The 108956-nt window shown below is 46.7% G+C and carries 130 protein-coding genes and 3 tRNA genes (2 of these 133 running past the window's edge); 48 read left to right on the top strand and 85 right to left on the bottom strand.

Annotated elements, in window-relative coordinates:
• Positions 1-593: the 5' portion of a tellurium resistance protein gene (locus BEN74_RS05050; RefSeq protein ID WP_068911257.1), read on the bottom strand. 196 nt of this gene lie to the left of the window's left edge; the window shows 593 of its 789 coding nt (coding positions 1-593); it begins with the start codon at positions 591-593; the stop codon falls past the left edge of the window.
• 76 nt (positions 594-669) lie between these two features.
• Between BEN74_RS05050 and BEN74_RS19795 the strand changes: the two genes are divergently transcribed.
• The gene (locus BEN74_RS19795; protein ID WP_265936580.1) at positions 670-798 is read left to right on the top strand and encodes a hypothetical protein; all 129 of its coding nucleotides are present in this window, start codon (positions 670-672) and stop codon (positions 796-798) included.
• 86 nt (positions 799-884) lie between these two features.
• Here the strand turns inward: BEN74_RS19795 and rnk are convergent, their stop codons facing one another.
• From rnk to BEN74_RS05070, 3 genes are all read right to left on the bottom strand, one after another.
• Entirely contained in the window at positions 885-1289 is a 405-nt protein-coding gene (gene rnk, locus BEN74_RS05055; protein ID WP_068911256.1) for a nucleoside diphosphate kinase regulator, read from the bottom strand.
• Between the two features lie 161 nt (positions 1290-1450).
• Positions 1451-2704 carry a serine hydroxymethyltransferase gene (gene glyA, locus BEN74_RS05060; protein WP_068911255.1) on the bottom strand — a complete coding sequence of 418 codons (1254 nt, stop codon included), beginning with the start codon at positions 2702-2704 and terminating at the stop codon, positions 1451-1453.
• Positions 2705-2860: 156 nt separating this feature from the next.
• Positions 2861-4156, bottom strand: coding sequence for an alpha/beta hydrolase family protein (locus BEN74_RS05070; protein WP_068911254.1), 1296 nt, complete (start codon positions 4154-4156; stop codon positions 2861-2863).
• A gap of 351 nt (positions 4157-4507) precedes the next feature.
• Between BEN74_RS05070 and BEN74_RS05075 the strand changes: the two genes are divergently transcribed.
• The 3 genes from BEN74_RS05075 to BEN74_RS05085 all read left to right on the top strand — a co-directional run bounded on the left by BEN74_RS05075 (position 4508) and on the right by BEN74_RS05085 (position 6515).
• On the top strand, positions 4508-5206 hold the full coding sequence (locus tag BEN74_RS05075) for a DNA polymerase III subunit epsilon (protein ID WP_068911344.1): 699 nt from the start codon (positions 4508-4510) through the stop codon (positions 5204-5206).
• 85 nt (positions 5207-5291) lie between these two features.
• The gene (locus BEN74_RS05080; RefSeq protein WP_068911253.1) at positions 5292-5921 is read left to right on the top strand and encodes a hypothetical protein; all 630 of its coding nucleotides are present in this window, start codon (positions 5292-5294) and stop codon (positions 5919-5921) included.
• Positions 5922-6149: 228 nt separating this feature from the next.
• Positions 6150-6515 (top strand): hypothetical protein, encoded by a 366-nt coding sequence (locus BEN74_RS05085; RefSeq protein WP_068911252.1) that lies wholly within the window; start codon positions 6150-6152, stop codon positions 6513-6515.
• 172 nt (positions 6516-6687) lie between these two features.
• Here BEN74_RS05085 and BEN74_RS05090 read toward each other — a convergent pair whose 3' ends face one another.
• The 15 genes from BEN74_RS05090 to BEN74_RS05155 all read right to left on the bottom strand — a co-directional run bounded on the left by BEN74_RS05090 (position 6688) and on the right by BEN74_RS05155 (position 17426).
• The gene (locus BEN74_RS05090) at positions 6688-6894 is read right to left on the bottom strand and encodes a hypothetical protein (RefSeq protein WP_068911342.1); all 207 of its coding nucleotides are present in this window, start codon (positions 6892-6894) and stop codon (positions 6688-6690) included.
• Between the two features lie 662 nt (positions 6895-7556).
• Positions 7557-8225, bottom strand: coding sequence for a hypothetical protein (locus BEN74_RS05095; RefSeq protein WP_068911251.1), 669 nt, complete (start codon positions 8223-8225; stop codon positions 7557-7559).
• Between the two features lie 704 nt (positions 8226-8929).
• On the bottom strand, positions 8930-10090 hold the full coding sequence (locus tag BEN74_RS05100) for a tyrosine-type recombinase/integrase (RefSeq protein WP_068911250.1): 1161 nt from the start codon (positions 10088-10090) through the stop codon (positions 8930-8932).
• Positions 10091-10178: 88 nt separating this feature from the next.
• A complete protein-coding gene (locus tag BEN74_RS05105) occupies positions 10179-10919 on the bottom strand; it encodes a 3'-5' exonuclease (RefSeq protein ID WP_068911249.1) in 741 nt (246 codons plus the stop codon).
• A complete protein-coding gene (locus tag BEN74_RS05110) occupies positions 10916-11278 on the bottom strand; it encodes a DUF551 domain-containing protein (RefSeq protein WP_068911248.1) in 363 nt (120 codons plus the stop codon). The genes BEN74_RS05105 and BEN74_RS05110 overlap by 4 nt, the downstream gene beginning before the upstream one ends.
• A complete protein-coding gene (locus tag BEN74_RS05115; protein WP_068911247.1) occupies positions 11278-11973 on the bottom strand; it encodes a hypothetical protein in 696 nt (231 codons plus the stop codon). Before BEN74_RS05115 ends, BEN74_RS05110 begins: the two co-directional genes overlap by 1 nt.
• A gap of 3 nt (positions 11974-11976) precedes the next feature.
• Positions 11977-12291, bottom strand: a complete 315-nt coding sequence (locus BEN74_RS05120) for a hypothetical protein (RefSeq protein ID WP_068911246.1) — start codon at positions 12289-12291, stop codon at positions 11977-11979.
• 3 nt (positions 12292-12294) lie between these two features.
• The gene (locus BEN74_RS05125; protein ID WP_068911245.1) at positions 12295-12813 is read right to left on the bottom strand and encodes a hypothetical protein; all 519 of its coding nucleotides are present in this window, start codon (positions 12811-12813) and stop codon (positions 12295-12297) included.
• Positions 12810-13304 carry a hypothetical protein gene (locus BEN74_RS05130; RefSeq protein ID WP_068911244.1) on the bottom strand — a complete coding sequence of 165 codons (495 nt, stop codon included), beginning with the start codon at positions 13302-13304 and terminating at the stop codon, positions 12810-12812. Before BEN74_RS05130 ends, BEN74_RS05125 begins: the two co-directional genes overlap by 4 nt.
• Positions 13305-13306: 2 nt before the next feature.
• Positions 13307-13561: a hypothetical protein gene (locus tag BEN74_RS19310; RefSeq protein WP_162898140.1), complete on the bottom strand. Its 255-nt coding sequence runs from the start codon at positions 13559-13561 to the stop codon at positions 13307-13309.
• 67 nt (positions 13562-13628) lie between these two features.
• Entirely contained in the window at positions 13629-14042 is a 414-nt protein-coding gene (locus tag BEN74_RS05135) for a hypothetical protein (protein ID WP_228200396.1), read from the bottom strand.
• Between the two features lie 26 nt (positions 14043-14068).
• Positions 14069-16786 carry a toprim domain-containing protein gene (locus BEN74_RS05140; protein ID WP_068911243.1) on the bottom strand — a complete coding sequence of 906 codons (2718 nt, stop codon included), beginning with the start codon at positions 16784-16786 and terminating at the stop codon, positions 14069-14071.
• Between the two features lie 13 nt (positions 16787-16799).
• The gene (locus BEN74_RS05145) at positions 16800-16979 is read right to left on the bottom strand and encodes a hypothetical protein (RefSeq protein ID WP_068911242.1); all 180 of its coding nucleotides are present in this window, start codon (positions 16977-16979) and stop codon (positions 16800-16802) included.
• Positions 16980-16984: 5 nt separating this feature from the next.
• Entirely contained in the window at positions 16985-17218 is a 234-nt protein-coding gene (locus BEN74_RS05150; protein WP_068911241.1) for a hypothetical protein, read from the bottom strand.
• Positions 17219-17231: 13 nt separating this feature from the next.
• Entirely contained in the window at positions 17232-17426 is a 195-nt protein-coding gene (locus BEN74_RS05155) for a CopG family transcriptional regulator (RefSeq protein WP_086374277.1), read from the bottom strand.
• A gap of 83 nt (positions 17427-17509) precedes the next feature.
• Between BEN74_RS05155 and BEN74_RS05160 the strand changes: the two genes are divergently transcribed.
• Positions 17510-17860: a hypothetical protein gene (locus BEN74_RS05160; protein WP_068911340.1), complete on the top strand. Its 351-nt coding sequence runs from the start codon at positions 17510-17512 to the stop codon at positions 17858-17860.
• Between the two features lie 44 nt (positions 17861-17904).
• Here BEN74_RS05160 and BEN74_RS05165 read toward each other — a convergent pair whose 3' ends face one another.
• Together BEN74_RS05165 and BEN74_RS05170 are read right to left on the bottom strand one after the other, a co-directional pair.
• Complete coding sequence (locus BEN74_RS05165) at positions 17905-18483, bottom strand: hypothetical protein (RefSeq protein ID WP_228200397.1); 579 nt, start codon at positions 18481-18483, stop codon at positions 17905-17907.
• 3 nt (positions 18484-18486) lie between these two features.
• On the bottom strand, positions 18487-18690 hold the full coding sequence (locus BEN74_RS05170) for a hypothetical protein (RefSeq protein WP_086374276.1): 204 nt from the start codon (positions 18688-18690) through the stop codon (positions 18487-18489).
• A 324-nt stretch (positions 18691-19014) separates the two neighbouring features.
• On the opposite strand from BEN74_RS05170, the gene BEN74_RS05175 reads away from it, so the two are divergent.
• The 4 genes from BEN74_RS05175 to BEN74_RS05190 are packed head-to-tail and all read left to right on the top strand — an operon-like array spanning position 19015 to position 21641.
• The gene (locus tag BEN74_RS05175; RefSeq protein ID WP_068911240.1) at positions 19015-19761 is read left to right on the top strand and encodes a hypothetical protein; all 747 of its coding nucleotides are present in this window, start codon (positions 19015-19017) and stop codon (positions 19759-19761) included.
• A 2-nt stretch (positions 19762-19763) separates the two neighbouring features.
• Positions 19764-19979, top strand: coding sequence for an excalibur calcium-binding domain-containing protein (locus tag BEN74_RS05180; protein WP_068911239.1), 216 nt, complete (start codon positions 19764-19766; stop codon positions 19977-19979).
• Positions 19980-20001: 22 nt separating this feature from the next.
• Complete coding sequence (locus BEN74_RS05185) at positions 20002-21021, top strand: hypothetical protein (protein ID WP_228200398.1); 1020 nt, start codon at positions 20002-20004, stop codon at positions 21019-21021.
• A 29-nt stretch (positions 21022-21050) separates the two neighbouring features.
• Positions 21051-21641 (top strand): hypothetical protein, encoded by a 591-nt coding sequence (locus BEN74_RS05190; protein WP_068911238.1) that lies wholly within the window; start codon positions 21051-21053, stop codon positions 21639-21641.
• A gap of 22 nt (positions 21642-21663) precedes the next feature.
• Here the strand turns inward: BEN74_RS05190 and BEN74_RS19315 are convergent, their stop codons facing one another.
• The 30 genes from BEN74_RS19315 to BEN74_RS05335 form a co-directional block, all read right to left on the bottom strand.
• Entirely contained in the window at positions 21664-21816 is a 153-nt protein-coding gene (locus BEN74_RS19315; RefSeq protein WP_162898141.1) for a hypothetical protein, read from the bottom strand.
• A gap of 3 nt (positions 21817-21819) precedes the next feature.
• The gene (locus BEN74_RS05195; RefSeq protein WP_100249729.1) at positions 21820-22179 is read right to left on the bottom strand and encodes a hypothetical protein; all 360 of its coding nucleotides are present in this window, start codon (positions 22177-22179) and stop codon (positions 21820-21822) included.
• A complete protein-coding gene (locus tag BEN74_RS05200) occupies positions 22172-22441 on the bottom strand; it encodes an ogr/Delta-like zinc finger family protein (protein WP_086374275.1) in 270 nt (89 codons plus the stop codon). Before BEN74_RS05200 ends, BEN74_RS05195 begins: the two co-directional genes overlap by 8 nt.
• A gap of 185 nt (positions 22442-22626) precedes the next feature.
• The gene (locus BEN74_RS05205) at positions 22627-24114 is read right to left on the bottom strand and encodes a contractile injection system protein, VgrG/Pvc8 family (RefSeq protein ID WP_068911237.1); all 1488 of its coding nucleotides are present in this window, start codon (positions 24112-24114) and stop codon (positions 22627-22629) included.
• Positions 24114-24539, bottom strand: coding sequence for a phage tail protein (locus BEN74_RS05210; protein WP_068911236.1), 426 nt, complete (start codon positions 24537-24539; stop codon positions 24114-24116). Before BEN74_RS05210 ends, BEN74_RS05205 begins: the two co-directional genes overlap by 1 nt.
• Before the next feature lie 12 nt (positions 24540-24551).
• Positions 24552-27485, bottom strand: a complete 2934-nt coding sequence (locus tag BEN74_RS05215) for a phage tail tape measure protein (protein ID WP_068911235.1) — start codon at positions 27483-27485, stop codon at positions 24552-24554.
• Entirely contained in the window at positions 27482-27550 is a 69-nt protein-coding gene (locus tag BEN74_RS05220; protein WP_253170007.1) for a GpE family phage tail protein, read from the bottom strand. Before BEN74_RS05220 ends, BEN74_RS05215 begins: the two co-directional genes overlap by 4 nt.
• A 59-nt stretch (positions 27551-27609) precedes the next feature.
• Complete coding sequence (locus BEN74_RS05225) at positions 27610-27993, bottom strand: phage tail assembly protein (RefSeq protein WP_068911234.1); 384 nt, start codon at positions 27991-27993, stop codon at positions 27610-27612.
• Between the two features lie 70 nt (positions 27994-28063).
• Entirely contained in the window at positions 28064-28579 is a 516-nt protein-coding gene (locus BEN74_RS05230) for a phage major tail tube protein (protein WP_068911233.1), read from the bottom strand.
• Between the two features lie 21 nt (positions 28580-28600).
• Entirely contained in the window at positions 28601-29773 is a 1173-nt protein-coding gene (locus BEN74_RS05235; RefSeq protein ID WP_068911232.1) for a phage tail sheath protein, read from the bottom strand.
• 104 nt (positions 29774-29877) lie between these two features.
• Positions 29878-30162, bottom strand: coding sequence for a phage tail protein (locus tag BEN74_RS05240; RefSeq protein ID WP_068911231.1), 285 nt, complete (start codon positions 30160-30162; stop codon positions 29878-29880).
• A 10-nt stretch (positions 30163-30172) separates the two neighbouring features.
• Entirely contained in the window at positions 30173-31513 is a 1341-nt protein-coding gene (locus BEN74_RS05245) for a phage tail protein (protein WP_068911230.1), read from the bottom strand.
• 1 nt (position 31514) lies between these two features.
• Complete coding sequence (locus BEN74_RS05250) at positions 31515-33947, bottom strand: SGNH/GDSL hydrolase family protein (protein ID WP_068911229.1); 2433 nt, start codon at positions 33945-33947, stop codon at positions 31515-31517.
• The gene (locus BEN74_RS05255) at positions 33947-34546 is read right to left on the bottom strand and encodes a phage tail protein I (protein WP_068911228.1); all 600 of its coding nucleotides are present in this window, start codon (positions 34544-34546) and stop codon (positions 33947-33949) included. Before BEN74_RS05255 ends, BEN74_RS05250 begins: the two co-directional genes overlap by 1 nt.
• Positions 34543-35457: a baseplate assembly protein gene (locus BEN74_RS05260; protein WP_068911227.1), complete on the bottom strand. Its 915-nt coding sequence runs from the start codon at positions 35455-35457 to the stop codon at positions 34543-34545. The genes BEN74_RS05255 and BEN74_RS05260 overlap by 4 nt, the downstream gene beginning before the upstream one ends.
• The gene (locus tag BEN74_RS05265; protein WP_068911226.1) at positions 35454-35798 is read right to left on the bottom strand and encodes a GPW/gp25 family protein; all 345 of its coding nucleotides are present in this window, start codon (positions 35796-35798) and stop codon (positions 35454-35456) included. The genes BEN74_RS05260 and BEN74_RS05265 overlap by 4 nt, the downstream gene beginning before the upstream one ends.
• Positions 35798-36424, bottom strand: coding sequence for a phage baseplate assembly protein V (locus tag BEN74_RS05270; RefSeq protein ID WP_068911225.1), 627 nt, complete (start codon positions 36422-36424; stop codon positions 35798-35800). Before BEN74_RS05270 ends, BEN74_RS05265 begins: the two co-directional genes overlap by 1 nt.
• Before the next feature lie 72 nt (positions 36425-36496).
• Positions 36497-36949: a phage virion morphogenesis protein gene (locus tag BEN74_RS05275; protein WP_068911224.1), complete on the bottom strand. Its 453-nt coding sequence runs from the start codon at positions 36947-36949 to the stop codon at positions 36497-36499.
• 13 nt (positions 36950-36962) lie between these two features.
• On the bottom strand, positions 36963-37457 hold the full coding sequence (locus tag BEN74_RS05280; protein WP_068911223.1) for a phage tail protein: 495 nt from the start codon (positions 37455-37457) through the stop codon (positions 36963-36965).
• Positions 37441-37692 (bottom strand): Rz1-like lysis system protein LysC, encoded by a 252-nt coding sequence (gene lysC, locus BEN74_RS19895; RefSeq protein ID WP_416240771.1) that lies wholly within the window; start codon positions 37690-37692, stop codon positions 37441-37443. The genes BEN74_RS05280 and lysC overlap by 17 nt, the downstream gene beginning before the upstream one ends.
• Positions 37577-37996 (bottom strand): DUF2570 family protein, encoded by a 420-nt coding sequence (locus BEN74_RS05290; protein WP_068911222.1) that lies wholly within the window; start codon positions 37994-37996, stop codon positions 37577-37579. Before BEN74_RS05290 ends, lysC begins: the two co-directional genes overlap by 116 nt.
• On the bottom strand, positions 37993-38847 hold the full coding sequence (locus BEN74_RS05295) for an N-acetylmuramidase domain-containing protein (protein WP_068911221.1): 855 nt from the start codon (positions 38845-38847) through the stop codon (positions 37993-37995). Before BEN74_RS05295 ends, BEN74_RS05290 begins: the two co-directional genes overlap by 4 nt.
• Positions 38844-39116, bottom strand: a complete 273-nt coding sequence (locus BEN74_RS05300; protein ID WP_068911220.1) for a phage holin family protein — start codon at positions 39114-39116, stop codon at positions 38844-38846. The genes BEN74_RS05295 and BEN74_RS05300 overlap by 4 nt, the downstream gene beginning before the upstream one ends.
• Positions 39113-39463 (bottom strand): putative holin, encoded by a 351-nt coding sequence (locus BEN74_RS05305; protein ID WP_068911336.1) that lies wholly within the window; start codon positions 39461-39463, stop codon positions 39113-39115. The genes BEN74_RS05300 and BEN74_RS05305 overlap by 4 nt, the downstream gene beginning before the upstream one ends.
• A gap of 7 nt (positions 39464-39470) precedes the next feature.
• A complete protein-coding gene (locus BEN74_RS05310; RefSeq protein WP_086374273.1) occupies positions 39471-39683 on the bottom strand; it encodes a tail protein X in 213 nt (70 codons plus the stop codon).
• Positions 39684-39690: 7 nt separating this feature from the next.
• On the bottom strand, positions 39691-39924 hold the full coding sequence (locus BEN74_RS05315) for a hypothetical protein (protein ID WP_086374272.1): 234 nt from the start codon (positions 39922-39924) through the stop codon (positions 39691-39693).
• The gene (locus BEN74_RS05320; RefSeq protein WP_068911219.1) at positions 39921-40370 is read right to left on the bottom strand and encodes a head completion/stabilization protein; all 450 of its coding nucleotides are present in this window, start codon (positions 40368-40370) and stop codon (positions 39921-39923) included. The genes BEN74_RS05315 and BEN74_RS05320 overlap by 4 nt, the downstream gene beginning before the upstream one ends.
• Positions 40371-40490: 120 nt before the next feature.
• Positions 40491-41294 (bottom strand): phage terminase small subunit, encoded by an 804-nt coding sequence (gene gpM, locus BEN74_RS05325; RefSeq protein WP_068911218.1) that lies wholly within the window; start codon positions 41292-41294, stop codon positions 40491-40493.
• Positions 41295-41298: 4 nt separating this feature from the next.
• Positions 41299-42303 (bottom strand): phage major capsid protein, P2 family, encoded by a 1005-nt coding sequence (locus BEN74_RS05330; protein ID WP_068911217.1) that lies wholly within the window; start codon positions 42301-42303, stop codon positions 41299-41301.
• Positions 42304-42345: 42 nt separating this feature from the next.
• Positions 42346-43194 (bottom strand): GPO family capsid scaffolding protein, encoded by an 849-nt coding sequence (locus tag BEN74_RS05335; protein ID WP_068911216.1) that lies wholly within the window; start codon positions 43192-43194, stop codon positions 42346-42348.
• Between the two features lie 185 nt (positions 43195-43379).
• On the opposite strand from BEN74_RS05335, the gene BEN74_RS05340 reads away from it, so the two are divergent.
• Together BEN74_RS05340 and BEN74_RS05345 are read left to right on the top strand one after the other, a co-directional pair.
• A complete protein-coding gene (locus BEN74_RS05340) occupies positions 43380-45149 on the top strand; it encodes a terminase large subunit domain-containing protein (protein ID WP_068911334.1) in 1770 nt (589 codons plus the stop codon).
• Entirely contained in the window at positions 45146-46207 is a 1062-nt protein-coding gene (locus BEN74_RS05345; protein ID WP_068911215.1) for a phage portal protein, read from the top strand. The genes BEN74_RS05340 and BEN74_RS05345 overlap by 4 nt, the downstream gene beginning before the upstream one ends.
• An 843-nt stretch (positions 46208-47050) precedes the next feature.
• Here the strand turns inward: BEN74_RS05345 and BEN74_RS05350 are convergent.
• Positions 47051-47126, bottom strand: a tRNA-Arg gene (locus tag BEN74_RS05350).
• 178 nt (positions 47127-47304) lie between these two features.
• On the opposite strand from BEN74_RS05350, the gene BEN74_RS05355 reads away from it, so the two are divergent.
• The 7 genes from BEN74_RS05355 to BEN74_RS05385 all read left to right on the top strand — a co-directional run bounded on the left by BEN74_RS05355 (position 47305) and on the right by BEN74_RS05385 (position 52937).
• Positions 47305-48240 carry an ABC transporter ATP-binding protein gene (locus BEN74_RS05355; protein WP_068911332.1) on the top strand — a complete coding sequence of 312 codons (936 nt, stop codon included), beginning with the start codon at positions 47305-47307 and terminating at the stop codon, positions 48238-48240.
• Positions 48237-49010, top strand: a complete 774-nt coding sequence (locus tag BEN74_RS05360; protein ID WP_068911214.1) for an ABC transporter permease — start codon at positions 48237-48239, stop codon at positions 49008-49010. Before BEN74_RS05355 ends, BEN74_RS05360 begins: the two co-directional genes overlap by 4 nt.
• Positions 49010-49825: an NADPH-dependent 7-cyano-7-deazaguanine reductase QueF gene (queF, locus tag BEN74_RS05365; RefSeq protein WP_068911213.1), complete on the top strand. Its 816-nt coding sequence runs from the start codon at positions 49010-49012 to the stop codon at positions 49823-49825. Before BEN74_RS05360 ends, queF begins: the two co-directional genes overlap by 1 nt.
• Before the next feature lie 26 nt (positions 49826-49851).
• Positions 49852-50502 (top strand): hypothetical protein, encoded by a 651-nt coding sequence (locus tag BEN74_RS05370; protein WP_068911212.1) that lies wholly within the window; start codon positions 49852-49854, stop codon positions 50500-50502.
• A 125-nt stretch (positions 50503-50627) separates the two neighbouring features.
• On the top strand, positions 50628-50807 hold the full coding sequence (locus BEN74_RS05375) for a hypothetical protein (protein WP_162898142.1): 180 nt from the start codon (positions 50628-50630) through the stop codon (positions 50805-50807).
• A 231-nt stretch (positions 50808-51038) separates the two neighbouring features.
• Entirely contained in the window at positions 51039-52040 is a 1002-nt protein-coding gene (mltB, locus tag BEN74_RS05380; RefSeq protein ID WP_068911210.1) for a lytic murein transglycosylase B, read from the top strand.
• Between the two features lie 285 nt (positions 52041-52325).
• Entirely contained in the window at positions 52326-52937 is a 612-nt protein-coding gene (locus BEN74_RS05385) for a septal ring lytic transglycosylase RlpA family protein (RefSeq protein WP_068911209.1), read from the top strand.
• A 488-nt stretch (positions 52938-53425) separates the two neighbouring features.
• On the opposite strand, the gene BEN74_RS05400 is transcribed toward BEN74_RS05385, so the two are convergent.
• From BEN74_RS05400 to rpsB, 6 genes are all read right to left on the bottom strand, one after another.
• Positions 53426-53743 (bottom strand): AzlD domain-containing protein, encoded by a 318-nt coding sequence (locus BEN74_RS05400; protein WP_068911206.1) that lies wholly within the window; start codon positions 53741-53743, stop codon positions 53426-53428.
• Positions 53744-54436, bottom strand: coding sequence for an AzlC family ABC transporter permease (locus BEN74_RS05405; RefSeq protein WP_068911205.1), 693 nt, complete (start codon positions 54434-54436; stop codon positions 53744-53746).
• A 114-nt stretch (positions 54437-54550) separates the two neighbouring features.
• Positions 54551-55384 (bottom strand): helix-turn-helix transcriptional regulator, encoded by an 834-nt coding sequence (locus BEN74_RS05410; RefSeq protein WP_068911204.1) that lies wholly within the window; start codon positions 55382-55384, stop codon positions 54551-54553.
• Positions 55385-55458: 74 nt separating this feature from the next.
• Positions 55459-55977: a DUF3465 domain-containing protein gene (locus BEN74_RS05415; RefSeq protein WP_068911203.1), complete on the bottom strand. Its 519-nt coding sequence runs from the start codon at positions 55975-55977 to the stop codon at positions 55459-55461.
• Positions 55978-56055: 78 nt separating this feature from the next.
• A complete protein-coding gene (tsf, locus tag BEN74_RS05420; protein WP_068911202.1) occupies positions 56056-56931 on the bottom strand; it encodes a translation elongation factor Ts in 876 nt (291 codons plus the stop codon).
• A 142-nt stretch (positions 56932-57073) separates the two neighbouring features.
• Positions 57074-57820, bottom strand: a complete 747-nt coding sequence (gene rpsB / locus BEN74_RS05425) for a 30S ribosomal protein S2 (protein WP_068911330.1) — start codon at positions 57818-57820, stop codon at positions 57074-57076.
• A 209-nt stretch (positions 57821-58029) separates the two neighbouring features.
• Between rpsB and map the strand changes: the two genes are divergently transcribed.
• Positions 58030-58857 carry a type I methionyl aminopeptidase gene (gene map / locus BEN74_RS05430; RefSeq protein WP_068911201.1) on the top strand — a complete coding sequence of 276 codons (828 nt, stop codon included), beginning with the start codon at positions 58030-58032 and terminating at the stop codon, positions 58855-58857.
• A 400-nt stretch (positions 58858-59257) separates the two neighbouring features.
• Positions 59258-60484, top strand: coding sequence for a pyridoxal phosphate-dependent aminotransferase (locus BEN74_RS05435; protein ID WP_068911200.1), 1227 nt, complete (start codon positions 59258-59260; stop codon positions 60482-60484).
• Between the two features lie 71 nt (positions 60485-60555).
• Here BEN74_RS05435 and BEN74_RS05440 read toward each other — a convergent pair whose 3' ends face one another.
• Together BEN74_RS05440 and BEN74_RS05445 are read right to left on the bottom strand one after the other, a co-directional pair.
• Entirely contained in the window at positions 60556-61170 is a 615-nt protein-coding gene (locus BEN74_RS05440; RefSeq protein ID WP_068911199.1) for a LysE family translocator, read from the bottom strand.
• Positions 61171-61252: 82 nt separating this feature from the next.
• On the bottom strand, positions 61253-62104 hold the full coding sequence (locus tag BEN74_RS05445; protein WP_068911198.1) for a DMT family transporter: 852 nt from the start codon (positions 62102-62104) through the stop codon (positions 61253-61255).
• 314 nt (positions 62105-62418) lie between these two features.
• On the opposite strand from BEN74_RS05445, the gene BEN74_RS05450 reads away from it, so the two are divergent.
• Positions 62419-62667 carry a hypothetical protein gene (locus tag BEN74_RS05450; protein ID WP_068911328.1) on the top strand — a complete coding sequence of 83 codons (249 nt, stop codon included), beginning with the start codon at positions 62419-62421 and terminating at the stop codon, positions 62665-62667.
• 92 nt (positions 62668-62759) lie between these two features.
• Entirely contained in the window at positions 62760-63194 is a 435-nt protein-coding gene (locus BEN74_RS05455; RefSeq protein ID WP_068911197.1) for a PaaI family thioesterase, read from the top strand.
• A 69-nt stretch (positions 63195-63263) separates the two neighbouring features.
• On the opposite strand, the gene BEN74_RS05460 is transcribed toward BEN74_RS05455, so the two are convergent.
• Entirely contained in the window at positions 63264-63707 is a 444-nt protein-coding gene (locus tag BEN74_RS05460) for a hypothetical protein (RefSeq protein ID WP_068911196.1), read from the bottom strand.
• A gap of 249 nt (positions 63708-63956) precedes the next feature.
• Between BEN74_RS05460 and BEN74_RS05465 the strand changes: the two genes are divergently transcribed.
• The 4 genes from BEN74_RS05465 to BEN74_RS05475 all read left to right on the top strand — a co-directional run bounded on the left by BEN74_RS05465 (position 63957) and on the right by BEN74_RS05475 (position 65185).
• A tRNA-Asn gene (locus BEN74_RS05465) sits at positions 63957-64032 on the top strand.
• A gap of 164 nt (positions 64033-64196) precedes the next feature.
• Complete coding sequence (locus BEN74_RS19800) at positions 64197-64331, top strand: hypothetical protein (protein ID WP_265936581.1); 135 nt, start codon at positions 64197-64199, stop codon at positions 64329-64331.
• A gap of 274 nt (positions 64332-64605) precedes the next feature.
• Positions 64606-64681, top strand: a tRNA-Asn gene (locus BEN74_RS05470).
• 60 nt (positions 64682-64741) lie between these two features.
• A complete protein-coding gene (locus BEN74_RS05475) occupies positions 64742-65185 on the top strand; it encodes a DUF2726 domain-containing protein (RefSeq protein ID WP_068911195.1) in 444 nt (147 codons plus the stop codon).
• Between the two features lie 77 nt (positions 65186-65262).
• Here BEN74_RS05475 and BEN74_RS05480 read toward each other — a convergent pair whose 3' ends face one another.
• The 8 genes from BEN74_RS05480 to BEN74_RS19670 all read right to left on the bottom strand — a co-directional run bounded on the left by BEN74_RS05480 (position 65263) and on the right by BEN74_RS19670 (position 70918).
• Positions 65263-65538, bottom strand: a complete 276-nt coding sequence (locus BEN74_RS05480; RefSeq protein ID WP_068911194.1) for a hypothetical protein — start codon at positions 65536-65538, stop codon at positions 65263-65265.
• Between the two features lie 174 nt (positions 65539-65712).
• Positions 65713-66591, bottom strand: coding sequence for a 4-hydroxybenzoate octaprenyltransferase (ubiA, locus tag BEN74_RS05485; RefSeq protein WP_068911193.1), 879 nt, complete (start codon positions 66589-66591; stop codon positions 65713-65715).
• Positions 66592-66599: 8 nt separating this feature from the next.
• A complete protein-coding gene (locus tag BEN74_RS05490; protein ID WP_228200418.1) occupies positions 66600-67100 on the bottom strand; it encodes a chorismate--pyruvate lyase family protein in 501 nt (166 codons plus the stop codon).
• Between the two features lie 59 nt (positions 67101-67159).
• Positions 67160-67435: a hypothetical protein gene (locus BEN74_RS05495; RefSeq protein ID WP_068911192.1), complete on the bottom strand. Its 276-nt coding sequence runs from the start codon at positions 67433-67435 to the stop codon at positions 67160-67162.
• A gap of 91 nt (positions 67436-67526) precedes the next feature.
• Positions 67527-68942 (bottom strand): type I glutamate--ammonia ligase, encoded by a 1416-nt coding sequence (glnA, locus tag BEN74_RS05500; protein WP_171404881.1) that lies wholly within the window; start codon positions 68940-68942, stop codon positions 67527-67529.
• 337 nt (positions 68943-69279) lie between these two features.
• A complete protein-coding gene (locus BEN74_RS19320) occupies positions 69280-69645 on the bottom strand; it encodes a hypothetical protein (RefSeq protein ID WP_162898143.1) in 366 nt (121 codons plus the stop codon).
• 253 nt (positions 69646-69898) lie between these two features.
• Positions 69899-70027 carry a hypothetical protein gene (locus BEN74_RS19805; RefSeq protein ID WP_265936582.1) on the bottom strand — a complete coding sequence of 43 codons (129 nt, stop codon included), beginning with the start codon at positions 70025-70027 and terminating at the stop codon, positions 69899-69901.
• A gap of 519 nt (positions 70028-70546) precedes the next feature.
• Positions 70547-70918: a hypothetical protein gene (locus BEN74_RS19670; protein WP_228200400.1), complete on the bottom strand. Its 372-nt coding sequence runs from the start codon at positions 70916-70918 to the stop codon at positions 70547-70549.
• A 453-nt stretch (positions 70919-71371) separates the two neighbouring features.
• On the opposite strand from BEN74_RS19670, the gene BEN74_RS05515 reads away from it, so the two are divergent.
• From BEN74_RS05515 to BEN74_RS05545, 6 genes are all read left to right on the top strand, one after another.
• Positions 71372-71956 carry an anthranilate synthase component II gene (locus tag BEN74_RS05515; RefSeq protein ID WP_068911190.1) on the top strand — a complete coding sequence of 195 codons (585 nt, stop codon included), beginning with the start codon at positions 71372-71374 and terminating at the stop codon, positions 71954-71956.
• Positions 71957-71973: 17 nt separating this feature from the next.
• Positions 71974-73020 carry an anthranilate phosphoribosyltransferase gene (trpD, locus tag BEN74_RS05520; protein ID WP_068911319.1) on the top strand — a complete coding sequence of 349 codons (1047 nt, stop codon included), beginning with the start codon at positions 71974-71976 and terminating at the stop codon, positions 73018-73020.
• Positions 73021-73038: 18 nt separating this feature from the next.
• On the top strand, positions 73039-73845 hold the full coding sequence (gene trpC / locus BEN74_RS05525) for an indole-3-glycerol phosphate synthase TrpC (protein ID WP_068911189.1): 807 nt from the start codon (positions 73039-73041) through the stop codon (positions 73843-73845).
• A 768-nt stretch (positions 73846-74613) separates the two neighbouring features.
• Complete coding sequence (locus tag BEN74_RS05535; protein ID WP_068911187.1) at positions 74614-75297, top strand: Smr/MutS family protein; 684 nt, start codon at positions 74614-74616, stop codon at positions 75295-75297.
• Between the two features lie 94 nt (positions 75298-75391).
• Positions 75392-75940: a GTP cyclohydrolase I FolE gene (gene folE / locus BEN74_RS05540; RefSeq protein WP_171404912.1), complete on the top strand. Its 549-nt coding sequence runs from the start codon at positions 75392-75394 to the stop codon at positions 75938-75940.
• Positions 75941-76103: 163 nt separating this feature from the next.
• Positions 76104-76463, top strand: a complete 360-nt coding sequence (locus BEN74_RS05545; RefSeq protein ID WP_068911317.1) for a cupin domain-containing protein — start codon at positions 76104-76106, stop codon at positions 76461-76463.
• Positions 76464-76478: 15 nt separating this feature from the next.
• Here the strand turns inward: BEN74_RS05545 and BEN74_RS05550 are convergent, their stop codons facing one another.
• From BEN74_RS05550 to hemE, 3 genes are all read right to left on the bottom strand, one after another.
• Positions 76479-77846 (bottom strand): diguanylate cyclase, encoded by a 1368-nt coding sequence (locus BEN74_RS05550; RefSeq protein WP_068911185.1) that lies wholly within the window; start codon positions 77844-77846, stop codon positions 76479-76481.
• A gap of 290 nt (positions 77847-78136) precedes the next feature.
• Positions 78137-78949, bottom strand: a complete 813-nt coding sequence (locus tag BEN74_RS05555) for a DUF817 family protein (protein ID WP_162898144.1) — start codon at positions 78947-78949, stop codon at positions 78137-78139.
• 29 nt (positions 78950-78978) lie between these two features.
• On the bottom strand, positions 78979-80049 hold the full coding sequence (gene hemE, locus BEN74_RS05560; protein WP_068911184.1) for a uroporphyrinogen decarboxylase: 1071 nt from the start codon (positions 80047-80049) through the stop codon (positions 78979-78981).
• 207 nt (positions 80050-80256) lie between these two features.
• Here hemE and BEN74_RS05565 point away from each other — a divergent pair, with 207 nt between their 5' ends.
• The 3 genes from BEN74_RS05565 to BEN74_RS05575 all read left to right on the top strand — a co-directional run bounded on the left by BEN74_RS05565 (position 80257) and on the right by BEN74_RS05575 (position 83558).
• Positions 80257-81480 (top strand): L,D-transpeptidase family protein, encoded by a 1224-nt coding sequence (locus tag BEN74_RS05565; RefSeq protein WP_068911183.1) that lies wholly within the window; start codon positions 80257-80259, stop codon positions 81478-81480.
• 212 nt (positions 81481-81692) lie between these two features.
• A complete protein-coding gene (locus tag BEN74_RS05570) occupies positions 81693-82739 on the top strand; it encodes a hypothetical protein (protein ID WP_162898145.1) in 1047 nt (348 codons plus the stop codon).
• 120 nt (positions 82740-82859) lie between these two features.
• Positions 82860-83558, top strand: a complete 699-nt coding sequence (locus BEN74_RS05575) for a pirin family protein (RefSeq protein WP_068911181.1) — start codon at positions 82860-82862, stop codon at positions 83556-83558.
• Positions 83559-83808: 250 nt separating this feature from the next.
• Here BEN74_RS05575 and alr read toward each other — a convergent pair whose 3' ends face one another.
• From alr to BEN74_RS05615, 8 genes are all read right to left on the bottom strand, one after another.
• Positions 83809-85008 (bottom strand): alanine racemase, encoded by a 1200-nt coding sequence (gene alr, locus BEN74_RS05580; RefSeq protein WP_416240772.1) that lies wholly within the window; start codon positions 85006-85008, stop codon positions 83809-83811.
• Positions 85009-85092: 84 nt separating this feature from the next.
• Positions 85093-86592 carry an amino acid permease gene (locus tag BEN74_RS05585; RefSeq protein WP_068911179.1) on the bottom strand — a complete coding sequence of 500 codons (1500 nt, stop codon included), beginning with the start codon at positions 86590-86592 and terminating at the stop codon, positions 85093-85095.
• 423 nt (positions 86593-87015) lie between these two features.
• A complete protein-coding gene (gene astE / locus BEN74_RS05590) occupies positions 87016-87990 on the bottom strand; it encodes a succinylglutamate desuccinylase (RefSeq protein ID WP_068911178.1) in 975 nt (324 codons plus the stop codon).
• 52 nt (positions 87991-88042) lie between these two features.
• Positions 88043-89383: an N-succinylarginine dihydrolase gene (gene astB / locus BEN74_RS05595; protein ID WP_068911177.1), complete on the bottom strand. Its 1341-nt coding sequence runs from the start codon at positions 89381-89383 to the stop codon at positions 88043-88045.
• Positions 89384-89405: 22 nt separating this feature from the next.
• Positions 89406-90875 (bottom strand): succinylglutamate-semialdehyde dehydrogenase, encoded by a 1470-nt coding sequence (gene astD / locus BEN74_RS05600; RefSeq protein ID WP_068911176.1) that lies wholly within the window; start codon positions 90873-90875, stop codon positions 89406-89408.
• A complete protein-coding gene (gene astA, locus BEN74_RS05605) occupies positions 90875-91906 on the bottom strand; it encodes an arginine N-succinyltransferase (RefSeq protein WP_068911175.1) in 1032 nt (343 codons plus the stop codon). Before astA ends, astD begins: the two co-directional genes overlap by 1 nt.
• 10 nt (positions 91907-91916) lie before the next feature.
• Positions 91917-93137 (bottom strand): bifunctional succinylornithine transaminase/acetylornithine transaminase, encoded by a 1221-nt coding sequence (locus BEN74_RS05610; protein WP_068911174.1) that lies wholly within the window; start codon positions 93135-93137, stop codon positions 91917-91919.
• A 70-nt stretch (positions 93138-93207) separates the two neighbouring features.
• The gene (locus BEN74_RS05615) at positions 93208-94479 is read right to left on the bottom strand and encodes a Glu/Leu/Phe/Val family dehydrogenase (protein WP_068911173.1); all 1272 of its coding nucleotides are present in this window, start codon (positions 94477-94479) and stop codon (positions 93208-93210) included.
• A 205-nt stretch (positions 94480-94684) separates the two neighbouring features.
• On the opposite strand from BEN74_RS05615, the gene BEN74_RS05620 reads away from it, so the two are divergent.
• Positions 94685-95107 carry an Lrp/AsnC family transcriptional regulator gene (locus BEN74_RS05620; RefSeq protein WP_068911172.1) on the top strand — a complete coding sequence of 141 codons (423 nt, stop codon included), beginning with the start codon at positions 94685-94687 and terminating at the stop codon, positions 95105-95107.
• Between the two features lie 182 nt (positions 95108-95289).
• Complete coding sequence (locus BEN74_RS05625) at positions 95290-95664, top strand: hypothetical protein (RefSeq protein ID WP_068911171.1); 375 nt, start codon at positions 95290-95292, stop codon at positions 95662-95664.
• Between the two features lie 80 nt (positions 95665-95744).
• Here BEN74_RS05625 and BEN74_RS05630 read toward each other — a convergent pair whose 3' ends face one another.
• The 3 genes from BEN74_RS05630 to BEN74_RS05640 form a co-directional block, all read right to left on the bottom strand.
• A complete protein-coding gene (locus tag BEN74_RS05630; protein ID WP_068911170.1) occupies positions 95745-96098 on the bottom strand; it encodes a DUF1304 domain-containing protein in 354 nt (117 codons plus the stop codon).
• Between the two features lie 61 nt (positions 96099-96159).
• Positions 96160-97137: a zinc-binding dehydrogenase gene (locus BEN74_RS05635; protein ID WP_068911169.1), complete on the bottom strand. Its 978-nt coding sequence runs from the start codon at positions 97135-97137 to the stop codon at positions 96160-96162.
• A gap of 3 nt (positions 97138-97140) precedes the next feature.
• Positions 97141-97743 carry a TetR/AcrR family transcriptional regulator gene (locus tag BEN74_RS05640; protein ID WP_068911313.1) on the bottom strand — a complete coding sequence of 201 codons (603 nt, stop codon included), beginning with the start codon at positions 97741-97743 and terminating at the stop codon, positions 97141-97143.
• Positions 97744-98135: 392 nt separating this feature from the next.
• Between BEN74_RS05640 and mqo the strand changes: the two genes are divergently transcribed.
• From mqo to BEN74_RS05670, 6 genes are all read left to right on the top strand, one after another.
• On the top strand, positions 98136-99770 hold the full coding sequence (gene mqo, locus BEN74_RS05645; protein WP_068911168.1) for a malate dehydrogenase (quinone): 1635 nt from the start codon (positions 98136-98138) through the stop codon (positions 99768-99770).
• A gap of 76 nt (positions 99771-99846) precedes the next feature.
• Positions 99847-101130, top strand: coding sequence for an MFS transporter (locus BEN74_RS05650; RefSeq protein WP_068911312.1), 1284 nt, complete (start codon positions 99847-99849; stop codon positions 101128-101130).
• 55 nt (positions 101131-101185) lie between these two features.
• A complete protein-coding gene (locus BEN74_RS05655) occupies positions 101186-101662 on the top strand; it encodes a hypothetical protein (protein ID WP_162898146.1) in 477 nt (158 codons plus the stop codon).
• Positions 101663-101979: 317 nt separating this feature from the next.
• Positions 101980-102411: a DUF2946 family protein gene (locus BEN74_RS05660; RefSeq protein ID WP_068911166.1), complete on the top strand. Its 432-nt coding sequence runs from the start codon at positions 101980-101982 to the stop codon at positions 102409-102411.
• Between the two features lie 203 nt (positions 102412-102614).
• Positions 102615-102872, top strand: a complete 258-nt coding sequence (locus BEN74_RS05665) for a helix-turn-helix domain-containing protein (protein ID WP_068911165.1) — start codon at positions 102615-102617, stop codon at positions 102870-102872.
• 115 nt (positions 102873-102987) lie between these two features.
• The gene (locus BEN74_RS05670) at positions 102988-103287 is read left to right on the top strand and encodes a NifB/NifX family molybdenum-iron cluster-binding protein (protein ID WP_068911164.1); all 300 of its coding nucleotides are present in this window, start codon (positions 102988-102990) and stop codon (positions 103285-103287) included.
• A 218-nt stretch (positions 103288-103505) separates the two neighbouring features.
• Here BEN74_RS05670 and BEN74_RS05675 read toward each other — a convergent pair whose 3' ends face one another.
• On the bottom strand, positions 103506-103754 hold the full coding sequence (locus BEN74_RS05675; RefSeq protein ID WP_068911163.1) for a hypothetical protein: 249 nt from the start codon (positions 103752-103754) through the stop codon (positions 103506-103508).
• A 396-nt stretch (positions 103755-104150) separates the two neighbouring features.
• Here BEN74_RS05675 and BEN74_RS05680 point away from each other — a divergent pair, with 396 nt between their 5' ends.
• Together BEN74_RS05680 and BEN74_RS05685 are read left to right on the top strand one after the other, a co-directional pair.
• Positions 104151-104579, top strand: coding sequence for a hypothetical protein (locus BEN74_RS05680; protein WP_068911310.1), 429 nt, complete (start codon positions 104151-104153; stop codon positions 104577-104579).
• 360 nt (positions 104580-104939) lie between these two features.
• Positions 104940-105491, top strand: coding sequence for an RNA 2'-phosphotransferase (locus BEN74_RS05685; RefSeq protein WP_068911162.1), 552 nt, complete (start codon positions 104940-104942; stop codon positions 105489-105491).
• Positions 105492-105577: 86 nt separating this feature from the next.
• Here the strand turns inward: BEN74_RS05685 and BEN74_RS05690 are convergent, their stop codons facing one another.
• Positions 105578-106357 (bottom strand): IclR family transcriptional regulator, encoded by a 780-nt coding sequence (locus BEN74_RS05690; protein ID WP_068911161.1) that lies wholly within the window; start codon positions 106355-106357, stop codon positions 105578-105580.
• Positions 106358-106603: 246 nt separating this feature from the next.
• Between BEN74_RS05690 and fahA the strand changes: the two genes are divergently transcribed.
• The 3 genes in view from fahA to BEN74_RS05705 are tightly spaced (at most 21 nt apart) and all read left to right on the top strand, a layout consistent with a single transcriptional unit that may run on beyond the window.
• The gene (fahA, locus tag BEN74_RS05695) at positions 106604-107920 is read left to right on the top strand and encodes a fumarylacetoacetase (protein WP_068911160.1); all 1317 of its coding nucleotides are present in this window, start codon (positions 106604-106606) and stop codon (positions 107918-107920) included.
• Positions 107907-108557 (top strand): maleylacetoacetate isomerase, encoded by a 651-nt coding sequence (gene maiA, locus BEN74_RS05700; RefSeq protein ID WP_068911159.1) that lies wholly within the window; start codon positions 107907-107909, stop codon positions 108555-108557. Before fahA ends, maiA begins: the two co-directional genes overlap by 14 nt.
• 21 nt (positions 108558-108578) lie before the next feature.
• Positions 108579-108956, top strand: partial view of a VOC family protein gene (locus BEN74_RS05705; protein ID WP_068911158.1) — the 5' portion only. Its footprint extends 198 nt past the window's final position; 378 of the gene's 576 nt are visible here — the first part of the coding sequence; its start codon is at positions 108579-108581; its stop codon lies beyond the right edge, outside the window.

Consider the following 108956-nt stretch of genomic DNA (forward strand, 5'->3'; position numbering starts at 1 on the left):
TGCATTTGCGTAATGGCAATGTCATTGCTGGCCTGCAGGGTTCTTAAACTGTGGATTTTTTTCGACAGGCGTTCTGCAAAATTATCCAGCGGATGCTGCTGCGCAAAGCCGGGATATTCATGCAGGAATTCTTCCGCAGCCACGATATAGCGCGCCATCTGCCCGCGCAGGCCCTGCAGCTGCGCAAAGCGCGCCTGAGATTTCTGAATTTCTATCTGCAGGCGCTGGCTGAGCTGATTGGCGCGGTCTAAATGCCTGTCCAGATTTTTATAATATTCAACCTGGCTGGAGCCGAACTCCAGATCAATGCCCAGCCATTTCTGCAGGGCGTTGAATTTGCGCTGCTTCAGGTACTTTTTAGATTCGGATAATGTCTGAATCAGCTGCTCAATGCTTTGGCTCAGCTGCTGCGTCAGCTTCGGGTCTATGCCATGCAGCAGCGCGGACTGCGCCTGAATCAGCGCATCGGCATAATGATTCAGCCTGTATTGATCATTCAGCAAGGGCACCAGCTCATTGCGCTTAATCGGCAGCAGATCTGCCGGATCAACCGCAATCTCGTTTAGCGGAACCAGAACGTCAACTTGGGGCATACAGAATTAAACTCAATAAAATCATTTTTATACTACGTCTTTTATAGCAAAGTTCATGTAGATTTTTGCAAAAATCATGAGAAATAATTTACGTGGATGCCGCGGCCCGAATGGCGAAATTATACGGCGCATCATCATCCGTCTGACCTTTGCATTTTCCACCTTTATGCTGGGCTATTTAGATAAAATTTTTAAGCGTGTCTAGTCCTAAAATAGCCGAGCGGCAAAAACAGCAAAGCCCCTTTCATCACCGGGGCTTTGCAAAACTATGCGCATGCGTCATTGCAGGAATTACAGATAATTCCCTTCACGCTCCGGCTGATACAGGACTTTTTCAATCCGCACTTTCATGGTGTGGCCATCCGGCTGCGGCCATTCAATTTCCTGCCCTTCAGACAGCCCAAGGATCGCAGCGCCCACCGGCGCAAGCACATTGACCTGGCCTTTACCGCCGCGGAACTCATGCGGATAAACCAAAGTAATTTCCATCGGCTCAACCGCTGGGGCAATGGTGATTAAAACCGTGGCATTCATGCTGACGACATTGGCAGGCACATCCTTTGGCGCAACCACTTCGGCGCGGGCCAGCTCTTCTTCTAAATGCTCCATGGTCGGCGTCAATTTAGACTGGTGTTCCAGCATTGTTTCCAAGCGGTGCAGGTCCTGCTCAGAAAGAATGATATTCGGTTTAGTCATCTATTTAATTCCTTTGCATCTTTATCAAGTCAAATCAACAGGAAGATTTATTCTTGTTATTACGGTAATTCTGTTATATCAGAATTTAGCCGTATTGAATAATATGTATTTTTTAAGGCTATAAAAAAAGCCCCCTTGAGGGGGCCTTTCTCAAGCAAAGCTTATTTTGCGTAAACCGGGAATTTAGCGCATACAGCCTCAACTTTCGCTTTTACCGCGTTGATTACCGCTTCGTCGCCTTTCGCATCCAGAATGTCTGCAATCCAGCCAGCCAAGTCACGCACTTCAGCTTCGCCAAAACCGCGGGTTGTCACTGCAGGCGTACCGATGCGGATGCCTGAAGTTACAAACGGAGAACGCGGGTCATTCGGCACGGCATTTTTGTTCACAGTAATGTGCGCAGCGCCCAGCCATGCATCGGCTTCTTTACCAGTCACTTCCTGCTTGATTAAAGACAGCAGGAACAGGTGGTTTTCAGTGCCGCCGGATACAACATCATAGCCGCGCGCGATTAATACTTCAGCCATCGCTTTCGCATTAACCACAACTTGTTTTTGATATTCTTTGTATTCAGGCGCCATCGCTTCTTTAAAGCAGATGGCTTTAGCCGCAATAGCGTGAACTAATGGGCCGCCTTGGTTGCCCGGGAATACTGCAGACTGCAGTTTTTTCTCGATTTCTTCGTTGGCTTTCGCAAGGATTAAGCCTGAACGCGGGCCGCGCAGCGTTTTATGAGTCGTTGTAGTTGTAACGTCAGCAATTTGCACTGGGCTTGGGTAAACGCCAGCAGCCACTAGGCCAGCAACGTGAGCCATATCTACAAACAGGTAAGCGCCAACTTTGTCCGCGATGTCGCGGAAACGCTGCCAGTCAACCACTTGGCTGTATGCAGAGAAACCGGCAACGATCATGCGCGGCTTGTGCTCTACAGCTAAACGCTCAACTTCTTCATAGTCAATTTCGCCAGTTTCAGGGTTTAAGCCGTACTGAATCGCGTTGTATGTTTTGCCTGAGAAGCTGACTTTAGCGCCGTGAGTCAAATGGCCGCCATGCGCCAAGCTCATGCCTAATACTGTGTCGCCCGGGTTAAGCAGCGCCAGGTAAACCGCTGAGTTTGCCTGTGAGCCGGCATGCGGCTGAACGTTTGCATAGTCAGCGCCGAAAAGCGCTTTAGCACGGTCAATTGCCAATTGTTCAATTACGTCTACGTATTCGCAGCCGCCGTAATAGCGTTTGCCTGGGTAGCCTTCTGCATATTTGTTAGTGAGTTTTGATCCTTGCGCTTCCATAACCGCTGGAGAGCAATAGTTTTCAGATGCAATCAACTCAATGTGCGCTTCTTGGCGGGCATCTTCGTTAGAGATTGCTTGAGCTAATTCCGGATCAAATTCAGCAATAGAGATATTGGCAAACATTAGCGAGGTCCTATGAATTTAGGGCTTTTAAGCCGTGCTAAGATTGGCGCGTATTGTAGCATGAAGTTTCTAAATGCAGAGAATGAAGTTTTTCAGTTTTAAATAAAAAAAGCTCATGCTTTGCATCAGCATGAGCTTTTTATTCACATCAAATTATTACAGAGGCATCAGAGCTTTGACATCATCTACAATGTTTTCCCAGTTTTCAGTATATGCAGTGCTGTGATCCCACTTTTCATCATCTGGAAGATCCTTATCTGTTTCATAACTGATCTTTGTCCCCCTGCCTTCAGCAGACATTACCAAGAAATCAGTCGCCTGTTTTGGCACTGTCGGATCGGCTGAACCCTGATAAATAAAAATTGGCGTGGTGATTTTGACTTGCAGCGGCTGCGAGTCTTTCGTCAGGAATGCATTGATTTCCGGTACCGCCGTCATAAAGTTAGGTTGAGTGCGCGGATAGCTGTCTAAATTGCCGTTGTCTTGCGCATATTTCCTCATTGCGCCGCCCAGTGTTTTTCCAAGCACGTCATAGCAGTCTGTTTCCGCTTTGACTGCAATTTGGTCTGTAGGTGATTTAAACACTTGGCTATATTGCAAAACAGGGTAAGGATTTTTTAACCCGGCAGTAATTAAAGATGAAAATGTATCCAATGACGCTAAAATTCTGATTTTTTCGCCTAGATCAGTTTCTGCTGCTGCTTTTTGCTCACCGCCAGCCAAAATCAAGCCCAAGTTGGAAGCTGGAGCAACGGCTATCGCGCCTTTATAATTTAGATTTGCCCGTGAAGCGTATTGCGCTGCGCCTAAGGCCGCTTGCCCCCCTTGAGAGTGCCCAACCACCGCCCAGCGCGCTTTAATAATTTTTCCATTTAAATGCTGATTGGCAGCGACAACAGCATCGGTAATTGAATAAGCTTCACTCTTCACATTCAGGAAGGGATGCGGCTCTCTGCCGCTAGGCTCACCTAAGCCCTCATAGTCTGGCGCAACCACGGCGTAGCCAGCTGCCAGCAATTTGGCAATGAAAAATTCGTTGCCGCTGATCTGCTGCCGGCTTGGCGCACACTGATCCGCCACGCCTGTAGTGCCATGTGCCCACGCCACAATTGGCCATCCTCCTTCAGGCGCCGCTCCAGCCGGCCTATAAACCACCGCCGTAGCCAAAGTTTCCTTGCCATTCATGCCCAGCATCTTATACGTCATCAGCGTTTTTTCAGAACTGACTTGCGCAAATATGCCATTCAGCTGAGCCAGCATTTGAGCCTGACCTTCATCAGCAGGATCATCAATTTTAAAAGCATATGCGCCGGTGCTGACGACTGGCTCCTGAAAATCATTCGGCGGATTATCCGGATTAGACACAAAATTGCTGGAATTTTCATCTCCATCGCCACATGCTGTCAATATCAGAGATGCACCCACTAAAACGGCCAATACATGTTTTTTCATAAAGAAGTTCCTTCTCTTTTTATGTTCTAATGATGTTTCCCAATTCATTTAATTACTTTAATTTTCAGTCAAGCACAAGCAGGTTTAGACCAATGGCATAAATGCCGGATTTGCCCAATTGTTAAAATTCATTCAGCTGATTTTCATCACTTTACGTAATTCAGTTCCCGCCCATGCATAGCCGCAAAGCAATCTAGGCAAATAATCTTTTTTCCCTGATCAAAACCAGCATTTGACTTATTTTTTACACAGATAAAGTAAATATTGCCAAAATGGCAGAGTGAGCATTTGTCAGTCAAGTATGGATCATGTAAATTTGAGCGCATTCATCTTTTATTTTTGGAATGGGTCATGCACGCCATTATTCTCGATACAGAAACCCATACTTTAAATGGCCAGCCGATTGAGATTGCATACGCGCCGATTCAAATTGCTGACCATAAAATCACTTTAGACAAATCAAAGCTGTTTGACCAGCTGTACAGCGTAGATGAGCCGATCTCCTATGCCGCCATGGCCGTGCACCATATTCTAGAATCAGATTTAATTGACCAGCCGCACTGTACCGCATTTAAGCTGCCGGAAGACACCGTGTATATTATTGGCCACAATATTGACTATGATATCCGCGCCTTGGAAAAATGCGGCGTAGATTCAGCCAACATTAAAGCCATCTGCACCCTTGCCCTGGCGCGCCTGGTTTGGCCAAATGCCGAAGCGCACAACATTTCCGCGCTCATTTACATGATCAGCAAAGGCAGCGAAAAAGCCCGTGAAATGATCCGCAAAGCGCACCGCGCAGACATGGATATTATTTTGACGGCAAATATTCTGATGCATATTGTTCACCAGCTGAAAATCAACAGCATTGAAGAACTGTATGCAGCCTCTGAAGACGCCCGCATTCCGCGCAGCATTAATTTCGGCAAGCACCGCGGCTCGGCTATTACTGACCTACCGCCTGACTATGTGCAATGGCTGCTGCGTCAGGACGATTTAGATCCCTATCTGCGCAAAGCGCTGGAAAATTCAGCAATTGCTGCCGACTAAACACCGCTTTGTCATAAAACTTTCATTTGAGTGTAATTTTCACACAATATCATGAGCCTTAATTTATTGGGGGAGTAAATTAAGGATGCATACTTTTTATAAAACCGAACTTGGCTTCCGCACGCTCAAACACCGCGAGCTGGATTTGAATGCAAGGCAGCGCCGCCTCCTGCTCCTGATTGGCACTGAAGATTTCAATACGCTGAACAGCATGCTGAAGCAGCGCATTGCGGACCCTGAACTGATTCAGCAGCTGATGGCGCTGGGCCTCATCCAGCAGCAAGAAACTGCCGAAACGCATGCCCCTGCACTGCAGCCAGATGACGAACCGCAGCACGAAATTTTAGGCCAGCCTTCCGAAATTCAAACCACCCTGCAGGCAGCGCCGGCTCAGGTAAGCAGATCCCCAGAACAGGCGGCTGATCAGCATGCTGCCCATGCAGCTTCCCGCTCCCCGGAAAGCCCGGCGCAGCCAGCCGAAGCCTTAGGTTTTGAAGATTTAAAGCATTTTATGATTCAGCACCTGCAGCAGTATTGCGGCCTGATGGCTAAGCTGCTGATTGAAAAAATCAGGCAGTCCGAACAGCTTCCGCAGCTGAAATCCTGCCAAATGCAGTGGATTACCCAGCTGCAGGAATCGCGCATTTTGCCCAAAAACCTCAACACTGCCCTGCAGCAGGTCAATCTCAGCATGCGCATGCTGCAGGGGTCATAATCCCGGCCATTAAGCGTTTTTTCATTGCACCTGATTCAAAAAACAGCTAAGCAATGATGCCTCACTCATGCAGTGAAATTCATAAGACAATAAATTATAAAACTTTTTTAAAAACCTCTTGGCGCAGCGCCATCTTTGACTGCGCCTGCCTGCGGCTTTTCTGCAATAGCCTGCGCTTTGAATTCAGTGCATATATAAAGGCAATATTTTTGAGGCACCGCTCAAGCCATGCAGTATTTTCTGGAATTCGACCCTTTGGATAATCCGATGCATTTAAGCAAAGTCGGCAACTGGATCATCACTTTTTTAAGTCCCAAAGAGGAATTGCCGCACATTCAGCTGGCTATTGCGCATGTTCTGCCGCGCCGAATCTGCGATGGTCTGCAGCCACGGCGCCTGATGATGCGCAGCTGCCCGGTTGCGCATTATTGGGAAATTGAACGCATTGAATGCTTTGACAGCAGCCTGAATCGGGAAATCCTGCTTCAGCCTGAAAGTGCGCAAGCGCAGCAGGCTATTCACGCCATTCTGCAAGATTTTGACCGCTACGGCGTCAGTGTCAATTTCAAAAACAGCCAAGCCGCATCAGCTTAGCGCAGACCGGCGCTGGATAAATATGGCTAGCTTGCCTTATAGACATACCGCTGATTGCCCTCGCGCGCTGCACCAGGAGCAACGGAATTATTTCGCGCCATGCATAATTCCAAAGAAAAAACCCGCCAGATTCGGCAGGTCTTTTCTGCGGACTGCAGCATAGTGAGGCTATTTATGCTTCAACAATTTTATAAATGCTGGCTGAATTTCTGCTTTCAAACAGCAGCTCAATGCTTGGCAGAATCACTTCCCCATCCACCACAATATGTTCAATGCGCCTGAACAGCTCCTGCGTTTCCGGCGCGGCGCGCAGTAAAGCTTTGGCATCCAAAATCTGGCTAAACTGATCCTTAACCTTAATATCAATCATTTTTGTCATAATCATCATCCTGTTTATTTGAATATCATTTTTTATAGCACACGCCTGGCATTACGCCTTCCTAAAAAATGTTAGATTTCATGGCATTGTAATTTTATTTAACCTAAACAGCTGCAGATCAACAAATTAGGGCGTTTTATGTAACCACATGGGAATATAAAATTTTTGCGCATTAAAAAAGCCCGCATCTCTGCGGGCTCTATGTTGGAAGGCTAGTGCTGATTTTTTGTTTGAACTTGGGTTCAGACTCAATTAGCTGTCATTGATCCGTCCAACTGCATCGTAGCGTCTTTATTGTTCGACCTACTGTAGTATCAATATAGGCTTGAAGATTTTTTTTGGCAAGGCTGCTTAACACTTCAGCACATTTGACTAAAATAAATGCAATTGAAATATGCTCAAAAAAGCGGATAATAATTAAGCTTCAGTTTTTCTTTCACTATGCAAAAATAAATGATTGAAAGATAAATATTTTTAATATTGTGTCTGCGTAATTTTGCAGCATATCAAGCAAATCAGCGGGTAAGCGGCTATTTAAAACCCTGCGCTATTCAGCCGCCGCTTTCCGCAATCCAAATGATTCACTGCCATGAAAGCCGGCTGCATCCAAATAAAATGCCCCTTTATTGCTAAAGGGGCATATCAATCAAAATCTGTAAAATCTAAAAATTATAGCGCAGGCCGGCTTTGTAAGTTACGCCATCTATATTCAGATCAGAGCTGTGGCCTGACACGCAAGTGCCCCCAATACAGGCTTTCGCATCCCTATTGAAAAACCATTTATAGCCAACATTTCCGAATAGATCCACATTTGGATTGATTTTGTAGCCAAATTCAAAATTGACCGGCAGCGTTACGTATTCCAGCTCAACCGAAGCGTTGACGCCGTTATTAATGTCGTAGGCGCTTTCATCCAGCCATGCATACCCAACCCCAAGGCCTAAGGCCGCATAGGCGCTGTTGTTTTCAAATGCCCTATACAGCATGCCGATAGAAAACTCATTAAAATCAATATCTGATGCTTCTTGATATTCATATTCGGTGTACAGCCTCACTTTAGCATCCAGCGCAGTCGATGCATTGAGAAACGCCCCGTTAAACCTTTCATCACCGCCAAACTCATCTGAGCCAATCTTTGACCCGGCATAGCCGGCAGCCAAGGAAAACTGATCTGACATATTGCTGTTTTGGGAATAAGACTGGTTTTGATATGGGTTTGCAATAACAGCCCCAGCCGGCAGCATCTCGCCGGGCTGCAGCACCACGGGCTTGCCTGCCATAGTGAATGATGAAATTAAAGGGCAAAGCCCGATTAAAAATATTTTTTTCATTAAATTATCCTCTTGTTATCCAGACAAGATACTAATTTTTGTACAAAAAAACTACTCCAAAGAATAAATAGCGGCCAGTAAAAAGTGATTTCAATCACGGTTCAGAGATTAGAAATATGATGCAGGGATTTGCATTCAGCTGTATTTGTCAGCGTTGAATATGCTTGGCTATTGATATATGCGGTAAATGCCAAAATGAAAAGCGGCCGCCAATTAAAGTTTTGATTGCTTTTGCTTCATTAAAGCAGTGAATAACCCGCTAAAAAATGCAGCTTGGCAAAATCATCAAAGTGACTGAAAAGCTAAAAAACAGCAGGATGCCCCGAAAAATTCGGCGGCTTTTCTAGAAAAGTTTTTGAACTGTACGGAAAGCAGGTAGCTTACTGATCTTATTATATGAAATGGTGCGCTCAGCGGGACTCGAACCCAAGACAATTTTCAATTTTTGCTCATATAATTTAATGATTTAGCGAATTGCATGTTCTGAAATGTGCTTGATATGGGAATGGAATGCATAAAATTTCGCTTTTATGCATATTTTGGCCATCTGCTTTAACGGTGGTGTTTTAAGGTAACTTCTATTGTTCTGGGCTATGTAATTGAATGGAGTAATAAAGTAAGGCACAAAAAAAAGTGCTTAAACAATTAAGCACTTAGACAAGAATGACGATGTAATAAATGGAGTAATAATAAAGTAATTAAAATTACTGGTTAATGTAATTATTGATCTTGGTTAAGTAGTCTGGAATATCTTCAGCAATCAGCTTTCCATAATGCTTATAGATCATTGATGTATCACTATGGCCAAGCTGGTCCGCGATCCATTCCGGTGGTACCTGGCCAGATGATAATAACTGGCTGGCAAAGGTATGTCTGCCCTGGTTAATTCCACGGTACCGGACATTGGCTTTTTTTAAATGCCTGCGCCAGATATAGCGAAGTTCATAGTAATTGAATGGCTCATCGTATTCCTGGTTGATCCAGACAAAATGTAATTTTTCCTGTTTGTGAGTACGGTTATCACGTTGCAATACGCTGACCACCTGGCTATAACGGTTGCCTGTTACAGCATATTGTCTCCGGAGAGCCTGGATTGCTGGCTGCAATAGTTTAATTTCACGTTTTCTGCGTCGGTTTTTGGTGACTTTATACACCCCTTTGACAAAGTTCCTGTTGATCTGAATTGTACCTTTTTCGAGATCTACATCTTCCCAGGCAATGGCGATCTGTTCTGAAATAGAAAGCCCTGTCCAGAACACGCATGGTAGTAAATTTTGAATATCTGAGCTGGATACAGTCCCCAAAATTAAGGAAATCTCTGTTTTAGTGAATGGATCTGGTTCAAGGTTGTCCAGCTGCTTCACCACGATGGTTTCAAACGGGTTATATGGGACTTTATTTTCCTGTCGCCATAAATCATGAATAGAAGCCAAACGTGTGACCACTTCACGTATCGTTTTTGGTGCCAGGTATTCATGCAGTTCATTCACCCATTTTTTAACTGCAGCTGTGTCGATGTCTTTGGGATGGGTTTTGGCCCAGCGTGGGAAAACGTGCTTTTTAATATGGCTGTTATAGCCGTCAAAAGTACTTGGAGCGACTTCCCAGCGGATCATCTCTTTGTATTGGGTGATGTAGTAAGACATTTGGTTCTTTTTCAAATGCTTTGAGTGCGGGAAATGTTTAGCCAGGTTAAATTGGTCCAGTTCAATTTCAAGTTTGATCAGTCCTGCCAGTTTTTTGGCTTTTTCCACATTTTCTGGCGTAAATGGCCAGTCGAGCGTTTCTTTGATTGGTGGTTCATTAGAGATGGGTTTCATCCAGATCCGCATGCTTTTGCCACGGATTTCAAGTCCTGCAGACATAGTTCAACCTACATTTAAGTATTTTAAGATATTGAGAGATATTTTAGAGGAATGCACCTCCGGACGGAGGTGCATTAGAGGTGCGCAATTAGATAAAAGGAAGTTCTTCCTGTTCGTCTATACTGTTTCGTGAAAGTATTTCATTTTCTAATGAAATACGCAGATATTCATCGTCGGTTTTGCCCATTAACCAGTGAATATCCCTGTCATCCATGTCCTTGATTGCCCAACCTTTATATTTTCCATAAAAAATATGGGTTGGGTATCTGGCCATTTCAGAAAATTCATAAAGTTCTTCAAAAGTTTTAAATCCCTTCTCCCGAACAATTTTCAGCAATAGCGAGTAAGTCGTTTTGCAGTCATTGAGTGCTGAATGTGCATTTCGAAGGCCTCGTCGTGTTGCTTTACGATCTGAACCAACAAAATAAGCCAATGCCGTTAAATTGTGGGCTTCTAGTGTTGGCCATAAATATCTGGCCATAGCCAGAGTACAAATTGCCTTGATGCCACTGGTGGCTGTACCCGCACGATTGACTGCTGCAATGTCATAATCAATGTTATGGCCAATCAAATACTGGACATCATCCATTGGCATTTTGAACCTGGTAAATGGCGGGCATTTAATCAAGTCTTCATCGACAATATGATGAACTGCCATTGCTGCCAGGCTGATTTTTTCACTTGGCTTATAGCGTTTGTTGAACTCAAACATGGTCGGCATGATGGGATGAGCCGTACTGTAATCAAAAAATTTAACTTCCATCGCTGCAGCTTCAATGATATCGCCATGTAGCTTATGAGTTTCGGTATCGAAAATTAGAGCTGTCATTGGTTTTGCTCCTTGGACGGATTAAGTAACGGCATCCAATGTGTGATTTCATGCTTAAAATGAGAGTTTATCCAAATACCTTCTCCGCAATATGTAGCGATTTTAAAGTTTGGATCTCCATAAGGTTTTTCATGAGAAAAAGGTCGATAAATTAAGACCTTTTGGCCATGCTCTGGCATACGTTCATTTATATCGATCCATTGCATTATTGATTCAGCCTTAGCTTTCCATGCGCACCATGCATAAGCCATTGTTGAATCATTAAAATCACCATCATCGTTTAATTCAAACATCCATAATGGGCAGCCTAAATTTTTCATGACCTGCTTAAAAGCATTTTTTTCTAATTCAATATCCATCACGCCACCTGCTGATCTTTATGCTGAGCGATTATGTCGTTTACCTTTTTGATGCCTTCGAGTCCGCCTTTACGCATGACCTTTTTCACAAAGTTGAATTCTTTTAGGCAGTTGTAGTCTGTGAAGCCTGTCCAGCAAGTCAGTTTTGCATCGCTCCGAACGCGGTTATAACCTACTGGTACATCTGCCAGTAAAATTTCATTGAGTTCGTCATTTATGCCACGCCAGCGGGTTTTTAAACCATGTCCACGGTCGACCGCTAATTTGCTGCCGAACTTGAACTCGTTAAAATGCATTTTTGGCATTTGGAATTGCACCGGTACAGTCATAACTTCATCCGTTTCCGGATTGTAATAATGACTGTCTACACCCAGGTGCCACTCCTGATCCAAAGGGATCAGAAGGTTTTTAAGGCAGATAATCAGGTCACCATGGTAAACAGAATAAGCCACATGCTCCGGAGTCATTTCTGCATCTTCCAGTTGCTGTTCTTCACGGTATTGATCGACGACTGTATTCACTTCATCGATACAAAAGCTCATGCTGAGCTCATAAGGACCTTGAGCAGCTTGCTGCTGTTTCTGCTGTTTGATTCTTAAACTTTTTGCTACGGTTTTGGATGGCTTTGTTCTAAAACCATTTAGTCCTGCAAATCTTGAAGCTGAAATATTGTCTAAGCTTTCATCGAATAACATGGCTTAACCCTCCACCTGGGCTTGCTGATCCAGTTCACAACGGCATTTACCTATACGAAAATATTCAATCGGTCCTGGCGCATCTTTTGGTGTAAATTCATAACGACGAAGTTCATAAGTTGATTTTCCTGATTTAACTTTAAAATCATCCCCATCTATTTCCATGATTTCACCAGCAAAAGCCTTTTGATTTACGCTTACTCGACCACCGGATAAAGGCTTGTGAGTTTCGATCATGAAATTAATTTCATCACCCACTTTGAAAGAATCAAAATCGGGAAGGATTAAACCGCCACATTTACAGTGATATTTAGACATTGCTTAACCCTCCAATCCTTCTTCGTGTTCTTCTTTAATGCATTCTTCTAAGTGTTTTATGCAGGCTGATTTCGAGTCAAAAGGCCCTTGCCAGCATTCATTGAAGTGAATATCCCATTCAACCAGACCATGTTCTTCAATTCGATCTATTTGAACGGTTCCATAGAATGGAACGTCATGAGCGAACCAATGTTCGTTGTCATCAGTGCCAAATTCTATTTTTGAATTCTGTGCCACCGCTTCCGCTTTATAGACTTCCTCTGCATGCTTGATTAATGCTGCAACTGGTGAGCCTTTCATAAACCATGTTTGACCAATCATGCAGTCATTTTGAAGAGGTAAGTTTTCAAGAGTTTCATGATACTTTTTAATCTCCTCTTGCTTTAACTCCCAGATAGCGTGAGAAATAAATGCATTTCGATCTTCAAGTAACCCATGCTTGTCGATCGTAAAATCAGCATTTTCCTCTCCTACTAATTCTATGTAATGTTCTTTGAATATTGGATCTACTGTATATTTCATGACTGAGCCTCCAAACCTTGCTCTTTACGTGCTTTTTGTTCCTCTCGATCATGAATTTCTTCTGATATTTTTATCGCCTGTTCTGCTGCATGTTTCATATCCGTAGCAAAGATCCAGTCTTGTTGATACCAACCGCCAATCGAACATGACCTAAACTTTCCTTCTTCATTAAATTCAATGTTTCTTGGAATAGCAGACTCAACCAAAAATAAAAACTCAAGGTCACCGCAATAGCGTGCAAGTTGTTGTGCATGTTCTCCATCCCAGTCTCTGTCTGTGTAATCCAAAAAACTCACTATAAGTTCATGAAGTTGTGGATGTGTTTCTAATAAATCATCGGCATTACAATCCAAAGAACTTAAAAAATCTTCAAATTGCTCTGGTACTGAATCGCTTACTGACAGTGTAGGAACATGCAAAATTGCTTCAAATTTGACATTTTTATCGAACATTTGTTCTGCCAGTTCACGCGGAAATTTTTGATTATTCATGATTAAGCTCCTAAAACTGCAGTACTTGGAATATTGGCCAATACAGCCAGCTGACGAATAGACCAGCGTTTACGATGCTCAACGTCATAAGTCGAAAGCGGTACCGAATGTTTAAAATTCGATTGGCGTTTAAACTGGACATGCGGATGGGTCTTTTTCATTTTGAAAAAGTTCGGATGGATCTGATCTGGTGTAAGTACAGCATTTGAAACAGAAGTTTCAGGCTGAACGTTTTGTGGGTTAGAATCGTTTTGCATAATTGCTCTCCGGTGATTGTGTGACACATACAGGAGTGGCCGCTTCTGTATGTGTGCTTGTTAAAAATTAGTGTTTAGAATTTGATTTGAAAATATCTGATTTTTCTCCAAATACTTCATCAAACATATCTTTCAAACTGTTGCCCTTTGAATCTGCTTTGCGCACATGAACCTCAACCGCAGCATCGGATAATGCATCTAGTAAACCTTTTAAGTTTTTAAAAATTTCTGATGAATCAGGGCGTTTAGAACGTTCTGGAAATTCAGGAAGGTTCAACTGATTGTAAAAATCCTCCGCATACGCCCATTGGTGAATCAAATGCTTTTTAACATCACCTTTTCGGGTATGAAATTCATCATGCTTTTCGCAATATTTGACACCAGACATTATTTCCTTATCTGTGAATACAACAACGAGTTCACGGTCTTCTTCCGGCAGTGTTTTAAGACTGTTGAAAATTGGATTTGTTGGATTTTCCATGGTTTTTCCTTGGTTAAGTTTTGGGATTAGTCCCGTTGTGAATTTGGTTTTTCAAAAATCCAGCAGCGTTTGGTGGTACTGGTAATTTTGCTTTGAATGGCTTTATTGGCTTCGACAAAGCGGTAATGCAGGCTGTGGCGCAATGCGTTTTGCAGCTCATTTACTTCTGGCAATGAATAGCGATAATCCGCTGCGACCTTGTATAAATGGGCAAAATTGATGGCAAACAAGTCTGATTTGGCCGAGTGATTGACTACACTGTCATGGTGTTCAGGATTGCGAATTGAATCCTCCATTTCTTCCACCGTGTTCCAGAAATTCTGAACAATGACTGAATCTGATTTCAGGATCTTGTCGCGGGTTTGAGCCATGGCCAGCAATTCTGCATGAACCTGTTTTTGCACCTGTACCGGTACTGCAACAATGTGCTGACACATGGCATCGAATAAAGCCATGAGCTGTGCATGGTTATGCACCACACGTGAACTCTGGATGTTGAATTGTTCCTGGTGTAAAAATGCATCATGTTTTTGCAGACAGAGGTTATAGCTCTCCAGGACTGCTTTTTCTTTGTTTAAACACTGCAAAATAAACTGGCTCACATGCTCATGTTCATACTTTGAAAGTCTGCGCGATGCATACAGGCTATCTTTAGTGAGCTGATCCTTTACAAATCCAACATGAACAATACGTCCCATGATGGCTTCAGATGCCAGAACAGGTGCATTCTGGCTGATGATTAATGTCCCCATAAAAGGCGGTTCATAGGTTTCATTACCGCCATTTTTTACCCCTTGCGCCCCCAGTGAACCACCGTCATACAAGGTTTTGCACATATCCCAGTTGAACTGTTTCGATGCGCTTTCGCCCTGGCGATCTGATTCAATTAAAATCACCGGCAAGTTGGAAACCTGTCTGAATGTACGAGTCAAACCCGCTTTGGACGTTTTGGTCGGGTCTACCCCTTCATAATTGATACGGCCAAACAATTTCCATAAAAATTGCAGCAAGGTTGATTTACCGGTACCCGGTTCCCCGACAATTTCAATAAATGGAAATGACTTGTGTACCTGGCGGATCTGCTGGGCATACAGGCTGCCGAAAAATGCGGTGAGCGCGATTAAACCTTTGACACCATAAGCATCAATTAAATCTGTGCTCCATGCATTCTGGTATTCCGCCTGATTTGCATTGATATCCAGCGTGAATGGTGCACGGCTTTTTAAATTGATGTTTTTAGGCAGTTCAAAATAGTCTTCATTGTTAATTTTGAACTGTTTGCCAGACTGATAAGCCAGTTCACCCAATACATAGGTTTTTAGGTCACTGTGATAGCCAACATAGTTGATGAGTTGAACCCGTTTAATGTCTTCAATCCATTTTTCGAGTAAACGGTCAAGCTGGGTACCATTTCCGGTATAAACCACACCTGGTGCAACGGCCAACAAGCGTTTTTTGAACTCTGATGCTGCAGCAAGCTGTGAACCGGTAAATGTGTTTTTGACTGACTTTTGATTGCGCGGAAAGTCGATGTTGAAGTAATACCAGGCTTCGTCAGTTTCATCGCTGTACTGGTAATACAATGCAGTCGGCTTGCAGTTAATGATTTTGGTGACATTGGCTGCAGCATGTAGAGCTTTATCACGACGATCTGCCTGTGCTTTTTCCTTTTCTTCTTCTAACCAGTCTTCGTTCTTGTCTTTATCTTCGAAGTTGATATCTTTCATGTACTCGTCGTACTTGTCGTTATCTAACTTGAACCAGAACACCTGATTATTAAAATCGAACGGAAAAGTCTTGGTACCATTGCGCTTGTAGATAAGTATGCCTTTATCCACAGCTTTTTCGGCAACCAGCAAGGCACCATAGTATTTATAGGTTTCGAGGTCACTGAACTTGAGACGATCTTGTTTATACAGGTCATTCCAGTCGTTCTTTTTACGGCCAGCTGGCGGTAAAGCTACTTCACACTCAAAACCATCGGCAATTGCCTTTTCGATATTATGAAAAATACCGTCATGCCCTGCCTTGTCATTGTCAAAAGCCCAGACCAGCTTAGGTAAAGGCAAATTACCTTCTGCACATTTCTGTTTGATGTGGTTTAAAAATATGAAAGGGTAATAACCATGCCCTGCAGATAAGCAGCTGAAACTGGTAATCCCCGATAGCCATAGTGCGATGGTGTCGAATATGCCTTCAGTGATCCAGATTTCTTTGGATTCAATATAGTTGGTATTGGGTGTTAACCAGGAATGCCCTTGTGACTTCCAGCCTTTTTTGTATGTGGTTTTTGGCAATACACCCTGTTCATCCAGGATACGTTGCCACCAGCCATGATTGCCGTCTTCATCGGTAATGGGGAAACGTAAAGTCGTTGAGCCGACCTGAAGTTCAAAGTCTTTGAAGTATTCTTGAGAATACAGACCTTTTAACTGGTCAATGGGTAAACCACGACCTTCGACCAGATAAGCATCTACCGTTTTAGTTGGATTTTCCTGAGTCGGTTTAAAACGTTTTTCCCACTTTTCAAACAGATCTGGATAAATGTCGCGGATATAAGTCGTTTCGCCACATTTATTGTTGCGTGGGCAATGAATCACCCACGGTGATTCAAGGCTGGTCCATGCTTCTTTTTGTGAACAGCTTGGGCATTTGCCTAGACGTAGTTTGTCACCACGTTCTTTAAATTCAAACTCTTGTTTTAAGCGTTCGACCACTAAAGTCTGAGTTTCTGGGAACATCATTTATAAAAACTTCCTAAAACAAATGCCGTTTACTTTTCAGTTCTTGTCCCGCCAGTTTTGCAAGCATTTCCTGAATACGCTCTCTGGCAAGGAACTCAATAGTTTCTTCCATGCTGGATAAGCCCAGCATTTCCTGTGTTTCTTCTACAATTTTCTTCTCTTGATCGCTTAGCGTTATTTCCTGAATTGGCATTCGGTTCAGCTCCTAGAAAGGTGATCTTCCGCGCCTTTCTTCAAGTACTGATCCAGATTAAATTCTTCCTTAACGTCTTCAGCGATAAGCGTTGCAAGAGCCTGTTTCATAACCAGTTGACGAAGAATGACTCCGATATTTACACCCGTGAGTTTTGACACTGCGATAAATAAATCGGCTTCTGAATCGGTAAGATTGATGTTGTAACGGTTGTCACGTTTTTGCTTTCTTAAGGACATAAAGCATTACTCCTTATTTTTTTTCTGAAGTCTGTTTGCCCAGGAAATAAGTTTGGGCAATGATGCTGGAACGGCTCACATCGGCTTTTTTCGCCATTTTATCGATGGCGTCTACTTCATCTTTAGGTAGATAAACGATGCACTGGACACGACCGCCGGTGATCTTTTTAGCTCTCGGTCGATTTCGAGGTGAATTTGATGTACTCATACAGTATTCTTACGGTTATAGTGATGTGCTACAAATCACTATAGCATAAATTTATGTTCTTTCAATGCCTAAAGGTTAAATATATGTCCGAAAATACAGAAAAATTAGCTATCGAAATATCGGGAAGATTCAAGGAAGAACTGGAACGGAATGGTTTAAAGGCAAAGTCGTTAAGCCGGGAAATAGATGCCCATGAAAATACGCTAGGAAATTACGTTAGAAACAAGGTGCCGGATCAGTGGGTATATCTGTCCAAACTGCACCAGGAAGGTATTGATATTCGCTATGTATTATTGGGTATTGATCCGGACTTTAGCGGACTGACCAGTGAAGAAAGCCTTTTATTAAAGGCATATAGACAGTTAAAACCGGAAGCGCAGGAAGCTTTGTTAAATTTAAGCCGTGTGATGGCGATAGATACAGAGAATAAGTAATGGGAAGTCAATAAAAAGCCCACTTATGAAAGTGGGCTTTTTGGTTATTTCTCTAACCTTGACTGCACCTGCTGCAGCTTATGTTCCAAGTCCATCAATTTATAGATGAGATCTGTAGTTTGATACGTGACATCTCTATTATTGGGTGCTGCCTCTAAAGACTGTCTCCAGATACGAAGTGTGCTAAGTGAACAATCAAGTGACAATTCAGCTTCATTTTGTGAAATTTCCATTATTTCCCCCTGGGCAATTTGATTTAATTGAAATTGCCAAACCGTTACTTCGGTATTGTTCCAGATGGGGCTGGTAATAATATGTTCTCCATTGAATTTAGGATAGATGAGGTCCGATAGCGACTGTTTTAACATTTTTATATCGATAGCTTGATCTGATTGATCATTTTTTGCCAGCTCATTGAGCAGGTCATTAATCTGGTCCGGACTGATGGACAGATGGCCCCTGGCTGTGTCGTGATTAAATGAAAACTGCGCCTGGACACAACGGTCAACAATTTCAAATAACTGTTTGCACAGCATCAGACTTTTTTCAGTTTTGGCTTTTACCCGGTCAGCAATAGGAACATAGGGAATAATGTTCTGGTTGATTTGTTCTGAATTCTGCATCGCTTAGCCTCCCATAAACAGCATTGGGGAAACAAATAACACAGCACAGCAAAAAGTCAGCGTTTGAATGAGATTTTTACGGAATCTGGCGAATTTATTTTGTTTTTGGCGTTCTAGATAAGCACCCATGTCATAGATTGGGGTGTGCTCCGGTGCCGGAGTAATTGGTGCAGGTGTACGAGTACGGACTTGAATCTGTCTTTTCATGACGGAAACTCTCTTTTGAAGGTTTTAAACCCACCGCCATTACTTCCTACGGTAATGGTGGCAGACCGAACAGGGGTAGGAATACCGTCCAAAAGAGTAAACGGCCAGTCAAAGACTGCCCTGCCCGATCTACCATAACGAGTATAGCCGATCAGACATTTTAGGCAAAAAAAAGCCGCATTGAGCGGTGTTTATTTGCTCTCTTTTGAATTTAAACAGGTTCCTACGCCTGTACGCAGATTTTGCTGCGCTTTTACATATTGCTCGATAGCACATCACTATGTCAATATAGTGATGTGCTATTTTTAATAAGTTTCTGACTTTATGAATAATTTAGAAGATAAAAAAGTATCAATCCCATTAGCTATAGGGATTTTTTTAATTCCTTTAATTTTTGCTTGGTTTACTTTAAAAAAAGGATATTCAACCAAAGCACGTGTACTTAGTTTTGGATGGTTAATCCTTGGATTTATTGCATTTGCATTAATGCCTACACCTCCAGGTCAAACGAATAGCACCCCAAAAGCTGAAGTTGTAGAAAAAACCGAAGCTGAAAAAACGGCTCTTGCAGATGCTGAAGCCGCAGAAATTCGACAAAAATTTGAAGCTAGAAAAGCTGAATTAGCAGAAGAAGACAAACCACATTTTGAATGGCCACGAGTTGACTATACCAAAGCTGTGGCAAAGATTGCTTCAATGGATGATCAATCAATCCTAAAGGCTGTAGCTAAACCGATTATCGAAAAAGAAGATATCACAAATGAAAATGGTGAACCCGCAACAATTTATTATTTCAGTAAAAATTTAGTCAATGGTTTAGATATAGCTCTAAGCCGCGAATTCATTGATGTAACTTGGAGATTTGATGAAAAAGATCCAGTTAAAGCTACCGATGCATTTAATGATGGACAGCAAATTACGCGGGCATTATTGGGTGGAAAAGAAGGTTCAAATCTTTATGAAGCAATCGCTAAAGGGCAAAAATTCGATACTTTGCATTTAGAAGATGGTACTGAAATTAAGAATGCGCGTTGTGGGTCAAGTGTATGCAGATATCAAATTGTGAGATAAAAATGAAAAATTTAGTTTTATGTATATCTCTCGCCTTTTGTTTCCCATCTATGGCCTTCGCAAAATATTGCAAAGACTTTAAAACCCATCAAGAAGCGCAAGCCTATTTCAATGCCAAAAAGCCGGGATATAAGCGTCTAGATCGGGATAAGGATGGCAGTGCCTGCGACTGTTTACCGGGTGGAAACGGTAAAAAATGCCCTAAGAGTAAAAAATAAGTAATATTAAGGAACCAGATATATGTCAATTTGTGCCACCTATCATCAACTCACTGCATCAGTAGAATCACTCATTCAAGGTAAACCTAAAGCTATTGCTACCATAAATTTATATGAGTATTTTCAAAAATTAGTTGAGTGGGGTTATGTCGATTTTAAACGTAATTTTTTGAATGATAGATTTTGCGGATTAATTTCGGATGTGCATTTTGATGATGCTCTGAATGCAGTCAAATTTGTATTTATCATTGCTGATGCGGAAGCTGAAAATCAGGTTGCACGTAACTTAGAAACCAATAAAACACGACCTTTAAAGAGAAATAAAAATGAGGGAGCAGATAAAAGAGTAAATGTCGCGATACAAGTTGATTCATCCAATCCTGCCATAGCTAAGGTTGCTCTAGAATATGAACGAGGCATCACGATAAAAAAACTTATTGATACTTTAAATTATTTCTTTAGCCATGCAAGAAAACATGGTGGTTTTGAAAGTTACTTTATTGGTGATGATCCAGTGGAACGCTATCAAAAAGCACCTAGAACTGGGCAACCAAAACCTTTAGCTTATAAGCCAAAATTAGAAATTAAGGCAGAAGTTGACCCAAGTATTATTAAGGCTTTCGAAGATGGAAAAATTCAGCACGTAGATTTTTATAAACAAGCCCAAAATAGTACAAACTTTGATGCTACTGGACATTTTAGCCAGGATAAAATTAAAGTTTCAATGAAAGTAGATACTCAAATCATCAGTGATACTTCCACATCATTTTTGGATAAAGCCGCTGATGTTATTGGTACTTTTGCCCTGTTTAGAAAAGGCCAGCCAGATATGCAAGGCTCAGTTTTTACAATTAATTTTAAAGATGAAAATGGAAGCCCTCGTACTGCGGAATATGATGCTGATGATGAAGTTTTCCGTTTAGTCAAGAAAGAATATTTCCCAGAAGAACTACGACAACCTATGTCGGAAGAGGATGAAAATGGTGAGAGTCCTGCTCGTACCAATATTAACCTATGTGATAGAATGTTAGCTAAAATATAGTCGTCCTACCTATAATTAAGGAGGTAGTTATGCTTGAATTAATATTTAAGCCATTAAACTATCTTAGTATAAGATGGGATAATGGAATAATTAATAAAACTCGTTTTGATTTTATTATTCCTTTATTAATTGCATTTATAATAAGTGCCATTATGACCTTTTTATGGTTTAAAATTGGCACTGATAAATCTAATATTTTTACCAATGATCTGACATATTATTTAATTTGTTTTTTACAGACAATGCCAGGGTTTTATATCGCTGCTTTAGCTGCGATATCGACTATCAATAGTACGACTATGGATCAACCAATGGCTGGTGATCCTCCTAAAGAAAAATATGTTGAATATAATCCATATAAAGTTTTTTGGATTGAAATGAATAGAAGAAGATTCTTAGCACGATTATTTTCTTATCTAACATTCATCAGCATCGTATTATTTTGTTTTTTATTAATTATCCGATTTTCATATAGTTTAGAGATTAAAGTTTCTTCATTATATGCAGTTTATATGACTTACTTTTTTTCTTGTTTAGTTGTTATTTTTTCACTTGTACAGTTAATAATGATGACTTTTTTAAGTCTTTATTACTTAGGTGAAAGAGTACATAAAAATTAAATCCCTCACTAAGAGGGATTTTTTATAATTTAGATATATAAGTACCAGCTAATAATTTACGGTGATGATGCTGTTTTGCTTTCAATGTTCCTTCTTTGTCTAAATCCCAGCCAATATACCAGCCATTTTCTAATATTCGCCTAGAATCTCCCCATAAAATAAAATTGATATCCATCTCTTAATCCCAACTTGAACTGGATGAGGATCCGCTATCATAACTCGATGAACTTTCTAAACTGCTTGATGAGCTGTTGTCATGAGATGAATTGCAGTGTGATGGGCTGGAATCAAAAATTCGATATTCAGAAGAACGTTCAATTCGACACGGTTCAGAAACATCTGAATGCTGCATTTGATTGATGTTTTGCTGATGCACAGCCAATAAGGCTATATCAGTGTTGTTGTTATAATTTGTATGTTGAATGGAACGTGTTGCGGGTAAAATTGCTGCCCGTACCTTTAATTGTTCAGCTTTACAGTTGCATTTAACTTTTGATGAGAAAAACCAGCGTCGATTGCATATAGAACATTTAGCCATTTTCATTATTCTCCATATTTTCATCATTTGCTGCTTTTCGTTCTGTTAATTCTTTAATGGTTTGTAGTTTTACTTCTGGATTTGGCTTGGCACTGGGTGATATTTCATGGGTAATTTCCAATATTGCTGCTGCTGAAAAACTGCAGTGATAATTATTGCATTGCAAATAGATATTTCTTAGTAAGGCATGGACCGATCTGCTGCTTCTTATTGACATACCAGAACTGCAATGGGGGCATTGATAACTTGCGCTTCTTGCCATAAAAACGTCCAAAGAACATATATTTATCCATTATATTTATTTAGGTTAAATATTTGTTATTTATTTTTAATTTTTATTACCAGCTCTTGATGGGTAAATTTTACAAAGGCTAAGGAAATAGTAGGTAGAACCTTTTTACTTGAAATTCTCCCTTATTTCCTTTTAGCCTTTATTGCACTATTTCCTTATTCAGTATCGCTTTTGACCTGTTGAATCATATCCTTTTTGGCATTCAGTCGTGGCATTTCACGACTGAGTGCTTTTTCAGCTGCCAGTTTTGATTTATAGACATGGTTCAGGATTTTCGGATTGGACTGATCACCTTTGGTCAACCAGTGACGGGTTTTTTCTTTGCCGACGGTATATTGCGTTTTTAGCCCGGTATAGGGTTTGATTTCCAGCTCATTATGGGCAGAAAATTTACCGGTTTCCGGATCCAGCAAGGCAAACTCACGGTCAAGTCTGGCTTGCGCTGCTTCTTTACTGACGTACAAATAAGTGAAATGCTTCGGATTGGACTGGTCGCCTTTGGTCAGTGCAACGGCTTTATCACCCACCTGGTAATAGACCACGACTCCGGTCCATTTTTTGTCTTTTTCCGTTTCAAACTGGTCTTCAAACAGTTCTGCCACGTCATCTGCATCCGGAAAGAAAACTTCCAGCTCAATGGCTGTCGTAAAGCCGTTATCTGCATCTAGCGTATGCACAAGTCTGGTACCCAGCCAGTAAATATCATCAATCTGTTCTTTTAAGCCATCAAACAAAAATGTCATTTCCGGGATGAGCTCAGGCTTTCCCAGGGCAAGGGTATAATTGAATGTGACTGCAGTACGTTTGAGTTCTGCCAGTTTGGCCTTGGCAGCCAAGGTCGCGGACTGTTTGTCCTGGTGAATATGGCGGAGTTCCTTAATATTCTGGTTACTGGCATCGCCATAAACCACTTCAAGTTTTTTTGCCTTTTCAGCATCATAATACCAGGCCCGAACTGCGGTAATTTCTTCCCCACCGTCGGTATCACGATAGCTATGGTTATCGCCCTGCTTTCTGGTAATGAGGAAAGTCGGCAAGCTTTGTCCGGATACCGTTTGTGCAGCACCTTTAGGCATAAACAGCAAGGTGCCATTTTTAACCGATGCCAGGGCATCATGCTCGTCCGCCAGCCGGGTGAGCAGATTGGCATTCGATTCGTTTTGCACCAGGTTAATAATTTTGTGCTGACCAAGTGATTCATGCACGTTTAAATCCAGTTCATGTTCAAAAGCAATAACCTGCAGCACAGACAGAAGCGTAACGTTATTAAAGCTGCGTTCTTTTTTCTGTTTGAGACCAGACTTCAGGTCGGCACTGGTGGCGCGAATGGTCAGTACATCCGGTGCACCGCTATGCTCCACCTCTTTAACGGTATATTGGCCCTTATAAACCAGGCCTTCATTGCTCCATCCGAGCCAAGCCTGAATGACTGCCCCTTTAGGTGGAAGTTCCAGTTTGCCATCATGGTCGGACAGTTGAATTTCAATAGAATCGGATTCAAAACCACGGTTATCTGTGATGATCAGGCTGTTCAGCCGTTCAATTGCACGCTGGGTAATATCCTTTCCATCGACCAGCACTCTAAAAATGGCATGCGGATAGCTGTCATCCAGTTTGTCCGTAATTGCAGAGACAATACTCATTAGAACAGGCTCTCCGCTACTGCACCCATTACTCCGGTAATGAGTGAACCTGCAGACTTCGTTTTACTCAGTTTCAGGCTGAATTCGACTTTGCGTGGTTTACCATTTTTAAAAAAGTAGGTCTGGGTTTCATCGACTGAATCGAGTTTCCATAGCCCGTAAATTTTTCCGTTACCGGCAATGAGCGGAAAGGACTTTCCGGTATTGCCCATTAAACGCAATGCGGTCAGGGACAGTTGAGACCCGAACTCCGGAACAATGGATCCATCCAGGGTAATGGTGTCTTCACCCGGACCAAGGTACTGGTATGCCGGAGCTTCTCCAACGCGAGAATTGCTGGCATGCCGCCAGCTGGTACTACGTTGCAGGCTTTGATAGGTGGCTGTTGGTATTGAAAATACGAACATGCCGAAGATCATCATCATTATGTATTTTCCTTATTCTGAGTCGTGATAACTGTCGCGTACACGTTGCATTTTTTGACGCTGACGCTGATCCAGCATATTGGCGACTACCTGTGCGATCTGCTGTACAGACTGTCCAGGCTGGGCATGAATGTGCATGGTGATGGTATCGCCCTGGATAATGACTTCACCACGGCCAGCTGCTGCCGGTTGAGCATGTGAAGTTTTGATTTTAGCCAGTGCCGGTGCAACGTTAATTTTTTGCATCAAGCCTGAAATGTTCGGGTTGAAGATACCCAGCACGTCTGCAAACTTGGTTTTAAGATCCGGGAAGCCATTTTGCAGACCTACACCCAATCCACTCATGATATGACCGCCTAACCCTGCCATGACACGGGATGGACTATGGATGTCCATTCTTTTTCTCATGAAGTCTGGCATATAGGAGTTAACGGTTGCCCAGATGCTTTTAAGTTTTTCAAAGCCCGTTTTAATGCCTTCAATTAACCCCTGAATAATATTGCTGCCAATACTCATCATGCGGTCTTTTAAACTACCCAGATAAGTAAATATCTTATTCCAGCCATCTATAATCTTTAGCAAGATCGGATTTGTTTGAATAGCTGTTATCAATCCATTCCATGCACTTATTACAGTTGCCTTAATGCCATTCCATGCATTACTAGTAGCTTCTTTAGCTGATTCCCACTTTTGGGCAAACCATGCACCAATCGGGGCAAAAAAAGTAACTATCGAGGCCCATGCACTGGCTGCTCCTTCTTTCATGCCTGACCATAGAGAGCTGAAAAACGAGCTGATACTCGACCAGTTTGCAATGATTGTTCTTGGGATACCAATCATTGGCAAAAGCAAGTTCAAAATTGGATTTGATGCAAATGTTGCGTCTATACCTTTAATAATATTTTTAATAAAGGTTACACCAGTATTAAAAGCATTTTTAACCGATGCCCAAAGCCCAATAAAAAATGTTTTTATTGGAGTCCAGTTGCGATAAATCAGATATGCAGCAGCTGCTATGGCAGTGATGGCCAGTAGAATCGGATTGGCCAACATGAGTCTTGCTACCCACATGAATATATTACCCAGACCCATCACTGCTGCTTTTGCAATATTAAAAACCATTGGCAATAAAGAGAAAGTCTTCGAAAATACTGCTGTGGTACCGGTAAACGACGCCATGACCAGCCTTAGGCTGAGCATGCCCAGGATAAGCGGTGAAAAGACCGCAAGTGCACCACCAATCACCACCAGACTAGCTGCTACACCGAGTAAACCTACACCCAGCATTTTGGCTAGGGTTGGATTGCGTTCCATCCAGCCATTAAAACCTTGAAGTGCGCTAGTGGCTGTTTCAATGGCTTTGGTATAAACCGGCAGAATGGTGGTACCAAACTTGAGATAAGCATCATGCAGGTTGGCTTTGGCTTCAATTTCTTTACCCGTGGTGGTCCCCATGGCTTTGGAATTAAGCTGATCAATATTGTCCGCACCGGCATTTAACTTGGCATTCTTATGGATCTGGTCACGCTGCATGTACATTTGAGCAAATAGATTGGATGCAGTCCGGTTGGTGAAGATACTGCCCATGGCATCGATAATGTCGCCTTCTTTGGTGATACCTTTAGACTTTAATTGCGGTACCAGTACCTGTTCCATCCATGCAAACTGGTCCTTTTTAAACAGTTCTGCCCCTTTAATGGCCCCTACATCTAGGAATGATATCTGCCCGGATTTGTCATGCTTAACTTTGCTAGGATCTGAAATTAGACCAAGTCGCTCCAAGTTATTTGCTGCACGTTTGGTGGTACGTCCCTGGTAAACGTTTTGATAAGCCGACATCATGGCTGTACCAACACGGAAACCACCCATTTCCTGCACCAATGGTTCCAGTTTGTAGTAAAAGGCTTTGTTATCGATACCCTTGGCAGCAATACCACCAGTCTTGATGACGTTGAGCCATTCTTCTGCCTGGACACGCCCACCGGTTGCGGTAATGACCTGTTGAATGATATTGGCTTGTTCATGGAATGCTTTTTCACTTTTTAAGCCATTCCGCATTTCGATGACTTTGAGCATGTCCATGAATTTTTTTTCATTTTCTGCACCGCTATCGCCATACATGGCTTCATTGGCAAATTTCATTTTTGCCAGGGTTGGGGCCACCATTTGGGCATGGTGTACGTCAGCAAATGCCGTTACACCATCACGCACCAATTGCAAGTTGTCCAGGGTTGAAGTACCAAAAGTTTGCATGGCTTTGGCATATTGCACGGCTTCTTTAGTCGCTTCTTTGCCTAACCCTAGTGATGCGATGCGGTTTTCCTCCACATCCATGCGTTTGGTTTCATCAATTGGCTTACGCATGGCGTACATGACACCGACACCGGTGGCAGCTGCACCGGCACCATAAGCAGCAGCCGTTCTGGCATTAGATGCAATTTTTTGATGACTTTGCTGCATGCGGTTTAAGTTCTGCAGGTTCTTTTTCTGCTTGTCGATTTCAGTATTGGTCCCCTGAATTTTATTTTTCAGATTCTCCTGGTGCTGTGCCAAATCTGTCGACTTTAAACCGGCCTGGTTCAGCTCCTGACGTAATGCCATCAGCTTGGGCTTTCCTTCAGTGATAACCTTGTTTAAACGACGTGCTTCGGTCTCGGCTTTTTTAAGTTCAGCCGATAACTGGGAATTTGGATTGCGGGATAGCTGGTCTTTGAGCGATGAAATCTTTTTATTGGTTTTATCCAGTTCCTGAGTGGCCTGTTTCACATCCTCCTTGAGCTTTCTGAAGGTTGCGATTTTATTTTGCTGGCGTTCCAGGTCTTTTAACTGGTCATTGGTTTTTTTTAAAGCCTTGCTGGCAGCATTACTGCTGCCGACAATGACCTTTAAAGCGGGGCTAAGTTTGTTTTTTGCCCCAAAAATGACTTCAAGTTTTAACGCTTTCATTCGGCATCTGATCCATTTCGTTCAATGGCTTTTTGATGCCATTGCATCAGTTCTGTAAGTGACATGCTTTCATAGGTTTGTGGTGGCCAGTTAAAAACCACCGCAATATTGGCAATGGCGTCTTCTACTGTTGGAGTGACAGTTCCGCACGCACTGATTTCGGTTGCAAAAAATAGATCACCGCTGCACCCAGCTGAACGATATCTGCAGGTTCAACCGCACCACTATTAAGCAGGCCCTGTGACAATGTTGGTGTGGTACATAGTGGCAAGATGGTACAAATGGAGTTCACATCACCATTTAGGATTTCAGAAATACGGATTTTTCGCAGTGCAGGTACGCTTGGTTTACGCACTTCGATTTGAGTAAATTCTGTATTGCCAATTTTGATGGGTTCATCCAGGTCTACAATCTGGATGTCCGGATTTTCGGTAATCAGTTTCTGGTTCTCAATTTGATCCGGAGTCTGTACCTGAGCTTGTTCTTGATTGCTTTCTTGATTTTGCATTGCATATTCCTTAAAGAAAATTTAAATAAAAAAACCTTCTGCAGTACGAAACCACAGAAGGGAAGGAAAACTAGTGACCAATATTGGCGCGGTGTTTCTCTAACAGATCCACACCGTTGACGATTTCAATCATGTTCGGAATATCAATTTCGACTTTAACGACGCCATCGATACTGAGCTTGTAAGCTGACCAGATGGTTTTCATGGATGTTTCAGTGTCGTCCCCGGCTTTCTGGTTGCCGAAATCAATTTCTTCATGACGACCACGAACAATAATTTCGACTGCAGAGGTTTCGCCTGTGTCATCACGCTGGTATGAACCGGCAAAACGCAGCATGTGTTCGCCTACCGTTGCAGCACCAAACTGTTCAATTACCAAGGCATCGATACCGCCAAGCTTCCAGTTGAACTCGGTAATGTCATCGCCTAGACCTAGATCGATTTTGACATTGCCGTTCATGCCACCACCACGCCAGTCCTCAAACTTGCGGACCAGTTTTGGAATGGTGACTTCGCCTGTCTGACCAAGGTAAGAATTACCTTCGTTAAACAGGTCCATCAGTTTTAATTTTTTAGGTAAAGCCATGTGCTGTTTTCCTTATGTTTTCTATGCTGTCATACGTGCAGCAAAGTCACCTAGGTAACGATCTGTAATGCGTGAACGTAGGGTTAAATCTTCAAGTGGTGGTACTGGGGTAAAGTCATAATCCAGCAGCAAGCGACCTGATTTGAGTGACTCTTTTGAGTTTGCAGAAGGATCGAACCAGCATTGGGCATCGATGATGTAGCCCTGGCCTTTCAGGTCACGGAATTTGGCATTGATGCCTTCAACGATGTCACGTGCCAGGCTTGGATGAAGTGGCTTGTCGACTGCCCACATGTGCCCTTCTGCCATGGTGTCTGCCAGGATCTGAGCAGTACGGGTATAGTTTTCAAAGGCAAATAAAGGATCGGCCGAACAGGTACGGGAACCCCAGAAGCGGAAGCCATCACGCTGAATTAAGGTGGTGATTTCGTTTGAGTTGAGGTAACCGGCATCGGTTTCCATGCTTTGCAGCTGCCAGAACACATCTTTTGAAATGCCGGTAACGCCATTGACTGCAACGTTGGACAGGGTTTTATGCCAGCCGGTGTCATTGTCGATTTTGGCACGTAGGCCCAATGCTCGAGCAGTTGCTTCAAAGGTCGTGGTTGATGAGGTTACAGTGTTCCAGCCCAGGAAGTCTGGCCAGATGATCATGGTTTCGCGGGAACCAATGGCATCACGATAAGCAGCTGCTTCTTCTTTGGTTTCACAGCCATTTGCCGAAACGTAAACAAAGGCACGCAGTTTTTCTGCAATACCGCCAAAAGCTGCGGCAACTGCTGCAGTATCCAGCCCTGGTGCACCTAAAATACGTGGTTTCACTTTGAGGTTTTGTTCAGCCGTCAGCAAAGCTTTCATGCCAGTGTATTTACCGTTGACCTGTCCACCAATGACTGCGGTGGTTTGCTCTGCCTCGGTTTCTTTGCTTGCCACACGCACGACAACGACTACTGCATTGGTCTGGTCTGCAATGGCCTGTAATGAACGTGCCAAGGTACCTTGAGTCCCTGCTTTTTCAACTGAGCCTTGTACGTCAGTTAAAAGTACTGCTGTGTCTAATGGAAATACCAAGGGATCTGCATCTTCTGCAGTTGCGACCATGCCAATGACTGCAGTAGAGACAGTACGGATGGGACGGGTGCCTTCATTGAGTTCTAGAACCCGGACACCGTGGAAATATGAATCTGTAGCCATAAAATTAGCCTGTGATCTGTTGTTTTATATACAGATGACAGGCTTACAAAATGGCTTTTTAATTGCGATGGGATACTGTTGTATTTCGGCTTTTTACAACAATATCAGTTTTGATTGATGAGCTTTAACACGTCCGGATTTTGTGCTAAAAATTCCGCCAGCTTTTCTTCTGGTGACGTTTCCTGATGAACCTGTGGCTTTTGGATGAGTTCCCATTTGAAGCCATTCCAGCGTGGCCACTGATCTTCTGGCCATTCAGTTGGCGGTGCAGTTTCGACACAGCCTGCCGGCAATGGAAATACACCAGGTTCAAGTGGTGATTCATCTGCCACTGTTTTACCGACAAATAGTCCAGAATAGTTAGTTTGATACACTGTAATCTGATTCATGGTTTACTCCTTAGTAGCGGATGCAGGCAAGAACAGCAATGTTGCGTGGTCGTGTTTCTGATCCAAAACTATTTTTAGTGTATACATCCTGAATAATTCCGTTATATGCACCATCACCCCCGGCTACTCGATACATCAAGCCATTGTAATGTGTAGCATCAAATGCTGTTTCAATTGGATGACTATGTGATTGAATGTCTTGTCCTTGTTTTGAACCAACCTGTCTCCAAGCATCAACACCTCGGCCATCGTCTGCATAGCGAGGAAACTCACCACGTGCTTCTGGAACGTTGAACGTGCTTACTCCATCCCCAGCACCATAAGTTGTGCCAATGGCTGCAAAAAGATCTGCATAAACAGCACGTGAATATGCAGCCCCATTACATTTTAAAAGACGATATCCAGCTGGAATATGCGGTGATGCTAATGTAACAACCGTTCCAGGGGGACAGCTATTGTATTTAGCTTCATCAAAACTCATGACACCCAGATTTTGACGTGCTAAGGGTTTATTGGGTACGTCAGATAAATTCAGATTTTGCGCCAATGGGTAAGGTGCAGCACCAAGCGGTTCATTCTGAACGATCAGGATTTTTGCATCCGGATAGGCTTTGCCTAATGTGATGCGTGTGTCTGACGTTGCCAGCCATCCATCTGCACCGGTTTTATTGGTAATGCGTTCGCCATTGATATACACCGCTGCACCGTGGGTGGTGGTGGTGCTGAGGTCTACAATAAGCTGATCAGCTACCAGTGACTGTTCTTCTTCAATGGTGTTGACGAAAACATCTGCCGTTCCCGCATCATCCCAGAATGTATCGCCATCGGTATTGGATTTTTTCTTCAGCACCTGGCCAATGGTACCACCCGGGAACATGGTTGCTGGTGTGAGTGTATTCAGGATCCATTGATGTGTGGCAATAACTACGTTCGGGTCAAAGTTCAATTCAAGCACTTCAGGGTTTGAAATCATGAATGGGATTCGATAAACCGAATCTTGCGTAACGCCTTCATCAAGTGTCGGTTTGTAAACTTCAGGTGTATTGCCGACCAGTACCATATTGCCATTACGGTCAAACAAGGCAATTTCACGTACTACAAAGCCTTCCACGGAAACAGGGATCAGCATTTCAGCCGTGTATTTATTCTCATTTTCAGGATCCTGAAAAATACGGTTGACTGTACCGCGATATTTTTCACGAATTAACTGAACCATAGATTCGCTTGGTGTCATCTTATTACCACCGCCATCACCCACGGCAAAATGGGTGATTTCGATAGTGCGCTGTTGGCTGACTGCCTGGGAGACTAGAGTTAAGCCGATTGACGTGTAGATTGTTTTATAAGTCATATTATTCCCCGAAGCCATCAGCTAAACGCACCAGTTCATTTTGTCGAATTGATTGGGCCTGTGCGGTTGATGCGGTATGTGCAGGCATCATAATTACAGGTTTAACTCCATTCGCTAAGCATCTTTCAGCAATCCATTTGAGATTTAATTCCCATTCATTAAAGCTGGCAGTTCTTCCATTTATACCACCCAATGATTCAGCTTTATTTGCGAACATTTTTTCAGGATCAAAGTCATAGAAGGTATTAGATGGATTACCAATACTGTTATTGTCGTTAATGCCAAAGTTAATTACGCAATGGGTTGGTTTAGGTGACATTGTTAGTACTGCATCTAGCCAATATTTTCCCCATCTTGTTGTTTGTCCTCCAAATGCGTAACTGTATGTCTCGACATTTATACCTTGGTTCGCTAATTTTTCTTGAATACGTCGAGAAATCCAGTGTGTGCCATTAGAAATATAACCAGTTGGATACATAGCCTGGTATTTTGTGGCTAAATTTGAAATAGGATATACGTAGGGTGTTTCACCAATTGTTGATGCAACCGGGTAGATACCCCATGAATCCATTAAAAATACAATCACGTCACCATCTTTGAATAGCGTATCTTTCGACGTTTTAGCAGACTTTTTATATGCAAAAATACCGCTCAATGCTGCGTAAGTCGGGACTGATGATTCGCAAGTAATGCGAATTTTAATTATTCCACCACGTGCAAAATCAACAAATACTGAATGCACTTGACCAGCTGCATATGCAACATCATGGACTAAAGCAGAATCATTAAAAATCTGTAATCGAGCCTTACCACTGGTTTTATAAGTTTGACTATCGACGCTTGAAATATATGATGCATCGCGTACAGCTAGAGGAATTTCGATAAATCCATCTGAGCCTTGACCATTAAAACTTATTTCAAAACCATTACCAGCCACACCATCGATAAGATTATAAGCTCTCGATAAATATTGAGTATGCGGATTATCTCCAATATTTATATATGAATCCTTCGGATTACTCATTGCACAAATTTTTGCTAGATTCGTTGTTCCTGGCGTATATCCACCATTTCCAGCTGTACCAACCTTAGTTACAGGAATCAAAAGCTGTGATGCATCAGAATTATAAATATCGCTATTATTCCAAGCCAAATAGCAACAAAGTGCTGAATTAAACTTGAAAATTAAATTTTCTGATTTCTTGTAACTATATTTCTGAATAGATTTTAAAACATAATCTGCCAAGCCTTTTGTTCCGAATAGTGTTAAATGCTGACCATTTGGAGAATCATGCATTGTTTGAACTTTAGATGGATTATTGGGCAAACTTGGTGAAACTGTAATATTCATTCCGTTAATTTGAAGTACCGCATGACTTGTGTAGCTATCTGACACTGAGTCGTATACAACACATGCACTACCATATACAAATGCCGTGGGATCGGAAACAGTCATCACATTTGCTGATACACGAGCAGTCACATCTACAATATTGAAATTATTAGGTGTAGTACCTGATCTTGTATATTGGAATGTATTTACGAAAAATGGGCTATCTTGATCTGTTATTAGATCTAATTGACTAATGATTGAATTTTGATTAGCCACAATAATATCTTGCTTATTAATGACATTAATTATTGTCTGATCTAAACCATTTCCATCATAAATCACTTTATTTGCATCAACATTTGGCGTGTGCTGAGTAATAATTTTTTTGACTTTTTCAATTGCATAACCTGATGATTTTAAATATGCAGCCTGTCTTGCTTGTGTGTTATAAGCTGAGATTCTCAAGTAACGTGCAGATTCTGGTGCAATGAAAGTTCTGAGACTTAGACTAGTCTGATCTTCACCAAAAGCTGAAATGAAGTTCTTATTTACATCATACCAAGCATGACTGGCATTAACTGTCACGTAGCTATAAACATCGTACGACTCACCCCCGATTACAGGAATAAAATCTGACGAATCAAAGCTTGCTCCACTGGCTTCTTGACCAGTCGTTTTTTGAATAAACTTATTTTTCACTGTAAGTAATGCTGCTGCAGCGTAGTTTGTGAAAAATTTATTTGTATATTCTTTTGACTGTTCGAGTGGATCATTTTCACTTTTAGAGAGTGTTGAGCCATTCCAACGGTTTGAGCCCTGATTCCAAGAACCGGTTCCAGTTGAATTAATTTCGTTAATTATGACTGTACAATTTAAAGGTAGTCCTGATTTAGCAAGGTTAAATTCGGCATAAGTTCCAAACTCATAATGTCCTTGCACAATTTCAGATTTATTGGCTTTTTGCTGTTGCAAATATTCTGTACGTGCCAGAAATACTTTGGCATGTTCATTCAAATTACCATCTGGGCCACCACTTGCAAACTCATTTCTATCAAGTTGTCGAGCAGCTGGCCAGCCTGGTTGTACTTCTAAATTTGGCATTACATATCTACTCCATTCATTTTCTTTGTACCATCTAGTTTCCAAGTGCCATCTAAATAAAGACCGCCAGCTGCCCGTGTAAATTCAGTGTCATGACCTGCCTGTGTCATGGCATTGACTTGTAAATTTGATGGACTTTCAAGCACCATAGTTGTATCAATTAGATGAGAACGTAAGTTTTTATAAGCACGAACGACCTTAAATAATTCTCTGTAATCGGTGATCGATACACTGTCTTGATTGGTTTTGATGAGCAGCTTGAATGTGTATGGCTTGCCCATTGGCACCATGTTGAACCATTCCTGAACAATCACCGGAAAGCCCAGGGAATTCAGTGCCACTTCTAGTGCACCCGCTGTTCCTTTGATGCTGTGGTTGTAGAGTGAAGTCTTTATCACTTGACGTTTTTTTGATTCAGTCCAGTTTTTATTCCAGATATCGACAGAGCGTTCCCAGGCTAACCATGGCAGTACTTCTGCTGGTGCATTGAGTGGATCGTTAAAGCTACGGATATTCAGTTCTACATTTGAGACACGCGCAAAAGCATTCTCAAACTTCATTTCAAATTTTGTGGCATTCGGTGGCAGCAATTGACTCATGCGCTAACCCTCGAAATGTTGATTCCGGTGCAATAAGCAACCTGACCAATTGAAGTATCGATATTTCCTGCAGGTGAAATTAAATTGACCCGGCTGACACCAGGCTGATGCAGTGCCTGGTAAATACCAGATAAAGAAACACCACCAGTGAATGCATGAGATTTTTTGCTGTATTCATCGGCTGCTTTATAACAGCTGTTTAGAACGATATTTTCATCTGGACCTTCATCAATAAATATTTCAGCTTCAATGCTGTAATTCAAAATAGATGCAGAATAGATGATTGGCCGGTCAGTCAAAGGTCGAATGGATTTGGCATTTAATGCTGCAGTCACGATATTTAAAAGATCTTCGGATGCAGTACCATCGCCTTCTGTTGAAAGCACATAAATATTGCAAATGGCAGTTGGATGATTGTTTTCATCCAGCGGTGCATAGGGATAAATGTCTTTGACCCGTGCATCTGCATTCAGACCATGAAAAATATATGAACCTTCACTGCCTGCAGTGGTTTGGCCTTCCGGTGCCAGCTGGACACGTTTACGCAAGGACTCATTTGATTCTTTAACTTCTGGAGTTGTATCCGTTGCCGGACTGATAATCCGTCGTGAAAGATTGCGTTCAGCTGCTTTGTGGTCGAGATCTGCACCTTCAGCATAAGCAAGCAAAACTGCACGAGCCTGGTTATTGGCATCCTGACGGACCAACATTTCACGATAGGCAAAGGCTTGTGCCAGTTTCATGGCGGGATCCGATTCAAGCAGGTCAGGAAACTCTGGATCGACTTCACGCATTTTCTGATAAAAGTCGTCCAGACCTTCTTTTAAAATAATTTCGAAGTCGATCTGTTTCACCACATCGGGTGGTGCAAGTAAGGATAGGTCGATGGCTGTAGATGAGTTAATGCTCATGTTAAAGCTCCAACGAGTAAAGGTATGTTCATATTTAAGCTTTGACCGGATTGGACGATTGTTCCTTCAAGATTGAGGACCGTTTGCCCTTGATTTACTTCGCTGATATAAAGCTGGCTGATCTGGATACGTGGTTCCCAGCGCAAAATTGCTGAATAAATGGTGCTGTAGCATTTGAGATACAGTGCTTCACTGGTGGGTTGATCCAGTAAATTTGCGACTTGTGTTCCATACTCACGACGCATGAGTCGTGAGCCAATAGGCGTACTAATAAGGTCTTCAAGAGATTGGCGAATATGGTCTAATTCGCTCAGCTCAGTCCCACTATGACGTGACATCATTACTGCGGTCCTCCAGTCGAACTTGGACCTGGTTCAACACCTGAATGTGTATGTTCTTTTAGGCTGATAGATCCAGCGGTGACATTGGCTTCTGTACTGAAATGACCAGATGAATGACTGCTGCCCTGGACAAGTTGACTGCCACCAACAGTATTGTTTCCGGTCATTGCAATACTGCCATTGACCTGGACATTGCCATTGATAGTGGTATCGCCATTTACCGTTACACCACCTGGTGCAGTAAGAATGGCTTTACCGCCTGCAGGTAAGATTGCGGTCAACTCATGACTGGAAACGTCATAAGTAAAAATGCAGCCATCTTCAAAAATACGGATGGTTTTATTCGGGTCATCTGAAGGAGACGGATTATCTGCATTGTTAAATCCGGCAATGGCCACCCCCATTTCCAGTACACCGGATGGACTTAGCACCATGACTTCCTCACCAATACTTGGTGGATCCCATGTTTTGGTTTTTCCTGCCCTTAAAGAAAGAAAACGAAGTTTTGCAGTCGTAATCTCGCCAATGGTGACGGTGACTGTCGTAAATGGTTTAGCCGGATAAATGGCCTTGATTGTTCCGAAGCGAATCAGGTTTTCAAGGCGTCGATGTAGTTCTGCGCTCATGCTGCAATCGTGTTGCAGTCATTTCCTTATTGCATGTGGTTGCTGTTGTATTTAGGCTTTTTACAACTCATTTTATGGCTTGACTGACAGGTAATCTAAGACATCGTTTTCGATCATTTTTATTTCTTCATCAGTAAAGCCCAGCAGTTCCCGGCTGTCATATTTTACGGTTGGACCATCACGGTCGACCTTGTCCCTTAAACCGAACTGGTGAACCCGGGCAATAAAGGCCACCCGACCAGCAAAGCCAATGGCTATGCCCTGGGCTGTTCTTTCCATGCGCATGTATTTGGCACTTTTGATGACATTGAACATTTTATTTTTTATTTTGTTTTTTTTGTCGCGCAGGCGGTTTTTCCGTGGCACATATGTACTGCCATCCGGATTTTTCTGTTTGGTAATACGCGACTTTTGTGATGCTCGAAGTTTACGGGCAATATGCATTTCCAGCTTACGTCGTTCAGCATCACTGAGCTGATGTAACATTGCGCCCAGGTGTTCTGTCAGTAATTCTAAATCTGCCATAGCTTCACCAATTTTATGGTCCAGGTGAAGCTGAAGTCCAGGATGCTAGTACTTCACCAGTCGCGTTGTCGATAAGCTGCATCGGCTGTGAATCCAAAGGTGTTTCATACTGAGGTTCAGCCGGGAAACTGACATTTAATGTTCCATCAGGCTGGCGTTTTACAATGACACGTTCAGTCACAGGAAAAGTCAGCGATAGATCTACGGTATCATTGTTTAAAATTACCGTTTCAAATTTGAAAGCTTCTTTGTTTTTGTCCAGGTTAATGAGCAGTTCAGACTGGTTGACACGTACCCAGTCCAGTAGCGGAATCATGACAGCATCTAAATCCCCGGCATATTCAGTCAGAATGAAATTAAGGTCATAGACGTATTCAAAAGAAAGACCGCTCACACCGGTGCAACGGACATTGCCTTTGTCGGTAAAAATCAGCATGCGTTCTGGATCCCGCTGCAGTTCTTTGACTGCAGCAAGGATATGACTACGAAGGCTATCGGGCTTTTTCATTTTGTTGTTCCTGTATCTTGATGACTGAATCAACTTTTGCAGCGCAAAGTGCCCTGGCCAGTTCTGTGGTTTCTAATGCAAAAATTAAATCTTCATTGGTTTGAATATTTAATAAAGGCTTATTGCACCTGGTCAGAACCGGATAAAGCGGAGTGGACCACGTTTGTTGCACCGGTGTTGTTGAACAAGCTACGAATAGCATCGGGCACAGGCTGACTAGCCCAAGTTTTAGCATCCTGGTCATGGTTTAAAATCTCTTTAATCGTGATTTTTCGTTGTTCTGAATTCAGCTGCAGTTCATCCTGAAATTCTTGCAGGTCGGAAATAGCTTGAGCCTGGCTAGTGATCTGCTCCTTGATATTGGCAATGTTCCTATTTTGAGCATCAATAAGATCCTGCTTTTCAGTTAGCGTGGTTTCTAACTGGCCAACTTTTTGCTGCAGATGGATATAATGCTGAAATGCGAAATACAGACATAAAAAACAGAGCAAAGCTAAGATCGGCTTTACAAATGGTTTGAGGATAACTAAGGCATTCATGCTGCTTTTCGCTCCCCATAGATCGGTTCTAGATGATCCCATTCTTTCTGGAACTTCGCCTGATAGCCTAGTTTTTTATAGCTTTGGCCATTGTACAGGGTGAATACAGCTTCCCAGTTTTCTGCACGCAGCGCATCAAGAAGTGTAACTTTTTTGCCATTTACGGTACCGGTTTTCCATTCAATAAAACGGATAAAGGCTTCCAGCTGCAGGGATTCATTGGCCTGCATCTGTTCTACAAATTCAAATACCGAGCTATAACCGAGTTCTTTCCAGTTTTCGCCCATGATCTGGAATTGACCCCAGCTGCATGACATTAAAGCTGCTTCCGGACAGATATTCTTTGCAAGACTTAAACGTGTGTATTCAGCTTCATTACCTTTATAGCCACCGGTGGCAGTATTGACCAGGTTTGGATACTGCTTCATCTGGGCATTGGCAAATGTTTTACCTTTGAGCTGCACCAGGTAGTGATACATGCGGTGACGTTCAAACAGGATTTTGGCCTTGCCATTTTTCAGGAAACCGACACCACGACCTTCAGTTGCACCAAATACCCGGATGGCCAGTTCAGAAACGTTTAGGCGTTTTGCAGCTGCTGTGTAGTCACTATCTTTTAAAAACTTGGAAACGTTTTGGCCAGCCAGTGCTGCCCGGGTTTTATCCCCGACTTTACCGTCGGCCAGAATGCCGACACTTTTCTGAAACTGCAGTACTGCATATTCAGTATTGACACCAAAGTCGCCATCCGGCTTTAAGGCTTTGCCATCTTTGGCTTTAAAACCCAGGCTGATGAGTTGCTTTTGTATGCTGACGACAGCATCGCCACGGGCACCAAATTTAATAATCATGCCGGACTCCAGATCAGTTTGGCAACATTGCCTTTGGTTTTATAGATGAGTACAGCCAGCAGAGCAGCAAAGAATGCGTCCCAGATGGTGACCGGATCTTTAAAAAACAGGATATGTACGGTTTGCCCCATACATGCAGCAATGAGCATGGCTGCAAGCCATGCATAGCCACGATGAAAGTCTGATCCGTTGCGGTTATAGCAAATGATGCGAAATGCACAGAACAGATATGCAATCAGGGCAATAAACTGGAATAGATGTTCAATCATGAGGATCCCCCATTTCTAAATGCTTTCCACATTTCAGATAGCTTGGTTTTCTTCACCCAATCCACGGCTTTAACCAAGATAAAAAGTGAAAATGTTGATGTAATTAAGGCAGCCGTTGCATCACTGGTAATCATGGTTCGGCTGGTAATTTCTGGTGCAAGCAGATATCCAATTCCGGTTGATAAGAGCATGGTACGAAGACGCTGCCAGCCATTTAAGTCTTTTTCATAAGTGGCAATGAAAGCTGCTCCGAGTACTGCCCCCAGCATCGCGTCCCCATTAATAAAAGGAAGAAATGCCATTGCGCTTAATCCGGCAACTGTTGCTGTTGTGGTTGGTTCTGCCATATTTTTATTAATCCCATAGCTGGATGGTTTGTTTAATTTGTTGTGATGTTTCGATATCTGGCAGAAAGACTTCAGTGCCCATTGGAAGAAAAGGTCCAAGCGCAGCAAGTTCTGGATTGGCTTCAAGTACTTTTTCCACCACTCCGGAACTTCTGCCATATTCTCTCCAGCAGATCGCATCGACGGTGTCGTATTGCAGGGCATTGATAGTTTTGGCCATAAGTCATCTATTCCTTACAATCCAAGCTTTCTTCAATTCTGATTTCGCACTCATATAATGTCGGATTAATACCTTGTGAATTTGGTACGATTCTGGATTCAGCTTTTAAGCAACTGTGGGTCAGATCAAGACCTAGTTCTGTTGCTACTTTTTCAAGTGCAAGTCGTTCTAATTCACGTTGTTCAAATCTGTAGGTATGTGTACGCTTATGGGTCTCGACCGATGAGATTTTCATTTTCATATCAATTCCACCACGGTATGGTTTTCACCCAGTAATTGCTGAATGGCCCATTGCTTATTTCGTCTGTAATCGTCGACTGTGCATTCCGCCTGTTCGGCCTTTTTTGCTCCTGAATTTGAACTGTCATAATTACGGTAGTTCTCATTCACTTTGGCTGCGACACCATTGGCCACTGCAGACAGATACAGATAATCGGTTTCTGGTTGATTGTTAATTTGAGTCGTTGATAAATCGGATAGCTGAGCTGCCTGGTCTTTTAAACTTTTGAGCAGTCGATTGACGTCGATGACTTCTTCAATGATGACTTGCTGGAGCCTGGCATTTGTGACTGCCCCATCGATTCTGACGACTTCACGGATGTGATCCAGAACAACATCCGGATAAAACGGGTCACTCTTGATGATGACCTGGCTTGGTGTGTTATTGCCATTTGCGACAAACCCCATGATGTCCCCTGCCGTTGTTTTTATTGAATATTTAGTGCACGGGTGGGAACAATGGTTTTAATGAGTATTACAATGTAATGACATCACCATTGTTCGCCCATGCGGTGCGTGGGCACTCGGTTAATCCGCTTTTTGATCCGTTTCTTTTTGATCATTTGCGGGTTGTGAACTATCAGCATTCGCTGATGATTCGGTTTGTTCGACTTGCTGCGGTACAAACTTTTTCAACAATGTTTCCACTGTTTTTAAATCCTGTTTACCACCACATTTTTCATCTAGTTCAATTGCCCGTTCAAGATAAGCCTGGGCATCTTGAGCGAATGCAAGATCGGACTGACTAGGTTCATCTTTACTTTCGATCAATTTGATTTTGGCTTTACCCAGTGCGACAAAAAGTTTTGCTTTGACCTGGTCTGGCATATCCAAAACTTTGGCATCGATATCCGTTCGAATAACAATTTTTTCGAGCTGCTGAAGTACTGCGATATCAACTTCTGCATTGGTCTTGAGCTGTTTCAAAAATGCATTGGCGATTTCTTCCGTCACCAAAGTTGCAGTTTTACGTTCAAAGCGGTCCGGCATGATCATGTTATGCACAAGTGCAAACTCAGCCATTTCTAAAGCTTTGGCATAATTTTCAACATCAATACACCAGACCAGAACGGTCATGAATACAACGTCTTGAACAGATTTATTGGCTTCAATAATTCCGTCTATATACGGTAAATATGTTGGTACCAATGCTTTTTTAAGCTGGATTTTCGCTTCAGTAGACTGGATCTGCTTTAAGCGGTGGCGGTCATTATTGAGCTGGGCAAGCTGCAATTCATAAAAGGACTGCTCTTGCATGGTGCCGAATTCAGCAGCCGTTTCGGCTGCTGCTTTAGCACTGTGTTTCATGAAATGTTGACGTGCTAATGACATAGGCTTACACCGATTCGATGTTTTCTGCTAATGCAGCAAGACCTAGATCTTCGATGTAGTAATCTTCATTTGAAGATTCATAGTTTTCGATCTGGTCACGTTTCGGGTTGTCGATGACAGTACGACGACGAGCACCTTCCTGGACGTAAATTGACAGGTTGTCGAAAGTCGTTACTAGGATGGTACCTTCAGGGAAGAATGGCACTGCATAAACAGGCAAATTCCCCATACGTTTTTGACTAATGATGAGGTCAGCTGCTAGTTTTTCAGAGTTATCCTGCTCTTTGTTAACCAGAGGGAAATACTTGTCTGAAACTGTTTTACGGTTACACAGTACAACCAGATCCGGATTGTCCTGGTGAACTTCATCAATCAGTTCACTGACCATATCCATGACTAAGGCATCGACATTGTGATAGTCACCAGTTGCGCCAATGGTAATTTTTCCTACTGTTGCACCAGATGACATGACACGCGCAGCGTTTTCTTCACGCATTTTTTGCAGCCAGCCTTTGTTGACGTCCTGCAACTTAGGATTGGCAACAATATCCGTGGTAGCTGCATGAGAAGTACCATTAAAGCCGATCATGATACGGTCAAGGCCTTGACGTTTCTGGATTTGACCAGAAAAACGTGCATAAAAGTCTTTGAACTTCGCCCACTGGTCCAATTTTGCGTATTTGATGGCTGTATCAAAGTTGGTTTGACGGCAGAAATAGAAACGCTCATCCATTGATGACGGATCTACTGCCTGGCGGTCAGTGGTACCTGTATTGGTTCGCGATGCAATCGGACGGCTAATCCCTAGACCTACAGCTGAAGCAGACTGTTCTGGTACCACGAAAATATTAATTTTCTGCAAGAATGCAGAAGACAACTGGATTTTATCTTCTAGTGTTTGTTGGACTGAGGGTTCAACATTGAACTTTTGAGAGACTTTTTCAACGTTGTTCAGTTTAGCCAGTTGTTTCATGGCTGCGTTATATTTAAAACGTGTTTCGTTACGCATGATATGTACTCTTTTAATGCTGGTAAGGGCTAGCGAACTGAATTAGCAATCAACAACTTCATTGAAATTAGAATTGCCAGATTTAGGACGTGGGTCAGTATCCGGTTCACTGTCCAGCTTGCTTTTCAATTCGTTGAAGTCTTGTTTGAGCTGCTCATGCTCGGTATTTAAGGTATTGAAATCATTCTCAAGTTTTGAAACAGCTTGGCCTTGGTTTGCTGTTTCCTGAGCGATTTCAACAATGGCTTGTTCTTGTTCAGAAAAATATTCCGCAGACTTCTTCTCTGTTTGTTCTTGTTTTGAGAATAGTTTTTTGACTTTATCTAGTAAGCCTGCGGAATAGGATTGCGGCTCTTTCACTTCTTCAAATTCAAGAGTGACTTCTTGAGCTGCAGTAAACAGGTTTTCTGGACGTTGCTTTTTGTCAGCAAATGGATTTACTTTTGCACCGGCTGCGAACTGAAGCATTTCGGTACCCAATGATGCTGGACTGTCAGTTACAGCAAGACCAATAAGATATGCTGAACCTTTATTGGCAAAATTTTCATCAACTTCGATTGATGTATAGACTTTTTGTTTTTTCTTATTCAGTTCGATCAGACTTTGCGTCGGTTCGATCTGTGCAAACAGTGCATCTTTTTCTTCACCATCAATAGTGACTTTTTCAGTTTTTAATGCCAGGACATCACCATAAGCACCAAAAATACCGTCAGGAAAAACGCTACGGAAATGCTCAATATTGATACGAGCACCATAGGTGTCTGGATTATAGTTTTGCGCCATTTGGATAATCCAATCGGCTTGAATTTCACGACCGTCGGTCGTGTCACCCGCTACAGCAATACGAAACCATTTCGATTTGTATTTCTTGTCTTTGTTGTCTTTGCTCATTTGCAAACCTATTCGTTAATTATGAACGGATAAAAATCACGATTTTGAATAGGTGCAGAATGGGCAATGATGAGTAATACAGGCAATTGGAAGCTGTTGTATTAAGGCTTTTTACAACTTGGTCAGACTGATAATTAAGCCTTGTACTGCCAATGTTTGCACATTAAAGCAAACAGCAAATGGCAATGAATGACCTATCCCCTATAGCAAATTTGCATCTGATTATGGACAACAAACTTAAAGCCAAGTTCTTGTATTGGCTTGGGTGGAAGATTGTCGATATTGCAGAAGTACTCAATGAAAATGAACGTACAGTTCAGGCATGGAAAACACGTGAAGACTGGGAAAAAGAGAAACCCGAAAATCGTGTCGAGAATGCCCTGTCTCTACGTTTAATGATGCTCATTCTTAAAAATAAAAAGACATCTGGCGACATTAAAGAAATTGATGTGTTGATGCGGGCTTATAAAGAGTTTGCCCGAATTGAAAAATATCGCAACGATGGTACCGAAGCTGATCTGAACCCAGAGCTCCGCAAGCGTAATACAGCACCACGTAAAAAAGTTCCCAATTCGTTTACTGAAGAAGACATTGAAAATCTAGTCATTGCCTTTGAAGAAGGTCTATTTGAGTACCAATGGAATTGGTACCGAGCCATTGACCAACGCTCTCGTGTAATTTTAAAAAGCCGGCAGATTGGTGCCACTTATTACTTTGCCCGGGAGGCTCTGATTGATGCCTTAAAAACTGGACGAAATCAGATTTTTCTGTCTGCTTCAAAAGCCCAGGCACATATTTTCAAACATTACATTAAAGCCTTTGCAGCAGATGTTTGCGGTGTTGAACTGACTGGGGATCCTATTGTCCTTCCGAATGGTGCTGAACTTTTATTCCTGGGAACAAACTACCGTACCGCCCAGGGGCATCACGGTAATTTCTATTTCGATGAATTTTTCTGGACTCATGGATTCAATGAACTGGAAAAAGTTGCTTCGGCAATGGCCCTGCATAAAAAGTGGCATAAAACCTATTTCTCTACACCGTCCACGATTACCCATGAAGCCTACGGATTTTGGACTGGTGCCCGGTTCAATAAAGGTCGTCCCAAAGATAAGCAAGTTACTATAGATGTCTCACATGAATCATTGAAAAAAGGCAGGCTTTGCGAAGATAAAATCTGGCGTCAGATTGTCACCATCCTGGATGCTGAAGAAGGCGGATGTGATTTATTTAATATTGATGACCTTCGTTTTGAATACTCTGCAGAAGACTTCCAGAACTTATTGATGTGCGAGTTTGTGGATGATGGCCAATCCATGTTCCCACTCAATATGCTGATGCATTGCATGGTCGACAGTTTGGAACTTTGGTCAGATTTCAAGATATGGCATACACGTCCATTTGCAAACAAGCCTGTCTGGGTTGGATATGATCCGGCTTTAAGTGGTGACAATGCCGGGCTAGTCGTACTTGCTCCGCCAGCTGTTGCCGGTGGTAAGTTCCGAGTCCTAGAACGTCATCAATTTAAAGGCGATGACTTTGCTCAACAAGCTGAACATATTCGCAGTATCACTAAACGTTACAACGTCACATATATCGGGATTGATACGACAGGTATGGGGGTTGGTGTCGCAGAGCTGGTTCGACAATTCTTCCCTGCAGTTCATGCCTTTAAGTATTCACCAGAAGTTAAGGCCCAGCTCGTCTATAAAACCTTAGATGTCATCCGCAATGGACGACTTGAATATGATGCAGGCGATAAAGACCTGACCCAGTCATTAATGAGCATAAAAAAAACAATGACAGCCAGTCAAACACAAATCACTTTCACTGCCGGACGTTCAGAAGAAATTGGTCATGCAGATCTCGCATGGGCACTGATGCATGCAATTTATAACGAACCACTGGCCGGTATAACAGAAACAAATACTTCCGTATTGGAGATTTATTCATGAACCCTTTTTCAACAGCTAAAAGTTTAATGAACACAGCCTTAAACTTTTTACCGCAACCTTTGCAGCAAGCTATTCCACAAAAGACCGAAGCATTTTCATTTGGTGATGCAGTACCAGTATTGGATGGCCATGATTTATCAAATTATATGGAATGCTGGTTCAATGGCCGTTGGTATGAACCGCAAGTGAGCCTGGAAGGATTATCCAAAAGCTGGAAGTCCACGCCATATTTGAGTAGTGGAATCATTTTTAAGCGTAACTTCCTGGCCAATTTGTTTAAGCCCCATCCCCGCATGAGCCGGCAGTCATTTGAACAAGTCGCATTGGATTTTATCTGGTGTGGAAATACTTACGTTGAAGATGTACGTTCACGACTTGGGAATACAATTGAATTTAAACCGGCATTGGCAAAGTACACTCGTGCTGGAGAACATAAAGGACAATACTTTTATTTAGATCAAGGTCATCGTGGGTATACAGAATATGAGTTCCCTCAAGACCGTATTTGTCAGATCCGAGAGACAGATATTGATCAGGAAATTTATGGTACACCAGAATATATTTCGGCTTTACAAAGTGCCTGGCTAAATGAATCAGCGACATTGTTCCGTCGCAAGTACTACAACAACGGATCTCATGCCGGGTTCATTCTTTATGTGAATGACCCTGCCAGTGATCCAAACGACATCACTGCCCTGCGTACTGCTTTAAAAGAAAGTAAAGGTCCTGGAAACTTCCGTAATCTTTTTTATTACAGTCCTAATGGTAAAAAGGATGGTATCCAAGTTATTCCGACTTCAGAAATTGCTGCAAAGGATGACTTCACGAATATTAAATCCATTACCCGAGATGACACACTTGCTGCACTACGGATCCCACCGCAGCTGATGGGAATTGTACCGAGCAATGCCGGTGGCTTTGGTGATATTAAATCTGCAACTGAAGTTTTTTATCATAATGAAATTGTTCCGCTTCAATCACGCTTGCTGCAGTTCAATGAATGGGCCGGTGATGAAGTAATTAAGTTCAAAGAGTATGGATTAATTCAATCTAAATAAATTTCAGATTTAAAATCTAAAATTAAGCCTGCGATTGCAGGCTTTTTTATTGTCTTAAGCACAAATGAGAAGTATTCCCAACTGTACTGACCATACCATAGCCCCGCGCAGTTGCCCCACCCCACCTGCCCGCTCTAAATGTGTCTGATTTACTGCGGAGCCAAGCAAAGTTGAAATCAAAGCCAAGGCAGGCCGTTACTACTATCTTTCAAGGCTTAGGCTAATTTTTTAATACTGCATTTCACTACGAAATATGATTTTTCAGAAAAGACAAAAACAAATATTTCACCGACCTTATTACGAGCACATCAATGGATACTTTCAAAACCTATAAGGACATAAAAATGTATTTTTCTAGATAGTGGACATCGATTGAAGTAATAAAGTAATAAGTGTTTTTAAGTAATTGAATTTAAATAATTAAATACATTACTTTTAAAGGTAATTTTTTGTAATTTTTGAAGTAATATTTTTTAAGTTATTGATTTTATTGAAGTGAAATATTTATAAATATCACCTTTTTTCACAGTAATAAATTACTTAAATATTACCTCTAAATTACTTTTTAAAAACTCTATAAGTTATTGTATTAAATATGATTATATAAAAATATTACTTTATTACTTCAAAAAAACGATAGTCCCTAAATATTTTTTAATTTCTATAAATGAGGGGTTTTATATGTTTTTCACTCGATTCTTTTCATTTTCATGGGAATGAGTTGGGAATTAATCAGTCATTCACTCGTACATTAATGTGATCATTAAATAAGGGATTTATAAGCCTTCCCTTTGAAAATCAATTAATTGCTTGCTGCTGATCTTCTTTACACATTCGAGAATTTGGTGCGCCCAGCGGGACTCGAACCCACGCCACAGGCTTCGGAGACCTGTACTCTATCCAGTTGAGCTATGAGCGCGCGAGCACATCATATCAAAAAAATCAGCAAGGTAAAGTATCTATATAGAAGTATGTCATTTTTATGCTCATCCTTTATACAATGTTCCAGTTTTGCAACGCAGAATTCCCGGTGAATTGCTTGGTTTATTCCGCCAGATCGCTCACAATACTCATATTATTCACCGGGCGAGATGTTCATGACTGATGCATTGATGTTGAAAGATTTGTCGAAAACCTATAAAAACGGCTTTCAGGCGCTTCAGGGGATCAATCTGACTGTGCCTGAAGGCGAGTTTTATGCGCTTTTAGGCCCAAATGGCGCAGGCAAGTCAACCACCATCAGCATTATCAGCTCTTTAACCAAAAAGACTTCCGGCACTGTCGAAATTTTTGGCCATAACTTAGACACCCATCCCTCTCAGGCCAAGCAGTGCTTAGGGGTCGTGCCTCAGGAATTCAACTTCGGCCAGTTTGAAAAAACTTTTGATATTTTAGTCACGCAGGCCGGCTACTACGGCATTCCTAAAAAAATCGCGGAACAGCGCGCCGAAGCCTATTTGGAAAAACTCGGCCTGTGGGACAAGCGCGCAGTGCAGGCGCGCATGCTGTCCGGCGGCATGAAGCGCCGCCTCATGATTGCCCGCGCCATGATGCATGAGCCTAAGCTGCTGATCCTAGATGAGCCTACTGCCGGCGTAGACATCGAGCTGCGCCGCTCAATGTGGGACTTCCTGATAGAAATGAACAATAAAGGCACATCAATCATTCTGACCACGCACTATCTGGAAGAAGCCGAAATGCTGTGCCGGCGCATTGCGATCATTGACCGCGGCGTAATTAAGGAAGACACCAGCATGAAAAGCTTCCTGAACCAGCTGAGCGAAGAATCCTTTATTTTCGATTTGGCCGCGCCGATTGCGCCGCTGAAGCTGGACATTATCGGCATGCGCTTCAATTTAATTGATCCGGTTACGCTAGAAGTCACGATGGATAAGGCCCACACCCTGAATCAGCTGTTTCAGCTGCTGGAGGCGCAAGGCGTGCAGGTGCGCAGCATGCGCAACAAATCCAACCGGCTGGAAGAGCTGTTTGTCAAAATGGTGGAAAAAAATCTTGAGGGCGCTGCGCAATGAATTTCAATCAGCTGAAAATCGCCCTGTATACCCTTGTTCATAAAGAAATCCGCCGCTTCATGCGCATCTGGCCGCAAACCCTGCTGCCGCCCGCTATCACCATGAGCCTGTACTTTGTGATTTTCGGCAATCTGGTCGGTTCGCGCATTGGGCAAATGGGCGGCTTTACCTATATGCAGTTCATTGTGCCCGGCCTGATCATGATGGCGGTGATTACCAACAGCTACGCCAACGTATCTTCCAGCTTTTTCAGCGCAAAATTTCAAAAGAGCATTGAAGAGCTGATCATGAGCCCGGTGCCTTTGCATGCTATATTATGGGGCTATGTCTTAGGCGGGGTCTGCCGCGGCATGCTGGTCGGCATTATTGTTACGGCAATGAGCTTGTTTTTTACCGACCTGCATATCACCAACTGGTTTGTGACCATATATACGGTACTGGTGACTTCCCTGCTGTTTTCACTGGGCGGGCTCATCAATGGCGTTTATGCCAAATCATTTGATGATATTTCGATTATCCCTACTTTTGTGCTGACACCGCTGACCTATTTAGGCGGCGTGTTTTACGCAATTTCCGCCTTAAGCCCATTTTGGCAAAACTTATCCCTAATCAACCCCATTGTGTATATGGTCAACGCTTTCCGCTACGGCATTTTAGGCCACAGCGATGTCAATGTCGGCATTTCACTGGGAGTGGTTACTTTATGCTGCGCGGCGCTGTACTGCGCGGCTTACTATTTACTTTCTCGTGGTTCAGGAATGCGTGAATAATGAGTGTAGAACATTCTCTTTTAGGTAAAGACACCAATTACCCGACAGAATATCAGCCCGGTATTCTGTTCCCTATCGCGCGCGCTCAGGCGCGTGAACAGTATGCGCAGGTTGAAGGCATTCAGCAGGGCAAGGACTGGTGGCATGTCTTTGAAATTTCATGGCTGAATGCTGCCGGCATGCCGCAGGTGGCAATTGGCCGCCTAACCCTGCCGGCTTCGTCCCCCAACCTGATCGAATCAAAATCCCTGAAGCTCTACTTCAACAGCATGAACTTCACCCGGTTTGACTCGCAGGAAGCCTTTATCGCCACTGTGGAAAAAGACCTGTCCGCCGCTGCGCAGGCGCCTGTGGCGATTGAGCTGATTCAGGCCGACGCATTGGCTGTTTCGCAGCCGGAAGGCATCTGCATTGATGAGCTGACGCCGGAGCGCCTGGCCAGCCATCCTGATGCAGCTTTGCTGAAGCTGGATGATGAAAATGCAGAACACACTGAAATCCAGCTGTACTCGCATTTGCTCAGAAGCAACTGCCCGGTGACCGGACAGCCCGACTGGGGCACTGTTTTTATCCGCTATCAGGGTAAAAAACCTTGTTATCGCAGTATTTTAGCTTATATTATTTCTTACCGTCAGCATAACGGCTTTCATGAGCAATGCGTAGAGCAGATTTATGCCGACATCTGGCAAAACCTGCAGCCGGAAAAGCTGATGGTTTATGCTGCCTATACGCGGCGCGGCGGTTTGGACATCAACCCTTGCCGCGTATCGGACTTAACATGGATGCCTCGCCCAATCCGGTTGGCGCGACAGTAAAAGAAAAACATTGAGGTTAAGAGACGATGCCGTTTTTTGGTTTTATTCCGACAGAAGATTTGCTTAACAGCATTCAGACCGGCCAGCAGAAGAAGAATTCCAGTGAGCCGCTTTATCCATTACGCGATAAAACTGCCTTGCTGATCAATGATGAAATCATTGATGCGACGATTCTTGGCCCAGTGCGGCTGTTCCCTGCCAGCGATAAGCGCGAAACTGCCGAAAAACTGGCGGGCTATGTCAAGTCCACTGTAGCGGTGCTGCTGAAGCAGCTGCTCAGCAAGTCATCCAATGAAGTGGTGAAGCAGTCCATCGAATTTTCTGAAAGAAGCTTATTTAAGGATGCAGCCGGCAGCTACCGCGTGGGCGAAGCACTGGACGCGGGCCTGGTGACTAATCTTAAAATGGCCTATGCCGAGATTAAAGCCGGCAACGACGTGAATAAGGCGGCTTTTGGCGAACTGTACAAGCAGTTTGCAGAATCTACCGTCCGCCACTTTATGAATGACTTTAATAAGACGCTGGATTTGGGCATGATTAAGCGCAAAGCTGCCGATATCGGCTCGGCAGCGGTGATTAAGGCCGTTCATATTGCGATTGACAAGATCTTCCCGAATTTAAGCAAAGAGGAATTGGGCGCGCTGGCAGAAGCGCATGATTCCATGTTCCATTCCTAAGCAGCTTTCGGCTGCAGGCTGCAGCCAGCTGTCTTATAAAAGCCGGACATAAACACTGTCCGGCTTTTTTATTGCGCAATCCTGCCGTTTCAGTATCCTGCCGATTTCAGCATATGGCCTCTTCAATGCATCTGCGCATTGCGCATCAGCAGGCTTTTCCTGCAGCCATTCCAATATTATGTTTTGACGCGGTTCAGCCCTCATCCGCGCTTTGCATGCAGGCTGCTGCAGAAGCTTATGCGCTTTGGCATTCCCGCACAATTCTGGCCATTTTTTCAGCTTTTTCCGGCAATATCGGCGCATAAACTGGCTTTAAGCCCGGCTGCTGCGCATAATATGTTTTGCTTTTAGTCAATCCTTGTCTATTTTTCTATAAGTTTTTGTTAACTTGCAAAGCATGAGTGTTATCTTAGGCGACTGCGCCATATGACTTATAATCAAAGCATTTTTTAATGCTTTTACATCTTCCTGCAGCTTTTAGCGCCTTACTGTCTCATCAGACATGTATTGATAATAATTTTGGAACACAGCCCGATATGTTAAAACGCCATCTGTATAAAAAATTTAAAATGCTTGCCATAGCGCTTGGATCTTTTTATGCAAGCAGCTTCTGCCAAGCCAATGACTTTCAAAACAGCCCGCAATATTTCAGCTTTAAGCAGAAAACCATGCAGACTTACGGCCTAAGCGCCGAACAGGTTGACTGGGCGATGAATGGCGCAAAAAATGTACCCAACATTATAAACATTATGAACCGCCCGGGCGAAAGCAAGCCTTGGTACGCTTACAAAACCAATTTTCTGGCGGAAAGCACCATTCAGCGCGGCGTGCGCTTTAAGCAGCAGTACGCGGACACACTGAACCGCGCAGAGCAGCAGTTTGGCGTTCCGCAGTCCATCATCTTAGGCATTTTAGGCGTAGAAACCGGCTATGGCGCCAACAAAGGCTCTTTTGTCACCCGCGATGCGCTGGCAACCTTGGGTTTTGGCTACGAACGCCGCGCGCAGTACTTTCAGGATGAACTGTCCGCATTGATTGCCTGGTCATATCAGGATGGCATAGCAGCCAATTCTGTGGTCGGCTCCTATGCCGGCGCAATCGGCTATCCGCAGTTCATGCCCAGCAATATTCCTAAATTCGGCGTAGATTACGACAGCAACGGCCATATTGACCTGAGAAATTCCGCCGTCGATGCGATCGGCTCTATCGCCAACTACCTTGCGCAGCATGGCTGGCAGCGCGATCAGCCGATTGCCTTCGCCGCGCGCTATGCCGGCAGCAATACTGAATCGGTGATTGCTGCCGACTTAACCCAGCCTGTGCCCTATGGCGAGCTGAAGGCCAAAGGCATTACGCCGTTGAATCCTATTGTAAAAATAGATGATCTGGATTTGGTCAATGTCATCCAGCTGCAAGACAGCTACGGGCCGATTTACTACATCACTTACCCTAATTTTCAGGTCATCACCACCTACAATAAAAGCCGCATGTACGCTACTGCGCTGTGGCTTTTAGGGACTGAAGTTGCCAGCCGATAAGGCTGGTAATTTCCTGCAAAGCAGAAAAGTCAATAAAAAAATCCAGCAAAAAGCGCACAAAAACGGCTTTTTATATATTTTGTTACATTATTGATTATTTTTTAACCAATTATTGTTAATTTTATGTCCGTTTTTAATCTATTTTAATTAAATGCTAGACAGCCTATTGAGTGCATGAATATTATCCATTTCGTCAAATGTAGTTGCAAAAGTGAAATAACAGGCAAGTTTGCATGAATTTCAAATACTTGAAAGCCACGTCAAAATGCCCTTGGGAGATAAACATTGCAGTCATCAATTCTTAAATATGTCTTAGCAGCCGCCGCGGCAGTTGCCCTAAGCCAATCGCAAGCCGAAATGGTTCAGTCATCATTCAGCAATGATAATGACAATTCCCGCCTTGCAGCGCGCGCTTTAAACAAAGAAGCGCAAAGCTTTAATTCAAACTTTAAAAACCTCAGCAGCCTTTCAATCACTGAGCGTTCTGGCGATAAAATCCGCCGCGAAACCATTGCTGCTAAAATTGAAATTCCTCAAAATGAGCCTTCAGTGATTGAAAAGTTGAATACTGTTGCGTCCAATACCGTTCGCCGCTTCAGCCAAACCGGCACAGCGTCATGGTATGGCCGCCAGTTCCATGGCCGTAAAACCGCCAGCGGCGACACTTTCGACATGAATGGCCTGACCGCCGCTCACCGCAGCCTGCCGCTGAACTGCTTTATCCGCGTTACCAACCGCAACAACGGCAAAAGCGTTGTGGTGAAAGTCAATGACCGCGGCCCGTTCCACGGCAACCGTGTGCTGGATCTGTCCTACGGTGCTGCCAAGCAATTGGGCATCACCAATTCAGGCACAGCAAACGTCAATATTGAACGCGTTGACGGCCCGAACTCTTAAGCCTATTTGCTTTGCATGCATTTGACGCTGAAAAGCCGCTATAAGCGGCTTTTTTATTTCCAGGCGGATTGCCCTGCGGAATACAGCGTCCAGAATGCAGCGCCGTTTTGCCTACTGACGGCGGCGCGCTTAATGCGCGGCTTGATTTATCCCTGCTGCGGATGGCAGCTTAGGCTGATTCCAGCCTTGCCGGCTGGCTCAAGCCTCATCCTGCACGGTGCATTTTGGCTTGAATCAGCCCATTTCAGCGCCATAAAATCAGGCAGAAAAAGCCCTCTTTCTTCAAATCCCTCTATTTACTCCAGATTTGCGCCATTTGGCGCATAAATAAAAAACCAGGCAAACGCACAGCAAAGCATAAAACCGGCCAAAAAACGCAAATGGCGCGCATTTTCCGCACTGCTGCCTTCATGCAGGTGGAAACAGCTTTTGCCTGAGATTTTTTCAGCATTTTCAGCCGCTTTTTTGAATTGCGCTCAGCAGCCTGTTTAAAAGTTTCCAAGCCAAGTGATGGCGTAGAAAAAAATCAGGCTGAGCGCAATGCTGATCAGCAATTTTCGCGTCAGCGCGGTCAGCACAGCGGTAAAGACTGCGCCATAAAAATAGCTGTTTGCAGCCACGCCTTTCCACTGCTGCTGTTCAAAAAAGACAATCGGCAGGCAGATCGACACCATCAGGCAAGGCGCCGCATATTTCAGCATGCGCAGCGCGAAAGCCGGCAGCTGCACCGCGGTTTTCGGCTCCAGAAAAACATAGCGGTTAAAAAACACCACAGCTGTCAGGGTTAAAAGCAAGGTCCAGCTCATCTACTGCTCCGCTCCCTGATCAATCAGCGCCGACACCAGCATGCCGCAAAGCCCCGCCAGCAAAATTCCCGCCTCCAGCTGCAGCCATGAAAACAGCAGAATGGCCGCCGATGACGCCATCACGCCGACTATAGCCGCCCGATTCTGAATCAGCATAACAGCCATAACCAGAAACACCGCGACAATGGAAAATTCCAGATGCAGTGCCGACAAATCCGGCACGGCATGCGCCAAGCCAATGCCGGCCATGCTGAAGCCGACCCAGCACAGGTAAAAGCTGAACCCCGCCCCGAGCAAATATGCAAAAGGGCGCTCGCTCTTCAGCATCGCTGTGGCATACAGCTCATCCGTCAGCAGAAAACCCAGGCACAGCCTTTTGATTAAAGGCCATTCCGCGGCTGCGCTGCGCAGGCTCAAGGCATAAACAAAATGCTGGCTGGTCAGAAAAAATATTGTAATCACAATGCTGAAAACTGAAGCACCCGCCATCACCATGCCCAAACTGACCAGCTGCGCCGCGCCGGCAAAGACCAGCGCCGACATGCCCGCCGCCTGCAGGGTGCTGAGCCCGGCATTGACCGCAGCCGAACCGGCCAGTATTCCCCACGGAATTACCGCGACCGACAGCGGCAGCATATCCCGCACCCCGCGCCAAAAGCCTAAAACCGGCCGTTCCTGAATAGACTGCTGCATAGCGGCGCCTCCTCCTCAATCATTTGAATTAACAGGAAGAGCACTATGCGCGCGCAGCCGGCGCAGCGCTTGCATGAAATTGCTGCGCATTAATATTGCAGGTGAAATCTGCGATTAAGATTTATGCGCAGTGTACTGCGCCGGCGTGCAGCCCAGGGCTTTTTTAAAATGCCGGGTGAAATGGCTTTGATCGGAGAATCCGCACAGCTGCGCAGTCAGGGCAATATCCTGCCCCTGCTTCAGCAGCTCTAAAGATTTGCGCAGGCGGCACTGCACCAGCCAGGCATGCGGCGGCAGGCCGGTGTATTTTTTAAACTGGCGCAATAAATGCCACGGACTTAGGCCGGCCAGCACTGCCAAATCCGCCAGCTGATGCTCCTGTTCCGGCGCGCTGGCCAGCAGCTCCTGCACCAGCAGCACTTTGCGCTGCGCTTCCGGCAGCGCCTGCAGGCTTTTCCGGGACTGCCCATGCCGGCTGAGCAAATAAGCCAAAGTCGAAATATACAGGCTCTGCTTGAACAGCGCGTTCTGCGGCTGCAGCAGCAAATCAAACAGCAGGCGCAGCTGTTCCGCCAGGCCTTCATCATGCACCACGGCTTGCGGAAACCACGGCGCTGTTCCGGTTTCCCTGAAGAAATCCCGGCTGATGTCCTGCATCATTTCCGGCGTCGGATAAATCGCGCGGTAGCGCCAGCCGGTTTCAACCGCCGAAGAGCCGGTATGCACTTCATCGGCATTGACTAAAATAATGTCGCCCTGCGGCGCAATATGCTGGCTGCCTGTGCGCAGGAAAGCCTGCGCGCCTTCATCAATCAGCCCAATGCAGTAGCCTGCATGCGTATGCTTGGAAAATTGCGTCTGCTGATAGGACGCCCTGAGCATTTCCAGCCCGCCCAGCTCCTGCACATGGTGATAATCTGCAAATTCAAGCCGTTTGATTGCATGCATGACTGTTTCCGCCCTGTGAAGGCCTTACCATAGCGCTTTTTTGCCGGATGCATAGAACAAAATTGCTCATCCGCTTACTGATAAATTTTCCCATTATGCTTCAGCCAGCCGTCCGCATGGCGCCGCTGCGGGTCATGATGCGTCCAGTGAATGACCCCGCCGCGCTCTGAATATTCATATTCGCCGTAGAATTCAACCGTATCGCCTTGTTGCAGGTTTTCAACCCGCGGCGATAAATCAATATTGTGCGCGAGCAGAACGGTTTGCCCATTGCGCAGCTTTAAAATGAATTTCTGATGGCGCGAGCCTTGATTATCATCGCGCAGCACCGCCTTGACTTGCCCGCTTGCCTGCACTTGAATATTGCTTTGCCGCTGCGCAAAAGCAGCGGCAATTTCCGCCGCATCATCCTGATGGCGGCTAGACGGCTGCTCCGCTGAAGATGCATCCGCTGCCGTGTCCTGCTGGCTCAGCGCAGAATCCTGCGGCTGCGCCGCCTGTTCAATTTTGCCCTGCTGCAGGTCAATGCCAAAATAAGCAGCCGCCAGCAGCGCAATTACAGCGCCAATCCCCAAATGCGTTTTATTGGCCATTTCTGTTCCTTTTTTCCAGCATATTCCACCCATAAAAAAAGCCCCAACACATGGGGCTTTTTTTAATCCGCTAGCGGATTATTGCGCAGCAGCCTGAGCAGCGGCAACTTCTTCAGCGAAGCTCATTTCCGCTTTTTTCTCAATGCCTTCGCCTACTTCGAAGCGAACAAATTGAGCAACAGCAGTGCCAGTCGCTTTCAGTACGTCAGCAACTTTCTTGTCGTTGTCGATTACGTACATTTGACGCTCAAGCACAACTTCGTTCAGGTATTTCTCAACTGAACCAGTTACCATTTTTTCAACGATGTTTGCTGGCTTGCCAGATTCAATCGCTTTTGCTTCAGCAATTTCTTTCTCTTTAGCAATCAGTTCAGCAGAAACTTGTTCAGCTGTAACAGCAACCGGGTTGAACGCAGCAACGTGCATTGCAATGCCTTTACCAGTCGCAGCATCGCCAGTGTAAGATACAACAACACCGATTTTTAAACCGTGTTTGTAAACTGCAAGGTTTTCGCCTTCAACAATTTTCGCACGGCGAACTTGGATGTTCTCACCGATTTTTTGAACCAGCGCAATACGGGCTTCTTCAACAGTCGCGCCGTCTTCAAGCTTAAGTTCAGCAATTTTAGCCGCATCAGTTTCGTTTGCAGCAAGCGCAGCAGCAGCAACTTTAGCAGAGAAGCCAGCAAAGTTTTCGTCTTTAGCAACGAAGTCAGTTTGGCAGTTTACTTCTAAAAGAATCGCTTTATTGCCTTCTTGAGCAATCGTGATTGCGCCGTCAGCAGCAATGTTGCCAGCTTTTTTAGCAGCTTTTGCCTGGCCAGATTTGCGAAGGTTGTCAATCGCTAATTCGATGTCGCCGCCCGCTTCTGTTAATGCTTTTTTGCATTCCATCATTGCAAGACCTGTACGGTCGCGCAGTTCTTTAACCATGCTTGCTGTAACTGCAGTCATGTTGATCTCCTAAAATACGGTAGAAAATGAATTCTTCTTAGAACAGAAACGGCCCAGAGCTGTCTCTTGGGCCGTCTGCATACATGACGCTTACTTTGCCACCATCACATGCCGCAAAAATGACAAGCTTGCGTCAAACGCATTAAGCCTCAGAAGCAGGAGCTTCTTCGCCTTTAGCTTGTGCATTTGCTTGTGATTGAGCATATTCTTTACCAGCAAGAATCGCATCAGCCATAGCAGAAGCATAAAGAGTAACTGCACGGATCGCATCGTCGTTACCCGGAATAACGTAGTCTACGTTGTCTGGGTTAGAGTTTGTATCAACGATACCGATTACAGGAATACCCAGGTTTTTAGCTTCTTTGATTGCAATCGCTTCGTGATCAACATCGATTACGAATAATGCGTCAGGTAAACCGCCCATGTTTTTCACGCCGCCTAAAGCGCGTTCAAGTTTTTCCATCTCACGGGTACGCTCTAAAGCTTCACGTTTAGTCAGCTTAGCGAAAGTACCGTCTTGAGATTGAGTTTGAAGGTCTTTTAAACGGTTGATAGATTGGCGAAGTGTTTTCCAGTTCGTCAACATACCGCCCAACCAGCGGTGATCTACATAAGGCTGGCCAGCGCGCTGAGCTTGCTCACGGATGATGTTAGAAGCAGCGCGTTTAGTACCAACGAACAATACTTTGTTCTTTTTGCTTGCAAGATTGTTAACAAAGTTCAAAGCATCATTTAACGCAGGAACAGTGTGCTCAAGGTTGATGATGTGAATTTTGTTGCGCGCGCCAAAGATGTATTCGCGCATCTTTGGGTTCCAGAAACGAGTTTGGTGACCGAAGTGAGCGCCAGCTTGAAGAAGGTCGCGCATGCTTACGTTGTAATCTGCCATTTTCTTTACCTTAAAGTTTGGGTTAGGCCTCCATATATCCGCATTCTCCACCTATTGCTAGGCACCCAGAGAAATGTGTCGATATATGTGCGGATTTTATTGCCCCATCGCACAAAGCCCGTGAAATTTATTCACGAAAAAGCATTTGATAAAATGGGCGGCTATTTATACCATAGTCACATATAAATTTCCAAAAGTTTTTAAAGATCATGAACACAACTTACCAAGCTCCCCGCCGTTTAATCAAAACCCCAGACGAAATTGAAAAAATGCGTGTGGCTGGGCGGCTGGCGGCGGAAGTTTTGGATATGATCAAGCCGCATATCAAGCCGGGCGTGACGACCCTTGAACTTGATGCGATTTGTCATGACTATATTGTCAATAAGCAGGATGCAATTCCAGCGTGTTTAGGTTACGGCGCTGCGCCAGGCCGCCCTGCTTTCCAGCACGTCATCTGCACTTCGGTCAACCATGTGGTCTGCCACGGCATTCCTTCAGACGCAAAAGTGCTGAAAAAAGGCGACATTCTGAATATTGATGTGACTGTGATTAAAGACGGCTATCACGGCGACACCAACATGATGTACATCGTGGGCGGTGAAACCTCCATTTTAGCCAACCGCTTATGCAAGGTGGCTCAGGAAGCCATGTACCGCGGCATGGAAGCGGTTAAGCCCGGCGCAACCATTGGCGATATTGGCCATGCCATTCAAAAATATGTTGAATCTGAACGCTTTGGCGTAGTGCGCGAATACTGCGGCCACGGCATTGGCACGGTGTTCCATGACGAGCCGCAAGTGCTGCACTACGGCCAGCCGGATACCGGCATGATTCTGGAAGAAGGCATGACCTTCACGATTGAGCCGATGGTGAACGGCGGCGACTGGAAAACCAAGCTTTTAGGCGACAAATGGACGGTAGTGACCAAAGACCATAGCCTGTCTGCGCAGTATGAGCATACGCTTTTAGTTACAAAAAATGGCGTAGAAGTGCTGACCGCGCGCCCTGAAGAAGACCTGTCGCGCTTTCAGCAATAAGTCTCAATCAAGGCCTTAAAAAACCGCATTTACCCCTAATGCCAGCCAGTTCAGCAATTGGCTGGCATTTCCGTTTTTAAAGCTCAAAATTCTGCCTGATCCCGCGGCAATGCCATCTGCAAATTCGGTAAAAACAAGGCGAAAAATGCGTCCTAAATACTCAATTAGACATTGCAGGACTGTGCCGTGAACAGCAAAAAATTAAAGCTTTTATCCTGCGCAGCAGCTTGAAAGCTTAAGCAAAGGCATGCCGCCTCCCGCATTGCGCCTGCGCACTCATTTAAAACATATTTGCAGACTTTTTTCAGATTAGCGCAATTCACACTCCCCATTGCGCGCCGTTTTACGCTAAGATAATGTGCTTTTTTAATTTTTAATCCCTATAAGAAGGAATACTGCCGTGGACGTACGTCTCTCTGATCGTGTAAATGCCATCAAACCGTCCCCAACTCTTGCTGTGACCAACAAAGCAGCTGAATTGAAAGCTGCGGGTAAAAACGTTATTGGTTTGGGCGCTGGCGAACCTGATTTCGACACACCACAGCACATCAAAGACGCAGCAATTGCAGCGATTAATAACGGCTTCACTAAATACACAGCTGTTGACGGTACTCCGGGCCTTAAAAAAGCGATTATTGCAAAATTCAAGCGTGACAATAACCTTGATTATGCAGCCAACCAAATTCTGGTTTCTTGCGGCGGCAAGCAGTCATTCTTCAACTTGGCGCTGGCTTTGCTGAACAAGGGCGATGAAGTGATCATCCCTGCGCCATTCTGGGTAAGCTACCCGGATATGGTGATCATCGCTGAAGGCGTGCCTGTTATTGTGAAATGCGGTGAAGAGCAGCGTTTCAAAATCACGCCTGCGCAATTAGAAGCAGCCATCACTGACAAAACCCGCTTAGTGGTGCTGAACAGCCCATCTAACCCGACGGGCATGATCTACACTAAAGCTGAACTGGAAGCTTTGGCTGACGTTCTGCGCAAATACCCTGAAGTTTATATCGCTTCTGACGACATGTACGAACCGATCCGCTGGGACGACGAATTCTACAACATCGCAACTGTTGCGCCTGACCTTTATGACCGCACAATCGTATTAAACGGCGTGTCTAAAGCCTATGCAATGACTGGCTGGCGTATTGGCTATGCAGCTGGCCCTGCTAAGCTGATTGGCGCAATGAAAAAAATCCAGTCTCAATCTACTTCTAACCCGACTTCAATTTCGCAAGTTGCTGCAGAAGCTGCATTGAATGGCCCTCAAGACGTGCTTGAGCCAATGATTGAAGCATTCAAGCGCCGCCACGATTTAGTTGTCAGCGGCCTGAACGAGATCAACGGCATTTCTTGCCTGCCTGCTGACGGCGCATTCTATGCTTACGCGAATATCAAACCGCTGATCCGCGCGAAAGGCTTAAAGTCTTGCACAGAATTCTCTGAGTGGCTGCTGGAAGAAACCGGTGTTGCCGTGGTTCCTGGCGATGCATTCGGCCTGGGCGGCTTCATGCGCATTTCTTACGCAACCGCTGACGAAGTGCTGGTTGATGCGCTTGCACGCATCAAGAAAGCTGCTGATTCAATTGAAGGCGTAGACGCTGCGATTGCTTCAATTGCTGCTGAAAAATAATCTGCTTTTTTAAAGCAAGATTTGAAAAACCCGCGGATTCCGCGGGTTTTTTATATGCCTCACATTTACAGCTAACGGGCCTGCGCCAGTTTTAAGGCAAAAGCAATGAACAGTCCGCCGGTAATGCGGTTCATCCATTTCACAATTTTCTGATTCAGCAGATAAGGCCGGATTTTGCCAATGCCTGCAATCAGCGCCGCGCTCCACGCCAGACCTAAAGCAATATGCACTGCAACCAAGGCCAATGTCCATAAAACCGCATGCTGCGCCGAAGGAATAAACTGCGGCAGAAATGAAATATAGAAAATGCCGACTTTCGGATTCAGCAGATTGCCAGTGAAGCCGCGGACAAACCAGTTGGGCTGAGCTGTATGCGCTTCGGGCAGCGCCGTAAAATCCTGAGCCTTAGCGCTGAACAGCAGCTGCAGGCCAAGCCAGATGAGGTACACAGCGCCACACCATTTCAGCGCCGTAAATGCAGTTTCTGATGCAGCTAAAATTGCGCCTAAGCCAAAAGCCGCAGCAGCGCCCCATACCAAACAGCCTAAATTGATTCCCGCGGCCGCCCAGAGCGCCTGCCTGCGCCCCTCCACAGAGGCGGTGCGTATAATCAGCGCGGTATCGACGCCCGGAGTAATGGTCAGCAAAATAATAGCTGCAAAGTATGACAGCAGCAGCGTTTCCATGATGTTTTCCTACCCGTCTTGAATTGCGCTTAATCATAAAGCATAAGCTTAAAATAGAAAAACCGCCTGCAGTCAAACTGACTCATCCCTCCGCCGCTGCAGGCGCCTGCTGTGAAGGTTTTGCAAAAATCACCAAAGCAATTCCGGCCAGAACAATGACTGCGGAAATAATAATCCGCCAGCTCAAAGCCTCGCCGATAAACAGCGCGCCGCCCAAAATCGCCAAACAGGGCACGGACAGCTGCACACTGCTGGCGGTAACGCGGTCAATGCGCTTTACAATCGCATACCACAGCACATAGGCGCCGCTGGAGGCCAGACCGCCTGACAGCACAGCCAGCAGCGCGCCCTGAGGGTAAACAAAGCTGTGCCGGTAAAAAACAGCATAAGCCAGCAGCACAAAAGGAAGCGCCAGAATAAAATTAGCCAAGGTGCTGGCTAAGGGATTCTGCATGGCCTTTCCGGCAATGCTGTAAGCAGCCCAGCCCAGGCCGGAACATACCATCACGGCAGCATACAGCGGATTAGGCGCCGACGCACCCGGCAGCAGCAGAACCAGAATACCGGTGACTGCAATGCCCAGCCCGATGCCCCGCTGCAGATTGATTTTTTCGCCATGGCATAGGCCATAACCCAGCATGCTTAGCTGCACCGCGCCGAACAGCAGCAAGGCGCCCGCGCCTGCATCCATATGCAGATAAGCCAGCGAAAACGCGACAAGATACACCGCAAGGAAAAAGCCGTTTTTAAGCTTCCACTCTATCCGGGCTTTATGCGCAGAACAGCAGTAAAGCAGCAGCAGTACCGCGGCGCCGCTGGCTACGCGGATCAGGCTGAAACTCATCGGGTCAATCTGCTGCCCGACCAGCGCCAAACGGCATAAGACGGAATTGGCCGCAAAAGCCAGCATGGCGATCATGATTTTCAGCAGCATGGTTGAGCATCCTTATTCAACAGCATGCTTTAGATATATCGAATATATCTAATTAAATCCATAACGATTTTCCCATTGCATAAATCAGGCCGGCTGGACATTGAAAATCCCGTACATCAATCAATTTTATGTATTTCATTTAAAGGAATGGCTGAAGATTTTCCATCAGGCTGCAGCTGGGCCGCGATAAATAACAGATCCGGCAATTCATCAGCATTTGCCCAAGAATTTTGAAACAATAATCTCTTTGCAATGATTTCGCTTTAAACTTTAGAATGTTCCGGACAAAACCTGTAGAGATGCTGGGCTGCCTCATGCGCTATAAAATTATTGATGTTTATCAGAAAGAAAATTTAAGGCGCTATATCGCCAAATGCCTCAAGTCCCGCTCCCCGCAATTCATTGTCATTGAAAGCCCGCAAACCCTGTGCCTGAATTTGGACATTATTGATGTCAATCCGCACACTGCCGTCACCACATGGGCCACCGGCGAAGCCATTTCAATGAAAATCCTGAATCAGTTTGACAGTTTTGATAAAGCCTATATGAGCAGCGCGCTTTAACGCCAGCTCAGCAGCAATTGCGCCTCATTCTTCTTTTGATTAATCTATCAGCAAGTTCTAATTCAGAACCTGCATAATTTTAAGGAAGAAGAATGAATCCAAAAGAAATGACCGGCCTGCAGCTGCTGCAGGCCATGTGCGCAGGCCAGATTCCGCCGGCAAGCATCAGCGAAACCATCCCTATGCGCCCTTTTGAAGTTTCTGAAGGCAGCATCCGCTTTAAAGTCCGGGCCGATCAGCGCCACTTAAACCCGCTGGGCGGCGTGCATGGCGGTTTTGCCGCCACTGTGCTGGATTCCGTCACTGGCTGCGCAGTGCATTCTTTGCTGGAAGCCGGTGCAGGCTACGGCACCATCGACCTGAATATTAAAATGTGCCGGCCTATTCCGCAGGATAAAGAGCTTTTAGCGGTGGGCAATGTCCTGAATATCAGCAGGAATTTAGGCATCTCAGAAGGCAAAATCATCGATGAAGACGGCAAGCTGTATGCCCATGCAACGGCCACTTGCATGATCATCCGCCTCTAGCTGACCCGCAAAGCCAAAGCGCATAAAAACATGCTTTATGCGCTGCTGATGCGTTGGGCCATACCGGTCTTATACCGCTTTATTCAAAGCGCTTTTCTGCACTTGCGGGCGCGCAAGGCTTTTAAACACGCAGTAATACTGAAATAAACTGCCTACCGAAAGTTCAGCGCTCTGCCCTGCATGGCTTGACCACGCCTGAGCTGCATTTTTTCCGGTCAGCAGGCTGCCTAGTAGCGCATAAACATAGCGGTCAAACTCTGGAACCTGCTTGGCTTTTTCCCTTAAAACTGTATTGATTAACGGCTGTTTTTCTAAATTCACCACCCATTTATCCCCCAGCCACAGCTGCAGCAGATCGCCCAGATACAGCTGTTCCTTAGCAAGCGGCCAAACCTGCACATAGGCATGCGCTACAGGCGTGAAATACTGTTCAGGATGCTCAAGGATAGAGAGGTAATGTTCTTTATAATATTCGAGATTGGAAAAAATATGGGGAACCGTCAGCGCATTCATTCGCTTTCTCCTGTTTAGCCATTTAGTGCTGGCAAGTTGGTTTAAATCCACACTGTTCAAGCTTTCACTTAAACACTCAGTTGTTGAATTCAGACTAGCAAGTGAATTTCCGCTTTGCAACAGCTTCAAGCCGTATTTTTAAAAATCGGATGCTTTTGTTTAAATAAAAAGCATACAGCTGAAAAATGATAGAAACATGACAGTTTTTGCTTGACCCTCTGCCAAATCCCCTTATAATCGCACTCAGATTCTCCCATAGCTCAGTCGGTAGAGCGACGGACTGTTAATCCGCAGGTCCCTGGTTCGAGCCCAGGTGGGAGAGCCAAAATTCTGAAAAAGCCCATGCATTATGACATGGGCTTTTTTATTGCCTGAATTAATTTCGCTGCGCGCTTCAGCCCGCGGATTTTGCCCAGTCCGCCCGCCAATCTTGATTCCTGCCGCGCGCTTGCTTATTTTATAAAGACCGCAGAAATATAAGACAACAATATGAACCTGCCTTGGCTGAAAACCGCAATTTTCTGGACCATCGTTCTTGGGATTATTTTTGCCGTTTTCCAATACACGCAAAAATCTGAAAACAAACAGTCCGCCGCCGCGCTGATGCATGAACGGCTGTACTAGTGCGCGCGCGATTTGCCGCCCAGCCAAAAAGCGCTGCTGCGCAGCATTCAGCAGCGGGCGCACGCCCAGCTGACGCAAGCGGAAATCATGCAATTGCTCAGAGAATGCAAAAACGCCAGCCCAGCGCAAAGCAAGGAATTTTACCTCAAACGCTTAAAATCCTTAGATTAAACCGCATTTTGATTATTTTTGGCGCACTTAAGCGGCTATTTTGAGTTTTTTCAGCTTTCCTCCTTGACCTGGCGCGCTTTGATGCCTAAAATCCGCTTCAGATTCTCCCATAGCTCAGTCGGTAGAGCGACGGACTGTTAATCCGCAGGTCCCTGGTTCGAGCCCAGGTGGGAGAGCCAAAATTCTAAAAAAGCCCATGCATTGCGACATGGGCTTTTTTCTTATGGCCAGCTTTTGCAGTGTTCAATTTAACTCAGACTATTTTTTTCATTATTGGCTGCCTGGCCAGTTTCGCATTATTCTGCCTGCTGTTTCCCCATCTGTTCCTGCGCAAGCAGAAATATTTCCCCAAGCGCGTCATTACGCCGTTTGAAAGCAAAATGTACGCCCGCCTGATCAGCGCTTTTCCGCAGCATCATGTCTTGGCCCAAGTGGCGTTCAGCGCCTTAATTACCAGCCAGAACTATAAAGTCCGCAATCAATTCAACCGCAAAGTGACTGACTTTGTCCTGCTGGATAAAAACTGCAATGTGGTGGCGGTGATTGAGCTGGATGATCCTTCGCATATCGGCAAGGAGCAGGAAGACGCCGCCCGGGACGCGATGCTGCAGGAAGCCGGCTACCGCGTGCTGCGCTATACCAGCATTCCCAGCGTATCTGCACTGCAGAAAGACATTCTCTAGCGCCAGCGCCCCAGCCAGCCTGAAGCGCTGCGCAATAAAAAAGCCAATGCAGGGCGCATTGGCTTCAGTTCACGGCTTTATTTTGCTGCGCCGCCAGTCTGGGCCGCGCTGGCTTCAGAGGCTGCCCCGGCATGCCCCTGCTCTGCCTGCAATTTTTCAGCAGCCTCGCGCTCCTGAATCTTCTGCAGCATCTCCGCTTTCTGCTGCGCATATTTCTGCTGATTTTTCGCATCGCTGTTCACCGCCAGCATAGCCATGCTGACCAGAAAAACAGGAATCAGCAAACCCAGAGCCATCAAGATAATGATCTTTTTCTTGCTTGGCTTGGTTTCACTTGGCTGAGGCTGTGACATATTAATTTACCCGCTGAAAGACTGGATCAAGATTTTCAAGGCTCAATATAGCAAATTAGCTCAAAGGCTCAAGCAAAATAGCGCCAGCCGCCCTGCTCAGCAATGATTTCCGTGCAAGCCTCACCTAATAAAACTTTGATTTAAATCAGTATTCCTGCAAGCCTAGCTTGGACTTTACCATAGCGCAAGAAACACCCCGATGAAAATCATCAGGCCGACCCAGCGGTTATGCCTGAACGCCCAAAAGCAGCGCTGCGGGTCGCGGTCACGGGTTTTCGTCCACTGATAAACAAAGTCTGCAGCCACAGCCAGCAAGGCCAGCGCACCAAAAGGCGCCAGCAAATCCTGCAGATGCAGCGCCGAAGCAATCAACGCAATGCTGAGCGCCTGCAGCGCGGAAATCGCCGGAATATCGTATTTGCCAAACAGAATCGCAGTGGATTTCACCCCGATTTTTAAATCATATTCGCGGTCGGTAATGGCATATTGCGTATCATACGCCACCGTCCATGCCAGATTGCCGAAATACAGCAGCCAGCAGCTTAAATCCAACGGCTTGCCCATTGCGGTAAAAGACATTGGAATCCCCCAGGAAAACGCCATGCCGAGCACCACTTGAGGCAAATGCGTATAGCGCTTCATAAAAGGGTAAATAAACGCGAGAAACAGCCCGCCCAATGCGCAGTAAAAAGTTGCAACCGGCAAAAACAGCAGCATGCATGCGCTGGCAAACACCAGGCCCAAAAACACATAAATGGCTTCTTTGCCGCTGATGATGCCCGTCGCCAGCGGACGGTTCTTGGTGCGTTCCACATGCGCATCAACCTTGCGGTCAGCAAAATCATTGATGGCGCAGCCGGCAGCCCGCATTAATACCGTACCGAGGATCATCGGCAGCAAAATGCCGATTGGCGGAATGCCTTCCGCCGCAATCCACAAAGCCCACATCGTTGGCCAAAAAACCAGTTCCGTGCCGATCGGCTTATCAAAACGGCATAGGTAATAATACGCTTCAAAGCGCTCACGCCAAGTAATCTGATGCGCAGCTGTCATGCCTGTCCTCACCCCGCTGAATTTTGCTTTTGCAAAAACTGTTCAAAATCTGCTAAAAATGTTTCCTGCACAATAAATTTGCAGCCGTGCCAAGTATAACAGCTCTGCCGCGTCCAGCCATCTTCCAGCCGGATGACACGGCGCTCACAGGCGGGGCGCGTGCGCTGAAACAGGAAGCGGCCTATCGGCTTTTTGCCGATATGCTTAAACAGCCGCGCGCGGCGCTGCAGGCTTAAAATGGGAAATATGCTTTTGGCCCTGACCCAAGGCTGGGCTTCACAGCCGTATAAGTAGCTTTCGCGCACCCATGAGGTATGCTGGGGCGGCATGCGCATCCATTTTGCATCGGAAAAAGTTAAACGCTGAAAATGCTCTTTCACCGGCTGGACGCTGAATTCGCCATCTGCCAAAGCTGTGAGCTGCTGAGTCAGTGAACCTGATGCATACAGCCATGCTTTCAGTTCAGCTGGAATATGCTGCATAACTTTACCTGTGCTATTGATCTGCATTGCTCCATGGAGCTTTTCATTCATAAATAATTCAACTGATTCAATTGAATAATCAGTCTTTAACAATTATCTGTTTTTGCAATGATTTCGAATTTACCCTGCGGGGTTTTAATTAAAATAAAGCCTTCCGCGCTGAGATAAAAACTTTGCGGATAATCATATGCCAGCGCCAGTTCCGGACTTTTCAGCGCGACAAACTCCGCCTGCTTATAGCCTTCCGCTGTCCGACCCACTTCCAGATAAGTCACCATTGAAAAATTCAGCTTGAAACCCTTGTCATGGTCTTTAGGGTCGATCCATGGATAGAAACTGGTGTGCTTCTTACGCTGCGCCATATAGCTCATCTATTTTTTTTAAAGATAAACAGATGATACAAAAAAACCCGCGCTAAGCGCGGGTTTTTTTACAGTGCGGTTCTCGAAAGAATTACAGGCTGTAGTACATGTCGAATTCAACCGGGTGAGTTGTCGTATTCAAACGGCGGACTTCCTCTGTTTTCAATTCGATATAAGCGTCAAGCATGTCTTTAGAGAACACGCCACCTTTCAGCAGGTAGTCGTGATCTGCTTCAAGGGCTTCAAGCGCCATGTCCAAGCTGTGCGCAACTGTTGGGATCTTCGCTTCTTCTTCAGGAGGAAGGTCATACAAGTTTTTGTCAGCAGCTTCGCCTGGGTGAATCTTGTTTTGAATACCGTCAATACCGGCCATCAGCAATGCAGCGAAGCCTAAGTACGGGTTCATCATTGGATCAGGGAAACGCGCTTCAATACGCTTGCCTTTAGGGCTTGAAACGTAAGGAATACGGATAGACGCAGAACGGTTGCGCGCTGAGTAAGCCAGCATGATTGGCGCTTCGAAGTGCGGCACTAAACGCTTGTACGAGTTTGTAGAAGGGTTGGTAATCGCATTCAAAGAGCGGGCATGCTTGATCACGCCGCCAATGAAGTACAGCGCCATTTCAGAAAGGCCAGCGTATTCATCGCCAGCAAACAGGTTCTTGCCGTCTTTAGAGATAGACATATGAACGTGCATGCCTGAACCGTTGTCGCCAACCATAGGCTTAGGCATAAAGGTTGCAGTTTTCGCATACTGGTGCGCAACGTTCCAAACCGCATATTTGAACTGCTGCACTTCGTCCGCTTTGCGAACCATCGTGTTGAAGCTTACGCCGATTTCCAGCTGGCAAGATGCAACTTCGTGGTGATGCACTTCTACGCGGCCTGGGCCCATGATGTCTTCAATGCGCGCGCACATATCAGCACGCATATCCTGTGAAGAATCTACAGGAGGAACTGGGAAGTAACCGCCTTTAACGCGCGGACGGTGGCCAGAGTTGCCGGCTTCGTAATCTTTGCCGGTAGACCAGGCAGCTTCTTCAGCGATCAGTGTGTGGCGCGCGCCAGACATGTCGATGTCCCATTTCACTTCGTCAAATACGAAGAATTCTGGTTCTGGACCGAAGAATGCTGTATCACCGATGCCTGTAGACTTTAAGTATTCTTCCGCACGGCGAGCGATTGAACGCGGGTCACGGTCATAGCCTTGGCCAGTCGATGGCTCAATTACGTCACAAGTTACAACAACTGTAGGCTCAGCGAAGAACGGGTCAAGGAAACCTGTTGCTGCGTCCGGGCGTAAAATCATGTCAGATGCTTCGATGCCTTTCCAGCCGGCAATTGAAGAGCCGTCAAACATTTTGCCGTCTTCAAAAGTATCTTCATCGATGGTATCTGCAGGGTAAGTTACGTGCTGCTCTTTGCCCTTAGTGTCAGTAAAGCGGAAATCGACCCATTTTGCGCCACTTTCTTGGATGAGTTGTAGGACCTTGTTCGCCATGCTCATTTTGCTCCGATGATTTTTTGCTGCACTCGCGAAGTGCGTGTTAGTAGTTGGCTGTTATTAAGCAATTAGCGTACCAACTTTCAAAAGCAAAGTTAAAATATTGAATTCATTATCAGAATTGAAGATTACAGCGCTTTGCTTTGCGCTCATTATACTGTGTGTCAAAGCAAATGCACCATATTCAAACACTGTCTTTTAAATTTGTTCAAAAAGCCCCATAAGATGAACCAATTTGGTGCATTTGCAGCGTTATATAAGATGATCTTCAGCCTGATGCTGCCGCATTTCGGCTCAGATAACATTTTTCAAACCCGTCAGACATAAGGTCTGAAGCAAATCAGGGATTATATTTTCGGGACTGTTTCAAGCATTTTTTTAAATACCCAAACAGTTCTCCCGTCAGACTGCGGTCAGCCGGCGTCTTAAACTGCACGGCAACCTGTTTCTGCGTATAATATTCAGCATAATAAAGGGTAAAAAGATCCGAATAGACGAGCTGTTCAAGCAGTCCGCAGGATGCCGATGAGCCGGCAGGCGACAGCAAAATCTGTGTCGCCTTCAAGGGCAAATCATAGTCATCCGTTGACGTCAGGGGCTGTATCCGGCCGCCATCAAAACTGATCCGCAAGGGTTGCTGAGCATTGATATATTTCAGCTGCGCCCTCTCCGGATCATCCTTGTTTTCTGCAATATTCAGCAGCATGAAGACTGATTTTTCATCATAGTCCAGCGCCTTGGCAAAATTCGGTTCTTTCCGGTACAGCATAATGCGGGCACGGCCATCTGTACTGACCAAAGCTGCAGCATCAATCGCTTTAAAATTGTCCGATATAATATTGCGCTGCCATTCTGCCGCACCCGCATGAACAGAAGCTGTCAGCAGGACTGAACAGCATATTATTTTTATCAGGCTTTTAAATTGAGCAAACACTGCTTTTTCTCTGAGTTTTGCTGCCTCAGTTTAACCTAAAAATAAAGTGATCCATATCCCCGCCAAGTTCCAGCATCTCAACACCGGCAGCACTTGAGCCTGCAAACGCATTTCCAGCAGCGCTTTCAAAAAACATGTGCTGACTTAGTGCCATTGGATATGGCTGCCTCTTATACCAGTCTCCATCATTAAATTAAAACCGGTCTCGATAAGCTCAGCCTGACGACTCAGAAAATTCAGCTTTAACGGTCAGCATGTTAAGCAAGGTATTGCATTTACGTGCAGGAAAATATAACAACTCAATCTGCGATGGTGACTGCGCCATGAAAACCCACATCCACAAAGCTGACTTTTCATTAAAAGTTCAATGGATTCCAATCGGCACAGCTGCAAAATTCATCTTTTACGGCAAATGTTAGCGAGCAGGCTGGTTCTTACCCTGAAAGATCAACGTAAGTAAAATCCTTTGTTAGCCTGAAGCTTCATCCCTGAACCTCTGACCAGCAGGAAACACATGTCTCCCGCGCGTATCCGCTTATATTTTCAGGTCAGAAGCAGATGGCTGAGCCTATCGTGTAAAAAAAATTTGAAGATTGGCATTACTTTCAGGCATAAAAAAACCGAACTGTACCTGCTCGGTTTTAAAGACTTAAATTGAATTAATTTCTGACAATCAATATTCATTGTCAGAATTTTGCTGCATGCATTCTTGCTCGATATTGCTCATAAAATTGGACATCACTACCATTTTTCCTACTGCATCGGGGCTTATAGGGATTTTATAAGCCTCTTGGATCAGTTGGTTAATTTCATTTTTATTATATTTTTCATCTACTGAGCGAAGCTCTTTTTGGAGGTGTTTTTGTTTTACCCCATCCTGCCTAAGCCCCATGATTGAAAACGCCCGATTTGCCAAAACAAAACAATCCCCCCCTTCATCTTTGCTCAGAATTTCTTGAAGACTGCTTTCTTGATCATTGGCTAAGACAATGGGCGAAACCAAAATTGACATCAAGAGGAGCGATTTTTTATTTATTAATTTCACTTTAATTTACTCTGAATTCTGCTCTTGCAATCTTAGCGTAAAAACGCTCAGCATCCACACTTTATGGAGCATGGACTTTGTAAATTTCTACATGCGAAATGCAAATGACTGAAGGAAACCTTTCCGCGGTTCACATCAATTTATCCTGCCCATCGTGCCAGTATTTTCAGACTTGGAGCATTGGCTTGAAAAAGTGCCAGCATTCCGAACACTAGACGCAAAAATTCGTGAGGGCCGTTCATATAGCCCCTGCGAAGATGGGTGACAGAGCTTCTAGTCGCCATAGGTGCAATCTGTTGTCACAAATACAGCTGAATCTGCTAAAGTAGCCGCTTGAATAAGTGGCTTTTTAATGCCCTTTTCAATAGCACTTTATGCAATGTGAGCAATATAGTGAGTAATAAATTACACACATATATAAATCACATTTAATTTCAAAGGATTACGCTCGAAATGCTTCTGATGATTGATAATTACGACAGCTTTACTTATAACATCGTCCAATATTTTGGCGAGTTAAATCAAGAAGTTAAAGTCGTTCGCAATGATGCCGTCACACTGGAGGATATTGAGCGATGGCAACCGAAGTATCTGGTCATTGGCCCCGGCCCATGCTCACCGTCCGAAGCAGGCATTTCCATTCCTGCCATTCAGCATTTCGCAGGCAAAATTCCCTTGCTTGGCGTGTGCTTAGGCCACCAAGCAATTGGCCAGGCCTTTGGCGGCAGCATTATCCGCGCTAAAAAAGTCATGCATGGCCGCTTATCGGACATGCATCACAGCGACAAGGGCATTTTCAGCGGCCTGCCTTCCCCATTTTCCGCAACGCGCTATCATTCTTTAGTGATTGATCAGGCGACCTTGCCGGAATGCCTGGAAGTCACCTGCTGGACCAATGAACAGGACGGCTCCATGGAAGAAATCATGGGTGTGAAGCATAAGACATTGCCGGTTGAAGGCGTGCAGTTCCATCCTGAATCAATTTTGAGCCAGCACGGCCACAAAATCTTCCAGAACTTTTTAGAAATTTACGCATAATGAGCGCAGCGAAGACCATGAATATTCAGCAAGCTTTAAGCAATATTACCAAACAGATTCACCTGACCCAGCCGCAGATGGAAGAAGTCATGCGCGCCATCATGAACGGCGAAGCCACCGATGCGCAGATTGGCGCACTGATGATGGGCCTGCGCCTGAAAGGCGAAAGCATTGATGAAATTACCGCAGCAGCCCGCGTCATGCGCGAGTTCGCGGTTAAAATTGATGTCAGCGACCTGCCGCATTTGGTGGATATTGTTGGCACCGGCGGCGACGGGCAAAACCTGTTTAACGTTTCCACTGCATCTTCTTTCGTGATTGCCGCCGCCGGCGCGACCATTGCCAAGCATGGCGGGCGCGGCGTGTCATCCAAATCCGGCTCTTCCGACCTGCTGGAGCAGGCCGGCATTCATCTGGATTTAAGCATGCAGCAGACTGAACGCTGCATCCGTGAAATGGGCGTCGGCTTCCTGTTCGCGCCAAACCATCATAAAGCCATGAAGTATGCCGCCGGCCCGCGCAAGGAATTAGGCTTCCGCAGCATCTTCAATTTGCTTGGCCCGCTTACGAATCCGGCCGGCGTGAAGCGCTTTGTGATTGGGGTATTTTCCACTGAACTGTGCCGCCCTATGGCGGAAGTGCTGAAACAGCTGGGCGCTGAGCATGTCATGGTGGTGCATTCCAAAGACGGCCTGGATGAAATCAGCCTTGCCTCTGCCACTTATGTCGCTGAATTGAAAGACGGTGAAATCAGCGAATGGGAAATCCTGCCTGAAGCGGTGGATATTGAATCGCAGACATTGACCGGCCTGTCTGTCGCCAGCGCTGCCGAAAGCCTGGCGCTGGTTAAGGATGCCTTGGGCAAGAAAAAATCTGACAAAGGCGAAAAAGCCGCCGCTATGATTGCCTTGAATGCCGGCGCCGGCATTTATGTTGCCGGCTTAACCAAGACCTACAAGCAGGGCGTTGCCCTTGCGCATGACATTATTTACGGCGGCCAGGCGCTGGAAAAAATGAGCGTGCTGTCGGAATTCACTAAAACTTTAAAGCAGTACCCGGCTTAAGCGGTCAAGGAAAAGATTATGGTTGATATCGCAAACACCATTTTAGGCAAAATTGTTGACCGCAAGCAGGAAGAATTCGCCGCCCGCTTAAAGCAGCGCAGCTATAAGGATCTGGAAGAACTGGCCCAGGCAGCCACGCCGGTGCGCGGTTTTGCCCAGTCCCTGCAAGGCAAGCGCCCGGGAGTGATTGCTGAAATTAAAAAAGCCTCGCCGTCTAAGGGCGTAATCCGCGAAAACTTCAATCCGGCTGAAATTGCGCAGCAGTATCAAGATGCGGGCGCAGCCTGCCTGTCGGTGCTGACCGATGCGGACTTTTTTCAGGGCGCGGATGAAAATATTCAGATTGCTCGCGCGCACTGCGCGCTGCCTGCCCTGCGCAAAGATTTCCTGATTGACCCTTACGGCGTGATTGAAGCGCGCGCCTTGCATGCGGACTGCATTCTGCTGATTGCGGCCTGTCTGTCAGACCAGCAGCTGGAAGAAATGTCTAAAACCGCTTTTGAGCAGCAGCTGGATGTGCTGGTTGAAGTGCATGATGAAGCGGAGCTGGAGCGCGCATTGCTGCTGTCTGAGCGCTGCCTGCTGGGCGTCAACAACCGCAATCTGAAAACCTTTGCGGTGGATTTGAACACGTCGCTGCGCTTGAAAATGCTGCTCGATCCGGCGCGCCTGCTGATCACTGAAAGCGGCATTGCTACGCCTGCCGATGTCGCTATGATGCAGGAGCATGACATTCATGCTTTCCTTGTCGGTGAAAGCTTCATGAAGCAGCCCCGCCCTGATCATGCATTTACTGAATTATTCGGCACGCCAGCAGCTGTTTAAGGCTGGATAAAGTTCAGGGCAATGCGTTGCCCTGAATTTTTCTCTATTTTGAAATCTCTAAAACATCAAATTTTTCTGCTATAGCTAAATTCCAAAATCCGTATTACGAATAATTGCCTATAAAATATGATTACACTAGATTTTAATCGCGTTAACTATTTTCGGCAATTTTAAGGATGATGCTTGCACTGCCTCATTGTTACTTTAAAAGTTTCAATGCCTTTGTGCAGGCAAGATCTTACTTTGGAAAGCCCCAAAGTAACAAAAGCCTTTTGTTGCCCATACACGGCATCCTTGCCGTGATGGGCAACGTGCGGCATCCCTGCCGCACTCGCGTATCTAAAGTTTATTTTACTCAAGGAGTTAGGAGACTGAAAGCTAAGGGGCCACGGAGTCGTTTAAGTAAACTTAGCTATAGAATCGGAAATTGGGATAGTCAATTCCAAGCCGTTTATTCAGAAAATAATTCGCCAGGTTCAAAGCTGAAGATGGTGAAAGGCCATTCATCAAGACTGGATATGACATAGGAACTGCATAAAAACAGCATTGCAGAAAGAATCAGAAAATGCATATGAAGTATTTTCATCATAAAGCTTAACTCTAAGATAAACTCAATCTGCACTCTGCAAAAATACAGATAAACCCTCAGATCAGGTTTGAGCCAGCGCAATTTAATCCATCCCATCACTTTATCCAATTCAGTTCAAATCGAAGCCATTTCAGACTATAATTTACCTAAATTTTGCATCTTCTCCTGTTTTTTCCATTATGAGCAAACACGATTCTTCGCTGTCCAAAGATCAGTACAATTTGCTGAAAAGCTTAAAAAAGCAAATCAGCACACCAAGCCCGAAGGCAGAACCCGTTGCGCCCGCAGAAAAAACGCCTGAACAGGAACAGCAGGAAGATTTGGATTTCTTCCGCAAGCAGATGCAGGGCGTGCAAAAGATGAGCGCCGGCAATATTGCGAAAGTCGAAAAAAGCATTAAGAAAAAGCCCGATGCGCAAATCTTGGCAAAACGCGCCTCGGCCGTTGGCCCGATGGAAACTGATGATGCCCAGCTGTCGGATACGCAGGCTATGCTCAATCCGGTCGCCAGCCAGGCCATCTTAAGCTACCGCATTGCCACGCTGCAGCACCGTGTATTTGAAGATCTCAAAGCCGGCAACCTGCGCTGGTTTGAAGCGGTTGACCTGCATGGCTGCACTGTTGAAGATGCCCGCAGCGCGGTGCTGCAGATTATTCAAATGGCTAAAGATGAGAATCAGAACGTCATTAAAATTGTGCATGGCAAAGGCCCGCAAGCCATTTTAAAAACCCATGTCAACAGCTGGCTGCGCCAGCACCGCGATGTGCTGGCTTTTGTCAGCGCACCTGAAACGCAGGGCGGCACAGGCGCGGTTCTGGTGCTGCTGAAACGCGCAGAAAAGAACCCGAAGTTTAAACAGTAATCGGATTTACCCCCCAAAAGCAGGCATTGCAATGGTTTTCTGCTACAATGCCGTCCTTGTTCAATATCAGTGTAAGTGAACACGTTTTATGACTATGCAGCAATCCTACGCAAACATTCTTACCGCCGTTGGTGAAGATCTGAATCGCCCAGGTCTAAAAGATACGCCTATGCGTGCTGCTAAAGCTTTTTCGTATTTAACGTCTGGTTATAGCAAAACTCTGGAAGAAGTGACCAATAATGCGGTCTTCCCTTCCGACAACCGCGAAATGGTGCTCGTGAAAAATATCGAGTTTTATTCCTTATGCGAACATCATTTATTGCCGTTTTACGGCCGCGTGCATATTGCCTACCTGCCTGAAGGCAATGTATTGGGCTTGTCCAAATTTGCCCGCATTACCGAAATGTTCGCGCGCCGCCTGCAAATTCAGGAAAACCTGACCCAGCAGATTGCGGAAGCCGTTGCGGAAGTGACTGGCGCGCGCGGCGTCGCGGTCGTTATTGATTCAGCGCATATGTGCATGATGATGCGCGGCGTCGGCAAGCAGGAATCTACCACCCGCACGGTTTGTTTTGTCGGCGATTTCAAAACCAACAAAGAAGAGCGCCGCGAATTCCTCAGCGCAGTGCCGGAAAGCTACTGATTCAGCACCGCTTATTTAAAAATGCGCACTAAGCGCCTCAGCTTGAGCTGAGTGATTTAGCGCGCATAGCAAGCCTCAGCCACAGTTGGGGCTTTTTTATTTCAGGATTGCGGATACACTGAATTCCTCTTTTTATCTATTTTTGATTGATAAGGCAGCATCAATGTCAGCAATATGGTTAGCAGGCCAAGGCCAGGCCCAAAGTGAATGCGCTGTAGATTTTCCCCGTCCGGACCGCTTAGTTCAAGGCAACCCTGAGCGCCATACCTACAGCCTGTATGAGCATCCGCACATGGACTGCGGCATTTGGCACTGCGAAACCGGCGCATGGAAGATCGCATTTGCCGGCAATAAGCAAGAATTCTTCAATGTGATAGAAGGCCTTGTGCGCCTGCATGACAAGCATTCAGGCACGGTTATTGAAGTCGGCGCAGGTGATGCCGGCATTATTCCGCCCGGCTTTGAAGGAATATTTGAAGTGGTTCAGGCTGTAAAGAAATATTATGTGATTGTCGAGGTTTAGGCCAAAGCCGCGGCTTTACCTCGACAAATAAACATTATTGCGCCCATTGTTCTTGGCCGCATACAGCGCTGCGTCAGCGGCGTCCAGAAAGCGCTGGTAATCCGGATGGCCGTCATACAATGAACAGCCAATGCTGACCGTGAAATTAAAGCTGCTGCCGAGCGCGGTGCGGATGGCGGTTTCCTGCACCCGCCTGCGGATATTTTCGGCAATTTCCTGCGCGCGGGACAAATCACTGTCAACCAGCAGCAGCAGGAACTCCTCCCCGCCAATCCGGAAGGCATAATCGCTGCCGCGGACGCATTCCAGTAGGACTTCGCCGATAAACTGCAGCGCTAAATCGCCGGCGGCATGCCCGTGCCTGTCATTAATGCGCTTAAAATAATCAGCATCGATGGCCAGCAAAGACAGCGGCGCCCTGTTTTTGCGGGAAAAGTTAATTTCACGCGAAACAATCGTATCCAGATAGCGCCGGTTCAGCAGCTGCGTCAGCGCGTCATTGCCTGAGTCGATGTATTCCGCAACCTGAAACAGCTGATCAATCAAATGCTGAATTTCACGGTTTTTTCCGCGCACATTCTGAATCAGCTGGATAGTGCGCTCTTTTTCCTCACACTCCAAAACGGTTTGATTGAGCTGATCCACTTCATAAATGCGCGCGATAATTTCATCCACCTGCTCAGAGCCGGTAAAAGCATAAGCCGCCTTATGAATGAACCAGAGGCCAAACTCCGATTTAGACAGTGCCGGATGGGTAAATTTATGCTGGTCGGAAAAGACCTTGAACATCAGCTCATTTTCCCAGTCTAGCAAGGAACCGCGCTGCTTGTCTTTTTGCACCGCCACATCCTGCATAGCGGAAAACAGGCGGTAGGTATGCTTGATGTCATTGCTTTTTTCGACATTGACTTCATAGGAGCGGCACATAATTTCAGAGCTGAAGCCCAGCACCTGAAACATATAGCAGGTCATGGAAAAGGCATAGCTTTCCGGCTGCAGGGCTTCAGACTGCAGGCTGAAGACTTTCTTTTCAATTTCCCTGACGCCGCGCATGATCAGCCAGGACGGAATGCCGATGCGCGCATGGACTTTGCCTACCGTCTGCTGCTTTTCCGTGAGTTCTGCAAAGTTCCGCTGGAACGGCGCATTGAAGCATTCAATCAGCCACTGGTTCAGCGTTTTGGTTAAGCGGTTCTGCACAATATCGTCAGATAGGAAATATGAGGCCTCTTTTTCCAGCATCATATTTTTGTAAAATTCAATAACCAAGGCTTCAGAATGCGCCTGAATAAATTGAAAAGTATCGCTTAAAACACCTGCTGAATAGTCACTGCAAATCGATTCCCATTGTTGCGCAAGCACGTCAATGCTTTCAGTATTCATACACTCGGTTCCAGCAGCTTGAAAATTCAGCAAGCAAAAAAGTTTATTAATACAGTAAATTATACACAATCCTATTTCTGTGACCTAATTTAAATTTTAACAATAAAGTTTGATTTGCTTAAAATTTAAATGGTTAATCCCAGCTCAATTACTGCATTAAATCCTTTATTTTTATTCGGCGGCTATAGCAGCGACCGGCGGTGAATCAGCGACCGGCGCTTAAAACGGATTGAATTCTGCCGGCCGGCCCTGCGCCAAAATATTCAGGCACAAAGCCATCAGCCCAGCTATTAATTCATATCGTCTTTAAGAAACCAGCTGCCATTTTCAGCGCGCCGGCCGAGTATTTTCAGCACCAGAACCAGGCTCAGCAGCAGCAGCAGATACCATGAGCCTAACTTGCCCCAGCCCACCATATGCCATGCATCGACCTGGCTCGGGTACAGCCAGATTTTATAGAAGGTGCTGATGTTCTCCGCAATCCAGATAATAAACGCCAGCAGCATCAGCACAGGCAGCATCGGCAATTGAAACTGATGCCGCTGCAGCTGAAACTTGATTTTAGTCCGCCAGAAAATCGCTGCGCTCCAGGCAAACAGCAGCATGCGGATATCCGCCACAAAAAACTTGCTCATAAAATTGATATAGGACAGCAGCGCCAGCGCCAGCATATTGGCGAAGCCCGGCAGCCGCTCAAAAGACACCTGATACAGGCGCAAGGAGCGCGCAAAGAAGCTGCCGACCGCGGAATACATAAAGCCGGCGAACAGCGGCACGGTCATAATTTTAAATACGGCGGGCTGCGGATACTGCCAGGAGGCAATCTGCGGATGGGTCAGAAAGACCTCCATCACCATGGCCATAAGGTGAAACAAGGCAATTACTTTGGCTTCCGCCCAGGATTCCAGCTTCAAATACAGCAGGCAGGCCTGAATCGCCAGCGCATAAAACAGCAGATAGTCATAGCGGAAAAATCCGTAAAACTCCTGACTGCCCATGGGCGCGGTCAGCACAAAAGCGATTAAAAGCAGGATCCCGAATAAGGCGGCCGCAGCCGCCTTAAATGAAAACTCAAAACATGATTTTAAAACTGAGATCACCATTGAATCTTAAATGCCTGCGCCCAGTCCAGTTACAGATACTTGGCGCTGTATTCATGCACCGTATCAATAAAGGCTTTCGGGTTTGCAGGATCAACCCACTGGGTAATGCCGTGGCCCAGATTGGCCACATAGCCGGTCTTTTCGCCATTGGCATAGGCGTCATCCAGCATAGCTTGGGTGGCTTTGGCAATCGCCTGCGGTGAACCGTACAGCGTAGCCGGGTCCAGGTTGCCCTGCAGCGCCGCGCGGCCGGCAACGGTTTGACGCGCCACATGCAGCGGCGTAGTCCAGTCCAGGCCGAATGCGTCTGCGCCAGTTGCAATCATCGGCTCCAGCCACTGGCCGCCGCCTTTGGTGAACAGAATAACCGGCACTTTGCGGCCGTCTTTTTCGCGCTGCAGGCCTGACACAATTTTCTGCATGTAGTTCAGCGAAAATTCAATGTATTCGCGGTGCGCCAAGGCGCCGCCCCAGCTGTCAAAAATCTGCACCGCCTGCGCGCCGGCATCAATCTGCGCATTCAGGTATTCCGTCACCGCGACAGCCAGCCTGTCCAGCAAGGCATGCATGACTTCAGGCTGCGCATACATCATCTGCTTGCTGAAGCGGAAATCCTTGCTGGACCCGCCTTCAATCATGTAAGTCGCCAAAGTCCACGGGCTGCCGGAAAATCCGATCAGCGGCACTTGTCCGCCAAGCGCGGAGCGGATTGCGCTGACCGCATTCATTACATAGTCCAGATCCGATTTGGCGTTAAACGCCGGCAAATTCGCCACATCCTGCTCTGTACGCACGGTTTTGTGAAACTTTGGCCCTTCGCCGGCTTCAAAATACAGCCCCAGCCCCAGCGCATCCGGCACAGTTAGAATGTCAGAGAATAAAATCGCAGCGTCCAGATCATAGCGGCGCAGCGGCTGCAGCGTCACTTCGCAAGCAAAGTCGGTATTTTTGCAGAGCGACAGAAAGTCGCCGGCCTGCGCGCGGGTTTCACGGTATTCCGGTAAATAACGGCCCGCCTGACGCATCATCCATACAGGTGTCGCATCTACCGGCTCGCGGAGCAAAGCGCGCAGAAAACGGTCATTCTTTAAGGTCGTCATTTACTTTCCCATCTAGTTTCAACGTGGCGTTCATCATATCAAAAAGCCTTCAAATTTAATAATTTCTCTCGGCTTTAAAATTCAGCCCCAGTCAAAAGGAAAAATGACATTTACACAAAACAAATACTGCATCTCCAGATTTTTTCTGCAATACTTGCTAACGTTTTTTCACACATAGTAAATGAATAATCCTTAAGGTTGAGTTACATGTTCGTTCGCACAATGCTCGCATTGAGTTTAAGTTGCATATTTGCGGGTTCAGCTTTCGCCGCATCTACTGCTGAACAGCCATTAAATCCAAAAGCAATTACAAATGCCGCTGTTCAAGATCCGATTGATCCGCTGGCTGTAAATTCAGCATCATCGGCAGCTCCGACACAAATTACAGCTCAAGAACAACAAGATTTAAATCAGGCATCGCAAACGCTGAACGATCTGCAAAAAACTGAAGATCAAACTGCGCCTGTAGGCGCTTCGCCAAGCGCGTCCACGCCGGCTGCGCCGTCATCCGCGCCAGCAGCTAAAGCTTCTTGGACTTTAGACGGCATCAACAATGCGCAGTGGTATGACAATATCGGCAAGGGCCAGTTCCCTGTGTATGCGCGCGCGCATGTCATGCTGAACAATGCCCATGCATCGCCAGGCGCAATTGACGGTTCAAGCGGCAAAAACACCCTGAAAGCAATTGCCTCTTTCCAGCAGATGAACGGCATCAAGCCGACTGGCACGCTGACCAAGGAAACTTGGGATGCCCTAGTGGCGAAGCAAGGCAGCAAGCCGGCGTTTATTGAATACACCATTACGCAGAAAGACCTTGACGGCCCGTATGCCAAATCCATTCCGCGCGATTACGCCCTGCAGTCCAAAATGAAAGGCCTGTATTACACCCGCGTCAGCGAAATGCTGGGTGAAAAATTCCACATGGATGAAGATTTCTTAAAGAAAATGAATCCTAAGGCGACTTTCAGCAAAGCCGGCGAAAAAATTGTTGTGGCCAATATCCGCAATGAAGTGCCGGAAGACATTCATCTGATCGTGGCGCATAAAGGCGCCAAGCAGCTGTATCTGTTCAACAGCCGCAACCAGATGATCGGCTCCTTCCCTGCAACCATCGGCAGCTCTGATACGCCGTCGCCGACAGGCACCTACAAAGTAACCGGCGTAGCGCCGAACCCTTGGTACAGCTACTCGCCAAGCAACTTTGTGCAGGGCAAGAACCTGAAGCCGCTGTCTTTGCCGCCTGGCCCGAACGGCCCTGTGGGCAATATCTGGATCGGCTTAAGCAAAAGGTCATTCGGCATTCACGGCACGCCTAACCCGTCTGCAATCTCCAAGACTGCATCGCATGGCTGCATCCGCCTAACCAACTGGGATGCCAACGATTTGGGCAAAAAAGTCAAATCCGGCGTAACGGTTAAATTCTTAGAGTGATCATTTCACGCTAAGCATGCAAGGGCGCTGCCGCTTCAGGGCGGAGCGCCTTTTTAGCATCCGCTTCAATCTTCAGCCTACATTTAAAAATTAGAAAAAATTAACAGGCTTATCCTTATAAAAACAGCCTTTGATCACAGCAATAAACAACTCAGGTATTCTGCCCCATGCGCCCTCTATTCAAGCCTTATTGGCCATTTCTGGCAGCTGCAATGCTGCTTGGCTCATTTAACTCACTGTCGCATGCTGAACTGGAAGAAGAAATTCAGCAGGTTATTTATATTGACGCCTCATTCGATGATGCTGATGATTCAATCTATCCGGAAAACTGGTCAGACCGTAAAAAAGTCCGCAGCAAAAACTATGACCCGCATCAGGACACTTCACAGCATTACCTCAGCAACCTGCGCCGCTTCGTCATCAACGGCAGTCAAGCCGTTGATTACTATCCGCTGTCCGAAGGAAAAAATCCCGCGCTTTTTTACAGCCTGCGGAATAATGAAGCGGATTTTGCGCTTGCACAGTCTTACGGCGCAGCGCGCCAAGCAATCCATATTGAGCCGCAGCTGCAGCACAAATTAAAGGATCATCAGCTTTTCAGCATTCAGCCGAGCGGCAAGAACCTGATGCTGATTTTCCGCAGCCGCTATTTCCATACTCCGGCAGAGCTGAAGCGCAACAGCGCATTCAGCAAAAGCTTCGCCTCTTACTATTACCGCACCAGCTATGAGCTGATAGAGGTTACGCCAAAGGGAAAAATCCTGCACCGCGTACAATTTACTGCGCCCAGCCCTGAGAACGGCTTGGGCTTTGGGCCAAAACTGGATGAAAGAACCGGCGAATATAAAGACAATGTGATTGAGTACACCACCAGCACGCCCGGAGCCTATCAAACGCTCAAGCCTTATGACATCGAATACCGCTATGAATATCAGAACGGCAAACTGAAAAAGCATACCGAAAACCGCCTGCTGACGCTCAGTGAGCGGGCCGCTTTGCGGGAAAACAAAGGCAGCATCAATGCGGAAAATATGCAAGATGAGTACAATGCTTCGCAGAAAAACAGCCCGCCTGAATCCAGCAGCTGCCTGGATGATTACTGGGTCTTTCACGATAAGGCCGCGCCCAAAGGCATCCGCTGGGGCAATGACTGGATGCAGAAACAGCCGGCGCTGCATCGGGCATTTTTAACCGCCTATGAAAGCGGTAAATCTTATGCATGGGCGGAGTTCAGGCAGCGTTTCTGCGATTTAAAATAGATGAAGCAAATGCCGCAAAACATCTCAGATATGCAACACTGCATTGCCTTTTTGCTGTTTTTGCTGCGGATCTAAAACACTAAAATGGCCTTAAGTTAAAATAATGACAGGAATAGAGCCATGAATGCTTATCTGCACCGCAACGGTGAACGCGGCCATGTGAAAATGGGCTGGCTGGAATCAAAGCACAGTTTTTCCTTCGGCAGCTGGCACAATCCCCAATATATGGGCGTCAGCGCGCTGCGGGTAATCAATGACGACCTGATCGCCACCCATAACGGCTTTGGCATGCATCCGCATGACAATATGGAGATTTTAACCTGCGTGCTGGACGGCACCATTTCGCACCGCGACAGCATGGGCAATGAGCGCCATATTTCCGCTGGCGAATGGCAGCTGATGAGCGCCGGCACTGGCGTGCAGCACAGTGAAATCAATAACGGCGATGTTCCGGTGCATATGCTGCAAATCTGGATTCATCCCAATCAGCGCAATGCGGCCCCGAAATACCAGCAGATTCAATGCGACCCGCGCGAACAGCCGAATCAGTGGCATGTAATTGCAGGCCCGAATGCTGATGCGCTGATGCATATCCGCCAGCAGGCCGAAGTGAAGTCGGCGCTGCTGGAAAAGGCTCAGGCGCTGGATGTAATAGCTGCGCAGCGGATCAATTACCTGCATGTCATTTCCGGCGCAATTCAAGTGGCGGAATATACGATGAATGCCGGCGATGCGATTGCCTTTGCTGAATCAGCACGCATTGAAGCGCTTGAAGATGCTCAGGTGATCTGGTTTGACTTGCCTGAAGTGAAAAATTAGGGCCGGGCTGCGGAGCAGCTTTAGCGAATGCACCAAGCCGGACGACTGGGTAATACCAGTCAGTTAAGCATTTTTAATCCTCCCCAACCCTCCTTTTTCAAAGGAGGGAGCGTTTCAAAATTCAATACGGTATTGAATTCAAGGGTGTTCCCCTCTTTTTCAAAGAGGAGTTAGGGGAGATTTAGCAATCAATAATAATGAAATTACGCTTAACTGATCAGCATTAGGACAACTGAAGCTTTTTTACAGCTTAACGCACCGCAACCTTAGGATTGGAATTGCCCCACATGGTATACACATCCGCAAGCAGCGCGCCGTTGTAGTCTTCCAAATCGCTTTGCTTGACCTGCTCAGCGCCCTGCCGGCCAAAAAGCACCACTTCATCATTGGCGCGGATATCCGGAAAATCCGTCACATCCACCATGGTGGTATTCATTGAGGTGCGCCCGACCACAGGCACTTTATGGCCGCGGATCAGGACATAGGCCTTATTGCTGAAAGCGCGCCGGTAGCCGTCTGAATAGCCGAGCGGCAAATTCGCCAATAAGGAATCGCGCTTAAGGGTATAGGTCTGATCATAGCCGACGGTTGTGCCCTTTAAATAGGCATTCACCGTTGCCACCTGCGTTTTAAAGCTCATCAGCTTTTGATATTCGGTGCGGTCAGGAATGCTGTCGCCGTAAATTACACCGCCGGCGCGCACCATATCCAAATGCGACTCAGGCACAGTCAGCGTCGCAAATGAGTTGGCGGTATGCAGGATCAATGCTTCACGCTTTAGCTTGGCTTTTTTAATCAGCCAGTCCGTTTGCTGATTAAACACCGCCAGGCGCTCCCGCACATATTTTTCATCTTCCACCGCATAGTGGGTCATGATGCCCACCAGCTGAAGATTCGGCAATTTCACCATGCTGAGGGCCTGCTGCTGGCCCGCTTTACTGTTCAGCTCCAGGCCGTTGCGGTCCATGCCGCCGGCATTTAGCCCCAGATGATAGGCCAGGCTCAGCCCTTGCTGCTTGGCCCATTGCGACATGCGCTGCGCCTGCTCGTAGTTGCCGAACAGCTCCTCAATTTTTAAGGAAGAAGCATTTTGAATTTCCAGATCGGTGGCTGCGCGCAGCCTTAAAACTCTGCCCTGATAGCCGGATTGGCGCACCGCCGCGGCTTCCGCATTGCTGGTGATGCCGACGCAAGGCACCTGCAGCTTCATAATGCTGGGCATCAGAATTTCTATGCCGTGGCCATAGGCGTCGGCTTTCATCACCGCGCAAATTTGGCTTTTATCCTGCAGCTGCTTTTGCAGGGTTTGAATATTCTGTTCAAAGGCCTGCACATTAATTTCAACCCATGCATTGGCCTGCGGCGCCGCCGCTTGCGCAGCTGAAAGATGCGGGGTTAATAATGGGGCAGCAAAACTGCTGTTGAAATTCAGCAGGCCGGCGCCCAGCAGGCAGGCCAATAGTGTGTTTTTTTTCAAAGTGAAGCGCTCCTTGCGGCAGTAATAAAAAAGGGGGTTTCCCCCCTCTGCTAAGTTTTAGTTATTTTCTTGAATTTCATCAGGCTCTATGCGTCTGCCATGGGTCAGAATCCATGCGCGCTCTGAGTATCTTTTCGTTTTATAGTAGTAAGCAACACCTAGACCGATAAACCAGATTGGAGAAAAGGCCAAGGAAATCATGGTGTCATGATCAAGCGCCAGAATCGCGACCACAAAGATCAGGAACAGCAAGGTGAACCACGCCATAAACACCCCGCCCGGCATTTTATAGGCAGACTGCTGATGCAGCTCAGGGGCTTTTTTGCGGTATGCCAGATAAGACAGAATAATCATGGCAAAGGTGAAAATACACAAAATGGAGGTAAAGGCTGAGATGATGGTAAATGCAGTCATCACATTCGGCACAATAAACAGAATAGACGTTCCTGCAACCACGCAGAACATTGAGAACAGCAGGCTGATAACCGGCACTTTGCTTTTTGACAGCTTGCCGAAGCTCTTAGGCGCATCTTTTTCAACCGCTAAGCCGAACAGCATGCGGCTGGTGGCGAAAACACCGCTGTTTGCCGAAGACATGGCGGAAGTCGCTACAACAAAGTTGACAATGCTGGCTGCTGCAGGCAGGCCAATCAGCGTGAACATTTCAACGAATGGGCTCTTGTCTGGAGAAATATGCGACCAGGAAGTAACCGCGATAATGCACACCAATGCGCCGATGTAGAACAGCAGGATGCGCAATGGAATCGAGTTGATTGCGCGCGGCAAAGCAGTATGCGGATCTTTGGTTTCCGCCGCGGTCGTTCCGACCAGCTCAATGCCGACAAAGGCGAATACCGCAATCTGGAAGCCGGCCAGGAAGCCCGTCAAGCCGTAAGGGAACAGCGACTCTTTCTCTACCACATGCGCCAAGGAAGCTTTCACGCCGTCTGGAGAAACAAAGCCGATGGTAATTAAATACACCCCAACCAGCAGGAACATGATAATTGCGATGATCTTAATCAAGGCAAACCAGAATTCAACTTCACCAAACAGCTTGACCGCAACAAAATTCAGCAGGGTTAAAATAGCGATTGAACTGAAGGCCGGTATCCATGCGGGTAGATCAGGATACCAGAATTGGGCATAGCCCCCGATCACAATTACATCGGCAATTGCGGTGACAATCCAGCTCATCCAGTAGGACCAGCCTAAGAAAAAGCCCGCCCAAGGCCCTAAATACGCCGTCGCAAAGTCAGCAAAGGACTTATAGTTGGTATTGGAAAGCAGCAGCTCTCCCATCGCGCGCATGACGAAGAAGAAGAAAAAGCCAATAATTAAATAGGTCAAAATAATGGAAGTGCCCGACACCGCCAGCGTCTTGCCTGAACCCATAAACAGGCCCGTGCCGATGGCGCCGCCAATGGCAATCATCTGGATATGACGGTTGGTCAGTGACCGCTCTAATTTTTCTTCTTCAACCGACTCATAATGATGCCCGCCCAGCAAATCGCCTTCCAGCGCGTCATTTGATCGATCGTTCTTGTTGCCATTCATCATGTTTATTACTCCAATTTACAACACTTCAGGTTGTAAATATGGGACTGCGCAGAAACCATTCATTGATTTTCCGCAATCCAATATTCAGCCACACATATTTTTAATACACTTATCCCGCATATTATTCAGGCGCCAGATTGTTCTTTCCTAAAATCTGCAAGCGCCGGATATAACTGTTGCCAGCTGCAACATACATGCTAAAACAAAGTTAGTTTCTATTAAAAAACATGAGCTTAAATAAAACACGACAAAAAGCTTCCCGCTGATGATTCATATAGAAATAATCTGCACAGGAAGATATTGAATTTATATTCTTAACAATATCCATATATTCAATTCCGTTTACAAAGTTAATAAAAACCGTTCAGCCTAAAAACCTATAAGTTCACCATTTTAAAATGCAACGCTTAAAAATAAATTAATTCAATTGAGTTCAGTTAAAATCAGGCCTGCACGGAGGCCTTTCTTCACCTGAGGGTTGGGAAATAAAATCCAGACCGGCTGCTGCGCCACGGCATAGGGCTGGCCCTGCTGCACGGCAATCACATCGCCCGGCTGGAATACCGAAAAGTTCGGCGCTGAATCTGCAAGATTGAGCTGAAAATCATCTTCCGTCTTGATGATCGAATCTGTGACCTGGAAGGCCTGAATCGCCTGGCGCTTGCGCTCCGGCAGCTCCTGCCCGCTCACCACCGCGCGCAGCACCTGATCGATGGCCGCAAATGACGCTAGGTCATTTTGGCCAAAAGGCTTGGCGTGCCCCAGTTCCAGCGTCGCGCTGGCGGCCTGGAACACTGAGCTAGTGAAGTGCGTGAAGGTTTTTCCGGGCGCGCTATGATACACCAAAGCATCCAGTTCGGCAGCATTCAGGCTGGCCAGCAGCGCGGCGTCATAGGCATGCGCCTGCTGCGGAAACAAAGCAAAGGTCGGGAGCAGTGACGGGCGGATTGCCGTATGCAGGTCGTAATGGTAACGCTGCGCCTGCGCAGGGCTGGCCGTGAAGAAATCCGTCACGGCCTGCTCCAGCTCCGCCACGCGCTGCGCTTCCGCAGCCGCCGCAAATTGCTGAGGCACGCCGCAGAACATGCGGTTCATGTCATTTTCGACATAGCGCTGGCCTGAGCGGATCGCCTCAGGGTTGCCTAAAATCAGCAGCAGGCGGACCTGCAGCTTCAGCCGGCCGGAAAAAATATCCTGGCTCAGCTGTTCCAGCAATTCAATTGGCGCCGTTTCGTTGCCATGCACGCCGGCGGAAAGCACGACAGCTTTTTCATAGGCCTGTGCCGGAGTCAAAGATAAAACCCCTTCAGCCAGCCATTCCCAGCTGAAGCCGTCATGCGCGCCTTGAGTAGACGCCGGCGCTTTCTGCGCTAAAACACTGCCTAAAAAATCCATCATCTGCTTTCCCTGAACTTTGCGTTTCCTTAAACCTGCTTTCCCTGAACAGCGCTTAGCGCTGGAAGTGGTAAACCGAACCCAATCCTAGAATCTGGGTCAATTCATCCAGCGCGGTGCGGCTTTCAATCAGCAGCTTCGGATCGGCCAGATCCTGCTGCGTCAATGCATCGCGGTAATGCTGGTCAACCCAGGCATTTAAACGGATGAACAGGCTGTCATTCATGAACAGGTTCGGGTTCACCGCATTCAGTTCCGCTTCATTCAGCGCAACACGCAAGCGCAAGCATGCAGGGCCGCCGCCATTGCGCATGCTTTCGCGCAAGTCGAAGACTTTAATGTCGTCTACAGGCGTGCCCATCTGAATCATGTCATTCAGGTAGTCCCACACCGCTTTATTTTGGCGCGATTCTTCCGGCACGATAATGCTCATGCCGCCGTCTGCGCGCGTAACCAGCTGGCTGTTGAACAGATAGGTACTCACCGCATCTTTCACAGAAATGCGCTGCTCAGGCACTTCAATCGAAACAAAGTCCTGCTCCAGATGCGCCATTTTGCGGCGGATTTCATCCAAAGCATCAGCCTGATTCAGGAACGCCTGCTGGTGATGGAACAGCACCTGCTGGTTGCTCACCGCAATCACGTCATTGTGGAACACGCCCTGGTCAATCACGTCCGGATTCTGCTGCACGAACACCCTCTGTTCCGGCTTCAGCAGGTGCAGGCGCGCAACCGCTTCGCTGGCTTCCAGCGACTGGCGCGCAGGATAGTGTTTCGGGCCAATGCCGCCGCCAAGGAACTGCTGTCCGTAAACGAAAACCTGCACGCTGGCCTGGTCATAAGCGCCGCCTAGGCGGTTATGGTTGGCTGCGCCTTCATCGCCGAACAGCGCAACCGGAGGCAGTGCCGCATGGTGGGCAAAATGGCGCTCATCATTGAACATGGCCGCCATAATGCGTGATGTGGTTTCATGCTCAATAGAGCGGTGGAATTTGTTGTTCAGGTTGGCTGCAGTGAAATGCACGCGGCCATCGGCGCTGTCCGCCGATGGCGAAACTGTAGCGGCATTGGCGGTCCACATGCATGACGCAGAGCTGAGCGCAGACAGCAGCGCCGGCGATGCGCGCATCGCCTGCTCAATCACGCTGTGGTCATCGCCGCTGAAGCCGAGCTTGCGCAGAGTTGGCACATGCGGGCGTTCCTGCGGGGCAAATACGCCCTGCTTCAGGCCCAAATCCGCCATCGCCTTCATTTTCAGCAGGCCCTGCTTGGCCGCCAGTTTCGGGTTGGAAACATTGTTGCGGTTTTTGGTCGATGCTTCATTGCCGAAAGACAAACCTGCATAATGATGGGTTGGTCCAACCAAACCATCAAAATTCATTTCATAGCCTGACATTTTAAAACTCCATTTCAATCGACTACAGCACAATGCCTGGCGATAATTTCTCAGGTAAATTCACATGATCGCTTTCTAAAGACGCCATCGGCCATGCGCAGTAATCCGCCGCATAGAAAGCGCTGGCGCGGTGGTTGCCCGATGCGCCCACGCCGCCGAAAGGCGCTGCGCTGGAAGCGCCGGTCAGCGGCTTGTTCCAGTTGACAATGCCGGCCCGCGCTTCAATCAGCACGCGCTCAAACAGTTCACGCTCTGGCGATACCAGGCCGACTGACAGGCCGAAACGCGTCGCGTTGGCAATCTGCAGCGCTTCATCAAAGCTGTCATAGCGGTAAATGCAGCTGAGCGGCCCGAAGTATTCTTCATCCGGCACATTGCTGACGCCGGTCACATCCAGAATGCCCGGATGCAGCAGGCTGCTGCCGGCGTCCGGCTGAGTCACCGGCAATAAAACTTTTGCGCCCAAGTCGATCAGGCGCTGCTGCGCCTGCAGAATCTGCTGCGCGGCCTGCAGGGAAATCACCCCGCCCATGAACGGCTGCGGTTCCGCATTCCATTCGCCCACAACCAAATTGCGGGTCACTTCCAGCAGGCGCTGAATAAAGGCATCGCCGGCTGCGCCATTTTTAATAATTAAGCGGCGCGCGCAGGTGCAGCGCTGTCCCGCAGAAACAAAGGCCGACTGAATGGTTAAATTCACCACCGCGTCAATATCGGCAACATCATCAATAATCAGCGCGTTGTTGCCGCCCATTTCAAGGGCCAGAATTTTTTCCGGCGCGCCAGCCAGCTGCTTATGCAGGTGGTAGCCGGTGTTGGCGCTGCCTGTGAACAGCAGGCCGTCAATTTCGCTGGATTGCGCCAAGGCTTCGCCTGTGCTGCGGCCGCCCTGCACTAAATTCAGCACGCCTGCAGGCAAGCCGGCCTGCTGCCATAATTTAACGGTTTCTTCCGCAGTCCACGGCGTCAATTCGCTTGGCTTGAACACCACGGTATTGCCTGCAATTAAAGCAGGAACAATGTGGCCGTTCGGCAAATGGCCCGGGAAGTTGTACGGGCCGAATACAGCCAATACGCCATGCGGGCGGTGGCGCAGTGAAGCCGCGCCATCGGCCATTTCAGTCAGGCTTTCGCCGGTGCGTTCATGATAGGCGCGGACTGAGATCGCCACTTTGGCAACCATCGACTGGACTTCAGTCAGGGTTTCCCAAAACGGCTTGCTGGTTTCCTGGCTGATCACCGCAGCCAGCTGCTGCTTGTTCTGCTCCAGCAGGCTGGCGAAGCGCTGGATAATTTCAAGGCGTTCCGCCAGCGGACGGCGCGCCCACGCTGCAAAAGCAGCCCGCGCCGACTGGCAGGCCTGCTCAACTTCAGCTGCCGTGGCTTCATTGCCGCGCCAAACCGGCTGCTGAGTGACAGGATTCAGTTTGCTCCATTCACTGCCATGCGCAGGAGTCCACGCTCCCTGAATGAATGAATTTCCTTGTGACATTATTGTTTCTCCATGATATCTAACGGCAGCAGGCGGACGCACTGCCCTGCTTCCACGCCCAAGGCTTCGGCCTGGGCTGCGGTTAAAGGCAGGCTTGCGTGATCGGCCTGATTGCTGACCAGAATGGCGCGGTAATGCTGATAGCAGTCATTGGCAACCAGATAGCGGACTGTGCCTTCCTGCACTTCAGGCACCAGCTTAACTTTGCAGACGCGGCTGTCCTGAACAGCGCGCAAATCTTTAATTTCGGCTTCCAGCGTCGGGCCGGCGTCAAAAATATCGACATAGCCCTGATAGCGCAGACCCTCAGTTTCCAGCACATGCGCGGCCGGCAAAGTCTGCGGATGCACCTGCGCAATCACTTGCTGGGCAGCCGAAGGCAGCAGGTCGATATATACCGGAAAGCGCGGCATCAGTTCCGCAATAAAGACTTTCTGGCCAATGCCGCTTAAATAGTCTGCGGTGGCGAAGTCCATATCAAAGAAATGATGGCCCAGCGCATCCCAAAACGGTGAGCGCCCATTTTCATCTGAATAGCCGCGCATTTCAGCAATCAGCGTGTTTTTAAAGCAGTCCTGAAACGCCGCCATAAACAGGAAGCGGATCTTGGACAAAAACTTGCCGTTCTGATTTTTGCGGAAATCCGGATCGAGGAATAAGGTGCACAGCTCGCTGCAGCCTGTATGGTCATTGCTCAGAAACAGCGTATTCAGCGTCTGATAGACATTCAGAGTCTGCGAGGCATGCACCTGCTTGCCTACGTGGTAGTTGTAAAACGGCTCAGTCAGACCGACAGAAACCTCTATTGCGCTGACCCCCACCACGCGCTGCAGCTCAGTATCTTCCAAGACAAAAAGGTAGCCCTGTTCACTTTGGGCAGCCTGGCCTTGCAAGGTATTTTGAGTGCGCAAAATACGGGCAGACAGAATCTCTTTATTTTGCGGGAGGGAGGTCAGGCCAACGCCTGACTTGCCCGCCAAAATATAGATATCGTCGAGGTCTTTATGCTCTGCATGTCTAACAATCATCATAGCGAGAAGCCTACTTCTCGTTCACGAAACGGGCTAAAGCGCGGTCAAAGCGCTGCAGGCCTTCTTTAATCTGCTCTTCAGAAATGATTAATGACGGCGTAAAACGCACGACATTCGGGCCAGCCACCAGAGCCAGTAAGCCTTCCTGGCCGGCAAGGGTCACAATGTCCTTCGCCTTGCCTGCATATTCAGCTTTCAGCGCGCAGCCGATCAGCAGGCCTTGGCCGCGGATTTCTTCAAACAGGCCATAGCGCGCATTCAGCTCATTCAAGCCTTCAGCAAAAAGTTCCGCGCGGGCGCGCACGCCGTTCAGCACGTCAGGGGTATTGATAAACTCGAATACCGCGCTTGCCACTGCAGACGCCAGCGGGTTGCCGCCATAAGTCGTGCCGTGGTCGCCCACTGCAAACATGTTGGCGTATTTGTCGGTGGCAATCATCGCGCCAATCGGGAAACCGCCGCCCAAAGCTTTCGCTGTAGTTAAGATGTCAGGCGTAACTTCGGTGTTCATGTAGGCATACAGCGAACCTGTACGGCCTACGCCGGTTTGCACTTCATCAAAAATCAGCACAGCGCCGTGCTGGTCGCACAGTTCACGCAGGCCTTTCAGGAACTCAGGCGTCGCGGTAATCACGCCGCCTTCGCCCTGAATCGGCTCTACAATCACCGCGCAAGTGTCTGCATCAATAGCAGCGCGCGCAGCATCCAAGTCATTGAACGGCAGGTGCTGGATGCCTTCTGGCAGTGGCGCAAAATCCTGCGAATATTTCGGCTGGCCGCCCGCAGTCACGGTAAATAATGTGCGGCCGTGGAACGCGTTTTGAAAAGCGACAATTTTGTTTTTAGTGGCTGAACCTGAAAGCAGGCCGACCTTGCGCGCCAGCTTCAGCGCAGCTTCATTGGCTTCGGCGCCGGAGTTGCAGAAAAACACTTTATCTGCAAAGGTGCTTTCAACCAGCTGCTTCGCCAAATTCAGCACCGGCTCATTGGTATAGCCATTGCCGATATGCCAAAGCTTCTGGCCCTGTTCAGTCAATGCGTTCACCGCAACCGGGTGTGCATGTCCAAGAGCATTCACTGCAATGCCGCCGGCAAAGTCGATATATTCTTTGCCTGCCTGATCCCACAGGCGCGAGCCTTCGCCGCGCACAGGAATAAACTGCGCAGGCGCAAAAACAGGCACCATATACTGGTTAAAATCTTGGCGGTTCGGTTGAGTATTTTGGCTCATGGTGTATTCTTCCTTAAAAAATCTGGCGTTGCTGTTTCTTCAGTTCACGCGCAAGGCGCGGAATTTCCCCTTAACCCGGGAAAATTCCTCGCTCTTTACGCGCTTTCAAGATGCGTTCACACGCCAGAATGTAGGCTGCGGTACGCAGGCTGCAGTCTTTGGCGCCGGCTGTGTGCCAAACGTCTTCAACAGCTTTAATCATGAGCTTGTCCAAACGCTCATTGATTTCTTCTTCTGTCCAGAAATAGCTCGCCAAGTCCTGCACCCATTCGAAGTAACTTACGGTTACGCCGCCGGCGTTGCACAGCACGTCAGGCACAATTGTGATTTGACGCTCTAAAAGAATGTCTTCTGCATCTGGATAAGTTGGGCCGTTCGCGCCTTCCAGAACCAGTTTTGCAGTCAGGTTTTTCGCGCGTTCAGCAGTAATCTGGCCTTCCAAAGCAGCTGGAATTAAAATTTCCATCTCAACCGCCCAGAACGCTTCGTCTTCAATCAAAGCCGCGTCAGGGAAACCTGCTACACCTTTATGAACCGCAACGTATTCCTGCAGCTGCTTAACGTCCATGCCTTCTGCATTGAAGATCGTGCCGGTATGGTCTTGCACGCAGACCACTTTCGCACCGGCTTTGTAGAATAGGTACGCCGCTTCGCTGCCGACATTGCCGAAGCCTTGAATCGCCACGCGGCTGCCTTCAAGCGCCAGGTTGATTTTCTTGGCAACTTCCAAGCCCGTTACAAACACGCCGCGGCCTGTCGCACGGACACGGCCTAAAGAACCGCCCAGGTGCACTGGCTTGCCGGTGACTACGCCTGTTACGGTATGGCCTTTGATGCTTGAATAGGTATCCATCATCCAGCCCATAATGTCGGCATTGGTGCCTACATCCGGTGCAGGAATGTCCATTTGCGGGCCGATGATTGGGCTGATTTCGCTGGTAAAGCGGCGGGTCAGGCGTTCAAGCTCACGCGGAGACAGCTTGCGCGGGTCTACGCGGATGCCGCCTTTGGCGCCGCCGTACGGCAAATTTAAAACCGCAGTTTTAATCGTCATCCACGCTGAGAGTGCCATGACTTCGTTAAGTTCAACATCCGGATGGTAGCGGATGCCGCCTTTACCCGGGCCGCGCGACAAGTTGTGCTGCACGCGGTAGCCTTCGAAGTGCTGGATAGAACCGTCGTCCATCACAATCGGCACATCGACAATCAATGCGCGCTTCGGCCGCTTCAGGGTATTGATAAATGGAATCAGGTCGTCTTCCAGATAAGGCGCAACGCGGTTAATCTGAGCCAGATAAGTCTGCCATGCGCCACTATTGTCCATTTCATATGACAAAGACATTGATATTTCCCTTTTAAAATTTGGTGAATCACATCCATTAACAGCATCGGACAGGGCGCAAAATGAATACCGCCTCAGCTCGGTACTGCTCCATCTAACACCTTGTTCAATACGCATAGTATGAAAAATCAAATTGAATCAAAAAAGTTGTTATTTTGATTAAAATGGAATAAATTTTATCAATCTGCCAAGTGACAAAGTCAAAATGAACGAAACAGACAATCAAATCCTCGGTTTGCTGCGGGACAATGCCCGAATTTCCATTACCGATCTGGCCAGCAAAGTGCGGGTTTCGCGCGCAACGGTGCAAAAGCGCATTGAGCATATGGAAGCCAGCGGCATCATTACCGGCTATACCGTGCGCATTAAGCCCAGCGCGGAAAAAAACACCATCCGGGCATGGATGAATATTATGGTGGAAGGCACCAAGACCAGCGCCGTGGTGAAAGAGCTGCGGATTGACCCCGCCGTGCATACCCTGCATACCACCAACGGCAAGTGGGACCTGCTGGTGGAGCTGAAAACTGACAGCCTGGAAAGCTTTGACAAAACGCTGGAAAGGATTCGAACCATTTCAGGAATTTACAACACTGAAACCAGCATTTTATTATCCACCTATAAAACCTAAGCGGCGGGCAGCTTCCCTTCCCGCGCTTAAGCCTGATGCAGAAAAAAACAGCGTCTGGCCGGATAATTTCAAAAGAATCAGCCTGCAGCAGGAACAGGCCAGTAGACTTTTATTAAAAAATAAATGATAATCATTATCAATAAATGCTTTAAAATTTCAAATCTGCCCTTGAGGTGCACGCCATGCAACAACCGACTTTAGGCACCGAAGCCATCCGCGCATTTTTCACCCTGCAGTGCTGCTGGCTCAACAATGAAGAAATTTACCTTGAGCAAGGCTGCCTGCATTGCGGCGCGGCAGCCACCTACCTGATTTATTTCACCCATCCGCCCATTCAGAAATTAATGCTGGACTTTATTGCGCAATATAACTGCCATAACTCCCGGCGTTTAGACCTGCTGGATCTGCATGACTTTGAGCAGAACTATAATGAATTCCTGCAAACGCTGGAAAGCGCAGTGAATTTTTATGCCCGGCAGCATCAGGACATTCCGAGGAGTTTAGCATTTGAAAGCGTAGAGTCTATTTTTGAACGGCGCTTTTCCACGGCCTGCTGAACCTGCAGCGCAGGCATGCATCAAGGCTCAAGATTTCCAGCGCGGTGAGCATGCCTCACCGCGCGCTTTCCTGAACAGGGTTAAAGCAGATTGACCGCCAGCAGCGCCAATAAGGCAGGAACCGCCTGTATGTAAATAATTTTCTTGCTTGCAGTAAGCCCGCCATAAATTCCCGCAGCCAAGACACAGCCTAAAAAGAAATTCGCCAGCGCCAAGGCGTAAGCTTCCGGCGCCCATAAAGACCAGAATAGGCCGGCAGCCAAAAAACCGTTATAAAGGCCTTGATTCTGCGCCATGACTTTGGTCAGCCGGGCTTTTTCCGGAGTATTGCCAAAGGCCTTCAAGCCGTAAGGCTTGTCCCATAAAAACATTTCCAAAACTAAAATATAGACATGCAGCGCTGCGATCAGTCCGATGAGTATTTGTCCTATCATGCTGTTTTTCCTTTTTTATTATCTAAATACAGCCCAGCCTGCCGGCCGGGCTGCTCAAAGCTTAGGGCTTCAGCAGGACTTTGCCTTGGCGCGCGCCTTCAACCGCTTTCAATGCCGCGCTGTGAATCTGCTCAAAGCTGAAAACGCCTTCGACCGGCAGCGCCAATTTTTTCTGGGCAGCCAAAGTCAGCAGCTCCACAATCAAAGCCTTTTTGCGTTCCGCCGGCAGCTGCTGATTCACAGCGCTGGCCCAAAAGCCTTTCACCGTGGCCTGCTTAAAGATCAGGTCGCCGGATGCAATCTGCATGGCTTCCCCGCTCATGCTGCCGAATGAAACCAGCAAGCTGTTTTCGCTGAGCAGGGCCAGCAATTCGCCGCTGGCAGCGCCGCCAATCGAATCCACCCCGGCCATGAGCGGCTGACCGCCATGCATGGCTTTGACCTGCTCCCGCCAATCGGCCTGATCGGCGGCAACCACATGCTGAATGCCCAGCGCCTGCAGTTCAGCCACGGCACTGCTGCGGCGCACCAGATTAATCACCTGCTGGCCGCGGGCCTGCGCAATCATGGCAACGGTTTTGCCGACTGCGCCGTTTGCGGTGTTCTGAATCAGCCACTGCCCCGGCTGCAAATTGACAAAGTCCAGCAGCATTAAGGCGCTGATCGGCATCCCGATCAATTGCGCGGCCGTTTCATCATCAATCGCATCATTTAAAGGCACAACGCCTTGGGCCGGCGCAATAAAATATTCAGCCCAGCTGCCGTGCACCGCCGCCACCGCCACGCGCTGCCCAAGAGCAACGCCGCTGACGCCTTCGCCCAAGGCGTCAATTACGCCCACCGCTTCGCTGCCGCCAATGGCAGGCAATGCCGGCTTATAGCCGTAGTTGCCGCGGACAGTCCAGACATCATGATTGTGCATGGGTGACAGAATGGTCTTGATGCGGACTTCGCCCGCCTGCGGTTCAGGCTGCGGCATCTCTGCCAGCTGCAGCACCTCTGCAGGCTCGCCAAAATTACAATGAATAATGCTTCGCATGATTTATTCCTTTATCGGTTCTAACAGCTGCTGCGTGGTTTCCAAAGCTAAATACAGCGGCGCTTTGTCCTGCGCCAGTTTCGCCAGCAAGGCTGCGCCCAGCCACAGCTGATACATCACTTGGGCCATTTTGGCCGGGTCAATCCGCTGCGGAATTGAGCCTTCCTGCTGCCCTTCCCGCAATAATGCCGCGATCCGTTCCGTGAGCCTGGCCACGCCAAAATTCAGAATCTGGCGCATATCTTCCGACAGGTCTGAAACTTCGGCAGCCAGTTTTACAATCAGGCAATTTTCCGCCCAGCCGCCATGCACCGGGTCTTCAATCCACGCCTGCCACAGCGCCATCAGGCGCGCATAAGCGCTGCCGTCCGCCTGCTGCCAAAGCTGCTCTATACGGACTTTATAGTCGGCAATGTACTGCTCCAGCAAGGCGCAGCCAAAGGCTTCTTTCGAGGCGAAATAATGGTAGAACGAGCCTTTCGGCACGTCACAGGCGGTTAAAATTTCCTGCAGGCCCACACCGGCAAAACCTTTGCGCAATACCAGCTTAAAGCTGGTGTTCAAAATGTGCTGCCGGACCGCCGCACTTTTATCTGATCGTTTCATGCGCATACTATAATTCAATATTAGACCAGTCGTCTAGTAATTTTATGCTGCTTATTTCCCAGCCAATCGCGCAGTTCTGAACAGCCTGCTTTAAGGTACAGAAGCGCTGAATGCAGTGTTCATCATGTATTTTTATGCGAAGCGGCAAAACCATTTACAATAAAAATTACCAAGTCAATACATATTTAGTCTAAAATAACCTTTGAATGGAAATTCGCAGCGGAACTGAAAAATGCAATTGAGCGCTTCTTTCCAAGAGGCCATGCATTTCTCTCCCCTTCTGATGAACTTTTAGTTTTCCGCTACCTCCATCCTTTTCTCCTTTATTTTTGCTGTTATTCCCGATTCGCTCTAAAGCGATGCAAAAACCTGCTCCCTAAGGTAAAAATCGCATGAAAAAATTTCTAAAGTACCTCGCGGTATTCATCGTACTGCTTTTAATTGCAGTATTGATTTTTTTATTCAGGCCCACGGCGTCTAAAAAAGTCCAAACCGCCAATAATGAACAAGTTGTTGATGCCGTACTGGTCGGCGGCGGCATCATGAGTGCAACATTAGGCACTTATCTCAGCGAGCTGGAGCCGGATTGGCAAATCCGCATGTATGAGCGCCTTGATCAGGTGGCTCAGGAAAGCTCTAACGGCCTGAACAATGCCGGCACAGGCCATTCAGGCTTTATGGAAATGAACTATACCTCTGAAAAAGATGGGAAAATGGACATTTCTAAAGCGGTGAAAGTTGCCGAGCAGTTTGAAGTAGCAAAACAGTTCTGGTCATATCAGGTGAAACAGGGCGTTTTGGGCGAACCTAAAAGCTTTATCAACCCTGTGCCGCATATTGCCTTTGTCTGGGGCGATAACGTGAATTTTCTGGAAAAGCGCCATGCAGCCATGGTGAAAAACCCAATGTTCTACGGCATGAAATTCTCTGAAAATCCGGCCGAAATCAAGCAATGGGCGCCGCTGGTCATGACAGGCCGCGACGCCGCGCAGAAAGTTGCAGCGACACGCATGGATGTCGGTTCAGATGTCAACTACGGCGCAATTACCACGCAGCTGGTCAGCAACCTGAACAAGCAGTCCAATTTCAAGCTGCAGACTTCAACTGAAGTGACCGGGATCAGCCAAAACGATGACAAAACCTGGTCTATTTCGTTTACAAACCTGAAAACCGGCGCAACAGACCATGTTAAAACCCGCTTTGTCTTCATTGGCGCGGGCGGCGCAGCGGTTAAGCTGCTGCAAATGACCGGTTTGCCTGAAGCCAAGCAGTATGCAGGCTTCCCTGTAGGCGGCGTCTTCTTGATGACTGATAATCCGAAAGTGACTGCAGGCCATACCGCAAAAGTTTACGGCCGCGCTGAACTGGGTGCGCCGCCAATGTCTGTGCCGCATATTGACACCCGCTATATTGACGGCAAAAAATATGTGCTGTTCGGGCCATTCGCAACCTATTCCAACAAGTTCCTGAAGCAGGGTTCCCAGCTTGATTTATTAAAATCAACCACCAAGAACAATGTCCTGCCGATGACGGCTGTAGGCATGGAAAACCTTGATCTGGTTAAATATTTAGTCAGCCAAGTAATGATGACCGATGCCGACCGCTTTAATGAGCTGAAGAAATACTATCCGGATGCCAAGCCTGAAGACTGGCGCATGAACCAAGGCGGCCAGCGCGTTCAGATCATCAAGAAAGAGCCGGGCAAGCCTGCCAGCCTGCAGTTCGGCACGGAAATCTTCGCCTCTAAAGACGGCGCAGTCACTGCGCTGCTTGGCGCTTCTCCGGGCGCTTCGACTTCGCCTTACATCATGCTGAGCCTGCTTGAAAAAGCTTTCCCGCAGCAAGTGAAAGGCAAGTGGAATCCGAAGCTGCATGAAATTGTAACTTCGTACCAGCAAGAGCTGAGCACTAACCCGGTGCTGCTTGATCAAGTGCGCCAGGACACCAGCAAAACGCTGGGCCTGAACTACACGCCTATGGCTAAAGCAGCCAATGATGACACCGCTGCTGCCGCCAAAGCGCAGTAAAAATTACCTTCTTTAACAAAAGGATGAACTTCGGTTCGTCCTTTTGCTTTTCTCCCGCCAGCTTTTATTGATTTTTATGCCGCTTTCCCATTCCGGCGCTTTCCTTGCGTTCCGCTACCGCGATTTTTCATTGCTGAGCCTGAACCAGCTGTGCCTCTGCCTGGCTGTTCTGATTCAGGAAGTGGTTATCAGCTATTCGCTTTACCAGCTCACGCAGAACCCCTTAAGCCTGGGGCTGGTTGCGCTGGCCGAACTGATTCCATTTATCTGCCTGTCGCTGCTGGGCGGGCACTGGGCCGACCGCTTCAACCGCCAGAAAATCCTGCAATGGGGCTTCAGCTGCAGCGCGGCCATTCCGCTGCTGTTCATCGCCCTCTTTCACGCCTATCAGCAGCAGGCGATTCCGCAAGGCGCGCTGCTGCTGGGCATCTACAGCCTGATGTTCTGCTTAGGCATCTTGCGCGGCATCTACAGCCCGTCGTTCAATTCCCTGCGCCCCTTTCTGGTGCCCGAACATGCCTATGCCAACGCCTCTGCATGGACTGCAATGATTTGGCAGATTGGGGCAATTGCAGGCCCTTTATGCGCGGGACTGCTGTTCAGCCAGTTTGGCCTGGCAAGCGCGCTCTATTTTGTCTTCGCCCTATGCTGTGCCGGCAGCATTGCCCTGTATGCCCTAAGCGCGCGCGAATTCCCCAGGGCATCCGCGCAGCGCATGGCCGAAAGCTTGAAGGAGGCCCTGCTGTTTGCCTTAAGGCACCGGCTGATGTTCTGGGCCATACTGCTGGACCTCGCCACAGCGCTGTTTTGCGGCATTGCGGTTCTGCTGCCGGTTTTTGCAGAGGATATTCTGCATCAGGGCGCTGAAGGCCTGGGCATTTTAAGGGCTGCGCCTGCGGCCGGCTCCTGCCTGATGATGCTGTGCCTGACCCTCGTTTCGCCGATGCAGCATGCATGGCGCAATATGCTTATGGCAAGCTTGGGCATAGCCTGCTGCACGCTGGCTTTTGCGCTTTCGCCCTTCTTCTGGCTCTCGGCAGCCTTGCTGGCCGCAGTCGGCGCATTGGACAGCATCAGCATGGTGATCCGGCAGACCCTGTTCCAGCAGCTGCCGCCGAAAGCGCTTTTAGGCCGGGTCGCGGCCTTAAACGGCATTTTAGTCACTTCGGGCAATCAGTTCGGGGCACTGCACGCCAGCTTTATGGCGCGCTATTTCACTGCCGTGCCGGCAACGCTGATCGGCGGCGGCATTTGCCTGCTCATCGGCTGCGCAAGCCTGATGCGCACGCGCGATTTGCTCAAAGCGCCAGACAGCCATGACCGCTATGCGCTGCCCACTACGGAGAAGCAGTCACGATGAACAGCATCAGCCGGCCAATTGCAGGCCTTAACCGCATAAACGAGGATTGATTTTTATGGAAAAAGCAACCGGGCTGAGCAGCCGGCGCTGCCGGCAGCTATATTGCGCCACAGCTTGGCTGCTGCTAGCGTACTGCGCCTTGAGCGCCGCCTATTTTGCAGTTATTGGCGGAATGGCGTTTTATTTTTTTGCCGCGGTCATTTTAACGCTGCAGCATGCCGTTCTGATGCGGCCGGCTTCAAACCGGTTGATTTTGCAGTGCTCAGGGCTGCTGATTTTAGCGGCGCTGCTGTTTGGCGCTGCCGATTTGCACCTGTTCAGCGCTGCGGCGCTGCTCCCATCAATGATGCTGGCGCTATTAAGCATCAGCCGCTTAAATACAAATCCCAAAATTAGAATTTTGCTTGAAATCAGCTTTATTTTCAGCCTAATGCTGCTGACCTATACACAGCAGCATGAATTGAACGCACTGCAGGTCCATTATGCCAGCTTCAGCAGCGGCGAAACCTGGCAGCAGTTTGGCGCCCTGTAGAAACAGGCCTGCAGTTTTGCAAGCCAAGGACACGGCGCTCTGAATGCCTCTGTACCGCATGCGCTGAAGGATTGCCCGATGCGGCTTAAGCCCGATCTGAATGGCCGCTGAAAGCTTTTAAATGAAAGCGGGCTGCGCACAGAATCATGGGCAGGCCAATTAAAAGGTGGCTATTTTCTTATAAAAACTGCAGGCTTAATTAAAATTCCCAGTAAAAAGACTGCGCAGCGCATTGTTTTTTTAATTATCAAATTGTCTAATTTTTGTTATCATTAATGCATATATGATTTCCATAAAAGATCAGTTCAGTGCTTACGATGCTGGGAAGATTGCTTGGCTTATCTGCAATCCTGTTACAAATTGCTGTGTTCCTTCAGCCTTTACTGCCAGAAAACCGCCACGTTTCTTCTGTCTGTGAAACTATTGTTCAGGCGCTGCACCTGCAGCAAAGCGCAGTCAGCGCCGCGCTTCCGCATGCCAATCATCATGCGCTGTCAGATGCACAGCATCTTGAACATGCGCCTGAACAGCAGCCTCAAAGCCCGTATCATGCCCATCACGACTGCCAATATTGCCTCGTCTACAGCTATGCCCTGCCGCTGCTGGATACCAAGCTCAGCTATGTCCTAATCCGGATTCAGGCGCGCCTGCTCGCCTTCTCAGATAGCATCAGCCCGGCATTCTTCAAGCGCGGACTGCTGTTTTTTATTCCTCAGGGCCGCGCGCCGCCGCCGCTTTCCATGAGCTGAATGATTGAAAATTCAGCTGCCTGCTGCATTCCACCGCGCTTATAAGGCTGCCATATCCGCGCCGGTCTGAATGATCAAAACAGCCTGATCAGCGCAGCAGCCAAAAGCCGGATTGAACCCTGCTTTGCTTTGTGCAGGCGCCTTTATGGCGTACTGAGCATTTTTGAATTGATTACTTATTTGACTTTAAGGAGGAGACCGCAATGGATCTGCTTCAACACGGCAATACAGATACTGATGCAAATACAATCAGCGGCATAGATGCAGATTTAGCGCAGCAAATCGTAAGCGTCCGCCACGCGCTGAATATCTCTCAGACTGAGCTGGCGGCAAGGCTTTGCATTTCAGCCCGGACGCTGGAAAGCTGGGAGCGCGGCGTCCGCCACCCTTCCAGTTCAGCGCAGGCGCTGCTGAAGCTGTTTATCAAGTCGCCGCAGTTTGTATTTGAAAATCTGGCTTAAACGCACTGTGAACGGCGCTTCTGCACCGTTCACATTCCGCAAGCCTTGGATGACAGCCAAATTTTCTATAGATGAATGCTGATCAAAACAGCAGTTTTTTCTAAGGACACCGTTTATGTTTATTGTAATCACCTCTCAGAATAAGCGTACCATCACCCCGCATGCAGGGAAATGCCGGAAGTTCTGGCGCTATGAACTCAGCGGCAAAGAAATCATAGGCAAGCAGCTTATTGAGGCTGAGAAAGAAGACACTTTCTCTCAATCCGGCCTGATTCTGGACAGCCTGCGCCCCATGGATATTCTGGTGACTGCAGGCATGGGAGACAGACTGCGGGAAAAGCTAAGCAATATCGGGGTTCATGTCATGGTGACGCAGGAAACTGACCCGGATGATTTCATAAAAAGCTTAGGCTAGCTGAAAAACCTTTTTCAACTTAATCGATCTCTTGCGTGAGTCAAAATTTAACCGGCGATAAGCTTTGGTTTTTTAAAGAAATATCAAAGCCTGAAATAGTCAAAAATAATGCTTCTGCAAGAGGTCTGATACTTTCAATAGGGCTTAGGAAGCTAAAGAGGGTTTTGCCGGAGCAGTTTAAGCAGACTCAAGAAATGATCGTGCCGATGATTCAAGCGCTATTCCGCCTCCTTGCTCAAGTCAAATTGATTCAATTCAGCGATGCGATTAAGAGGAGATATTTCTGCGCATTGCACAGCTGTTTTTTTGCGTAATTTAATGAAAATAGTGTTGGCAGAACGTAAAGCGATCCTGGTAAGTTTGGCAGCATCTGTGACGGTGAAATCCGTGGTGAAAAAGCCAATGCGCTGCCTGAATTTTATTTCGCCAACTCCTGAACGGAAATAGCCTCTATTTTTTGCTTTCATATAAGCAAGTTACCCTGCCGTTTAATCTGCTTAACCTCCTCAGTTTCCTGGTTGAAAAAGGCTGAGATGCACAGTGGCGGCCTCAACATTACATTGCTGTTATTTTCAAAAATCAAATAATCGCCAGTGATCAACTTCTTTAAAATAAATATGAGATGCCTCTAAAAAATCAGAGGCTTGATCTTTTTTAAAAGCTCATTCAAATCCAAGTAGCAACCCCCAGAATAAGCTCAATTACAGCCAAGCTGCCTGTGGCAATACAAGGGGGACGCAGCCAGAAAAAGCACATTGCCTTAAATCAATTTTTAGCTGTTCAAACCAGTGAAATCACCTCAATCTGCTTGCTGTACTCATTTAAAGGTGGTCTCAGCGTATCAACTGATGGAAGGAAAAATCATGCCTTATATCCGCCAGACTTTGCTCGGACTTTGCATAGCAGCTGCCGCTCTAGGCATCTTTGCGCAAAGCACTGAAGAACATAAAACTCATCACCCAGAAAATGCGGCGCCGCCGGCTGCAGCTGTTAAAAATACGGCTGCTGGCACAATGGCTTCAGACAAAATGGCTGCAATGGACCAGCACATGAAAGCGATGCAGGCCATGCACAAAAAGATGATGGCTGCCAAACCTCAAGAGCGGCAAGCGCTGATGGCTGAGCACATGAAGCTCATGCAGGAAGGCATGGCCATGATGAAGCAGATGGGCAGCCAAAGCATGAATGCAAATATGGCTGAGCGTCAGCAAATGATGGAAAAACGCATGGATATGATGCAATCCATGATGCAGATGATGATGGACTGCATGCCTCCCTCTGCAGCGCAATAATCATCCATAAATGAGAGGGAAAAGCTAAGCAATGTCGGGGTTCATGCCATTGTAACGCAGGAAACGGCCCCGGATGGTTTCATAAAAAGTTTAGGCTGGGCAGAGCGGCCTTGCAGTAAATTGAAGCCGTTTCAATTGGTTGGCTCATTAAGCGTGGCGGCGGTTTTCAGCTTCGGCTGATTGCGCCGCCATGCTTCTATTTTTGTTCCATTCAGGTGAAGCAGCTGCCGCTGCTGTGTTTAGATGAGTCATCACCATGAATCAGCCTGTGTTAAACCTAAAATCGCCAAGGCTCACTCTGCAGCCTGCAGACCTGTATAATACGCCATTGATTCTTGTGACCCATGAAAATTGATTAAAATGAATGAAAAAGAACTCAGCAAATATTTAAGCTATATTTTAAGACACAAGCCCGAAGAAATTGGCCTTGAATTAGATTCTGAAGGCTGGGGAAATATTGCTGAATTAATCAAGAAATCTCAACCGGTTAATCATGCGCCTCTAAGTTGGGCAGCCATTCAAGCTGCCGTAACAAATAGCGATAAAAAACGCTTTCAAATTTCTGATGACGGTTTAAAAATCCGAGCTGTACAAGGCCACTCAACCGCAGCTGTCAATCTTAGTTTTGCAGAAAAAGCGCCTCCTGCTTTTTTATATCACGGAACAGCCCTGCGCTTTATAGAGTCGATAAAAGCGCAAGGCTTATTATCCCAAGAACGGCAGTATGTTCATTTAACTGAAGATCAGCAAACAGCAGAGTCTGTCGGTTCGCGTTATGGAAAAGTAAAAATTATCATCATAGATGCTTTAAAAATGCATAATGAAGGGTTCAAATTCTATCAAGCCGAAAATAATGTTTGGCTGGTAAACTCTGTTCCAGTACGGTACACAGACCTGGGGGATGCTGAATAGCCGCCGCGTTCCTATACCAGTTTCGCCTCTTATTGAATCTAGGCGCGAATAGTCTACATGTAAGCAGACTGAGCTATATAATACTGTCAGCTATGAGCAAGGTAGCGTGTTAAAGCCTGCGCTGTTTCTTTCAGCGCTTTAACCCGCGCATTTTCAAGATCAATAGGCAATTGTGATTCGCTGCCTAAGGCAGCTATGCAGAATTCAATTTCACCCTGCGCATTAAACACAGGCGCACAAACTGCATTCACGCCAACCAGCATATCGCCGGAAACGGTCGCTATGCCCTGTTCAATGAAGCTCTGCTTCATTTGCAGAAATTCAGCCCAATTGGCCGGATAAACCGGCTGCTGCTGCAATTGCTTCCGCTGCCATTCCTGTTCCAGTAGCGGCCGCACAATATCTTCAGCCATAAAGGCAGCATAAGCGCGGCCTGTTGCCGAATTCAGCAGCGGCATAATTGACCCGACTCTGGTAATGACTGAAACAGCTTGATTCGGTTCAATCCACTGCACAATTAAAGGCCCTTGCGAAGTCCATTTGCTGATCTGCAGCCCGCAGTCAATTTTACGGTGCAATTCATTGATCATCGGCTGCGCGGCTTGGATCGCATCGGTGCGCTGTATGCAGCTTAACCCCAATCTCCATGCCTGATCCCCCAGATCATAGCGCCCATCATCAATCTGCTTGGCATAATTCATGCGTACCAAACTCACCGCATAGCGGTGAACTTTTGCCGGATGCATTGACAACTTTTCGGCAAGCTCCTTCAGCATCATCGGTTTACGGCTGGCAATTAGCGCATCCAGTACGGTTAACCCCACTTCTAATGACTGAACTCCCGCTTGTATTTTTTCTTCTGACATTGGTCATTAACTCTCACTTTAATGCTTAGCATTCTACTCGAATCTTGCGGATTGCAAAGCTCACAAAAAAACGCCGGCTGGCCTTTTCGGAACAGCGCCTTCCGCCAGCAATTTCAAATTCAAAAATAATTACGAAATATATAATCAAATTACTTATTGCGTAATTATTTAAAATAAGTATGATTAAATCAATCGAAAAAATCCAGATTATTAAAATTGCCTTACTTCACGACAAGGAAGACTGAAATGACAAGCCAATTGAAATCATTTATTGAGGTTGCGCAAGACTCGGATTTTCCAATCCAGAACTTGCCTTACGGCATATTCAGCGAAACGGCTGGCGGCATGCGCCGTTCAGGCGCAGCGCTTGGCGAATGGGTAATTGACCTTGCTGCCCTTGAAGCGCATGGATTCCTGCAAATCCATCCGGGTGAATTGATTTTCAGCCAGCCAACGCTGAATAAATTTATTGATTCAGGCCAAGAACACTGGGCTAAAATCCGCGCTGAATTGCAGCATTTATTATCTGCCGATAACCCCACGCTGCGTGACAACCATGAATTGCGCAGTCAGGTCTTCTTTAAACAGGCAGATGTTAGCCTGCACTTGCCTGTCCATATTTCAGGCTATACCGATTTTTATTCTTCTAAAGAGCATGCCACCAATGTCGGCTGCATGTTCCGCGACCCTAAAAATGCCTTATTAGCCAACTGGTCTGAACTGCCTGTTGGCTATAACGGCCGCGCCAGCTCAGTCATTGTCAGCGGCACAGACGTGGTGCGCCCTTCCGGCCAAATCAAGCTGCCTGCTGAAGAGCGTCCAATTTTCTCAGCCTCCCACAAGCTTGATTTCGAACTTGAAACCGGCTTTATTGTCGGCAAAGCCAATACATTAGGCGAACCGGTCGCAATTGAAAATGCCTGGGATCACATCTTCGGCATGGTATTGCTGAATGACTGGTCCGCGCGCGATTTGCAGCAATGGGAATACGTGCCTTTAGGCCCATTCAACGCCAAAACCTTTGCCTCCTCCATTTCTCCATGGATTGTGACCATGGCAGCGCTTGAACCGTTTAAAACCAGTTCTCCGGTTCAGGAGCCTCAGCCGCTCGCCTATTTGCGCGAAGACCATTCCAGCAACAGCTATGACATTCATCTTTCTGTCGAAATTCAGGCCGAAGGCAGTGAGCAGGCAGATGTGATCAGCCAAACCAATTTTAAATATATGTACTGGTCTATGGCGCAGCAGCTCACCCATCACACCATTGCAGGATGCAATCTGCAAGTTGGCGATCTGATGGGTTCGGGCACAATTTCCGGCCCTGCGCCTGAATCTTACGGTTCACTGCTCGAAATTACCTGGAATAGCGCCAAGCCATTGCCCCTTAGCAATGGCGAACAGCGCAGCTTTATGCAGGACGGCGATACCTTAACTATGAAAGGCTATTGTGAAAAAGACGGCCTGCGCATTGGCTTTGGCGAAGTATCTGGCAAAGTGCTGCCTGCTGTTCAGTTTGACTTCGCTACGGATCATACCGGGGAGAAACTCAGTGAGGCTGTATAGCTACTTCCGCAGTTCTGCGGCGTACCGTGTGCGCATCGCCCTGAATTTAAAAAAACTCGAAGCTGAAGTTATTCCGATTCATTTGCTGAAAAATGGCGGTGAGCAGCATAGCGCTGCCTACCGTCAAATTAACCCAAGTGAATTGGTCCCGGCTTTGGTAGAAGCTGATGCTGAACAGAGTTTTGCCCTGACGCAATCGTTAAGCATTTTAGAATATTTAGATGAAAAGTTTACCGATACAGCATTGCTTCCCAAGGATATCCAGCAGCGCGCCCTGATTCGCGCCTTTAGCCAAAGCATTGCCTGCGACATTCACCCATTAAACAACTTACGGGTTTTGCAGTATTTAAGCGCTGCGCTGGAGGTTTCCGATGAGCAGAAAGCAGCCTGGTATGCGCACTGGGTTGAAGCGGGCTTTGCAGGCTTAGAGGCGCAACTGGAAAATTCCAATGGCCAGTTCTGCTTCGACAGCAGCGCAAGCTTTGCCGACTGCTGCCTGATTCCGCAAGTTTACAATGCATTGCGCTTCAATATTGATTTATCGGCCTACCCGAAAATTCAATCCATTTATGCCCATTGCAATACGCTGCCTGCATTCCAGAAGGCTGCGCCTGAAGCGCAGGCCGATGCAGCCTGAATTTTAAATAAGGATATTTATATGGCGATTCAAATCGAAAAAATCCACCACGTCGCTTACCGCTGCAAAGATGCCAAAGAAACGGTGGAGTGGTACAAAAAGAACCTCAACATGGATTTCATTTTAGCTTTTGCTGAAGATCATGTCCCATCAACCAAAGCTTTTGACCCCTATATGCATCTATTTTTAGATGCGGGCAACGGCAATGTTCTGGCTTTTTTTGAACTGCCGACTCAACCAGAAATGGGCCGCGATGAAAACACGCCGAAGTGGGTGCAGCACATTGCGCTTAAAGTGAAAGACCGCGCTGCCCTGCTGGAAGCAAAAGCGCATTTGGAAGCCAACGGCAACAATGTCTTAGGCGTGACCAATCACGGAATTTTCCATTCCATTTACTTC

The organism is Acinetobacter sp. WCHAc010034 (genome assembly GCF_001696615.3).
In the GTDB taxonomy this organism is placed as follows: Bacteria; Pseudomonadota; Gammaproteobacteria; order Pseudomonadales; family Moraxellaceae; genus Acinetobacter.

What these genes read in the sequence shown, in the direction of transcription:
- BEN74_RS19795 (WP_265936580.1), top strand. Translation starts at nt 670, where the DNA reads ATGAGAAATAATTTACGTGGATGCCGCGGCCCGAATGGCGAAATTATA.
- rnk (WP_068911256.1), bottom strand. Translation starts at nt 1,289, where the DNA reads ATGACTAAACCGAATATCATTCTTTCTGAGCAGGACCTGCACCGCTTG.
- glyA (WP_068911255.1), bottom strand. Translation starts at nt 2,704, where the DNA reads ATGTTTGCCAATATCTCTATTGCTGAATTTGATCCGGAATTAGCTCAA.
- BEN74_RS05070 (WP_068911254.1), bottom strand. Translation starts at nt 4,156, where the DNA reads ATGAAAAAACATGTATTGGCCGTTTTAGTGGGTGCATCTCTGATATTG.
- BEN74_RS05075 (WP_068911344.1), top strand. Translation starts at nt 4,508, where the DNA reads ATGCACGCCATTATTCTCGATACAGAAACCCATACTTTAAATGGCCAG.
- BEN74_RS05080 (WP_068911253.1), top strand. Translation starts at nt 5,292, where the DNA reads ATGCATACTTTTTATAAAACCGAACTTGGCTTCCGCACGCTCAAACAC.
- BEN74_RS05085 (WP_068911252.1), top strand. Translation starts at nt 6,150, where the DNA reads ATGCAGTATTTTCTGGAATTCGACCCTTTGGATAATCCGATGCATTTA.
- BEN74_RS05090 (WP_068911342.1), bottom strand. Translation starts at nt 6,894, where the DNA reads ATGACAAAAATGATTGATATTAAGGTTAAGGATCAGTTTAGCCAGATT.
- BEN74_RS05095 (WP_068911251.1), bottom strand. Translation starts at nt 8,225, where the DNA reads ATGAAAAAAATATTTTTAATCGGGCTTTGCCCTTTAATTTCATCATTC.
- BEN74_RS05100 (WP_068911250.1), bottom strand. Translation starts at nt 10,090, where the DNA reads ATGTCTGCAGGACTTGAAATCCGTGGCAAAAGCATGCGGATCTGGATG.
- BEN74_RS05105 (WP_068911249.1), bottom strand. Translation starts at nt 10,919, where the DNA reads ATGACAGCTCTAATTTTCGATACCGAAACTCATAAGCTACATGGCGAT.
- BEN74_RS05110 (WP_068911248.1), bottom strand. Translation starts at nt 11,278, where the DNA reads ATGGATATTGAATTAGAAAAAAATGCTTTTAAGCAGGTCATGAAAAAT.
- BEN74_RS05115 (WP_068911247.1), bottom strand. Translation starts at nt 11,973, where the DNA reads ATGTTATTCGATGAAAGCTTAGACAATATTTCAGCTTCAAGATTTGCA.
- BEN74_RS05120 (WP_068911246.1), bottom strand. Translation starts at nt 12,291, where the DNA reads ATGTCTAAATATCACTGTAAATGTGGCGGTTTAATCCTTCCCGATTTT.
- BEN74_RS05125 (WP_068911245.1), bottom strand. Translation starts at nt 12,813, where the DNA reads ATGAAATATACAGTAGATCCAATATTCAAAGAACATTACATAGAATTA.
- BEN74_RS05130 (WP_068911244.1), bottom strand. Translation starts at nt 13,304, where the DNA reads ATGAATAATCAAAAATTTCCGCGTGAACTGGCAGAACAAATGTTCGAT.
- BEN74_RS19310 (WP_162898140.1), bottom strand. Translation starts at nt 13,561, where the DNA reads ATGCAAAACGATTCTAACCCACAAAACGTTCAGCCTGAAACTTCTGTT.
- BEN74_RS05135 (WP_228200396.1), bottom strand. Translation starts at nt 14,042, where the DNA reads ATGGAAAATCCAACAAATCCAATTTTCAACAGTCTTAAAACACTGCCG.
- BEN74_RS05140 (WP_068911243.1), bottom strand. Translation starts at nt 16,786, where the DNA reads ATGATGTTCCCAGAAACTCAGACTTTAGTGGTCGAACGCTTAAAACAA.
- BEN74_RS05145 (WP_068911242.1), bottom strand. Translation starts at nt 16,979, where the DNA reads ATGCCAATTCAGGAAATAACGCTAAGCGATCAAGAGAAGAAAATTGTA.
- BEN74_RS05150 (WP_068911241.1), bottom strand. Translation starts at nt 17,218, where the DNA reads ATGTCCTTAAGAAAGCAAAAACGTGACAACCGTTACAACATCAATCTT.
- BEN74_RS05155 (WP_086374277.1), bottom strand. Translation starts at nt 17,426, where the DNA reads ATGAGTACATCAAATTCACCTCGAAATCGACCGAGAGCTAAAAAGATC.
- BEN74_RS05160 (WP_068911340.1), top strand. Translation starts at nt 17,510, where the DNA reads ATGTCCGAAAATACAGAAAAATTAGCTATCGAAATATCGGGAAGATTC.
- BEN74_RS05165 (WP_228200397.1), bottom strand. Translation starts at nt 18,483, where the DNA reads ATGCAGAATTCAGAACAAATCAACCAGAACATTATTCCCTATGTTCCT.
- BEN74_RS05170 (WP_086374276.1), bottom strand. Translation starts at nt 18,690, where the DNA reads ATGAAAAGACAGATTCAAGTCCGTACTCGTACACCTGCACCAATTACT.
- BEN74_RS05175 (WP_068911240.1), top strand. Translation starts at nt 19,015, where the DNA reads ATGAATAATTTAGAAGATAAAAAAGTATCAATCCCATTAGCTATAGGG.
- BEN74_RS05180 (WP_068911239.1), top strand. Translation starts at nt 19,764, where the DNA reads ATGAAAAATTTAGTTTTATGTATATCTCTCGCCTTTTGTTTCCCATCT.
- BEN74_RS05185 (WP_228200398.1), top strand. Translation starts at nt 20,002, where the DNA reads ATGTCAATTTGTGCCACCTATCATCAACTCACTGCATCAGTAGAATCA.
- BEN74_RS05190 (WP_068911238.1), top strand. Translation starts at nt 21,051, where the DNA reads ATGCTTGAATTAATATTTAAGCCATTAAACTATCTTAGTATAAGATGG.
- BEN74_RS19315 (WP_162898141.1), bottom strand. Translation starts at nt 21,816, where the DNA reads ATGGATATCAATTTTATTTTATGGGGAGATTCTAGGCGAATATTAGAA.
- BEN74_RS05195 (WP_100249729.1), bottom strand. Translation starts at nt 22,179, where the DNA reads ATGGCTAAATGTTCTATATGCAATCGACGCTGGTTTTTCTCATCAAAA.
- BEN74_RS05200 (WP_086374275.1), bottom strand. Translation starts at nt 22,441, where the DNA reads ATGGCAAGAAGCGCAAGTTATCAATGCCCCCATTGCAGTTCTGGTATG.
- BEN74_RS05205 (WP_068911237.1), bottom strand. Translation starts at nt 24,114, where the DNA reads ATGAGTATTGTCTCTGCAATTACGGACAAACTGGATGACAGCTATCCG.
- BEN74_RS05210 (WP_068911236.1), bottom strand. Translation starts at nt 24,539, where the DNA reads ATGATGATGATCTTCGGCATGTTCGTATTTTCAATACCAACAGCCACC.
- BEN74_RS05215 (WP_068911235.1), bottom strand. Translation starts at nt 27,485, where the DNA reads ATGAAAGCGTTAAAACTTGAAGTCATTTTTGGGGCAAAAAACAAACTT.
- BEN74_RS05225 (WP_068911234.1), bottom strand. Translation starts at nt 27,993, where the DNA reads ATGCAAAATCAAGAAAGCAATCAAGAACAAGCTCAGGTACAGACTCCG.
- BEN74_RS05230 (WP_068911233.1), bottom strand. Translation starts at nt 28,579, where the DNA reads ATGGCTTTACCTAAAAAATTAAAACTGATGGACCTGTTTAACGAAGGT.
- BEN74_RS05235 (WP_068911232.1), bottom strand. Translation starts at nt 29,773, where the DNA reads ATGGCTACAGATTCATATTTCCACGGTGTCCGGGTTCTAGAACTCAAT.
- BEN74_RS05240 (WP_068911231.1), bottom strand. Translation starts at nt 30,162, where the DNA reads ATGAATCAGATTACAGTGTATCAAACTAACTATTCTGGACTATTTGTC.
- BEN74_RS05245 (WP_068911230.1), bottom strand. Translation starts at nt 31,513, where the DNA reads ATGACTTATAAAACAATCTACACGTCAATCGGCTTAACTCTAGTCTCC.
- BEN74_RS05250 (WP_068911229.1), bottom strand. Translation starts at nt 33,947, where the DNA reads ATGCCAAATTTAGAAGTACAACCAGGCTGGCCAGCTGCTCGACAACTT.
- BEN74_RS05255 (WP_068911228.1), bottom strand. Translation starts at nt 34,546, where the DNA reads ATGAGTCAATTGCTGCCACCGAATGCCACAAAATTTGAAATGAAGTTT.
- BEN74_RS05260 (WP_068911227.1), bottom strand. Translation starts at nt 35,457, where the DNA reads ATGAGCATTAACTCATCTACAGCCATCGACCTATCCTTACTTGCACCA.
- BEN74_RS05265 (WP_068911226.1), bottom strand. Translation starts at nt 35,798, where the DNA reads ATGATGTCACGTCATAGTGGGACTGAGCTGAGCGAATTAGACCATATT.
- BEN74_RS05270 (WP_068911225.1), bottom strand. Translation starts at nt 36,424, where the DNA reads ATGAGCGCAGAACTACATCGACGCCTTGAAAACCTGATTCGCTTCGGA.
- BEN74_RS05275 (WP_068911224.1), bottom strand. Translation starts at nt 36,949, where the DNA reads ATGGCAGATTTAGAATTACTGACAGAACACCTGGGCGCAATGTTACAT.
- BEN74_RS05280 (WP_068911223.1), bottom strand. Translation starts at nt 37,457, where the DNA reads ATGAAAAAGCCCGATAGCCTTCGTAGTCATATCCTTGCTGCAGTCAAA.
- lysC (WP_416240771.1), bottom strand. Translation starts at nt 37,692, where the DNA reads ATGCTAAAACTTGGGCTAGTCAGCCTGTGCCCGATGCTATTCGTAGCT.
- BEN74_RS05290 (WP_068911222.1), bottom strand. Translation starts at nt 37,996, where the DNA reads ATGAATGCCTTAGTTATCCTCAAACCATTTGTAAAGCCGATCTTAGCT.
- BEN74_RS05295 (WP_068911221.1), bottom strand. Translation starts at nt 38,847, where the DNA reads ATGATTATTAAATTTGGTGCCCGTGGCGATGCTGTCGTCAGCATACAA.
- BEN74_RS05300 (WP_068911220.1), bottom strand. Translation starts at nt 39,116, where the DNA reads ATGATTGAACATCTATTCCAGTTTATTGCCCTGATTGCATATCTGTTC.
- BEN74_RS05305 (WP_068911336.1), bottom strand. Translation starts at nt 39,463, where the DNA reads ATGGCAGAACCAACCACAACAGCAACAGTTGCCGGATTAAGCGCAATG.
- BEN74_RS05310 (WP_086374273.1), bottom strand. Translation starts at nt 39,683, where the DNA reads ATGGCCAAAACTATCAATGCCCTGCAATACGACACCGTCGATGCGATC.
- BEN74_RS05315 (WP_086374272.1), bottom strand. Translation starts at nt 39,924, where the DNA reads ATGAAAATGAAAATCTCATCGGTCGAGACCCATAAGCGTACACATACC.
- BEN74_RS05320 (WP_068911219.1), bottom strand. Translation starts at nt 40,370, where the DNA reads ATGGGGTTTGTCGCAAATGGCAATAACACACCAAGCCAGGTCATCATC.
- gpM (WP_068911218.1), bottom strand. Translation starts at nt 41,294, where the DNA reads ATGTCATTAGCACGTCAACATTTCATGAAACACAGTGCTAAAGCAGCA.
- BEN74_RS05330 (WP_068911217.1), bottom strand. Translation starts at nt 42,303, where the DNA reads ATGCGTAACGAAACACGTTTTAAATATAACGCAGCCATGAAACAACTG.
- BEN74_RS05335 (WP_068911216.1), bottom strand. Translation starts at nt 43,194, where the DNA reads ATGAGCAAAGACAACAAAGACAAGAAATACAAATCGAAATGGTTTCGT.
- BEN74_RS05340 (WP_068911334.1), top strand. Translation starts at nt 43,380, where the DNA reads ATGAATGACCTATCCCCTATAGCAAATTTGCATCTGATTATGGACAAC.
- BEN74_RS05345 (WP_068911215.1), top strand. Translation starts at nt 45,146, where the DNA reads ATGAACCCTTTTTCAACAGCTAAAAGTTTAATGAACACAGCCTTAAAC.
- BEN74_RS05355 (WP_068911332.1), top strand. Translation starts at nt 47,305, where the DNA reads ATGACTGATGCATTGATGTTGAAAGATTTGTCGAAAACCTATAAAAAC.
- BEN74_RS05360 (WP_068911214.1), top strand. Translation starts at nt 48,237, where the DNA reads ATGAATTTCAATCAGCTGAAAATCGCCCTGTATACCCTTGTTCATAAA.
- queF (WP_068911213.1), top strand. Translation starts at nt 49,010, where the DNA reads ATGAGTGTAGAACATTCTCTTTTAGGTAAAGACACCAATTACCCGACA.
- BEN74_RS05370 (WP_068911212.1), top strand. Translation starts at nt 49,852, where the DNA reads ATGCCGTTTTTTGGTTTTATTCCGACAGAAGATTTGCTTAACAGCATT.
- BEN74_RS05375 (WP_162898142.1), top strand. Translation starts at nt 50,628, where the DNA reads ATGCATCTGCGCATTGCGCATCAGCAGGCTTTTCCTGCAGCCATTCCA.
- mltB (WP_068911210.1), top strand. Translation starts at nt 51,039, where the DNA reads ATGTTAAAACGCCATCTGTATAAAAAATTTAAAATGCTTGCCATAGCG.
- BEN74_RS05400 (WP_068911206.1), bottom strand. Translation starts at nt 53,743, where the DNA reads ATGAGCTGGACCTTGCTTTTAACCCTGACAGCTGTGGTGTTTTTTAAC.
- BEN74_RS05405 (WP_068911205.1), bottom strand. Translation starts at nt 54,436, where the DNA reads ATGCAGCAGTCTATTCAGGAACGGCCGGTTTTAGGCTTTTGGCGCGGG.
- BEN74_RS05410 (WP_068911204.1), bottom strand. Translation starts at nt 55,384, where the DNA reads ATGCATGCAATCAAACGGCTTGAATTTGCAGATTATCACCATGTGCAG.
- BEN74_RS05415 (WP_068911203.1), bottom strand. Translation starts at nt 55,977, where the DNA reads ATGGCCAATAAAACGCATTTGGGGATTGGCGCTGTAATTGCGCTGCTG.
- tsf (WP_068911202.1), bottom strand. Translation starts at nt 56,931, where the DNA reads ATGACTGCAGTTACAGCAAGCATGGTTAAAGAACTGCGCGACCGTACA.
- rpsB (WP_068911330.1), bottom strand. Translation starts at nt 57,820, where the DNA reads ATGGCAGATTACAACGTAAGCATGCGCGACCTTCTTCAAGCTGGCGCT.
- map (WP_068911201.1), top strand. Translation starts at nt 58,030, where the DNA reads ATGAACACAACTTACCAAGCTCCCCGCCGTTTAATCAAAACCCCAGAC.
- BEN74_RS05440 (WP_068911199.1), bottom strand. Translation starts at nt 61,170, where the DNA reads ATGGAAACGCTGCTGCTGTCATACTTTGCAGCTATTATTTTGCTGACC.
- BEN74_RS05445 (WP_068911198.1), bottom strand. Translation starts at nt 62,104, where the DNA reads ATGCTGCTGAAAATCATGATCGCCATGCTGGCTTTTGCGGCCAATTCC.
- BEN74_RS05450 (WP_068911328.1), top strand. Translation starts at nt 62,419, where the DNA reads ATGCGCTATAAAATTATTGATGTTTATCAGAAAGAAAATTTAAGGCGC.
- BEN74_RS05455 (WP_068911197.1), top strand. Translation starts at nt 62,760, where the DNA reads ATGAATCCAAAAGAAATGACCGGCCTGCAGCTGCTGCAGGCCATGTGC.
- BEN74_RS05460 (WP_068911196.1), bottom strand. Translation starts at nt 63,707, where the DNA reads ATGAATGCGCTGACGGTTCCCCATATTTTTTCCAATCTCGAATATTAT.
- BEN74_RS19800 (WP_265936581.1), top strand. Translation starts at nt 64,197, where the DNA reads ATGAACCTGCCTTGGCTGAAAACCGCAATTTTCTGGACCATCGTTCTT.
- BEN74_RS05480 (WP_068911194.1), bottom strand. Translation starts at nt 65,538, where the DNA reads ATGTCACAGCCTCAGCCAAGTGAAACCAAGCCAAGCAAGAAAAAGATC.
- ubiA (WP_068911193.1), bottom strand. Translation starts at nt 66,591, where the DNA reads ATGACAGCTGCGCATCAGATTACTTGGCGTGAGCGCTTTGAAGCGTAT.
- BEN74_RS05490 (WP_228200418.1), bottom strand. Translation starts at nt 67,100, where the DNA reads ATGCAGATCAATAGCACAGGTAAAGTTATGCAGCATATTCCAGCTGAA.
- BEN74_RS05495 (WP_068911192.1), bottom strand. Translation starts at nt 67,435, where the DNA reads ATGGCGCAGCGTAAGAAGCACACCAGTTTCTATCCATGGATCGACCCT.
- glnA (WP_171404881.1), bottom strand. Translation starts at nt 68,942, where the DNA reads ATGAGCATGGCGAACAAGGTCCTACAACTCATCCAAGAAAGTGGCGCA.
- BEN74_RS19320 (WP_162898143.1), bottom strand. Translation starts at nt 69,645, where the DNA reads ATGCTGCTGAATATTGCAGAAAACAAGGATGATCCGGAGAGGGCGCAG.
- BEN74_RS19805 (WP_265936582.1), bottom strand. Translation starts at nt 70,027, where the DNA reads ATGGCACTAAGTCAGCACATGTTTTTTGAAAGCGCTGCTGGAAATGCG.
- BEN74_RS05515 (WP_068911190.1), top strand. Translation starts at nt 71,372, where the DNA reads ATGCTTCTGATGATTGATAATTACGACAGCTTTACTTATAACATCGTC.
- trpD (WP_068911319.1), top strand. Translation starts at nt 71,974, where the DNA reads ATGAATATTCAGCAAGCTTTAAGCAATATTACCAAACAGATTCACCTG.
- trpC (WP_068911189.1), top strand. Translation starts at nt 73,039, where the DNA reads ATGGTTGATATCGCAAACACCATTTTAGGCAAAATTGTTGACCGCAAG.
- BEN74_RS05535 (WP_068911187.1), top strand. Translation starts at nt 74,614, where the DNA reads ATGAGCAAACACGATTCTTCGCTGTCCAAAGATCAGTACAATTTGCTG.
- folE (WP_171404912.1), top strand. Translation starts at nt 75,392, where the DNA reads ATGCAGCAATCCTACGCAAACATTCTTACCGCCGTTGGTGAAGATCTG.
- BEN74_RS05545 (WP_068911317.1), top strand. Translation starts at nt 76,104, where the DNA reads ATGTCAGCAATATGGTTAGCAGGCCAAGGCCAGGCCCAAAGTGAATGC.
- BEN74_RS05550 (WP_068911185.1), bottom strand. Translation starts at nt 77,846, where the DNA reads ATGAATACTGAAAGCATTGACGTGCTTGCGCAACAATGGGAATCGATT.
- BEN74_RS05555 (WP_162898144.1), bottom strand. Translation starts at nt 78,949, where the DNA reads ATGGTGATCTCAGTTTTAAAATCATGTTTTGAGTTTTCATTTAAGGCG.
- hemE (WP_068911184.1), bottom strand. Translation starts at nt 80,049, where the DNA reads ATGACGACCTTAAAGAATGACCGTTTTCTGCGCGCTTTGCTCCGCGAG.
- BEN74_RS05565 (WP_068911183.1), top strand. Translation starts at nt 80,257, where the DNA reads ATGTTCGTTCGCACAATGCTCGCATTGAGTTTAAGTTGCATATTTGCG.
- BEN74_RS05570 (WP_162898145.1), top strand. Translation starts at nt 81,693, where the DNA reads ATGCTGCTTGGCTCATTTAACTCACTGTCGCATGCTGAACTGGAAGAA.
- BEN74_RS05575 (WP_068911181.1), top strand. Translation starts at nt 82,860, where the DNA reads ATGAATGCTTATCTGCACCGCAACGGTGAACGCGGCCATGTGAAAATG.
- BEN74_RS05585 (WP_068911179.1), bottom strand. Translation starts at nt 86,592, where the DNA reads ATGATGAATGGCAACAAGAACGATCGATCAAATGACGCGCTGGAAGGC.
- astE (WP_068911178.1), bottom strand. Translation starts at nt 87,990, where the DNA reads ATGATGGATTTTTTAGGCAGTGTTTTAGCGCAGAAAGCGCCGGCGTCT.
- astB (WP_068911177.1), bottom strand. Translation starts at nt 89,383, where the DNA reads ATGTCAGGCTATGAAATGAATTTTGATGGTTTGGTTGGACCAACCCAT.
- astD (WP_068911176.1), bottom strand. Translation starts at nt 90,875, where the DNA reads ATGTCACAAGGAAATTCATTCATTCAGGGAGCGTGGACTCCTGCGCAT.
- astA (WP_068911175.1), bottom strand. Translation starts at nt 91,906, where the DNA reads ATGATGATTGTTAGACATGCAGAGCATAAAGACCTCGACGATATCTAT.
- BEN74_RS05610 (WP_068911174.1), bottom strand. Translation starts at nt 93,137, where the DNA reads ATGAGCCAAAATACTCAACCGAACCGCCAAGATTTTAACCAGTATATG.
- BEN74_RS05615 (WP_068911173.1), bottom strand. Translation starts at nt 94,479, where the DNA reads ATGTCTTTGTCATATGAAATGGACAATAGTGGCGCATGGCAGACTTAT.
- BEN74_RS05620 (WP_068911172.1), top strand. Translation starts at nt 94,685, where the DNA reads ATGAACGAAACAGACAATCAAATCCTCGGTTTGCTGCGGGACAATGCC.
- BEN74_RS05625 (WP_068911171.1), top strand. Translation starts at nt 95,290, where the DNA reads ATGCAACAACCGACTTTAGGCACCGAAGCCATCCGCGCATTTTTCACC.
- BEN74_RS05630 (WP_068911170.1), bottom strand. Translation starts at nt 96,098, where the DNA reads ATGATAGGACAAATACTCATCGGACTGATCGCAGCGCTGCATGTCTAT.
- BEN74_RS05635 (WP_068911169.1), bottom strand. Translation starts at nt 97,137, where the DNA reads ATGCGAAGCATTATTCATTGTAATTTTGGCGAGCCTGCAGAGGTGCTG.
- BEN74_RS05640 (WP_068911313.1), bottom strand. Translation starts at nt 97,743, where the DNA reads ATGAAACGATCAGATAAAAGTGCGGCGGTCCGGCAGCACATTTTGAAC.
- mqo (WP_068911168.1), top strand. Translation starts at nt 98,136, where the DNA reads ATGAAAAAATTTCTAAAGTACCTCGCGGTATTCATCGTACTGCTTTTA.
- BEN74_RS05650 (WP_068911312.1), top strand. Translation starts at nt 99,847, where the DNA reads ATGCCGCTTTCCCATTCCGGCGCTTTCCTTGCGTTCCGCTACCGCGAT.
- BEN74_RS05655 (WP_162898146.1), top strand. Translation starts at nt 101,186, where the DNA reads ATGGAAAAAGCAACCGGGCTGAGCAGCCGGCGCTGCCGGCAGCTATAT.
- BEN74_RS05660 (WP_068911166.1), top strand. Translation starts at nt 101,980, where the DNA reads ATGCTGGGAAGATTGCTTGGCTTATCTGCAATCCTGTTACAAATTGCT.
- BEN74_RS05665 (WP_068911165.1), top strand. Translation starts at nt 102,615, where the DNA reads ATGGATCTGCTTCAACACGGCAATACAGATACTGATGCAAATACAATC.
- BEN74_RS05670 (WP_068911164.1), top strand. Translation starts at nt 102,988, where the DNA reads ATGTTTATTGTAATCACCTCTCAGAATAAGCGTACCATCACCCCGCAT.
- BEN74_RS05675 (WP_068911163.1), bottom strand. Translation starts at nt 103,754, where the DNA reads ATGAAAGCAAAAAATAGAGGCTATTTCCGTTCAGGAGTTGGCGAAATA.
- BEN74_RS05680 (WP_068911310.1), top strand. Translation starts at nt 104,151, where the DNA reads ATGCCTTATATCCGCCAGACTTTGCTCGGACTTTGCATAGCAGCTGCC.
- BEN74_RS05685 (WP_068911162.1), top strand. Translation starts at nt 104,940, where the DNA reads ATGAATGAAAAAGAACTCAGCAAATATTTAAGCTATATTTTAAGACAC.
- BEN74_RS05690 (WP_068911161.1), bottom strand. Translation starts at nt 106,357, where the DNA reads ATGTCAGAAGAAAAAATACAAGCGGGAGTTCAGTCATTAGAAGTGGGG.
- fahA (WP_068911160.1), top strand. Translation starts at nt 106,604, where the DNA reads ATGACAAGCCAATTGAAATCATTTATTGAGGTTGCGCAAGACTCGGAT.